The 112,722-nt window shown below is 63.4% G+C and carries 103 protein-coding genes, 1 tRNA gene and 2 pseudogenes (2 of these 106 only partly in view); 50 read left to right on the forward strand and 56 right to left on the reverse strand.

Going from position 1 to position 112,722, the window contains the following annotated elements:
* The 5 genes from KZJ38_RS20895 to KZJ38_RS20915 all read right to left on the reverse strand — a co-directional run.
* Positions 1-2,767, reverse strand: the 5' portion of a protein-coding gene (locus KZJ38_RS20895) for an ATP-binding protein (RefSeq protein WP_219798044.1). 1,076 nt of this gene lie to the left of the window's left edge; 2,767 of the gene's 3,843 nt are visible here — the first part of the coding sequence; it begins with the start codon at positions 2,765-2,767; the stop codon falls past the left edge of the window.
* Positions 2,768-2,796: 29 nt separating this feature from the next.
* Positions 2,797-3,573 (reverse strand): aquaporin Z, encoded by a 777-nt coding sequence (gene aqpZ / locus KZJ38_RS20900; RefSeq protein ID WP_219798045.1) that lies wholly within the window; start codon positions 3,571-3,573, stop codon positions 2,797-2,799.
* Between the two features lie 278 nt (positions 3,574-3,851).
* Positions 3,852-4,493 (reverse strand): response regulator, encoded by a 642-nt coding sequence (locus KZJ38_RS20905; RefSeq protein ID WP_219798046.1) that lies wholly within the window; start codon positions 4,491-4,493, stop codon positions 3,852-3,854.
* Positions 4,494-4,688: 195 nt separating this feature from the next.
* On the reverse strand, positions 4,689-5,369 hold the full coding sequence (locus KZJ38_RS20910; RefSeq protein WP_219798047.1) for a response regulator: 681 nt from the start codon (positions 5,367-5,369) through the stop codon (positions 4,689-4,691).
* A 174-nt stretch (positions 5,370-5,543) separates the two neighbouring features.
* Complete coding sequence (locus tag KZJ38_RS20915) at positions 5,544-6,176, reverse strand: response regulator (protein ID WP_219800524.1); 633 nt, start codon at positions 6,174-6,176, stop codon at positions 5,544-5,546.
* A gap of 628 nt (positions 6,177-6,804) precedes the next feature.
* Here KZJ38_RS20915 and KZJ38_RS20920 point away from each other — a divergent pair.
* Positions 6,805-7,836 carry a porin family protein gene (locus KZJ38_RS20920; protein WP_246641812.1) on the forward strand — a complete coding sequence of 344 codons (1,032 nt, stop codon included), beginning with the start codon at positions 6,805-6,807 and terminating at the stop codon, positions 7,834-7,836.
* 89 nt (positions 7,837-7,925) lie between these two features.
* On the opposite strand, the gene KZJ38_RS20925 is transcribed toward KZJ38_RS20920, so the two are convergent.
* A complete protein-coding gene (locus tag KZJ38_RS20925; protein ID WP_219798048.1) occupies positions 7,926-9,257 on the reverse strand; it encodes an MFS transporter in 1,332 nt (443 codons plus the stop codon).
* 147 nt (positions 9,258-9,404) lie between these two features.
* Between KZJ38_RS20925 and KZJ38_RS20930 the strand changes: the two genes are divergently transcribed.
* The 8 genes from KZJ38_RS20930 to KZJ38_RS20965 all read left to right on the forward strand — a co-directional run bounded on the left by KZJ38_RS20930 (position 9,405) and on the right by KZJ38_RS20965 (position 17,087).
* Positions 9,405-10,334: a LysR family transcriptional regulator gene (locus KZJ38_RS20930; RefSeq protein ID WP_219798049.1), complete on the forward strand. Its 930-nt coding sequence runs from the start codon at positions 9,405-9,407 to the stop codon at positions 10,332-10,334.
* Positions 10,335-10,628: 294 nt separating this feature from the next.
* Positions 10,629-11,390: a c-type cytochrome gene (locus tag KZJ38_RS20935; RefSeq protein ID WP_219800527.1), complete on the forward strand. Its 762-nt coding sequence runs from the start codon at positions 10,629-10,631 to the stop codon at positions 11,388-11,390.
* A complete protein-coding gene (locus KZJ38_RS20940) occupies positions 11,387-12,784 on the forward strand; it encodes a cytochrome c (RefSeq protein ID WP_219798050.1) in 1,398 nt (465 codons plus the stop codon). The genes KZJ38_RS20935 and KZJ38_RS20940 overlap by 4 nt, the downstream gene beginning before the upstream one ends.
* Before the next feature lie 68 nt (positions 12,785-12,852).
* Positions 12,853-13,026 carry a hypothetical protein gene (locus KZJ38_RS20945; protein ID WP_219798051.1) on the forward strand — a complete coding sequence of 58 codons (174 nt, stop codon included), beginning with the start codon at positions 12,853-12,855 and terminating at the stop codon, positions 13,024-13,026.
* 9 nt (positions 13,027-13,035) lie between these two features.
* Positions 13,036-13,629 carry a cupredoxin domain-containing protein gene (locus KZJ38_RS20950; protein WP_219798052.1) on the forward strand — a complete coding sequence of 198 codons (594 nt, stop codon included), beginning with the start codon at positions 13,036-13,038 and terminating at the stop codon, positions 13,627-13,629.
* The gene (locus KZJ38_RS20955; RefSeq protein WP_219798053.1) at positions 13,616-15,241 is read left to right on the forward strand and encodes a b(o/a)3-type cytochrome-c oxidase subunit 1; all 1,626 of its coding nucleotides are present in this window, start codon (positions 13,616-13,618) and stop codon (positions 15,239-15,241) included. Before KZJ38_RS20950 ends, KZJ38_RS20955 begins: the two co-directional genes overlap by 14 nt.
* Positions 15,238-16,062 carry a c-type cytochrome gene (locus tag KZJ38_RS20960; RefSeq protein ID WP_219798054.1) on the forward strand — a complete coding sequence of 275 codons (825 nt, stop codon included), beginning with the start codon at positions 15,238-15,240 and terminating at the stop codon, positions 16,060-16,062. Before KZJ38_RS20955 ends, KZJ38_RS20960 begins: the two co-directional genes overlap by 4 nt.
* Positions 16,063-16,283: 221 nt before the next feature.
* Positions 16,284-17,087 carry a bestrophin-like domain gene (locus tag KZJ38_RS20965; RefSeq protein WP_219798055.1) on the forward strand — a complete coding sequence of 268 codons (804 nt, stop codon included), beginning with the start codon at positions 16,284-16,286 and terminating at the stop codon, positions 17,085-17,087.
* Positions 17,088-17,103: 16 nt separating this feature from the next.
* Here the strand turns inward: KZJ38_RS20965 and KZJ38_RS20970 are convergent, their stop codons facing one another.
* Positions 17,104-18,036, reverse strand: a complete 933-nt coding sequence (locus KZJ38_RS20970; RefSeq protein WP_219798056.1) for a LysR family transcriptional regulator — start codon at positions 18,034-18,036, stop codon at positions 17,104-17,106.
* Between the two features lie 166 nt (positions 18,037-18,202).
* Here KZJ38_RS20970 and KZJ38_RS20975 point away from each other — a divergent pair, with 166 nt between their 5' ends.
* A complete protein-coding gene (locus KZJ38_RS20975) occupies positions 18,203-18,946 on the forward strand; it encodes an SDR family oxidoreductase (protein ID WP_219798057.1) in 744 nt (247 codons plus the stop codon).
* Positions 18,947-19,074: 128 nt separating this feature from the next.
* Here the strand turns inward: KZJ38_RS20975 and KZJ38_RS20980 are convergent, their stop codons facing one another.
* Entirely contained in the window at positions 19,075-19,593 is a 519-nt protein-coding gene (locus KZJ38_RS20980; protein ID WP_219798058.1) for a c-type cytochrome, read from the reverse strand.
* A 388-nt stretch (positions 19,594-19,981) separates the two neighbouring features.
* Between KZJ38_RS20980 and KZJ38_RS20985 the strand changes: the two genes are divergently transcribed.
* From KZJ38_RS20985 to KZJ38_RS20995, 3 genes are all read left to right on the forward strand, one after another.
* Positions 19,982-20,347, forward strand: a complete 366-nt coding sequence (locus tag KZJ38_RS20985; RefSeq protein WP_219798059.1) for a BON domain-containing protein — start codon at positions 19,982-19,984, stop codon at positions 20,345-20,347.
* Positions 20,348-20,689: 342 nt separating this feature from the next.
* A complete protein-coding gene (locus KZJ38_RS20990) occupies positions 20,690-21,655 on the forward strand; it encodes a LysR family transcriptional regulator (protein WP_219798060.1) in 966 nt (321 codons plus the stop codon).
* A gap of 374 nt (positions 21,656-22,029) precedes the next feature.
* The gene (locus tag KZJ38_RS20995; RefSeq protein ID WP_219798061.1) at positions 22,030-22,560 is read left to right on the forward strand and encodes an RNA polymerase sigma factor; all 531 of its coding nucleotides are present in this window, start codon (positions 22,030-22,032) and stop codon (positions 22,558-22,560) included.
* Between the two features lie 206 nt (positions 22,561-22,766).
* Here the strand turns inward: KZJ38_RS20995 and KZJ38_RS21000 are convergent, their stop codons facing one another.
* On the reverse strand, positions 22,767-23,300 hold the full coding sequence (locus KZJ38_RS21000; RefSeq protein WP_219798062.1) for a single-stranded DNA-binding protein: 534 nt from the start codon (positions 23,298-23,300) through the stop codon (positions 22,767-22,769).
* 91 nt (positions 23,301-23,391) lie between these two features.
* Positions 23,392-24,579, reverse strand: coding sequence for an MFS transporter (locus tag KZJ38_RS21005; RefSeq protein WP_219798063.1), 1,188 nt, complete (start codon positions 24,577-24,579; stop codon positions 23,392-23,394).
* Positions 24,580-24,906: 327 nt separating this feature from the next.
* On the opposite strand from KZJ38_RS21005, the gene uvrA reads away from it, so the two are divergent.
* The gene (gene uvrA, locus KZJ38_RS21010; protein ID WP_219798064.1) at positions 24,907-27,864 is read left to right on the forward strand and encodes an excinuclease ABC subunit UvrA; all 2,958 of its coding nucleotides are present in this window, start codon (positions 24,907-24,909) and stop codon (positions 27,862-27,864) included.
* A gap of 41 nt (positions 27,865-27,905) precedes the next feature.
* Entirely contained in the window at positions 27,906-28,991 is a 1,086-nt protein-coding gene (locus tag KZJ38_RS21015) for an AI-2E family transporter (RefSeq protein ID WP_219798065.1), read from the forward strand.
* Between the two features lie 90 nt (positions 28,992-29,081).
* Here KZJ38_RS21015 and KZJ38_RS21020 read toward each other — a convergent pair whose 3' ends face one another.
* Positions 29,082-31,181, reverse strand: coding sequence for a TonB-dependent siderophore receptor (locus KZJ38_RS21020; RefSeq protein ID WP_425518270.1), 2,100 nt, complete (start codon positions 31,179-31,181; stop codon positions 29,082-29,084).
* A 511-nt stretch (positions 31,182-31,692) separates the two neighbouring features.
* Between KZJ38_RS21020 and KZJ38_RS21025 the strand changes: the two genes are divergently transcribed.
* Positions 31,693-32,979, forward strand: coding sequence for a PepSY-associated TM helix domain-containing protein (locus tag KZJ38_RS21025; protein ID WP_219798067.1), 1,287 nt, complete (start codon positions 31,693-31,695; stop codon positions 32,977-32,979).
* Positions 32,980-33,034: 55 nt separating this feature from the next.
* Here the strand turns inward: KZJ38_RS21025 and purU are convergent, their stop codons facing one another.
* The 5 genes from purU to KZJ38_RS21050 all read right to left on the reverse strand — a co-directional run bounded on the left by purU (position 33,035) and on the right by KZJ38_RS21050 (position 38,427).
* Entirely contained in the window at positions 33,035-33,916 is an 882-nt protein-coding gene (gene purU / locus KZJ38_RS21030; protein WP_219798068.1) for a formyltetrahydrofolate deformylase, read from the reverse strand.
* Between the two features lie 81 nt (positions 33,917-33,997).
* Positions 33,998-34,846, reverse strand: coding sequence for an NUDIX hydrolase (locus KZJ38_RS21035; protein WP_219798069.1), 849 nt, complete (start codon positions 34,844-34,846; stop codon positions 33,998-34,000).
* 139 nt (positions 34,847-34,985) lie between these two features.
* Complete coding sequence (locus KZJ38_RS21040) at positions 34,986-35,600, reverse strand: LysE family translocator (protein ID WP_219798070.1); 615 nt, start codon at positions 35,598-35,600, stop codon at positions 34,986-34,988.
* Between the two features lie 101 nt (positions 35,601-35,701).
* The gene (locus KZJ38_RS21045) at positions 35,702-36,268 is read right to left on the reverse strand and encodes an adenine phosphoribosyltransferase (RefSeq protein WP_219798071.1); all 567 of its coding nucleotides are present in this window, start codon (positions 36,266-36,268) and stop codon (positions 35,702-35,704) included.
* A gap of 152 nt (positions 36,269-36,420) precedes the next feature.
* A complete protein-coding gene (locus KZJ38_RS21050; protein WP_219798072.1) occupies positions 36,421-38,427 on the reverse strand; it encodes a monovalent cation:proton antiporter family protein in 2,007 nt (668 codons plus the stop codon).
* A 136-nt stretch (positions 38,428-38,563) separates the two neighbouring features.
* Between KZJ38_RS21050 and kdsD the strand changes: the two genes are divergently transcribed.
* The 11 genes and pseudogenes from kdsD to KZJ38_RS21105 all read left to right on the forward strand — a co-directional run bounded on the left by kdsD (position 38,564) and on the right by KZJ38_RS21105 (position 48,176).
* The gene (kdsD, locus tag KZJ38_RS21055) at positions 38,564-39,547 is read left to right on the forward strand and encodes an arabinose 5-phosphate isomerase KdsD (RefSeq protein ID WP_219798073.1); all 984 of its coding nucleotides are present in this window, start codon (positions 38,564-38,566) and stop codon (positions 39,545-39,547) included.
* Positions 39,547-40,083, forward strand: coding sequence for a KdsC family phosphatase (locus KZJ38_RS21060; protein WP_219798074.1), 537 nt, complete (start codon positions 39,547-39,549; stop codon positions 40,081-40,083). The genes kdsD and KZJ38_RS21060 overlap by 1 nt, the downstream gene beginning before the upstream one ends.
* Positions 40,084-40,098: 15 nt before the next feature.
* Complete coding sequence (lptC, locus tag KZJ38_RS21065; protein ID WP_219798075.1) at positions 40,099-40,686, forward strand: LPS export ABC transporter periplasmic protein LptC; 588 nt, start codon at positions 40,099-40,101, stop codon at positions 40,684-40,686.
* Between the two features lie 30 nt (positions 40,687-40,716).
* Positions 40,717-41,373: pseudogene (gene lptA, locus KZJ38_RS21070) on the forward strand (lipopolysaccharide transport periplasmic protein LptA); the annotation flags it as partial.
* Between the two features lie 95 nt (positions 41,374-41,468).
* Complete coding sequence (gene lptB, locus KZJ38_RS21075) at positions 41,469-42,251, forward strand: LPS export ABC transporter ATP-binding protein (RefSeq protein WP_219798077.1); 783 nt, start codon at positions 41,469-41,471, stop codon at positions 42,249-42,251.
* Between the two features lie 241 nt (positions 42,252-42,492).
* Positions 42,493-44,010, forward strand: a complete 1,518-nt coding sequence (locus KZJ38_RS21080) for an RNA polymerase factor sigma-54 (protein WP_219798078.1) — start codon at positions 42,493-42,495, stop codon at positions 44,008-44,010.
* A 170-nt stretch (positions 44,011-44,180) separates the two neighbouring features.
* Positions 44,181-44,540: a ribosome hibernation-promoting factor, HPF/YfiA family gene (hpf, locus tag KZJ38_RS21085; RefSeq protein ID WP_075155714.1), complete on the forward strand. Its 360-nt coding sequence runs from the start codon at positions 44,181-44,183 to the stop codon at positions 44,538-44,540.
* 274 nt (positions 44,541-44,814) lie between these two features.
* Positions 44,815-45,330 carry a PTS sugar transporter subunit IIA gene (locus KZJ38_RS21090; RefSeq protein ID WP_219798079.1) on the forward strand — a complete coding sequence of 172 codons (516 nt, stop codon included), beginning with the start codon at positions 44,815-44,817 and terminating at the stop codon, positions 45,328-45,330.
* Between the two features lie 222 nt (positions 45,331-45,552).
* Positions 45,553-46,521, forward strand: a complete 969-nt coding sequence (hprK, locus tag KZJ38_RS21095) for an HPr(Ser) kinase/phosphatase (protein WP_075155712.1) — start codon at positions 45,553-45,555, stop codon at positions 46,519-46,521.
* 86 nt (positions 46,522-46,607) lie between these two features.
* Positions 46,608-47,501, forward strand: a complete 894-nt coding sequence (gene rapZ, locus KZJ38_RS21100; protein ID WP_219798080.1) for an RNase adapter RapZ — start codon at positions 46,608-46,610, stop codon at positions 47,499-47,501.
* 39 nt (positions 47,502-47,540) lie between these two features.
* Positions 47,541-48,176, forward strand: a complete 636-nt coding sequence (locus KZJ38_RS21105) for an LON peptidase substrate-binding domain-containing protein (RefSeq protein ID WP_219798081.1) — start codon at positions 47,541-47,543, stop codon at positions 48,174-48,176.
* A gap of 31 nt (positions 48,177-48,207) precedes the next feature.
* Here KZJ38_RS21105 and mutY read toward each other — a convergent pair whose 3' ends face one another.
* Positions 48,208-49,296, reverse strand: a complete 1,089-nt coding sequence (mutY, locus tag KZJ38_RS21110; protein WP_219798082.1) for an A/G-specific adenine glycosylase — start codon at positions 49,294-49,296, stop codon at positions 48,208-48,210.
* A 32-nt stretch (positions 49,297-49,328) separates the two neighbouring features.
* Entirely contained in the window at positions 49,329-50,159 is an 831-nt protein-coding gene (gene mutM / locus KZJ38_RS21115) for a bifunctional DNA-formamidopyrimidine glycosylase/DNA-(apurinic or apyrimidinic site) lyase (protein WP_219798083.1), read from the reverse strand.
* A gap of 87 nt (positions 50,160-50,246) precedes the next feature.
* On the opposite strand from mutM, the gene KZJ38_RS21120 reads away from it, so the two are divergent.
* The 8 genes from KZJ38_RS21120 (at position 50,247) to hisC (ending at position 57,690) form a co-directional block, all read left to right on the forward strand.
* Positions 50,247-52,109, forward strand: a complete 1,863-nt coding sequence (locus tag KZJ38_RS21120; RefSeq protein WP_219798084.1) for a tetratricopeptide repeat protein — start codon at positions 50,247-50,249, stop codon at positions 52,107-52,109.
* Between the two features lie 32 nt (positions 52,110-52,141).
* Entirely contained in the window at positions 52,142-52,783 is a 642-nt protein-coding gene (gene lolB, locus KZJ38_RS21125; RefSeq protein WP_425518373.1) for a lipoprotein insertase outer membrane protein LolB, read from the forward strand.
* A 55-nt stretch (positions 52,784-52,838) separates the two neighbouring features.
* Positions 52,839-53,732 (forward strand): 4-(cytidine 5'-diphospho)-2-C-methyl-D-erythritol kinase, encoded by an 894-nt coding sequence (ispE, locus tag KZJ38_RS21130; protein WP_219798086.1) that lies wholly within the window; start codon positions 52,839-52,841, stop codon positions 53,730-53,732.
* Positions 53,733-53,784: 52 nt separating this feature from the next.
* Positions 53,785-53,861 (forward strand) — tRNA-Gln (locus tag KZJ38_RS21135).
* Positions 53,862-53,908: 47 nt separating this feature from the next.
* Positions 53,909-54,865: a ribose-phosphate pyrophosphokinase gene (locus KZJ38_RS21140; protein WP_219798087.1), complete on the forward strand. Its 957-nt coding sequence runs from the start codon at positions 53,909-53,911 to the stop codon at positions 54,863-54,865.
* 167 nt (positions 54,866-55,032) lie between these two features.
* Positions 55,033-55,662, forward strand: a complete 630-nt coding sequence (locus tag KZJ38_RS21145; protein ID WP_219798088.1) for a 50S ribosomal protein L25/general stress protein Ctc — start codon at positions 55,033-55,035, stop codon at positions 55,660-55,662.
* 247 nt (positions 55,663-55,909) lie between these two features.
* Positions 55,910-56,512, forward strand: coding sequence for an aminoacyl-tRNA hydrolase (gene pth, locus KZJ38_RS21150; RefSeq protein WP_219798089.1), 603 nt, complete (start codon positions 55,910-55,912; stop codon positions 56,510-56,512).
* A gap of 98 nt (positions 56,513-56,610) precedes the next feature.
* The gene (gene hisC / locus KZJ38_RS21155; protein ID WP_219798090.1) at positions 56,611-57,690 is read left to right on the forward strand and encodes a histidinol-phosphate transaminase; all 1,080 of its coding nucleotides are present in this window, start codon (positions 56,611-56,613) and stop codon (positions 57,688-57,690) included.
* A gap of 60 nt (positions 57,691-57,750) precedes the next feature.
* Here the strand turns inward: hisC and KZJ38_RS21160 are convergent, their stop codons facing one another.
* The 3 genes from KZJ38_RS21160 to rsmD all read right to left on the reverse strand — a co-directional run bounded on the left by KZJ38_RS21160 (position 57,751) and on the right by rsmD (position 59,375).
* The gene (locus KZJ38_RS21160; RefSeq protein ID WP_219798091.1) at positions 57,751-58,008 is read right to left on the reverse strand and encodes a YfhL family 4Fe-4S dicluster ferredoxin; all 258 of its coding nucleotides are present in this window, start codon (positions 58,006-58,008) and stop codon (positions 57,751-57,753) included.
* Positions 58,009-58,114: 106 nt separating this feature from the next.
* The gene (gene coaD / locus KZJ38_RS21165) at positions 58,115-58,621 is read right to left on the reverse strand and encodes a pantetheine-phosphate adenylyltransferase (protein ID WP_075155701.1); all 507 of its coding nucleotides are present in this window, start codon (positions 58,619-58,621) and stop codon (positions 58,115-58,117) included.
* Positions 58,622-58,757: 136 nt separating this feature from the next.
* Entirely contained in the window at positions 58,758-59,375 is a 618-nt protein-coding gene (gene rsmD, locus KZJ38_RS21170; RefSeq protein WP_219798092.1) for a 16S rRNA (guanine(966)-N(2))-methyltransferase RsmD, read from the reverse strand.
* Positions 59,376-59,899: 524 nt separating this feature from the next.
* Between rsmD and ftsY the strand changes: the two genes are divergently transcribed.
* Positions 59,900-61,195 (forward strand): signal recognition particle-docking protein FtsY, encoded by a 1,296-nt coding sequence (gene ftsY, locus KZJ38_RS21175; protein ID WP_425518374.1) that lies wholly within the window; start codon positions 59,900-59,902, stop codon positions 61,193-61,195.
* 56 nt (positions 61,196-61,251) lie between these two features.
* Here the strand turns inward: ftsY and maiA are convergent, their stop codons facing one another.
* Both maiA and KZJ38_RS21185 read right to left on the reverse strand, forming a co-directional pair.
* Positions 61,252-61,896, reverse strand: a complete 645-nt coding sequence (maiA, locus tag KZJ38_RS21180; protein WP_219798093.1) for a maleylacetoacetate isomerase — start codon at positions 61,894-61,896, stop codon at positions 61,252-61,254.
* Between the two features lie 158 nt (positions 61,897-62,054).
* Positions 62,055-62,753 carry a fumarylacetoacetate hydrolase family protein gene (locus tag KZJ38_RS21185; protein WP_219798094.1) on the reverse strand — a complete coding sequence of 233 codons (699 nt, stop codon included), beginning with the start codon at positions 62,751-62,753 and terminating at the stop codon, positions 62,055-62,057.
* A gap of 381 nt (positions 62,754-63,134) precedes the next feature.
* Between KZJ38_RS21185 and ybiB the strand changes: the two genes are divergently transcribed.
* Together ybiB and leuA are read left to right on the forward strand one after the other, a co-directional pair.
* Positions 63,135-64,127: a DNA-binding protein YbiB gene (gene ybiB, locus KZJ38_RS21190; RefSeq protein WP_219798095.1), complete on the forward strand. Its 993-nt coding sequence runs from the start codon at positions 63,135-63,137 to the stop codon at positions 64,125-64,127.
* A gap of 562 nt (positions 64,128-64,689) precedes the next feature.
* On the forward strand, positions 64,690-66,375 hold the full coding sequence (gene leuA / locus KZJ38_RS21195; RefSeq protein WP_219798096.1) for a 2-isopropylmalate synthase: 1,686 nt from the start codon (positions 64,690-64,692) through the stop codon (positions 66,373-66,375).
* 219 nt (positions 66,376-66,594) lie between these two features.
* On the opposite strand, the gene KZJ38_RS21200 is transcribed toward leuA, so the two are convergent.
* Both KZJ38_RS21200 and KZJ38_RS21205 read right to left on the reverse strand, forming a co-directional pair.
* Positions 66,595-66,978, reverse strand: a complete 384-nt coding sequence (locus tag KZJ38_RS21200; protein ID WP_075155694.1) for a nuclear transport factor 2 family protein — start codon at positions 66,976-66,978, stop codon at positions 66,595-66,597.
* A 44-nt stretch (positions 66,979-67,022) separates the two neighbouring features.
* Positions 67,023-67,586: an acyloxyacyl hydrolase gene (locus tag KZJ38_RS21205; RefSeq protein WP_219798097.1), complete on the reverse strand. Its 564-nt coding sequence runs from the start codon at positions 67,584-67,586 to the stop codon at positions 67,023-67,025.
* Between the two features lie 363 nt (positions 67,587-67,949).
* Between KZJ38_RS21205 and rpoH the strand changes: the two genes are divergently transcribed.
* The 5 genes from rpoH to cydX all read left to right on the forward strand — a co-directional run bounded on the left by rpoH (position 67,950) and on the right by cydX (position 72,448).
* On the forward strand, positions 67,950-68,885 hold the full coding sequence (gene rpoH / locus KZJ38_RS21210; RefSeq protein WP_219798098.1) for an RNA polymerase sigma factor RpoH: 936 nt from the start codon (positions 67,950-67,952) through the stop codon (positions 68,883-68,885).
* A 365-nt stretch (positions 68,886-69,250) separates the two neighbouring features.
* Positions 69,251-69,517: a cytochrome oxidase putative small subunit CydP gene (gene cydP / locus KZJ38_RS21215; RefSeq protein WP_219798099.1), complete on the forward strand. Its 267-nt coding sequence runs from the start codon at positions 69,251-69,253 to the stop codon at positions 69,515-69,517.
* The gene (locus KZJ38_RS21220) at positions 69,507-71,096 is read left to right on the forward strand and encodes a cytochrome ubiquinol oxidase subunit I (RefSeq protein ID WP_219798100.1); all 1,590 of its coding nucleotides are present in this window, start codon (positions 69,507-69,509) and stop codon (positions 71,094-71,096) included. Before cydP ends, KZJ38_RS21220 begins: the two co-directional genes overlap by 11 nt.
* A 52-nt stretch (positions 71,097-71,148) precedes the next feature.
* Positions 71,149-72,285, forward strand: a complete 1,137-nt coding sequence (gene cydB, locus KZJ38_RS21225) for a cytochrome d ubiquinol oxidase subunit II (RefSeq protein ID WP_219798101.1) — start codon at positions 71,149-71,151, stop codon at positions 72,283-72,285.
* Positions 72,286-72,334: 49 nt separating this feature from the next.
* Entirely contained in the window at positions 72,335-72,448 is a 114-nt protein-coding gene (gene cydX, locus KZJ38_RS21230; protein ID WP_219798102.1) for a cytochrome bd-I oxidase subunit CydX, read from the forward strand.
* Positions 72,449-72,524: 76 nt separating this feature from the next.
* Here the strand turns inward: cydX and nagE are convergent, their stop codons facing one another.
* The 5 genes from nagE to KZJ38_RS21255 form a co-directional block, all read right to left on the reverse strand.
* On the reverse strand, positions 72,525-74,348 hold the full coding sequence (gene nagE / locus KZJ38_RS21235; protein ID WP_219798103.1) for an N-acetylglucosamine-specific PTS transporter subunit IIBC: 1,824 nt from the start codon (positions 74,346-74,348) through the stop codon (positions 72,525-72,527).
* Positions 74,349-74,484: 136 nt separating this feature from the next.
* Positions 74,485-77,160, reverse strand: coding sequence for a phosphoenolpyruvate--protein phosphotransferase (ptsP, locus tag KZJ38_RS21240; protein WP_246641574.1), 2,676 nt, complete (start codon positions 77,158-77,160; stop codon positions 74,485-74,487).
* Between the two features lie 40 nt (positions 77,161-77,200).
* Positions 77,201-78,208, reverse strand: a complete 1,008-nt coding sequence (locus KZJ38_RS21245; protein WP_219800531.1) for an SIS domain-containing protein — start codon at positions 78,206-78,208, stop codon at positions 77,201-77,203.
* Complete coding sequence (gene nagA / locus KZJ38_RS21250) at positions 78,201-79,304, reverse strand: N-acetylglucosamine-6-phosphate deacetylase (protein WP_219798105.1); 1,104 nt, start codon at positions 79,302-79,304, stop codon at positions 78,201-78,203. The genes KZJ38_RS21245 and nagA overlap by 8 nt, the downstream gene beginning before the upstream one ends.
* Positions 79,305-79,388: 84 nt before the next feature.
* Positions 79,389-80,123 carry a GntR family transcriptional regulator gene (locus tag KZJ38_RS21255; RefSeq protein ID WP_219798106.1) on the reverse strand — a complete coding sequence of 245 codons (735 nt, stop codon included), beginning with the start codon at positions 80,121-80,123 and terminating at the stop codon, positions 79,389-79,391.
* Between the two features lie 365 nt (positions 80,124-80,488).
* On the opposite strand from KZJ38_RS21255, the gene KZJ38_RS21260 reads away from it, so the two are divergent.
* On the forward strand, positions 80,489-81,415 hold the full coding sequence (locus KZJ38_RS21260; RefSeq protein ID WP_219798107.1) for a bifunctional helix-turn-helix transcriptional regulator/GNAT family N-acetyltransferase: 927 nt from the start codon (positions 80,489-80,491) through the stop codon (positions 81,413-81,415).
* A 58-nt stretch (positions 81,416-81,473) separates the two neighbouring features.
* Here the strand turns inward: KZJ38_RS21260 and KZJ38_RS21265 are convergent, their stop codons facing one another.
* The 7 genes from KZJ38_RS21265 to KZJ38_RS21295 form a co-directional block, all read right to left on the reverse strand.
* On the reverse strand, positions 81,474-82,301 hold the full coding sequence (locus tag KZJ38_RS21265; protein ID WP_219798108.1) for a MetQ/NlpA family ABC transporter substrate-binding protein: 828 nt from the start codon (positions 82,299-82,301) through the stop codon (positions 81,474-81,476).
* 426 nt (positions 82,302-82,727) lie between these two features.
* Positions 82,728-84,590, reverse strand: a complete 1,863-nt coding sequence (locus tag KZJ38_RS21270) for a methyl-accepting chemotaxis protein (RefSeq protein ID WP_246641575.1) — start codon at positions 84,588-84,590, stop codon at positions 82,728-82,730.
* A gap of 253 nt (positions 84,591-84,843) precedes the next feature.
* On the reverse strand, positions 84,844-85,470 hold the full coding sequence (locus KZJ38_RS21275) for an SCO family protein (RefSeq protein ID WP_219800534.1): 627 nt from the start codon (positions 85,468-85,470) through the stop codon (positions 84,844-84,846).
* A 116-nt stretch (positions 85,471-85,586) separates the two neighbouring features.
* Entirely contained in the window at positions 85,587-86,492 is a 906-nt protein-coding gene (gene cyoE / locus KZJ38_RS21280) for a heme o synthase (RefSeq protein WP_219798109.1), read from the reverse strand.
* A 6-nt stretch (positions 86,493-86,498) separates the two neighbouring features.
* Entirely contained in the window at positions 86,499-87,608 is a 1,110-nt protein-coding gene (locus KZJ38_RS21285; RefSeq protein WP_219798110.1) for a COX15/CtaA family protein, read from the reverse strand.
* Between the two features lie 57 nt (positions 87,609-87,665).
* Entirely contained in the window at positions 87,666-88,361 is a 696-nt protein-coding gene (locus tag KZJ38_RS21290; protein ID WP_425518375.1) for an SCO family protein, read from the reverse strand.
* Between the two features lie 101 nt (positions 88,362-88,462).
* Entirely contained in the window at positions 88,463-89,248 is a 786-nt protein-coding gene (locus tag KZJ38_RS21295) for an SURF1 family protein (RefSeq protein ID WP_219798111.1), read from the reverse strand.
* Positions 89,249-89,338: 90 nt separating this feature from the next.
* Here KZJ38_RS21295 and KZJ38_RS21300 point away from each other — a divergent pair, with 90 nt between their 5' ends.
* Entirely contained in the window at positions 89,339-89,548 is a 210-nt protein-coding gene (locus KZJ38_RS21300) for a twin transmembrane helix small protein (RefSeq protein WP_075155677.1), read from the forward strand.
* A 232-nt stretch (positions 89,549-89,780) separates the two neighbouring features.
* Here KZJ38_RS21300 and KZJ38_RS21305 read toward each other — a convergent pair whose 3' ends face one another.
* The 8 genes and pseudogenes from KZJ38_RS21305 to KZJ38_RS21340 form a co-directional block, all read right to left on the reverse strand.
* Positions 89,781-90,638 (reverse strand): cytochrome c oxidase subunit 3, encoded by an 858-nt coding sequence (locus KZJ38_RS21305; protein ID WP_219798112.1) that lies wholly within the window; start codon positions 90,636-90,638, stop codon positions 89,781-89,783.
* A gap of 142 nt (positions 90,639-90,780) precedes the next feature.
* Positions 90,781-90,990 (reverse strand): DUF2970 domain-containing protein, encoded by a 210-nt coding sequence (locus KZJ38_RS21310; protein WP_075158539.1) that lies wholly within the window; start codon positions 90,988-90,990, stop codon positions 90,781-90,783.
* Between the two features lie 116 nt (positions 90,991-91,106).
* On the reverse strand, positions 91,107-91,703 hold the full coding sequence (locus tag KZJ38_RS21315; protein ID WP_219798113.1) for a cytochrome c oxidase assembly protein: 597 nt from the start codon (positions 91,701-91,703) through the stop codon (positions 91,107-91,109).
* A 42-nt stretch (positions 91,704-91,745) separates the two neighbouring features.
* Positions 91,746-91,880 carry a cytochrome oxidase small assembly protein gene (locus KZJ38_RS21320; RefSeq protein ID WP_219800537.1) on the reverse strand — a complete coding sequence of 45 codons (135 nt, stop codon included), beginning with the start codon at positions 91,878-91,880 and terminating at the stop codon, positions 91,746-91,748.
* 127 nt (positions 91,881-92,007) lie between these two features.
* Positions 92,008-93,621, reverse strand: a complete 1,614-nt coding sequence (ctaD, locus tag KZJ38_RS21325) for a cytochrome c oxidase subunit I (protein ID WP_219798114.1) — start codon at positions 93,619-93,621, stop codon at positions 92,008-92,010.
* Between the two features lie 132 nt (positions 93,622-93,753).
* Positions 93,754-95,106: pseudogene (gene coxB, locus KZJ38_RS21330) on the reverse strand (cytochrome c oxidase subunit II); the annotation flags it as partial.
* A gap of 157 nt (positions 95,107-95,263) precedes the next feature.
* Entirely contained in the window at positions 95,264-95,737 is a 474-nt protein-coding gene (locus tag KZJ38_RS21335) for a DUF2244 domain-containing protein (RefSeq protein WP_219798115.1), read from the reverse strand.
* A 350-nt stretch (positions 95,738-96,087) separates the two neighbouring features.
* Entirely contained in the window at positions 96,088-97,071 is a 984-nt protein-coding gene (locus tag KZJ38_RS21340; RefSeq protein ID WP_219798116.1) for a methyltransferase domain-containing protein, read from the reverse strand.
* A gap of 315 nt (positions 97,072-97,386) precedes the next feature.
* Between KZJ38_RS21340 and KZJ38_RS21345 the strand changes: the two genes are divergently transcribed.
* On the forward strand, positions 97,387-98,049 hold the full coding sequence (locus KZJ38_RS21345; protein ID WP_246641815.1) for a ComF family protein: 663 nt from the start codon (positions 97,387-97,389) through the stop codon (positions 98,047-98,049).
* A gap of 19 nt (positions 98,050-98,068) precedes the next feature.
* Positions 98,069-98,539: a tRNA (uridine(34)/cytosine(34)/5-carboxymethylaminomethyluridine(34)-2'-O)-methyltransferase TrmL gene (trmL, locus tag KZJ38_RS21350; RefSeq protein ID WP_219798118.1), complete on the forward strand. Its 471-nt coding sequence runs from the start codon at positions 98,069-98,071 to the stop codon at positions 98,537-98,539.
* Positions 98,540-98,561: 22 nt separating this feature from the next.
* On the opposite strand, the gene KZJ38_RS21355 is transcribed toward trmL, so the two are convergent.
* The 5 genes from KZJ38_RS21355 to KZJ38_RS21375 all read right to left on the reverse strand — a co-directional run bounded on the left by KZJ38_RS21355 (position 98,562) and on the right by KZJ38_RS21375 (position 101,693).
* The gene (locus tag KZJ38_RS21355) at positions 98,562-99,107 is read right to left on the reverse strand and encodes an O-acetyl-ADP-ribose deacetylase (protein WP_219798119.1); all 546 of its coding nucleotides are present in this window, start codon (positions 99,105-99,107) and stop codon (positions 98,562-98,564) included.
* A 46-nt stretch (positions 99,108-99,153) separates the two neighbouring features.
* A complete protein-coding gene (locus KZJ38_RS21360) occupies positions 99,154-100,152 on the reverse strand; it encodes an NAD(P)H-dependent glycerol-3-phosphate dehydrogenase (RefSeq protein WP_219798120.1) in 999 nt (332 codons plus the stop codon).
* 22 nt (positions 100,153-100,174) lie between these two features.
* Positions 100,175-100,645, reverse strand: coding sequence for a protein-export chaperone SecB (gene secB, locus KZJ38_RS21365; RefSeq protein WP_219798121.1), 471 nt, complete (start codon positions 100,643-100,645; stop codon positions 100,175-100,177).
* A 362-nt stretch (positions 100,646-101,007) separates the two neighbouring features.
* Positions 101,008-101,271, reverse strand: a complete 264-nt coding sequence (gene grxC / locus KZJ38_RS21370) for a glutaredoxin 3 (protein ID WP_219798122.1) — start codon at positions 101,269-101,271, stop codon at positions 101,008-101,010.
* A complete protein-coding gene (locus KZJ38_RS21375; RefSeq protein WP_219798123.1) occupies positions 101,268-101,693 on the reverse strand; it encodes a rhodanese-like domain-containing protein in 426 nt (141 codons plus the stop codon). The genes grxC and KZJ38_RS21375 overlap by 4 nt, the downstream gene beginning before the upstream one ends.
* A 152-nt stretch (positions 101,694-101,845) precedes the next feature.
* Here KZJ38_RS21375 and gpmA point away from each other — a divergent pair, with 152 nt between their 5' ends.
* The 3 genes from gpmA (at position 101,846) to KZJ38_RS21390 (ending at position 105,564) form a co-directional block, all read left to right on the forward strand.
* Entirely contained in the window at positions 101,846-102,592 is a 747-nt protein-coding gene (gpmA, locus tag KZJ38_RS21380; RefSeq protein WP_219798124.1) for a 2,3-diphosphoglycerate-dependent phosphoglycerate mutase, read from the forward strand.
* Between the two features lie 415 nt (positions 102,593-103,007).
* On the forward strand, positions 103,008-104,609 hold the full coding sequence (locus KZJ38_RS21385) for a S41 family peptidase (protein WP_219798125.1): 1,602 nt from the start codon (positions 103,008-103,010) through the stop codon (positions 104,607-104,609).
* A gap of 193 nt (positions 104,610-104,802) precedes the next feature.
* The gene (locus KZJ38_RS21390; RefSeq protein WP_219798126.1) at positions 104,803-105,564 is read left to right on the forward strand and encodes a HesA/MoeB/ThiF family protein; all 762 of its coding nucleotides are present in this window, start codon (positions 104,803-104,805) and stop codon (positions 105,562-105,564) included.
* A 154-nt stretch (positions 105,565-105,718) separates the two neighbouring features.
* On the opposite strand, the gene ptsP (KZJ38_RS21395) is transcribed toward KZJ38_RS21390, so the two are convergent.
* From ptsP (KZJ38_RS21395) to KZJ38_RS21420, 6 genes are all read right to left on the reverse strand, one after another.
* Positions 105,719-107,473: a phosphoenolpyruvate--protein phosphotransferase gene (gene ptsP / locus KZJ38_RS21395; RefSeq protein ID WP_219798127.1), complete on the reverse strand. Its 1,755-nt coding sequence runs from the start codon at positions 107,471-107,473 to the stop codon at positions 105,719-105,721.
* A gap of 273 nt (positions 107,474-107,746) precedes the next feature.
* Entirely contained in the window at positions 107,747-108,016 is a 270-nt protein-coding gene (locus KZJ38_RS21400) for an HPr family phosphocarrier protein (protein WP_219798128.1), read from the reverse strand.
* 155 nt (positions 108,017-108,171) lie between these two features.
* A complete protein-coding gene (locus tag KZJ38_RS21405) occupies positions 108,172-108,684 on the reverse strand; it encodes a PTS sugar transporter subunit IIA (protein WP_219798129.1) in 513 nt (170 codons plus the stop codon).
* A 276-nt stretch (positions 108,685-108,960) separates the two neighbouring features.
* Positions 108,961-109,917 (reverse strand): glutathione synthase, encoded by a 957-nt coding sequence (gene gshB / locus KZJ38_RS21410; protein ID WP_219798130.1) that lies wholly within the window; start codon positions 109,915-109,917, stop codon positions 108,961-108,963.
* Positions 109,918-110,051: 134 nt separating this feature from the next.
* Positions 110,052-111,341 carry a glutamate--cysteine ligase gene (gshA, locus tag KZJ38_RS21415; protein ID WP_075155659.1) on the reverse strand — a complete coding sequence of 430 codons (1,290 nt, stop codon included), beginning with the start codon at positions 111,339-111,341 and terminating at the stop codon, positions 110,052-110,054.
* 277 nt (positions 111,342-111,618) lie between these two features.
* A protein-coding gene (locus tag KZJ38_RS21420; protein WP_219798131.1) for an ammonium transporter crosses the window boundary here: on the reverse strand, positions 111,619-112,722 show its 3' portion. Its footprint extends 354 nt past the window's final position; 1,104 of the gene's 1,458 nt are visible here — the last part of the coding sequence; its start codon lies beyond the right edge, outside the window — the gene reads right to left on this strand; it ends in the stop codon at positions 111,619-111,621.

Consider the following 112,722-nt stretch of genomic DNA (forward strand, 5'->3'; position numbering starts at 1 on the left):
CATGCGCTGCCACGTCGAAGCCGTCGCCGATAAACACCAGATCGACAGCGGCGAGCGCGTGCATGTCGCGCAGTTCCGGCGCACCGTAAGACACGGCACGCAGTTCAACGCCGAGCGCCGCGCCGAAATGCAGCAGCGCCTGCTGAACCCGCGTATCGGCTACCGCCACGAGGCCGCGCTTGCCGCGCAAGCCGCCGACCATATAGCTCTGGGCTTCGACCGGCATCAACAGTTGCAATGTCATGCGCGTGCCGACGTCAGGCGTGCTGTGCAGTTCGAGCGTGCCGCCCATCAGGTCGACGAGCTTGCGGCAGATCGTCAGCCCAAGACCCGTGCCGCCGAAGCGGCGCGTCGTCGATGTCTCGGCTTGCACGAACGGCTCGAAAAGACGCGCCTGCACGTCGGGCGCGATACCGATGCCGGTATCCTCGACAGTAATCTGCACCGCCTGCGTCATGGGCCCCGCGCCGATATGCGGCACGACCGCCACGTGCAGATCCACCTCGCCGGATGGCGTGAACTTGATCGCATTGCCGAGCAGATTGAAAAGGATCTGCCGCAAGCGCACGCTATCGCCGCGCACCACAGCCGCGACCTGCGGCTCGACATCGACGCGCACCTTCAGCCCTTTTTCATGCGCGCGCGCGGCGAGCAGCCCGACGGCCGTGTCGACCATATCGCGCAAATCGAGCGGCTCGGTTTCGATCGTGAGCCGCCCTGCTTCGATCTTCGAATAGTCGAGCAGGTCGTCGAGAATCTGCAGCAGTGCGCCCGCCGATTCGTGGATCATCCGCAGCATCTCGCCCTGATCCGCATCGAGCCGCGTGCGCTCGAGCACTTCGACGAGCCCGAGCACGCCGTTCATCGGTGTGCGGATTTCGTGGCTCATCATCGCGAGGAAGTCGTCCTTCGCACGCGACGCCGCTTCGGCGAGATCGCGGGCGCGCGCAAGTTCGTCGGAGCGCAGGCGCTCCGCGCTCGCGTCGACCCAATAGCCGCTCCAGACTGTGCCGCCGTCGGCTTCGGTGCGCGGCACGAGTTCGGCGCGCACCCAGCGCGAATCGTCGATGCGCGTCATCCGGAACTCGAGATGGACCGGCTCGGCCGCGCTCGCCGAGCGCTCAAGTGCGGCCATCACGAGCGGCCGGTCTTCGACACTCACACGGCCGAAGTTCACCACGCCGCCGCGCATCAGCGTGCCGCTGTCGCGGCCGAGCCAGTATTTCGTGTCGCCGCCGATATACGGGAACGAGTACGCACCGTCGGGCGCGCGCCGCAACTGGAAAACAACAGCGGGCAATGAACGGGTGACGTCGAAGAGGCGCCGTTCGGTTTCGCGCGCGAGCATCTCGGCGCGGCGAATGTCGGTGATATCGACGAGCGTGCCGAGCACGCACGACGGCGCGCCATCCACGTCGTGGCAAATGCAGACCGAAAACTGGCCATGGCGTGGTTGGCCCGCGTGATCGCGAAACTGCAGTTCGGCTTCCGCGCGCTCGCCGGTCGCGAGCGAATGCTGGGTCAAACGTTCGAGGCTGGCGATGTTCTCTTCGCCCCACGCGAGCACATCGGCGCTCATGCGGCCGATCACCGATGTACGGCTCAAGCCGGTCAACCGCTCGAATGCCTGATTGACGCCGATATAGCGGCCCTCGAGATCTTTCGCGACGAGCGGATACGGCACCATCTCCATCATCGTCTGCTGGAAGTTCAGCTGGGCGGCGAGCTCGCGTTCGGTCTGTTCGCGTCGCCGCACCTCGCGCTGCAGCAGCGAATAGGCGCGCAAGGTCACGAGCAGCGTGACGCCGATGCCGATCAGCAGCGGCAGCAAGCGTAAGGCGGTGACGGTCGGATTGCCGTCCTTGCGCGGGTCGCCGGCGGGCATGCTGGACACCGCGTGCGGGCCATGCGTGTTCGCGATCCAGCGTGTGCGAATGGCGAGCGCTTCGCCCGGCGGCAGCGCCGTCAACGCGCGATTGAGATCGTTGCGCCACGCCGTCCGGCCGCGCGGCACCGCGAAACGCAAGTCGCTGTTACGCGGCCGCTCTTCCGCTACCACCCTGAGCGCGGCGAATTCGTGGTGCGCGAGGTAGTGCTGCACCGCCGGCGTGTAGCCGAAGTAGACATCGTCGTCGCCGCGTTCGACCGCATGCAAGGCCGCCGCTGTGTCTTCGTATGTAGCGATGTGCGCGCGCGAAAAACGCTCGCGTAACAGGCTTTCAAGCAGGAAGCCGCGTTCGACCGCGACGCGCACGTCACCGCTTCGCACGCGTTCGGCCGCGTCGACATCGTTCGCGCGGATGACGACGGACGTCGATGCTTCGAAGTACGGGGCTGTGAACGCGACGCAATGCTCGCGTTCCGGCGTGCGCGCGACGCTCATCAACACATCGACCTGATTCGCGCATGCGGCGGCCAGCAGTCGCGGCATGTCCGCGAAGATCTTCACATCGAATTCGACACTGGGGCCCGCAAGCGCGCGCAGGTAATCGACGCTCAAGCCGGTCAATTCACCGTCGTCGAACTCTTCGAACGGCGACCATCCGCTTGCGAGTACGCCGATGGTCAGTCTACGAGGAAAGCCGTGTGCGCCGCGCGCGTCGGATGATGACGCCGCATCGCCTGGAGCAGGCGCGGCGATCACCGCCCGATAGATTGCGAACAGGGCCAACAGAATCAGCGCGCGCACGATCCAGCGACACAGTGAGCGCCCGACGGAGCGGTAAAACCGGGAGCGCGGGTCGCTGTCGTTGTCGATCTGCTTCATTGCGCGCTCGCCGCGGTCATGGCCCGGCATCAGCGGAAGTCGCGGGGCGCAGCCGCGTCCTGGCGCGCGCCACAGGCGTTGCCTGCATTGCCTGCGTTGCCTGCGTTGCCCGCGTCGCAGAGCAGCGGATACGCCAGCCCCGCGAGCAAGCCGCCGGCCATCGGCGCCGCCCAGAATAGCCACAGCTGGTCGAGCGCCCAGTCGCCGACGAAGAGCGCGACGGCGGTGGAGCGCGCGGGGTTGACCGATGCGTTGGTTACCGGCGTGGCAATCAGATAGATCAGCGTGAAGCACGCGCCGATCACGAACGGTGCAAACGACGCCCGTTTGTTTCGCGCAGCCATCGTCAGATTGACGAAGACAAACACGAACGACATGGCGAACTCGACGGAAAGCGCCGCACGCAGCCGGTAGTCGAACGGCGAATGATCGTCGTATCCGTTCGCACCGAATGCGCTCGAGGTCAGATCGAAACCGGGGCGGCCGCTCGCCACGTAAGCGAGCAGCGCGGCGCCGAGCAGTGCGCCGATCAGTTGCGCCGCGATATACGGCAGCAGATCGCGAACCGGGAAACGCTGTGCCGTCGCGAAACCGACCGTCACAGCGGGATTGAAGTGCGCCCCCGAGATGCGTCCCAGCACCGCGCTTGCCGTAGTCAATGCAAGTCCGAACGCAAACGGCACTTCGAGCACGCCCCAGCCCTGCTGCACCGCCCCCGCATTCAGCACCGCGCTGCCGCAACCGACGAATACGAGCCAGGCCGTACCGGCGCCTTCGACTACCAACCGTTTACCCAGGCTTGCCATTGCGATTCCCGTCCATGCGTCATGTGTCGACGAAGGCCAGCCTGCAATGGCTACCCCTCAGTGTTGCGCCACTCGCATATCGTTGTGCATAACGAATCGTCCCTGGGCGCGGCACGTCCGGCTGCGGCCGGGCGCGACCGCAAATTGTCAAGTCGAGGCCGCGCGAGGTTAATCGGACTATTCTTAAATGAAGGAAACGCTGAAGAAGTGTGTGAACTTTGTTCGATGTTCGCTGCGTGAGGCAACGAAGACGCGCGTTCCGGGTCACGCCACCCCTGTCACGTCAAACCGATCTGCCTCGCGTAGGCAATCAGACTGAGTTCGGTATCGAGCCCCAGCTTGCGCATCGCGTTGCGCTTCTGCGTGCTGATCGTCTTGCCGCTGCGCGCGAGGCGCTCGGCAATCTGCTGGATCGTCAGGCCTTCCACGTAGAGCCTGAACACTTCCCACTCGCGCGCGCTGAGCACCGCGGCGCCGGGCTGCGCTTTCGCGGCGTCGCCGATCGCTTCGCGGACGTGCTTCGATAAATAGCGACGGCCCGCATGCGCGGCATCGATTGCCGCAATCAGCGAAGCGGCGGCGTCACGTTTGTCGACAATCGCGGCGGCGCCCATCTGCAACAGGCCGGTCAGCGTTCTGGTTTGATGGATCATCGTCAGAATGACGATCGACACTTGAGGCATGAAGCGCAGCGTGCGCCGCAGAAAGACGATCGCGTTGCTCTCGCCGTCGATGCCCGGCATGCCGATGTCCGAGACGATCAGATCGCACGGACACGTATCGAGCAGTCCAGCAAGCTCGAGCGTGTCTGACGCCACGCCCACCACCCGCATATGGGCGACGCTATCGAGCAACGTGCTGACGCCGAGGCGAACCGTGCTGTGATCATCGGCGACGATGATCCGGATAGTCTGATTCATGTTCTTCTTGTGTGTGCGTGTGGACAGCCCCGCACACTGCGAATCCCCGGGATCTGTGCCACAAGTACGCCTGCTTCCCCCGCACCACGTCATGCTCCCCGTTCGTCGCCGCCTGACGGCGTCAAACAGCGAGCATGACAATGCGATGGTCTACAGGCGCGATGGATGTGCGATCGATGCGTGGCCGAATGCGGCCTACGGACGATCAGCGGAAACGACGCCATGTTCGACGGCAAACCTGAACAGGTCCGCGTCGGTATGCAGCGACAGCTTGCGCATCGCCGCGCACTTCTGTGCGCTGATCGTCTTGACGCTACGGCCAAGTCTCGAAGCGATCTCAGTCACGCCATAGCCGGACGCATAGTGAGTCAGAACTTCAAGCTCGCGCCGGGTCAGCATCTGACGGACGTAGTCGAGTCTGCGCGCAATCGTTGCATCGGCGAGCAGTGCGCGGATGGCGGGCCCGAGATAGCACTCGCGTGCCAGTGCGGTAATGATTGCGACGTGAATCAGGTCGATCCGGTCACGCTTGCTGACAACGGCCCCGACGCCGAGCGCAATAACCTTCTGCAGGGCCTCCGCCTCGGTTTCCATGGTCAGCACGACGAGCACGATTTCCGGGAACAGCGCCCTGAATTCGCGAACCATGTCGAGTCCGTCGCCAAACGTGCCACCGGGCATGTACAGATCCATGACAACCAGATCGCACGACACTCGCCCCGCTTCGGCGAACAACTGCGAAGAATCTGTAGCGCGTCCCACGACTTCCATGTTGGGATACGTTGACATCAGATTCTCAATCGCCAGCAGCACGAGCGGATGATCGTCGGCAATGATCGTTCGAACTGGCGCGGTGATGTCGTTCCTGGCATTCATTGAAAAAGCTCCTTTTGATCCGTGTCCTAAGGCCAAATAACGGAGCGTTAGCTGTATCCGGCGAGAATCATGCATTTAATGCCGGACAGACATAAGATTGCTCCGAATTAGCAATGAGAATTCGCAACAAAACACATTCGATAGCTAAAGAATTTCGGACCATCTAAGACCGCGTCATGTAAGACCGTGCGCGCGCACAAAAGCGAACAGGCCCGGATCGTTGTTCACGCCAAGCTTCGCCATCGCGTCGCGCTTTTGACGGCTGACCGTGCGCACGTCGCGGCCGAGATGCTGTGCGATCTCCGAGATCGAATGGCCGCGCGCGAACATGCGCAGCACCTCCGTCTGACGCGGCGACAGATCGCGCATCGGCAACAGGTTCAAGGTTTCGCCATGGGCGGACGAGAGCGCATCGCGCACCGAGCGGCTGACGTGCGAGCGCCCCGCACCGGCAGCGCGAATCGCGGCTGCGAGTTCGTCCATCGACTCGATTTTGTTCAGCATGCCGAGCACGCCGGCCGCGATGATCGAACGGAGAATCGCTGCATTGGTCAGGCTTGTCAGCACGACGATGCGCACCTGCGGCCAGTCACTGCGTATGCGCCGGATCAGGCGCAGGCCGTCTTCGGCATCGCCTGATTCGTTCGGCATGGCGAGATCGGTGACCAGCACGTCGCATGCGGTGGTTTGCATCACTTCGAATAGCGACGACGGACTGGTTGCTTCGCCGACCACACGCACATCGCACTGCCCGGCAAGCGTGGCCTGGATGCCGAGCAGAACGAACGGATGGTCGTCCGCCAGAATGACTCTTAGCTTCACGGATGCTCCCTCGGTATTTGTTTGTTGTTGGTGTTCCTGACGCGCCCGTTCGCCATGACATGGAGAACGGGGGGCTTCGACATTGCGGCCTGTATGGACTTCCGGCCAAGGGTGCTTAAGACCGTTGGTGCTCGAGGACCAACAGAGGCGGCAAAAGGCGTGCGGGAATCGTAATCAAAACATTTTGCGTAAGAAATTAGAATCAGAGAGTTCCGAAACGTCAAAGATTCGAAAGGAACCAATAAAATAACCGATCGGGATTACCAAGTTAACCTATTTAATTTCAGAGTCCCAAGTTTCATTTTTCTTTGAAGGAATGTCTGAAAATTCGCAGAGAATGTTCCGAAGCAATCCGTCATCCACTCACGGATGCCCCAAGATAGCTGGCTAAAGCGCCTGATCGTCTTGTCAATTCTTATCAATTCCTTGATCGTTGCGATTTCAGATTGAGCACGAATCTGCATGTTTGAGGCCACTGTGGCAGAGTGTCGGTAATAGACAGCGCGACATCAGGTATATCTGACTTGAACGATTGTTAAATCAGACAATGTGTGCCAATGCCTTGCTTTTCTTTTAATTCCCTGCCTAGGAGGACGTGCCGGTGGCTCGTTTGATGTTTGGCGATCCTGGCGTACCGATTTCTCAGTTGACTGCCCGTGCATCGAGCGCCCGGTTGCTCCGTCTGCTTACCGCCGTACTCGTCGGAGCTAGCGCGTGCCACGCGCAGCGTGCAAGCGCGCAGGAGTTCGCACTGTTCGGCGGAGCCCTGACCGGCGCGGGGTCACATACGTACTCGTGGGCGTTCGACTATCAGGAGGGGCTCGGCAAGTACGCGGCGCTCGGCATCACATGGCTCAACGAAGGGCACTTGCCCGATCATCATCGCGACGGCCAGAGCGTGCAACTCTGGGGGCGCCTGCCGCTCGAGAACCGGCGCTTCGTGCTGTCGGCCGGCGTCGGCCCTTATCGATACTCCGATACCGTGTCGGACGGCCCGAACGGCTTCATGAATAACCACGGCTGGGGCGCATTGATGAGCGTGCGCGCTGCGTATTACACGTCGAGTCGCTGGATCATGCAGCTGCAGTTGAACCGCGTGCAGCTCAACGGTGGACCGAATACGACAGGCGTGCTGTTCGGCGTCGGCTATCAGCTCGACGCACCCGACGAACCAGGCCCGCGCGACCGTCCGGTCGCGCGCAAGGACCGTGTGACCAATAACGAATTCACGGTGCTTGCGGGCGAGACGATCAAGAACTCGCTCGACTCCGAATCGGGCTTCTCGACGAGCGTCGAGTACCGGCGAGGGCTCCTCAAGTACCTCGACTGGACGGCGTCCTACATGCACGAGAACGTGCCCGCCGCGGTGCGGCGCAACGGGCTCGCCACGCAGCTCTGGCTGACGCGCGCGTTCTTCAATGAACATCTGACGCTTGCGGTCGGCGCGGGCGCCTACTACGCGATCGACACGTTCAACTCGCCCGGCTCGGACGGGATCAAAGGCACGGTATCGGGACTCGTGTCGCTCTCCGCGAGTTATCGGCTCAGCGAACATTGGCTCACGCGGCTCACATGGAACCGCGTGGTCACGCGCAACAGCCTCGATGCGGACATGATTCAGGCGGGTATCGGCTACCGGTTCTGACCGATACCGCTTCATGCGAAGCCTCGCACTGACGTACGCGCGGATACGCGAGCCTCGCGCGTCCGGGAAGGAAGGCATATCGGACGCTGTCAGACTCGAGCCGGCGTCGAGCGCACCGTCGCGCGCGGAACCGGCCGCGGGAACACGGGTATCGCAGCAAGCGCGCACAGACTCGCCGCCGCCCACACCGCGGGCCATGATCCCGCTGACAATAGCAGCGGAATAGTCAGTGGCGTCACAAACAGTGTCATGAACGCGCCGGTGTTGCCCATCGCGAGCGCGGTGCCCGCGCGTTGCGTGCCGGCGAGCGTCGCGAGCTCCGTGAACGCGACGCCGTGCCAGGCGGATGCGCACAGGCCGGACACGGCGAGCAAGCCCGCCAGCATCACACGCTGCGTTTCTCCGTGGGGGCCGGCGCCCGTCATCCGCATCGCGACGATCGCGATCAACGCAAACAGCAACGCAGTAACGAGACTGCACGCGCGCAGGTACGCGCGCCGATTGCCGCGTCGATCGGTCCAGCTACCGCTCCAGACACGCGCGACGGCTGCACCGGCTTGCACGATCGCGAGGGTCGCGCTGATCGTCATGAGATTCGCGTGAGCGAAGTCGTGCAGAAAGACAGCCGCAAACGTGACGACGGCGATCTGCGGCACGCAGAGCACGCCGATACCGAGCGCGACGCGCCACACGCTGGAATCGCGCAACGGCGAGCCTGCGGGGCGCGCACAGTGCATCGACGTTGCTGCAAGCGCCGACGCAGGCAACGGCGGCGGCTCGTGTAACCAATGCCATGTGAACGCCGCGGTCACGCCGCACAACAGCGCAAGCACGCCGAACACGCTCGCGAACCCGCCATGCGACGCCAACGCAGGCAGCACCAGCGCACCGATCCCGCCGCCCGCGGGTAACGCGGTCTGCCGGATGCTCATTGCGAGTCCGCGCTCGCCCTCGGCAAACCAGGCCATCACGGCGCGGCCGCTCGAACCGTTGACACTGCCGCCTAACAAGCCGACCGCGAGCAACCAGCCGGCAAGCGTGACGATGCCCGGTACGTGAGCCGCCGCAGTGGACGCATGAGCAGGCGCATCACCACCGCGCGGCGCCGCGAACACCATCATCGCGGCCAACGCGGCACCCGTCGACGCAAGGCCGAGCAGCAGCACGCGGCGATCTCCCCAGCGATCGGTCAGCAGTCCCCACGGCACTTCGCTCAACGCAATGCCCAGCCCGAGCATGCCGAGCACGAGGCCCAAACCGCCATTGGCGAGGTGATAGTCGGCGCGCAGATACACCGCGGTCGCCGGAATGCCCGAGAACGCCGCGGCAAAGCTCGCATTGGCGGCGAAGCCTACGCCTAGCACCTTCCATCGATGGCCCATCCCGCGGGCCGCATTGTTCAGACCTCGTTCGCACCGCATTGCCGCTCTCCGCAAAAGGCATTGACAGCAGCGATCGTACGGGGCGACCATCCATCGGAAAAGCGGGAATATTCAATGCCATGTATCGGATAATCCGAAACCATCGGTGGCCCTTGTTCTTCGGTCTTTGCTAGCCACATCACAACCATGAATCAACGCGCATTCGATCTGAACCAGTTGCGGACTTTCGTCGCGGTCGCCGAAGCGGGCAGCGTATCGGCGGGCGCCGAACGCGTTTTCCTGTCGCAGTCGTCGGTCAGCGAGCAGTTGAAAAAGCTCGAAGAGCGCACCGGCCAGCCGCTCTTTCTGCGCGGCAAGCTCGGCGTCACGGCCACACCTGCCGGAGCGCGGCTGCTCGAGCATGCGCGCCGTATTCTCGCGATGAGCGAGGCGGCGTTCGATGACCTGCAGGGCCGCTCGCTCGACGGCGAGCTGCGCGTCGCGGTCACCGACTACTATCGTCCGCACGACATCGCGCGCGTGCTGAAGTCGTTCTCCGAACAGCATCCGCGCCTCAAGCTGCATGTGACGGTGCTGCCGAGCGCCGTCATCGACAGTGGCGAAGCCGACGATGCCGCGTTCGACATCGGCCTGTCGCTGCGTATCGTCGTACCCGGCAACCGGCGTGCGGCGGCAGGCGCATCGCGCAAGGCAAGCACCGTCGTGCGGCGCGAGAAGCTGCTGTGGGTCACGAGCGCCGATGCCGACTCGCGCACGTTCGCACTCGCGACTCCCCATGCGTCGGATCACCCATCGCCTTTGCGACTCGTGCTGCTGCCGTCGACTTGCCAGCTGCAGCGTTTCATCGTCAAGGTGCTCAACGAGCGCAAGGTGCCCTACGTGATATCGCATTCCGCATCGGGCGTCGCGGGCCTGCAACTCGCGCTCAAGGCGGGTCTGGGCATTTCATGTCTCAACGAATCGTCGCTTGGCGCGGGCCTCGTGCCATGCGCGGCGAATCTCGGTCTGCCGCCACTGCCCCTGGTCGAGTTCCATCTGCTGCCGGCTCGTGTCGGAGAGAACGAGCGCGTCACCCAGGCACGCGCGGCATTCGCGCGACTGCTCGCCGGAATCTAAGTCTGAATCTGCGTCGACCTGTGAATGCGAACATGTCACACACATGGCAATTCGCCCGCGCGCGATTAAATCCGTTCGTTAATAGACATGGATCAAAAGGATCAAGCACCCTTCGTTGAAAGCTCAAACGAGGGCACGTATGATGGATAGGATTCGCAGTAGCAGGTAGCAGACTGTCGCGGGGCGCTCAGCTCCCGCGAGGGTGCAAAAACTATACGAAGTAGAAACCAACCCTCACTACCTACGAGGCCACTCGTGCGTCGCGGAACTGTCGGCATATCGGTCGTGCTTTTTATGAGCCTGTTACTGGCAGAGGCGGCCATTCCGGCTTTCGCCGCCGATGCAGGCGGCGCGGCCGCAGCGGCATCCACCGCGACCCAGACCGCAACGCAAACTGCAACGCCAACCGCAACCTCAGGCATGGCCGCATCGATGCCATCGGCCATGGACGAACGCATGCATGCGTGCACGACCTGTCACGGCGTACAGGGACAAGGCCGCAACAACGATTACTTTCCTCGCATCGCCGGCAAGCCGGCGGACTATCTGTTCAACCAGTTGATCGCGTTTCGCGACGGCGGCCGCACCTATCCGCCGATGGGCTATCTGCTCGCGTTTCTGCCCGACCCGTACCTGCACAAGATCGCCGAATACTTCGCCGCATTGCAGCCGCCGTATCCGAACCCGGACACGCAGCCGCTGCCCGCCAGCGTGCTCGAGTACGGCAAGAAGCTCGTGACGCAAGGCGACCCGTCGCGCAAGCTGCCCGCCTGCGCGTCGTGCCACGGCGCGCGGCTGACCGGCACGCAGCCCGGCATTCCCGGCCTGCTCGGCCTGCACGCGAGCTATATCGCCGGGCAGATGGGCACATGGCGCTCGGGCACGCGTCACGCGATCGCGCCCGACTGCATGCATACGATCGCCGTCAAGCTGACGGACCGCGATATCACGGCGGTGTCGAGCTGGCTCGCGAGGCAGCCGAGGCCCGAAGATCCGACGCCCGCGCCGAAGCAAACGGGGCGGCTGCCGATGGCATGCGGGAGTCAACCGGAATGAAGCCGATCCTCTATCCCGCCCGATTGATCAAGCGCATGAGCCGGTCGTTTGCGACACAGGTCGCCACGAGGCAAAATTTCGCGGCCCGAAGCATTCTCGCCATCGCTGCGTTCGCCAGCGTTGCCGTGCTCGCACAGACGCCGTTCATAGCCGAATCGCAGGCCGCCGAAGCAGCCCGAACCACTGCGGCGGCGAACACAACTGCAAGCACGCCCGCGAGCGCCCCGGACAAACGGCCGGAAATCGTGATCCGCGGCGAGTACCTCGCGCGCGCCGGCGACTGCGTCGCCTGCCACACCGCGCCGCGCGGCAAAACCTTCGGCGGCGGCCTCGCGATGGACACGCCGTTCGGCACGCTGTACTCGCCGAACATCTCGCCGGACGTGCAATACGGCATCGGCACATGGAGCGCCGACGCGTTCTTCAAGATGATGCGCACCGGCAAGGCGCCCGACGGCAAGCTCATCTACCCGGCCATGCCGATCGCGCAATACACGAAGGTGACGCGCGAGGATTCCGATGCAATCTTCGCGTACCTGATGTCGGTGCCGCCCGTACATCAGCCGAACCGTCCGCACGAGCTGCGCTTTCCGTTCAATCATCGCGATCTGCTGATCGGCTGGCGCTCGCTCTATTTCCGCGAAGGCGAGTTCAAGCCCGACCCGACGCGCTCGGTCGAATGGAACCGCGGCGCGTACCTCGTCGAAGGGCTCGGCCACTGCACGATGTGCCACACGAAGATCAACCTGCTCGGCGGCTCTTCACGCGACAAGCAGTTCGCCGGCGGCCTGATTCCAGTGCAGAACTGGTACGCGCCGTCGCTGACCTCGGACAAGGACGGCGGCCTCGGCGACTGGAGCATCAAGGACATCGTCGACCTGCTGCAAGCGGGCATCTCCGATCGCGGCGCGGTGTACGGGCCGATGGCTGAAGTGACTTATCACAGCCTCCAGTACATGACCGACGAAGACGCCAGGGCGATGGCCATCTACCTGAAATCGCTGCCGGACAACGACCCCGGCCGCAAGACGGGCCCGTCGGCAAAGGCCGATCCGAAGATATTCGCGCGAGGCGAACATATCTACGCGGACAAATGCGCGATGTGTCACGGCGCGAACGGCGAAGGCAAGCTGCAGCACTACCCGCCGCTCGCGCGCAATCAGTCGATTGAAATGGACTCGGCCGTCAACCCGATCCGCATCGTGCTGAACGGCGGCTTCCCGCCCGGCACGCGGCGCAACCCCGAACCCTACGGCATGCCGCCGTTCGCGCAGGAACTGAACGATGCCGACGCGGCTGCGGTGGTCACGTATATCCGCACCGCGTGGGGCAATCACGGGCTGCCGGTGACGCCGAAAGAAGTCAACGATTTGCGCAACGCGCCGCTGCGCTGAAAACGCGCGGCACGGGTAGGCTAACGGCGCCCGGCGCGCCGAACCCCTTGCATCGGGAGATCATGCAGATGGACGTCAACGAATCCTCCAGTGCCGGCGCTTCCGACGAAGACGTCGAGCGCATCGTCGCCGCCGGACCGAGTGGCGCGATCGCGCTCGCCGGCGTCGCCACGCTCGTCGTGCTGGCGATCTGGATCGGCTTCTATTTTGTCGTATTCCTGCCGCGCGGCGTCATCCAGTAATCGCTAATCATGTCGAGCCAACCTTCCGATCATCAAAACGGCCCACCGGGCGGCAAGCATGCCGCCGAACGTATTGCCGCCCTCGCCGAACGCCGCTGGGCCTGGTTCGCCGGCGCGATCATCGTGCTGATGCTCGTCGTCGTGGTGTTCACGGGCCTGCATTGGGCGATCATGCCGCCCTCGCGCGTCGAGACCATCGATCCGTCGCGGCTGCAAATGTCCGGGGAGTTCGTCGAGAGCAATCTCGGCAGCGCGGTCGAGCCCGACGGCTCGGTCATCGTGCGTTTTATCGCGCAGCAATACTCGTTCACGCCGCAATGCCTGCTTGTGCCGACCGATACGCCGGTCACACTGCGCACGACGAGCGCGGACGTCGTGCATGGCCTGCTGATCGCCGACACCAATGTGAACACGATGGTCGTGCCCGGCTACGTCGCCACGCTCACGACGCACTTCGACAAACCCGGCGAGCACCTGATGCCCTGCCACGAGTTCTGCGGCTTCGGCCATCAGACGATGTGGGCGCACGTGAAAGTGATCGACAAGGCCGCCTTCTTCGAGCAGGCACGACAAAACCGGAGGCTCAGCTGTGTTGCACGCTAGGCGACTCGTTCTCGCGCATTTCTGGCTCGCGTTTATCGCGTTCATCATCGCGCTCTTTCTCGGCGCCTGGCAGATGCTCGTGCGCAGCCCGCTGCATCCGTGGGTCGGCAACCCCGAGCTCTACTACCGTTCGGTCACCGAGCACGGCACGGTGATGGCGTACGTGCTGCCGACGCTCGTCGCGATGGGCTTCGGCTATGCGATCGTCGAACTCGCGCTGAAGCAGGCGCTGGTCGGCCTCAAGTGGGGCTGGGCCGGTTTTATCCTGCTCGCAATCGGCGCCGTGGTCGCGACGATTCCCGTAGCGATGGGCCGCGCATCGGTGCTCTACACGTTCTATCCGCCGATGGTCGGCAACGCGTTCTATTACATCGGCGTCGTACTGGTCGTGGTCGGCTCGTGGATCTGGGTCGCGCTGATGCACGTGAACCTGCGCGTGTGGAAACGCGCGAATCCCGGCAAGCCGGTGCCGCTCGCCATGTTCGCGAATGTCGCCGGCGCGTATCTGTGGGCGTGGACCGCCGTCGGCGCTGCCGCCGAGATCCTGTTCCAGATTCTGCCCGTCGCGCTCGGTCTGAAGTCGACCATCGACGCCGGCCTCGCGCGTGTGCTGTTCTCGTGGACGCTGCACGCGATCGTCTACTTCTGGCTCGTCCCCGCGTATATCGCCTACTACACGCTCGTGCCGCGCGCGATCGGCGGGCGCCTGTACAGCGATTCGATGGCGCGCGTGTCGTTCATCCTGTTCCTCGTGTTTGCCATGCCGATCGGCATTCACCATCTGTTCGCCGATCCGCAGGTCGGCTCTGGCTTCAAGTTCCTGCACGCGGTGTTCACCGGCATGGTGTCGGTGCCGACGCTGCTCACGGTGTTCACGATCTGCGCGTCGGTGGAAATCGCGGGCCGGCTGCGCGGCGGCAAGGGCGCATTCGGCTGGCTCGCCGCCCTGCCTTGGCGGAACCCGATGATGCTCGTCATCGCGTTCTCGTTCATCATGCTCGGCTTCGGCGGCGCCGGCGGGCTCATCAACATGAGCTATCAGCTGAACGAATCGGTGCACAACACGCAGTGGGTCACCGGCCACTTCCATCTGATTTTCGGCGGCGCGATCGTCATCATGTACTTCGCGATCGCCTATGAGCTGTGGCCGCAGCTCACGGGCCGCGCACTCGGTCACATCGGGCTGATACGCGCGCAGCTGTGGCTGTGGTTCATCGGCATGATGGTCGTGACGATTCCCTGGCACTACGTCGGGTTGCTCGGCGCGCCGCGCCGCATGGCGTATTACGACTACAGCGCGCCGGGCATCGCGCCGCAGGCCGTATGGGTCGCCATGTCGGCATTCGGCGGACTCGTGCTCGTGATCTCCGGCCTGATGTTCATCTATATCCTCGTAAAGGGGCAATTCGGTCCCATCGAGCAACCGAAGCCGTTCGGCTTCAGCGTGCCCGCGCATCCGGTCGACCGCGTGCCGGCGGCGCTCAACGGCTTTGGCCTGTGGGTCGCGCTGATGATTGGTCTCACGGTCGTCAACTACAGCGTGCCGATTGTGCAGCTGATGACGCTACCGCAAACGTCCGTGCCCGCGGTGGCGGTAGGAGCGTCGCGATGAGTGAAGAGCGCGTATTCAGCTTGCGCAATCGCTGGTTCACCGCGGGCGTCGGCTATACGCTCGCCATCGCGATCGTCGCGATTCTGATCGGCTTTATCTGGCTGCCGTCGAAACATCCGGACTACACGCGCGGCGGCCTGTGGGCCACGATCTGCCGCGCGGCGGGCGTGCCCGAGTCGTGGTACAGCGGTGCGCCTGAGATCGCCGGTGCACCGCCGAGCGATGTGATCGTGCTGCCGCCGCTGCGCCGCGCGCATGCCGACGCGGTATCGATCGGCCGCGGCGCGACGCTCGCGCAGAACTGCTCGATGTGCCACGGCGTGCAAGGCGTGGTGATGGTCACGGCGCCCGTGCTCGCGGGCCAGTATGCGGATGTGATCTACAAGGAGCTGCGCGACTACCAGAGCGGCCAGCGGCCGAACTCGATCATGCCGCCCATCATCCGCAATCTGAACGACCGCGATCTGCACGACCTCGCCGCCTACTATGCGTCGCTGCCGCGGCCGGATCCCGCGGAAGCAGGCGGAGTAGCGGCGGGCGCGGAAAACAGCGCGGAAAGCCGGGCCATCCGCAAGCTCGTCAACGAGGGCGACCCGATGCGCAATATCGCGCCGTGCGCCGCCTGTCACGGCGAGCACGATCGCAAGGGCGCGGCGCCGTGGCTCGGCGGCCAGTCGTCGGTCTATCTCGCGGGACAACTGAAGCTATTCGCAAGCGGCCAGCGCCGCAACGACATCAACGAACAGATGCGCAACGTCGCGCGCAACATGACGCCGGAAGAAATCGACGGCGTTGCGAAGTACTACGCAGCACAGCCGTGAGCCGCGAAGTGAACCGCGAAGTGAACCGCGAAGTGAGCCGCGAAGTGAACCGTGACCAGTCCGCAACGTTCAGGAAGACACGCATTGCACTTCACGCACGATAGGGGCACATTGCCGGATTGATTGCGCCCGCATCGTCCCTGCATCGTTCCCGCATCATTGCATCGTCACCGCAGGGGCTTTGTACGCGCCGCCATGTCTCGCGTCACGGAGCCCTTCCGATGCAGGAAATCACGTCAGCGCTCATTGTGTTCGTCGTGCTGCTCATCGGCACCGCGATCGGCTGGTTCGTCAGGCCGCTCCTGCCGGAGGAACACAAGGCGCATGAAACCGTTCAGTTGATCCAGCTCGTGATCGGCATGCTCGTGACGTTCGCGGCGCTCGTGCTCGGTCTGCTTACCGCTTCCGCCAAAAACAGCTTCGATACGGTCGGCAACGACTTTCGCGCCTACGCGTCGGACCTGATCCAGCTCGATCAGACCTTGCGCGAATACGGTACGGAGGCCGAACCGGTGCGCACGATGTTGCGCGTCTATACGGCCGAAGCGATCGTGTCGACGTGGCCGACCGAGCCTCCGCCGCCCGGCAATTACTACCCCAAGCGCACGTTTCCATCGACCGTCTATAACCACCTCGAAAGCATCGAACTCGGCGAAATGCTCAACGCCGCGACGATGGAGGCGCGCAACCTGAGGGTGCAAAACGCCGCGCAGCAACATGCGCTCGACCAGATTCTGAGCCAGTTCGACCAGCTGGTGGCCGCGCGCTGGAAGCTGCTCGAAGAGGTGCATAGCTCGATCTCGCGGCCGTTCCTCACGACGCTCGCGTTCTGGCTGTTCGTGATCTTTCTGAGCTTCGGGCTGATCGCGCCGCGCAATGCGCTCGCGCTCGTGATGATCTCTCTCGGCGCGGTGTCGATCGCGTCGGCGATGTATGTGATTGTCGACCTCGATACGCCGCTGACCGGTCCGCTCACCACGTCGAGCCAGCCGATGCGCGATGCGCTGTCGCATTTGAACCGCTAGCAGCGTAGACGGCGAGTTATTTTTTTCCTGTCGCTGCCGTTGTGGGTCCCGCCGCAGAGGGCGCGGCCGTCTCGAACACTTCGCGCAGCCAGTCCGCGAAGGCCCGCACGCGCGACGACAGTTGCCGGTTCTGCGGATAAAGCACCGTGACCGGCATCGGCGGCGGCGCGTAGTGCTCCAGAACGATCTTCAATTGCCCGCGCGCGAGTTCATCGGCAATCCGGTAGCGCGGCACCTGCACGAGCCCGAGGCCTGACAGTGCCGCTCCCGTGTACAGATCGGCCGACGTCACCGCGACAATCCCGCCGATGGCGACCTCGGTGACGCGAGCGTCGACGGTAAATTCAAACGGCATCGGGCTGCCGCTCGCGCTCGACACGAAGTTCACCGCGCGATGCGCGCGCAGTTCGTCGAGGCTGTGCGGTTCGCCGTACACGTCGAGATAGGCGGGGCTCGCGACCGTCACCTGTTCGAGCCGCGCAAGACGCCGCCCGACCATCGACGAATCCTGCAGCGTTCCCGCACGCAGCACGCAATCGACGCCTTCGCGCACGAGGTCGACAAAACGGTCGTCCTCGGCGAGATGCAGTTCGATCTCCGGAAAGCGGCTAATGAACTGCGCCAAGGCCGGCATCACAAAGTAGCGCGCGAGCGTGCCTTGCAGGTTGGCGCGCAACATCCCCTTCGGTGCGACATGGCGGAACGAGCCTTCGGCTTCGTCGAGGTCCGCGAGCAGCCGCAGACAGCGTGCGTAATACGCCTCGCCGTCGTGTGTGAGGCGCACCGAACGGGTCGTGCGCTCGAGCAGCCGCGCGCCGAGGCGCTCCTCCATCCGCTTCATGAGGTTCGTGACGGTCGCCCGCGGAATCTGCAGATCGTCCGACGCGCGCGTGAAGCTTTGCCGCTCGGCGATCCGCACGAAGACCTGCATTTCCTGAAACCGATCCATGTTCCGCTCCGTCGCGCCGGGGGGGTGAGTTCCGGGGTTGAGTCCCGCGTCGTTTCCGTTTGTTAAAGCAAACGGAATGATTATGGCAATTTACACCCGATTATCTGCGTGCGCACTTCATCCATCATTCGTTTCACCAGCTCAACACCTTCAAAGGGAACGAATCATGAACGCGATCAAGAACGAAAAAGTGGCTCTCATCACCGGCGCGGCACGCGGCATCGGCGCTTCAGTCGCCTTGCGGCTCGCGGCTGACGGGTTCGCCGTTGCAGTCAACTATGCATCGAGTTCGAAAGAAGCCGAGGCGCTCGTCGCCGAACTGCGTGAGGAAGGCGCGATGGCGATTGCCGTCAAGGCCGACGTGGCGGACCCCGTCGATGTGCGCCGCATGTTCGACACGGTCGAGAAAGAACTCGGCAAGGTCGACGTGCTCGTCAACAATGCCGGCGTGATGAAGGTCGTGCCGCTCAACGACACCACCGACGACGCCTTCGAGCAGACGATGAACACCAATGTGCGCGGCACGTTCAACACGATGCGCGAAGCATGGTCGCGGATCGCCGAGGGTGGCCGCATCATCAATTTCTCGAGCACGTCGATCGGGCTCAACAAGCCCGGCTATGCGCTGTACAACGCGTCGAAGGGCGCGGTCGAAGCGCTGACGCGTGTGTATTCGCAGGAATTGCGCGGCCGCAACGTCACGGTGAACGCGGTTGCGCCGGGCCCGGTCGGCACCGAACTGTTCTACAAGGGCAAGACCGAAGAGCAGATCCAGGCTTTCGCGAACATCCCGCCGCTGCAACGCCTCGGCCGGCCCGATGAAATCGCGGCGGTCGTGTCGTTCCTCGCCGGCCCTGACGGCGCATGGGTCAACGGACAGATCCTGCGTGCGAACGGTGGCGCCGCGTAAAAGCAGGCGGCGCACGGCGGCGTAGGACGACGAACGACGCGATGGGCGAAGGACCTGAATCAGCAGTTTGAAGGTCCTGCAAACGGCTCAGTCAAAGACGTCAGGCGCCCGCAAGCATCACGCGCCGCTTAATTGAGCGAGTGAAGGTAAGCCGCCACCGCCCGTGCATCGTGCTCGTTCAGCCGGTAATCGGGCATCGGCGGACGCGCCGTTCCGCCGCTCGGCGTGTGGCCGGTTTCGAGAAACGTCGCGAGTTGCGCTTCGGTGTAGCCGGCCGGCAGGCCGGCAAGCCTGACCGAGCGGTTGGTAAAGCCCGGCACCGGTGCGTCCGGCGTGAAATGAAGCTCCGCGCCCTGCAGGTCCTGCGCGGCAATCGACTGCCCGTGCGCGTCCTTCGGCGTATGGCAGTCGGTGCACATGCCGACGCGATGCACGATGTAGTTGCCATGTGCAATCAGCGCAGCTTCCGGGTCGACGGGAGGCTTGGCGAAGCCGGCCGCCGGCGCAAGCGCAAGCGGCAGCGCCAGCAGGTAAAGCGCGTTCATCGCGCGGCGCGCAACGTGTGCCGGGCGCAGGCTGCGCACCACATGCGGGTCGCGCGACGCGCGCCCGACGGGCGAAGCTGATTTCGAATGGTTGTCCGTCATCTCACTGTTCTCCAACGGTTGGGGGACGCCGCGGGAGAGTTGCCCGCGGGCTGGTTTTCGTCGGGGGCGGAACGTCGCCGCCTTGCCGCAAACAACACCGTTGAAAATCGCTTTATTCCGCGCGCTTAAACGACAAACCGTTAAATCGAAATGCGCGATAAATGCGATTCCGCGCGCTTCGCTTTACCGGACGAATGGTCGCGCTCCGGCTTGCGCAAAACACGCGATGCATTTACTGAGCGGCGCGTGCATACTGTCCGTGCCGCAAATCGGCTATAGGCCAGATTGGTCTTGCAATAGGGCGGCGATTGCCTATTTTTATTTTTGCTTTTCTGTTGTTCCAATTCGTCACGCGGGCCCCCCAATAACTGAGACAAAAGGAGCTGTCATGAACGCGATCGATCTGGTGAAGGTGATGGTTGTTGCAGGATGTGTGGCGGTGTCGTCGAGCGCCTGGTCGCAGACGAGCGATTCGACGGCCAATCCGTCGGCCGCAACAACGACCGATGCGAAAACGATGAAAAAGGCGGACCGCAAGCTCGCTCGCGACGTGCGCCGCGCGATGGCGAAGGCGCAGGGTTTCGATGTGTCCAACGTGTTCGTGAAGGCCCGCAGCGGCGCGGTGACGCTATCCGGCACGGTGCCGGAAGGCGACCAGATCGCTCAGGCCGGCGAAATCGCGAAGGGCGTCGCCGGCGTGAAATCGGTGAACAACAAGGTCACGCTCGGCGTGCAGGGCGGCGGCGGCAACTGACCGGCCGCCGGTTTGCCGATGGCGACATCGGCATTCGGCTCGGTACATGCCAACAACCCCGCGGCGACGCGGGGTTGTTTTTTGCGCGCGCCATGAAGCAGCGCGACGCGATGGCGCTTCGCCTGCGGCATCGCCATCGTGGGAAAGACTCAACATCGGGTAAATATTACACAAAGCCTTCACAGAAAGATCGTCTACTAAAAAAGATCAGCGGATTCCGGAATAAAGCATGTGCCAGGGTGTTCTCCGTCCAATAGGGCACCTTACGCGGCTCATTCCAAACACAATAAACCGGGGAATTGCGTTGACCGGACGATCCTTGGCATCCATTCAGCCAGCACCATGTCCACTAGTTCACCCCGCCTGAACTCCGGCCTTCTGCACGCGATTCGCCTGTTCGTGCGGGTCGTCGACGCGCGCGGTTTTACCGCCGCCGCCCTGCAGTCCGACCTGACCGCGGCGCAAGTTTCCCGGATGATCGGCGAGCTGGAGCAAAGGCTCGGCACCAAACTGCTGCATCGCAATTCTCGCCACGTCTCGCTGACGGGCCCCGGCGAACGCTATCTGATCAAATGCCGGTCGATCCTCGATCTCGTCGACGAAGCCGAAAACGAGGCGCGCGATGCGGCGACCAAGCCGGCCGGCACGCTCAAGGTGTCGTGCATGTCGAGCTTCGGCCGGCATCATCTGCTGCCGCTGCTGATGGAGTATCTGCAGCGTTATCCCGACGTAAAGGTTGAATACTCGACCCGTCAGAATGCGCCGGACGTGCTCGCGGAAGGGATCGATTCGAGCGTCTACTTCGCGCAGGAACTGCCGCATTCGACGCTCGTGGGGCGCAAGGTCGGCGGCGTGCGTGGCATCCTGTGCGCGCGGCCCGACTTTCTGTCGCGTCACGGCACTCCATCGCACCCCGAAGATTTAATGACGTATAGCTGCCTGAAGCTTGTCAATATCACGCGTGACTGGCAACTTACCGATGGTGATTCGACGATTACGCTGCCTGTGACGGGTCCATTCAGGGGAGATTCGTCGGATGCGGTATTGAGCGCGGCGTTGAGCGGGCTCGGCATCGCGCTGCTACCGCCGTGGTCGATCATCGACAGCCTCAAAACCGGCGATCTCGTGCCGGTGTTGCCGCAATGGCGCACGCCGGAAATTGGCGTCTACTCGCTGATTTCGTCGCGGCGCTATCTGCCCGCGCAAACGCGCGCATGGATCGATCTGATTGCGGAGAAGTTGCCGGTGGCGCTCGGCCGCGATGAACTGATGGTCTCGCGGTTCGTTGCGACCTCGACCGAAGTTTGATCCAGGTCAACGCTACGCCCCCGTCACTCACCTTTCGTAACGCGCATATCTGATTTGCGGAATGCGAATAACGCGGCGTGTGGCTTGCACATTCAAGCGCGGCGGCGCGGCAAGCAGGGTCTGCAAAGTTCGTTACGTGACATGCAACGTTGCCTTTCGCTCATGATGGTGTTGAACTGCTTTCGCAGTCTTTAACATCGGTCACAAGGTCGCGGTGGGCCGTTCGGCCCACCTCATACAAACTCCTTACTCACACCCGTTGCTTCACGAGGTCCCGTGTATCCGCACGGACCGGATATAGCTTGTGGTCGCGAGGCTCGCCATAGCTCGAGACATCGCGATGGAGTTCGGGGGCATCCAGGGGGCACTGACGTATGATCAACCAGGACAGTATCGCCGGTATCGAGGCGCTGCCGCGCATCTGGGCATTCGCGCTGCGCCTCACCGAACAGGAACGGGACGCCGAGCGGCTCGTCGTGCAGGCATGCCGGCGCTTCTCGGCCGGAGAACTGAGCCGTGGCGCATCGCGCTGTCTGCGTCCGCTGCACCGGTTCTTTTCGATTATGGCGACGCTTTGGCTCGAAGAAGGTTACGCGCAGCGTCATGCGCAACTGCGGCCGCTCGGCGCCGATTGCGCGTGCGGCCCGGGCACCTCGGGCGGCCGGGCGGCGACTGAATGCATTCACTGCCTGTTGCGGCACGCGGTCGCTTCACTTCCCGATTCGCAGCGCGTACCGATGCTGCTCGTGCTCGTCGAAGGCTTGAGCTATGCGGAAGCGGGTGACGTGCTCTCGATGTCGAAGAACGAGGTTGCTGAAATCGTCGCGCAAGGTAGAGCCAAGGTCGCGGGCATGCTCGGCAAGCATCGGCAGCATAGCGCCGCCTGGCAATCCGAATTGTGCTGATGGACCATCGCTAGCGCGATCTGGCTGGGGCGAACGGTTCGGCGAAAGCGTTCAGGGGCTTCGCAGCCGACCACGGAATCAAGCAAAAGGCCGGAACCTTTGGTGTAAAGGTTCCGGCCTTTGTTGTTCCGGACGTCGTTTTCTTTGCCGCTGCGTGTGCAACCGATAGCGGCAGTCAGAACGCCGCTCGCGCGGCGCACCCTGGATCAGAACGGAATATCGTCATCCATCTCATCGAAGCCGCCGCCGGCCGGCGCGCTCGGCCGGCTCGCAGCGCCACCGCCGCCACCGCTGCGTGCCGCACCACCACCACCGCCGCCACCGCCCGCCGCGCGGCCACCGCCGCTGCTACGTTCAGCCGGTTCGCGGCTATAGCCGCCGTCGTCGCCGCCACCGCCCGAGCCGCCGCGGCCGCCGAGCATCTGCATCTGGTCCGCGACGATTTCCGTCGAATAACGATCGGTGCCGTCCTGTGCCTGCCACTTACGCGTACGAATGCGCCCTTCGATATAAACCGACGAGCCTTTCTTCAGATATTCGTTCACGATTTCCGCGAGCCGGCCGAAGAACGAGACGCGATGCCACTCGGTCATTTCCTTCATTTCGCCGGACGCCTTGTCCTTATAGCGGTCGGTCGTGGCAAGGCGAATGTTCGCCACTGCGTCGCCGCTCGGAAGGTAACGGACTTCCGGATCGGCGCCGAGATTGCCGACGAGAATGACCTTGTTCACGGATGCCATAAATTTCTCCAGTGTCGACGGGCGGTTAGCGCTTTAGCGCCGGGTCCCGTCCCATGCCAAGTATTAATTCGGTTGCTCGCGGGCGGCGCTGTCAAGCCTTGCGCGGAGGCTGTTTCATATTTGCGGCGATTATAAGCCAGCACAAAACAAGCCCCGAGCAGGTGTAAAACACCGCGCTCGATCCGTCGATTTTCAATAGCCATCCGCCGACCACGCCGCCCAGCGCAAGCCCGATGGACTGCGTTGTGTTATAGACGCCGACCGCTGCGCCCTTGCGCGTGCCGGGCGCAAGCTTCGAGACCAGCGAAGGCTGCGACGCTTCGAGAATGTTGAAGCCGAGAAAATAGACGAACAGAATCGCCGCCACGATCGCTATGGTATGCGGAGCGGCGCCCAGTAGTAACTGGCCGATCAGGATAAGGAAAATGGCGCTGACGAGCACCACTTTCATCTTGCCGCGTTTCTCGGCCGCGATAATCGCGGGCACCATCATGATGAAAGACAGTGCCATGACCGGCAGGTAGATCATCCAGTGCGAGTGGACCGGCAGCCCGTCCGCTTCGAGAATGCGCGGCACGACGAGAAAGAGCGCGGTCTGCGTTGCGTGCAGCACGAGCACGCCGAAATTGAGCCGCAGCAGTTCGACGTTGTGCAGCACTTCCCTGAACGGCGCACGCACGTGCACGGGCTTCGGCGCATCGGGCACGACCCACAGCACAACACCGACCGCGAGCACCGAGAACACGCCGACCAGTGCAAAGAGCCCGCTCATGCCGACCCACTGGAACACGATCGGTGCACCGACGATCGCCACAGCGAACGAAATGCCGATGCTGCCGCCGACCATCGCCATGGCTTTCGTGCGATGTTCTTCGGACGTCAGATCCGCAATAAACGCGATCACCGCCGACGACACGGCGCCCATCCCCTGAATCACGCGGCCAACGATGATCCACGTCATATCATGCGCGAGCGCGGCCACGAAGCTGCCGAGCGCGAAGATCAGCAGGCCCGTCGCGATAACCGGTTTGCGGCCGATCTTGTCCGATACCCAGCCGTAGAAGATATACAGAAGCGACTGCGTGACGCCGTAAGCACCGAGCGCGACGCCGACGAGGAACACGTTGTCGCCGCCGGGAATCGTTCTGGCGTAGATCGAGAACACCGGCATGATCATGAAAAGACCGAGCATGCGAAGCGCGAAGATCGACGCAAGCGCCACGGTCGCGCGCAATTCAGATGCGCTCATGCGAGTGGAAGTGGCAGACGGATTGGACATCGATGGAGATTTTCTGATGAACGTGCGGATGCGGGCTCAGCCCCGGCTCGCGTCTTGTAACGCACCGCGCCCGCTTTTTGCTGTATTCGCGGTGACGCGCAGTGTGGTGCACCGCATCTTGCCATACCGCCCCGCTACACGACCTGTTGCACGACACGGTACATAGCCCGCTGCATAGCCCGCTACACAACCTGCTACACCGTTGCTTGCTACACCGTTGATTACCCGAGCTTGTTCAGGCTTTCGGGCACGATCAGGTCGCCATAACGGCGGTCTGGAAAAGTCGTTATAGTAGCAGGTTTAGTTTCCCTTCTTCCCGCAGGATTCATGGAACAAATCCGTATCCGTGGGGCTCGCACCCACAACCTGAAAAACGTCAATCTCGACTTGCCGCGTCACAAGTTGATCGTGATTACCGGGCTGTCGGGGTCGGGCAAGTCGTCGCTCGCGTTCGACACGCTTTACGCGGAAGGGCAACGGCGGTATGTGGAAAGTCTGTCGGCGTACGCGCGGCAATTTCTACAACTGATGGAAAAGCCCGACGTCGATCTGATCGAGGGGCTGTCGCCGGCTATTTCGATCGAGCAGAAAGCGACGTCGCACAACCCGCGCTCCACCGTCGGCACGGTTACCGAAATTCACGACTATCTGCGGCTGCTGTTCGCGCGCGTCGGCACACCGTATTGCCCCGATCACAATATTCCGCTCGAAGCGCAAAGCGTGTCGCAAATGGTCGACGCGGCGCTCGCGCTGCCGGAAGACACGAAGCTGATGATCCTGGCTCCGGTCGTGACGAACCGCAAGGGCGAGCACGCGGATCTGTTCGAAGAGATGCAGGCGCAAGGCTTCATTCGTTTTCGCGTGCGCTCCGGCGGCGGCACCGCGAATGAAGGCGTCGCGAAGATCTACGAGGTCGATTCGCTGCCCGCGCTCAAAAAGAACGACAAGCATTCGATCGATGTGGTCGTCGACCGTCTGAAGGTTCGGCCCGATATGAAGCAGCGTCTGGCCGAATCGTTCGAGACGGCGCTGCGTCTCGCCGACGGCCGCGCGATCGCGCTCGAGATGGACACCGACACTGAACACCTGTTCAGCTCGAAGTTCGCCTGCCCGATCTGCTCGTACTCGCTGCAGGAGCTCGAGCCGCGCCTTTTCTCGTTCAACAACCCGATGGGCGCGTGCCCCGAATGCGACGGGCTGGGGCAGATTACGTTCTTCGATCCCAAACGCGTGGTTGCGCATCCGTCGCTGTCGCTTGCGGCGGGCGCCGTGAAAGGCTGGGATCGGCGCAACCAGTTTTACTTCCAGATGCTGCAAAGCCTCGCGGCGTTCTACGAATTCGACATCGATGCGCCGTTCGAAGATCTGCCCGAGAAAATCCGCAAGGTGCTGTTGTACGGTTCGGGCAAGCAGACCATTCCGTTCTCGTATATCAATGAGCGCGGCCGCACGTCGGTGCGCGAGCACGTGTTCGAAGGGATCATTCCGAATCTCGAGCGCCGTTACCGCGAAACCGATTCGGTCGCGGTGCGCGAGGAGCTCGCGAAATATCAGAACAACCAGGCATGCCCCGCGTGCGAGGGCACGCGCTTGCGGCGCGAAGCGCGTTTCGTGCGGATCGGCGCGGACGACCATGCGCGCGGCATCTACGAAATCAGCGGCTGGCCGCTGCGCGACACACTCGGCTACTTCCAGACGCTGCGCCTCGAAGGCGCGAAGCGGGACATCGCCGACAAGGTGATCAAGGAAATCGTCGCGCGGCTGATGTTTCTCAATAATGTCGGGCTCGATTATCTGTCGCTCGAACGCAGCGCCGAAACGCTGTCGGGCGGCGAGGCGCAGCGCATCCGCCTCGCGTCGCAAATCGGTTCGGGTCTAACCGGCGTGATGTACGTGCTCGACGAGCCGTCGATCGGCCTGCATCAGCGCGACAATGACCGGCTGATCTCGACGCTGAAGCACCTGCGCGATCTCGGCAATTCGGTCGTCGTCGTCGAGCATGACGAAGACATGATCCGGATGGCCGACTATATCGTCGACATGGGGCCGGGCGCCGGCGAACACGGCGGCATGATCATCGCCGAAGGCACGCCCGACGAAGTGCAGGCCGATCCGGCGTCGCTGACCGGCCAGTATCTGAACGGCACGCGCCGCATCGAATATCCGGACGACCGCAAGCAGCCCGACGAACGGCATCTGCGCATTATCGAGGCATACGGCAACAACCTGAAACGCGTGACGCTCGACCTACCGGTCGGGCTGCTCACCTGCGTCACGGGCGTGTCCGGTTCCGGCAAGTCGACGCTGATCAACGACACGCTTTACCAGGCGGTCGCGCATCATCTATACGGCTCCTCGACGGAGCCGGCGCCGTTCGAGGCGATCGAAGGCCTCGAGCATTTCGACAAGGTGATCAACGTCGATCAGTCGCCGATCGGCCGCACACCGCGCTCGAACCCGGCCACCTACACAGGCGTGTTCACGCCGATCCGCGAGCTGTTTGCGGGCGTACCGGCCGCCAAAGAGCGCGGCTACGATCCGGGCCGCTTTTCGTTCAACGTGAAGGGCGGCCGCTGCGAGGCCTGCCAGGGCGACGGCGTGATCAAGGTGGAAATGCACTTCCTGCCCGACGTCTACGTGCCGTGCGACGTCTGCCACGGCAAGCGCTACAACCGCGAAACGCTCGAAGTGCAGTACAAGGGCAAGAACATCAGCGAAGTGCTCGACATGACCGTCGAACATGCGCACGAGTTCTTCAAGGCGGTGCCCGTCGTCGCGCGCAAGCTGAAGACGCTGCTCGACGTCGGCCTCGGTTATATCCGGCTCGGCCAGTCGGCCACCACGCTGTCCGGCGGCGAAGCGCAGCGCGTGAAGCTGTCGCTGGAACTGAGCAAGCGCGACACGGGTCGCACGCTATACATTCTCGACGAGCCCACGACCGGGCTACACTTCCACGACATCGCGCTGCTGCTCGAAGTGATTCACCGGCTCCGCGATCAGGGCAATACGGTCGTGATCATCGAGCATAATCTCGACGTGATCAAAACCGCCGACTGGGTGATCGACCTCGGTCCGGAAGGCGGCGCGGGCGGTGGGCAAATCATCGCGCAGGGGACGCCCGAGCAGGTCGCGCAGTCGAAGGCAAGTTTTACCGGCCGTTATCTCGCACCGTTGCTCAAGCGCGGTGCGGAATCGGCCGAAATAGCAGAAGCAGCCAGTCCGAGCAACAAGGCAGCAAGCAACGCCGCGAATCGATCGGCGCGAGCCGCAAAGCAAAGCGCATAACCCGAACGCGCATAACCCGAGGTTGGAGACTGGACAACGCCATGGCCAAGCGTAACGAGGCGACCGACGAAAAGCCGGTGCAGGATCTGCGCCCTCGCCCGGTCAGGCTGACGAGCGATATGAGCCTGCCGAAGCTGTCGGCGGTGGAAATCGGCAGCTATATCGTCGCGCTGCTGGCGATGTGGGCCGTGCTCGAATTGAAGCTGCTCGGCGCGCTGCTCGCCGGCATGCTGGTGTTCCAGCTCGTGCATACGATCGCGCCGCGCATCGAGCGGCATATGTCGAGCCAGTGGGCGCGGTGGCTTTCGGTCGTGTGGCTGTCCATCATCATTGTCGGCGTGCTGACCGGCTTCACGATCGGCATCATCGAGCACTTCGAGCACGATGTGCCAAGCGTGCAGAAGCTGATGACTCAGGCGATGCAACTGATCGACCAGGCACGCGACCGTGTGCCGCAGTTCATCGCGGACAACCTGCCCGTCGATACCGACCAGATGAAGGAACGCGCCGCGTCGATGATGCACACGCACGCCGGCATGCTGCAGCAAAGCGGCAAGATGGTCGCGCGCGGCTTCACGCATGTGCTGATCGGCATGATCATCGGCGCGATCATCGCGGTCGGCGCGCAAAAGCACGTGCAGCGGCTGCCGCTTTCCACTGCGTTTATCCAGCGGATGTCGCGCTTTTCGGACGCGTTCCGGCGCATCGTGTTCGCGCAGGTGAAGATCTCCGCCATCAATACCGTGTTCACCGGTATTTTCCTGCTGCTGTTGCTGCCGCTGTTTCACGCGCCGCTGCCGCTCGCAAAAACGCTGGTGATCGTCACGTTTATCGTCGGGCTGCTGCCGGTGATCGGCAATCTGATCTCGAACACGCTAATCGTTGCGGTTGCGCTGTCGGTCAGTTTCCCGGCGGCGGTCACGGCGCTCGTGTTTCTGATCGTGATCCACAAGCTCGAGTATTTCCTCAATGCGCGCATCGTCGGCGGACAGATCGAGGCGCGCGCGTGGGAACTGCTGATCGCGATGCTCGTGATGGAAGCGGGCTTCGGCATTCCCGGCGTGATCGCGGCGCCGATTTTCTACGCGTATATCAAGCGCGAGCTGATTTATTTGCGGCTGGTTTAGCGCAAAGCGCAAACTCAGCCGCCACGCCGCTTGCGGGTTCATGGCGGCCCACCACGCGAGACGCCCGACCGCGGCCTGCCGGCAAGCCGATCAGAAGTCGAAGCGCGCGTTCAGCGACAACGTGCGCGGATCGCCCGGTCCGACATAGTCGGCGTACTGGAACATCCAGTAGCGCCGGTTAAACAGGTTGTCGACGGCGGCGCGCAGCGTCACATCGTGCCCCGCGATGCGCGTCGCGTAGCTCGCGCCCGCATTCACAAGCAGATAGCCGCCGGTTTCAAGGCCGCCTGCCGGCCGCACTTCGGTGTTGCCCGTGTACTTCGCATCGACGCCGAGACGCAGCCCCGGCACGCCCGGCACCGCATAACTGACGTAGCCGGCACCGACGAATTTCGGCGCGCCCGCGACGCGGTTGCCAACGTTCGCGGCTCCACGTTCGTATTTGGTGTCGATCCACATCAGATCGCCGCCGACGGTCCAGCTCTTTCCGAGGCGCACATCGGCGCCCGCTTCGACGCCCTGGAAAATCTGCTCGCCGTCCTGCACGAACACGTTCGCGCCGTTCGGATATTCGGCGCCGCGCTCGATCCGGAACAGCGCGGCGGTCGCACTCCAGCGCTCATGCTCGCTCTTTACGCCGACCTCGTACTGCTTGCTGCGGATCGGCGGCAGCAACGTGCCGCCGTTCGCGTAAGTCGGGCCGACGATCGAACCCGGCTCCAGCGATTGAACGTAGCTCGTATAAAGCGTTGTCGTGGGCGCGAGCTTGAACATCAACGCGACGGTCGGCGTCAGCACGCCGTTCTCGCCGTAGCTCGATGTGACCGCGCCGCCGAATGCGTAGCCGTTCTGCTCGTAGTTCGTGTAGCGCACACCGCCGAGCACCGACCAGCGTTCGGTCAGCTGGATCGTGTCGCTCGCGAACAGCGCCTTTTGCGTGATGTCGGCGCTCGGATAGGTCGTGAGGCCCTCCGGGCTGTAGAACACATTCGTGTTCGGCTGATACAGGTTGCCGGTGCCGATCTGGTCGTAGAAGCTCGTCACCTCATAGTCGTTGATCTGCTTCTGGTACGCCGCGCCGAACACCAGCTGATGGCCGAACGGCCCCGTCTTCACGTTCCCTTCGACCATCGCCTGCCACGACGTCAGCCGGTGCCCTTCCTTGCCGGCGAAGCGGAAGTCGTTGTAGTCGCCGAGATAGTTCTGCAGGAAGAACGTGCCCTCGTTGCGGTCGCGATAGCTTTTGCTGAAGCCGTAGGTAAAGCTCGCGGTCCAGTCGGGCGTCAGGTTGTAGCGCAGGCCGGCCGTGTACCACTGCAGGTTCGTGTTCAGATGCTGGTCCGGGCCCGACAGATTGTCGCTGCCGCCGCTCACCGGCGACGGCAGGTTGAGGCCAGGATACTGCGCCGTGTAGATCGCGCTCGTGATGCCGGTCGCGTGCCGCTCCTGCCATAGCAGGCCGAAGGTTGCGGTCAGGTCGCGCGTGATGCGCGCGTCGAATGCGAGCGACACCGCGTCGCGCCGGATGTTTCCATCGTTGAAGGTCTGCCCTTCCTCGTGCGTCGCGTTGAGCCGGTAGCCGAACATCGCGTTCGGACCGACGCGGCCGCCGAGATCGACGTGCTCGCTCCACACGCCGTCGGTCCGATAGCCGACGTCGACGCTGCCGAGAAACGTCGCCGAGCGCGGCGGCTTCTTCGTCACGTAATTGACGATGCCGCCCGGTGCGCCGAAGCCGTACATGAAGCCCGACAAGCCCTTGAGCAACTGCACGCTCTCGAGCTGCTCGTACGGCATCGTGACGCCGTATGCGTTGAACGGCAGGCCGTCGATCTTGAACGCGTTCTGCCAGTCGAGCTGCATGCCGCGCACCGTCACGTAGCTCGCCCACGCGTTATACGGATTGCTGTTGTCCGATACCGACGCGTCGCGCATGAACACGTCGCCGAGCTTCGCCGGCTGCATTTCCTGCAACTGCTCGTCGGTGACGATCGTCGTCGAGAACGGCGTATCGAGTTGCGAGCGGGTGCCGAGCGCGCCGCTGCTGACGTCTTCGTTCAAATGCAGCGGCGTGTCCTGCGATGCGGTGATGCGCACCGCGGGCAGCGCTTTTTCTGCGGCGTTCTGCGGCGCGTCGGCGGCCGGAGCCTGCTGCTGCGCAAAGGTAACCGGCGCCGCCATGGTGGCCATTGCCGCCACCATCCAAACCGCCAGATGGATCGGCTTCACAGAAAGCGGTAAGTGGAATGCGTTGCTGGATAGATGTGGTCGTGCGTCGCGTGCGGCGTCGTGCATTGTCGTCTGAACCCTCGTCGCGTCGATACGCTTAGTGCGAATCGTTCTTATTTACAAGAGACGCGATGATGCCAAATGCGGTTTGTTATTTGTAAGAAACATGCATGCGGCATTTTGTCGCACTCTGCTGAAATCCAAGCGCAGCAAGGCTATCCAGCAGTCACGCATGTCATTTTCGTTACGCCACGCTTTCATCTCTAACGCAACGCGCGGCCGTTCCCCTTGCAGCGTCCGCCTACAATCCTTAAGATGCGAATAATTCTTATTTATGCGGCCGGACGTAGGTTATGGATTTCGTTTCAATCGGAAGCGCCTGTTCGAGCGCCTCACTGCGCGTTTTTGTCTCGCCGCGCCTGCCGCACCGGCCGCTTCTGCTGCTTTATTTGCTGCATTCGCCGGTTCGCGTATGAGGCCTGTGCTCGTCCGTTTGCATCGATGGTTCGGCGTCGCGATCGCGCTATTTCTGTTCGTCGCCGGGTCGACGGGCGCCGTGATCGCGTGGGACCACGAACTCGATGGGCTCCTGAATCCGTCGTTCTTCCACGCGCGTACCGACGGTCCCACGCTGTCATCGCTCGAACTCGCGCGCCGCATCGAAGCGGCCGACCCGCGACTGCGCGTCACCTATCTGCCGCTTGCGGTCGAACCGGGTCATACGCTGCAGGTGATGGTGTGGCCGCGCACCGATCCGAAAACACAGCAGCCCTACACACTCGACTTCAACCAGATCGCCGTCGACCCAGCGACCGGCGACATCCAGGGCCGCCGCGAATGGGGCGCGGTCTCGCTCGCGCGGCTCAATCTGATTCCGTTCCTGTACAAGCTGCACTACACGCTGCATCTGCCGTTCACGGGCGGCATCGACATCGGCACGTGGCTGATGGGCATCGTCGGCATCGTGTGGATGTTCGATAGCGTGATTGCGCTCGTGCTGTCGTTCCCGAGCGCGAAGGCGTGGCGCAAGTCGTTTGCGTTTCGTGTCGCGCGCGGCGGCTATCCGCTCACTTTCGATCTGCACCGCTCCGGCGGCGTCTGGATCTGGGGACTGCTGTTGATGATGGCGGTCACGTCGGTGTCGATGAACCTCAGCAACGAGATCGTGCGGCCGATCGTGTCGCTGCTGTCGCCGCTCACGCCGACGCCGTTTTCGGACCCGAAGCTCGCCGGCACGCCGCAGCCGGGCAAGCCCGATCTGACACGCGAGCAGGTGCTCGAAGCGGCCGGCAAGATCGCCGCCGACAAACACATCGACGCGCCGCCGGGCGCGATCTTCTATGCGCCCATGCTGCATACGTACGGCGTGGGCTTCTTCGCGGCCGGCAAGGACCATGGCGACGGCCCGCTTGGCAATGCATGGATCTATCTGAACGCCGAAACCGGCCTGCCGACCGGCGCGACGATTCCCGGAAAGGGCACGGCCGGCGACATCTTCATGCAGGCGCAATTCCCGCTGCACTCGGGACGGATCGCCGGATTGGCGGGACGGATTGCGGTCAGCGCGCTCGGCGTCGCGGTGGCGATATTGAGCGTGACCGGTTTGATGATCTGGCTGAAGAAGCTCGAAGCGCGGCGGCGTCAGACGCGTGGCCTACCGCAAAAGTCGCGCGATACGGCGCCTGCCGACGTCGAAGAGCAAGCGACGGCGCGCGCAAAGCGCACCGAACGAAGGGAGCGAGTCGCGTCGCCGCAGTAGCGCGGCAAGCGAAGCGCGGCCGCAAAGCATGCGGCCGCGACCCGCCCTCTGCCGCCTAGCGGAACACCACCGTCTTGCTGCCGTTGAGCACGATCCGGTGCTCGACATGCCACTTCACCGCACGCGCAAGCGTCACGCATTCGACGTCGCGGCCGATCGCCGTCAGTTGCTCAGGCGCCATGCTGTGATCGACGCGCTCGACTTCCTGCTCGATGATCGGGCCTTCGTCGAGATCGGTCGTCACATAGTGCGCCGTCGCGCCGATCAGCTTTACGCCGCGATCGAACGCCTGGTAATACGGCTTCGCGCCTTTGAAGCTCGGCAAAAACGAGTGATGGATATTGATCGCGCGCCCCGTGAGCCGGTCGCACAGTTGCGGCGACAGAATCTGCATATAGCGCGCGAGCACGACGAGATCGGCCTGATGTTCGTCGATCACCTCGAGCACGCGCGCTTCCTGCGCGGCTTTCGCATCGGCTTTTCCATCGCCCTTCGCAGCGGCGAGCGGAAAGTGATGAAACGGAATGTCGTAGCTCGCGGCGAGCTGATAAAAATCCTTGTGATTCGAAATGATCGCCGGGATCTCGATGTTCAACTGCCCCGTGCGATAGCGGAACAGCAGATCGTTCAGACAGTGCCCGATCTTCGACACCATGATCACGACACGCGGTTTCACCGTCGCGTCGTGCAGTTCCCAGCGCATCCCGAACTGTTCGGCAAGCGCCGAGAAAGCGGTGCGCAGCGCGTCGAGGCCCGGATCGCCGCCCACTTGCTGGAAGTGCACGCGCATGAAGAACTCGCCGGTATGGCTGTCGCCGAATTGCGCGGAGTCGAGAATATTGCTGCCGCGCTCGAACAGGAAGCCCGAGACCGCGTGCACAATGCCGGGCCGATCGGCGCACGACAGTTTGAGGATAAAGCTGTGATCGGTCGACATGACCCTGGTGACTCCCTTCTGCAAAACCTGTAATTCGTTTATCTGGCCGCGCAACCGGATGCGATGGCAGACGCAGCCAACTTATGCAATCGCCGGCGGCTCGAACAACGCCTCGATGCCCGCACACACTTCTTCGTCGATCCACTGCCGGCGCAGCATGCAATCGAGCGTCGCGAGGCTCGCATCGACCGTCATCGACCCTTCTTCGATCCAGCGCGCGACTTCCTCGATGCGGGCAAGCCGATGCTCGCCTACTTCGCCATCCTGATTGCGCGGCGCGAAGTCTTCAGGCAAGGCGAGATCGTAGATAAAGATCTGTTCGGCCTGCGTGCCTTCGGGCAGCGACTGCAGCACGTGCGCCGTGCGCCCTGGCGTCGCGCGTTCGGCGATGTCTTCCGGAATGCCGGCCTCTTCCCAGCACTCCTTGATAATCGTCGTCTCGATGCTGAAGCCCCAGCCGATGCCGCCCGCGACGACGTTGTCCAACATGCCCGGGTCGGTGGCCTTGGTCTCGCTGCGACGCGCGATCCAGAGCCGCGGCGCGCCTTGCGCGTATTCTACGACGCCGTTCAGATGCACCGCGTACGTCATCGTGCCGAAGAAGCGCGATGCCGCGCGCTCGATATAGGCAAGCGGCGGCGCGTCGAATGCGTTGCGGATCGCATAGGTTTCGTCGCGCCAGCCGGGAATGCGACCGTCGGCTGCGAGCGCGCCGATCACGGCGCCGAGCGCAGCGCTGCGATTATCGAGCGTCGAAAAACGCGCGCTCAGCACGACACGCTGCGCCTCGATCTCGAACACATCGGGCCAGCGCGCAAGCAGCGGCACATCGGTCGCGCGGATCCAGCCGACCTGCTGTCCGCCGATCCAGAACGAACGGTGCGCATGCACGTCGAAACGGCGCGCGGCGGCGATAGAAGGCAAGGTCATCGAAGCTCCAGCAATTTCGTTTTTCTCCAGCGGCCCATGCGTGCCGCGCGATGCCACGATGGCGCGGTCATGCAATACGACGCGACGCTTTACGACATCGGCTGCGCGACAGCAGCTTCACAACAGCCGCTTCACCACATCAATCGCGCAACGCGACGCGCAAACCGATCGCGATAAACGTCGCGCCGGCAATGCGATCGAGCCACACGCCCGCGCGCGGACGGCGCTTCAACCAGTTACCGATCATTCCCGCGCACACGCCGAACAGCGAAAACACGACAACCGTCTGCAGCATGAACAATGCGCCGAGTTCGAGCATCTGCACGGTCACGTTCTGCACGCCATGCGGATCGACGAATTGCGGCAGGAACACGATAAAGAACAGCGTGACTTTCGGGTTCAGCATGTTGCCGATCACGCTTTGGCGGAAGATCGACGAAAGCGGTTGCGGCGGGCGTTCATGTGCGGTCGCGAGTCCTTTGCTGCGCAGCGCCTTGATGCCGATCCAGATCAGATACGCGGCGCCCGCGAGCTTGATCACCTGAAACGCAACCGGCGACGAGCGCAGCACCGCCGCCACGCCAAGCGCGGCAAGCGTCGTGTGGAACGTGATGCCGGCGGCAAAGCCGAGCGCCGCGACAAAGCCCGCCGCGCGGCCCTGCGAAATGCCGCGCGCGAGCACCTGCAGATTGTCGGGTCCGGGCGCGAACGTGATCGCAACCGACGTGGCGAGGAAGAGCAAAAAGTTGGGCATCGCGCGAACCTTTTTATGTGACGACGTCGTGTGTCGGGTAATGGGCGGCAACCGCGCTTTTGATCGCAGCTTCTGCCACAGTGGCCACCTCAGCTTCTACCTCAGTGACCACCGAAACCCGTCACCGTATAAAGCGGCAACCCGGCAGAACGCAGCAGCTTCGACCCGCCGAGATCGGGCAGATCAATAATCGCCGCGCCCTCCACCACAACCGCGCCCAGGCGCTCGAGCAGCTTCTTGCCGGCGAGCATCGTGCCGCCAGTTGCGATCAGATCGTCGACGATCACAACGCGGTCGCCGGGCTCGCACGCGTCTTCGTGAATCTCGACGGTGGCCGCGCCGTACTCGAGCTCGTACGACTCCGACACGCGCTTGTACGGCAGCTTGCCGCTCTTGCGGATCGGAATGAAGCCGAGATTCAGCTCGTACGCGAGAATCGGCGCGATGATGAAACCGCGCGCATCGAGCCCCGCCACATAGTCGAGCTTCGCGTCGATATAGCGCTGCACGAACAGGTCGATCAGCACGCGCAGCGTTTTCGGATGCTGCAGAAGCGGCGTGATGTCGCGAAACTGCACGCCGGGCTGCGGCCAGTCGGACACCGTGCGGATCTGGCTTTTGACGAACTCGGCCGCATCGAGCGGCACGTTCGCAGGCGCGTTGGACATGATGTCTCCAGAAGGATCGTTGACGATCCGGTCAAACTCGAGAAGAAAGATTTCGTATGTTTCGGCGCGTTTCCGCATGCGCGACGCGGCGCTAGTCGCAACACGGCACAACATCGCGCGACACCGCGCAGCGCCGGCGCATGGAGCGAGGTTCAGGCCGTCGCCGCGCTCGCCCGCCGATGCTTCGACAGCCGCTCTTCCGCTTCGGCGAGCGCCTCGGGCAAACCGCGCAGCACGACGATGTCGCTGGCGCGCAGCTTCGTCGACGGGTCCGGCTCGACGCCGCGAATGCCATGCCGGCGAATCGCCGTCACTTCGAGGCCCAGTTCGTACAAACCGAGCTCGGCGAGCGTGCGGCCGACCGCGTCGGCCTTTTCGTCGACCGGCACCGATTGTAGCCGCACCTGTTCGTGACCGTCGTCATCGTCGACGTCGTCGGCGCCGTGGAAGTAGCCGCGCAGCAGGCTATAGCGCTCGTCGCGCAGTTCCTCGACCCGCCGCAGCACGCGCCGCATCGGCACGCCCATCACGACAAGCGTATGCGACGCGAGCATCAGACTGCCTTCGACAATCTCCGGAATCACCTCGGTCGCGCCGGCGGCAAGCAGCCGGTCGAGATCGCTATCGTCGACGGTACGAACGATAACCGGCAGCGTCGGTTCGAGTTCGTGGATGTTGTGCAGCACGCGCAGTGCCGACGGCGTGTTCGCGTAAGTGATGGCAACCGTTCGCGCGCGGTGAATACCGGCGGCCAGCAGCGATTCGCGCCGCCCGGCATCGCCGAACACAACCTGCTCGCCGGCCGCCGCCGCGGCCGTGACGCGATCCGGATCGAGGTCGAGCGCGACATACGAAAGCCCTTCGTGCTCGAGCATCCGCGCGAGGTTCTGCCCCGAGCGGCCGTAACCGCAAATAATCACATGCCCGCTCTGCTTCAGGCTCTGCGTCGCGATGCGCGTCATCTGCAACGACTGCTGCATCCACTCAGTGGATGACAGCCGCAGCACGATCCGGTCCGCGTTCTGGATCAGGAATGGCGCCGCGAGCATCGACAGCAGCATGCCCGCGAGAATCGCCTGCAGCAGCGTCGCATCGACGAGGTGTTTGTCGAGAATCAGGTTCAGCAGCACGAAGCCGAATTCGCCTGCCTGCGCGAGGCCGATGCCGGTGCGCATCGCCACACCCGGCGTCGCGCCAAAGAGCCGCGCGAGCGCCGTGACCATCACCGCCTTCAGCAGAATCGGCCCGAGCAGAAAGCCGAGCACGATCAGCGGGTGATGCCAGATCACGAGCGGATCGAGCAGCATGCCGGTCGTCACGAAGAAGAGCCCGAGCAGCACGTCGCGAAACGGCTTGATGTCTTCCTCGACCTGATGCCGGTACGGCGTTTCGGCGATCAGCATGCCGGCGATAAATGCGCCGAGCGCGAGCGACAGGCCGAACTTGTCGGTGACGAATGCGGCGCCGAGCGTGACGAGCAGCAGGTTCAGCACGAACAGCTCCTGCGAGCGCCGCCGGGCGACCACGTTGAACCAGCGCGTCATGAAGCGCTGCCCGATCACGAGCAGCAGCGCGAGCGCAATCACGATCTTGATGAACGCAAGACCGAGCGCCGCCATCACGTCGTGCGTATCGCCGCCCGCGAGCGCGGCGATCACAATCAGAAGCGGCACCACCGCCAGATCCTGAAACAGCAGCACGCCGAAGATATTGCGGCCGTGCTCGGTCTCGATCTCGAGCCGCTCCGCGAGCATTTTGCTGACGATCGCAGTCGACGACATCGCCAGCGCTCCGCCGAGCGCGATGCAGCCCTGCCACGACAGATGCACCCAATGCTCGACCGCGAAGCCGAGCACGATTGCGGCGGCGATCGTGCCGAGCACCTGCAGCAGGCCGAGGCCGAACACGAGCCGGCGCATCGCCCGCAGCTTCGCGAGCGAAAACTCGAGGCCGATCGAGAACATCAGGAACACCACGCCGAATTCGGCCAGATTCTGCGCGCCCTTCGAGTCGGGCACGATGCCGAACGCGTGCGGCCCGACGAGAATCCCCACCGTCAGATATCCGAGCATCGGCGGCAGATTCAGATACCGGAACACGACGACGCCCACCACTGAAGCCAGCAGCAGGAAGAGCGTCATTTCAAGCGGGGAAATCATCGGCGATCAGCGTCCTGGTTCGTCAGAGAACGCTGCGCGCAAAGCACCGCGCAGCAAGGTTCAGAGGCCCGTGAAGGCGACATCCGGACGACTTCCGTCCGGCGCGGCGAACATACGCCTTTGTTATACTCCGCGAATGATAGCGAAAATCAATGGCGACCGGGCGTTAGCACTGGCTCGCGACGTGCTCGACATCGAAGCGGACGCCGTGCGCGCGCTTCGTGATCAGCTCGACGACGGCTTCGTCGAAGCGATCGACTTCATTCTCAGCTGCCGCGGCCGCGTGGTGGTTTCCGGCATCGGCAAATCAGGCCATATCGCACGCAAACTTGCAGCGACCTTTGCAAGCACCGGCACGCCGGCGTTCTTCGTGCATCCCGCCGAAGCGAGCCACGGCGACCTCGGCATGATCACGGCCGACGACGTATTCATTGCGATGTCGAATTCCGGGGAATCCGAAGAGCTGCTCGCCATCCTGCCGCTGATCAAACGCCTCGGTTCGAAGCTGATCGCGATGACGGGCCGTCCCGATTCGAGCCTCGCAAAGATCGCGGACGTGCATCTGAATTCGGGCGTATCAAAAGAAGCCTGTCCGATGAATCTTGCGCCGACGGCCAGCACCACCGCCGCGCTCGCGCTTGGCGACGCGCTCGCGGTCGCCGTGCTCGAAGAGCGCGGCTTCGGTCCCGACGACTTCGCGCGCTCGCATCCGGGCGGCGCGCTCGGACGGCGCCTCCTGACCTACGTGCACGACGTGATGCGCACCGGCGATCAGTTGCCGAGCGTCAAGCCCGACGAAACCGTGCGCGACGCGCTGTTCCAGCTCACGGCGAAGCGCATGGGCATGACCGCGATTGTCGACGACGAAGCGCGTGTCATGGGCATTTTCACCGATGGCGATCTGCGCCGCGTGCTCGAACGCGACGGCGATTTTCGCAATCTGCCGATCGGTTCGGTAATGACGCCGCATCCGCGCACGATCGGCCCGGACCGTCTCGCGGTCGAAGCGGTGGAACTGATGGAGCGCCACCGCATCAATCAATTACTCGTCGTCGATGAAGCCGGGCGGCTCGTCGGCGCACTCAACATGCACGACCTGTTTTCGAAGAAGGTGATCTGATGGCTGCCACCCTTACCGCTACTGAACGCGCCAGCCGCGTCAAGCTGATGATTTTCGACGTCGACGGCGTCCTCACCGACGGCGGCCTGATGTTCACCGCGGAAGGCGACTATATGAAGTCGTTCAATTCGATGGACGGCCACGGCGCGAAGCTGTTGCGCGAGGCAGGCATCGAGACGGCGATCATCACGGGGCGCCAGTCGGGCATCGTCGTCGAGCGCGCGAAGAATCTGAAGATCACGCATATCTATCAGGGCGTGGAGGACAAGCGCGTCGCGTTCGCCGATCTGCTGAAGGCGACCGGCATGAAGGCCGAGGATTGCGGTTACATGGGCGACGACTGGCCTGACCTCGCCGTGATGCTGAAGGTCGGCTTCGCCGCGGCGCCGGCGAACTCGCATCCGGAAGTCATCGCGCGCGCGCATTGGGTCAGCGAAGCGCGCGGCGGCCACGGCGCGGTGCGCGAAGTGTGCGATACGCTGCTGCGCGCGCAGAATCGCTACGACGATCTGCTGCGCGACGCGTGCGGACTTTAACCGGACCACGCGCGGATGAACAAGTTTCGCTGGACTTCGCTGCTTCCGGTCGTCGCGATGGCGCTGCTCGCGGGCGTCACGTACTGGCTTTTGCAGGCGACCAAGCCGCGCGAAAACGAGGACGTGGTCCGTCCGAAGTCGCATACGCCCGATTACTTCGCCGATAGCTTCTCCGTGTCGGAGCTCGATCAGTCCGGCACGACGCAATATCGCCTCACCGCGCAAAAGCTGATTCATTACGAAGACACCGAAGACAGCGACCTGACGAAACCCGCCATCCGCGCGTTTCAGCCCGGCAAGCCGATTGTCACAGCGACCGGCGACTGGGGCACCGTCAACAGCGATGCGTCGATCGTCAATCTGTACGACCACGCGCACATCATCCGCGCCGCCGGCGACGGCGATCCGGAGATGCAAGCGGATTCGCAGCATTTTCGGGTGCTGGTGAACGACGATGTCATCGAAACGGAAAAGCCGGTTAAACTTCGTCGCGGCCTTTCGGTCATGACGGCCCAGGACGGCATGAATTACAACAACGTGACCCGGGTCATGAAGCTGTTCGGCAACGTGCGCGGCGCGATCGCCGCATCGGACACCAAGTGACCCGGGCGTTTCATTTCCAGACGTGACTGCATGAGCGAATCGTTCCCCCGTTTCAAGATCAGATGCCAGCCAGGCGCACCGCTGTGCTCCGTGCTGGCTGCCCTGCTCGTCGCGCTGCCGCTCGCGGCCTTCGCGCCGCTCGCGCATGCGGAACGCGCCGATAAGGACAAGCCGCTCAATATCGAAGCGGACAATATGACGTACGACGACCTGAAACAGGTCAACATCTTCACCGGCCACGTGGTTGCAACGAAAGGCACGATCGTCATCAAGGCCGATCGCGTCGAAGTGACGCAGGATCCGCAGGGCTACCAGTACGCGACGGGCACGTCGACCGGCAAGAACCACGCGTACTTCCGGCAGAAGCGCGATGGCGTCGACGAATATATCGACGGGGATGCCGAGCGCATCGACTACGACGGCAAGCAGGATCTCACCACGCTCACCACGCGCGCAACCGTGCGCCGCCTGCAAGGTTTGTCGACGGTGATGGACGAAGTGCACGGCAGCGTTATCACTTACGACGGCCAGAACGACTTCTATACGGCGAAGGCGGGACCCGATGTCGCCGGGCCAGGCAACCCGGGCGGGCGTGTCCGTGCGATGCTCGCGCCGCGCAACGGCGGCGCACAACCGGCTACGGGCCCGTCCACCACTACGTTGCAGCCCACCACCCGCTTCCAAGGCCAGAACGCGAACCCGACGCCGGGCGCGTCTTCGACGCCTGACCGGTCGACCGCTCCGTCAACCACCGAAAGTCAAGGACAAGGAACGACGAAACCGTGAGCACCCCTGCCCTCCCGAATCGCAAGCCGGCAGGCACCAGCAGTTCGCTCGTCGTGCGCAACCTGAAGAAACGCTACGGCTCGCGCACGGTCGTGAAAGACGTCTCGCTCGACGTGAAGAGCGGCGAAGTGGTCGGGCTGCTCGGTCCGAACGGCGCCGGCAAGACCACGTCGTTCTATATGATCGTCGGCCTCGTGCCGCTCGATGCGGGTGAAATCGATCTGGACGGCAACTCGATCAGTCTGCTGCCGATTCACAAGCGCGCCTCGCTCGGGCTTTCGTATCTGCCCCAGGAAGCGTCCGTGTTCCGCAAACTCTCCGTCGAACAGAACATTCGCGCGGTGCTCGAGTTGCAATACGGCGAAGACGGCAAGCGGCTATCGAAAGACGCGATCGCGCAACGCACCGAAGCGTTGCTCGACGAATTGCAGATTGCTCACCTGCGCGGGAACCCCGCGCTGTCGCTGTCGGGCGGCGAGCGGCGGCGTGTCGAAATCGCGCGTGCGCTGGCGACCAATCCGAGTTTCATTCTGCTCGACGAACCGTTCGCGGGCGTGGACCCGATCGCGGTCCTCGAAATCCAGAAGATCGTGAAGTTCCTGAAGCAACGCAATATCGGCGTGCTGATCACGGACCATAACGTGCGCGAAACGCTCGGCATTTGCGATCACGCGTACATCATCAGCGACGGCAGCGTGCTCGCCGCCGGCGCGCCAGGCGACATCATTGAAAACGAGAGCGTGCGGCGCGTCTATCTGGGCGAGCACTTCCGCATGTAACGCTACCGCGCCGTAGCAGCAGGAGCTACCTGCGAATGATTGTGCGGACGTGCGAGGTTGCACCGTCCGCCCGCCGAACGGCCGCGGTTTCAGTAATTTTGACGACATAGGCTCAATGGTTTCGGTCCATTGCGCCTTGCCGTGTTCCATCCGCAGCGAAAAATCTCCATAACCCGCATTTATGCGGTGTTGCGAGGTTTCGCGGTCGTGGCAAACTCTCTAAAATGATTCTCACATCGCCATGAAAGCTAGCCTCCAACTTCGCCTGTCACAGCATCTTGCGCTGACACCCCAACTGCAGCAGTCCATCCGGCTGCTGCAGCTGTCTACGCTTGAGTTGCAGCAGGAGGTGTCGATGGCGATCTCGCAGAATCCGCTGCTCGAAACCGAGGACGACTGGATCGCGAGTCCATTGCGCGTCGCGGCCGACGGCTCGGTGATCGCGCAGGCGCCGAGCCCCAGTGCACCCGAGCCGATGGCGAGCGCGCCGTCGTCCAGCAGCACTTCCACGTCTGGCGAAACCTCGGAGAACAGCGAGCCGCAAGGCGTCGACGAATACAATGGCCTCGCGTCGGACAGCAATGCCGATGCAAATCAATGGAATCTGGACGATTACGGTCGTTCCGGCAACGCGTCCGACGACGACGACTTGCCGCCGTTGCAAATCCACGAATCCGCGACCATGCTGCGCGATCATCTGACCGCGCAATTGCGTGTCACGGGAGCCAGCCCGCGCGATCGCGCGCTCATCACGTTCCTGATCGAATCGCTCGACGACGACGGTTACCTGACCGCGACGCTCGACGAGGTGCTCATCGATCTGCCCGACGAACTCGAAGTCGATCTCGACGAACTGAATGCTGCGCTTGCTCTCTTGCAAAGCTTCGATCCAGCCGGTGTCGGCGCGCGCTCGGCATCGGAATGCCTGAAGCTGCAGCTGTGCCGGCTCGAGCCGTCGCCCACCCGCACGCTCGCGCTCGAAATCGTGGCTCACCATCTGGAGCTGCTTGCCGCGCGCGATTTCACGCGCCTGCGCAAGCACCTGAAAGCGAACGACGACGACCTACGCGACGCGCATATGCTGATCCGCTCGCTCGAACCGTTCCCCGGCGCCGCGTATGGCAAGGCCGAAGCAGACTATGTCGTGCCCGACATCATGGTGCGCAAAACGGCACAGGGTTGGCTGGCCGAACTCAATCCGGAAGTGGTACCGAAGCTGCGCATCAACCATCTGTACGCGAATATTCTGCGCAACAACCGTGGTGATCCGGGCAGTGGATCGCTGCGTCAACAACTACAGGAAGCGCGCTGGCTCATCAAAAATATCCAGCAAAGATTCGAAACGATACTGCGTGTCGCGCAGGCTATTGTCGAGCGTCAAAAGAATTTTTTTGCCCATGGTGAAATTGCCATGCGCCCCTTGGTTTTGCGGGAAATTGCTGATACGCTGGGTCTACACGAGTCGACAGTCTCGCGTGTGACAACCGGGAAGTACATGCTCACCCCGTTCGGGACGCTTGAATTTAAGTACTTCTTCGGATCTCACGTATCGACCGACACTGGGGGCGCGGCCTCTTCCACGGCCATTCGCGCACTCATCAAGCAACTGATAGGAGCAGAAGACACCAAATCTCCTCTTTCAGACAGCCGCATTGCCGAACTGCTGGCCGAGCAAGGTTTCGTAGTCGCACGGCGTACCGTAGCGAAATACCGCGAAGCATTGAAGATCCCGGCAGTCAATCTGCGCAAGTCTCTGTAGCTCGCTGCCTCCTGCGGCGGGCATTTTCCGGCCGCACCGCTTGTTGGCGGAGCAGGCTGGCCGATACGAGCTGCTACGCTGTTACGGGGACGGCACAGGCAGGCCCGCAGATCGACCGGTGCTGACGTCATTCACGCGGATCCTGGCGGCCATTCGCTTGGAGAAGCACTATGAATCTGAAGATCAGTGGACACCATCTCGAAGTCACACCAGCGTTGCGAGAATACGTGATCACCAAACTGGATAGAGTGCTAAGACATTTCGATCAGGTGATCGACGGCAGTGTGGTCCTCTCGGTCGACAATCACAAGGAAAAGGAAAAGAGACAAAAGGTTGAAATCAACCTGCATCTGAAGGGCAAGGATATTTTTGTCGAAAGCTGCGACAGCGACCTTTACGCAGCGATCGACCTGATGATCGACAAGCTGGACAGGCAAGTCATTCGTCACAAGGATCGTCTGCAAGGCCATCAGCACGAAGCGATCAAGTATCAACCGGTGCCGTCCCAGGCGGAGGTGCCGCCGCAATAGCAGTCGGGTACCCGCGCGAAACCGCCCTATTTAGGGCGGTTTTTTCGTTTAGCGAAAGCTGCGCGCGTAAGCCTGCATTTTTCGACGGGATGAACGGCGCGTGTGCTTCGGATACGAAACAGCGGGCCATGGCGCGGCGCACCATCTTAAGCAGCGCTGTTCTATAATGTTTTGGTTACTTTCGGGGTCAACCAGCCCGAGTTCCACCTTGCAGAGTCGACCGAAGACTCAAACTATGGGACTCCACTGCGTATCGCCGTAGCATCTGCCGAGCATGGAACGCTATTCAAACGCCACAGCGAGGAGAACCCAGGCGATCAACGCGCCTGCCAACATGAATCGTTTAGCCAAATATCTTCCGCTCGAGAACGTCGTCGTCGGCCTTTCCGTTACCAGCAAGAAGCGCGTATTCGAGCAAGCGGGCCTGATCTTCGAAAACCAGAACGGCATTGCCCGCAGTACCGTCACCGACAATCTTTTCGCACGCGAGCGCCTCGGCTCGACCGGGCTTGGCGAAGGCGTCGCGATCCCGCATGGCCGGATCAAAGGCCTGAAGCAGCCGCTCGCCGCGTTCGTGCGCCTCGCGGACCCGATTCCGTTCGAGTCGCCCGACGGCCAGCCTGTGTCGCTTCTGATCTTCCTGCTGGTCCCGGAACAGGCCACCCAGCAGCACCTCGAAATTCTGTCTGAGATCGCTCAACTGCTGTCCGATCGCGAGACGCGCGAGCGCCTGCACACGGAAGAAAATCGCGAATCGTTGCACAGGCTGCTTACTCAGTGGCAACCTTGACAGGATATCGTTGACAGACACCTGTAAAGCGGCAAAATGCGCGACCAGGGGTCTGGCAACGGACTCGCGGCGCGTGAGCGTGGCAGCCGGCCGGCAAAGCCGCCGGCCATAACGCAACAGCAACCGCCGCCCCGAAAACGTGAAGGCCTGCGCCGGCCGAACCCACGGCGCACGCGTCGCTGCGCCTCGCGCGCTAGCGGTGCACACCGGAGTCATGGACACATGGATACGTCCAGCATCAACGCCCAAAGCATTTTCGACGACAACGCCGCCACGCTGAAACTGAGCTGGCTGACCGGGCATGAAGGCTGGGAACGCGGCTTCTCGGCGGAAACGGTTGCTACCGCAACGTCCAGTGCGGACCTCGTCGGTCACTTGAACCTGATCCACCCGAACCGGATTCAGGTGCTCGGCGAGGCCGAGACGAACTACTACCAACGCCAGTCCGACGAAGACCGCTCGCGCCATATGGCCGAGCTGATCGCCCTCGAGCCGCCATTTCTCGTGGTCGCGGGCGGCGTGGCCGCGCCGCCGGAACTGGTGCTGCGCTGCACGCGCTCTTCCACACCGCTGTTCACCACACCGATGTCGCCGGCGGCCGTGATCGACAGCCTGCGGCTCTACATGTCGCGCATCCTCGCGCCGCGCGCGACGCTGCACGGCGTGTTCCTCGATATTCTCGGCATGGGCGTGCTGCTCACTGGCGACTCGGGCCTCGGCAAGAGCGAGCTCGGCCTTGAGCTGATCAGCCGCGGCCACGGCCTGGTTGCCGACGACGCGGTCGATTTCGTCCGCCTCGGCCCCGACTTCGTCGAAGGGCGCTGCCCGCCGCTCTTGCAGAACCTGCTCGAAGTGCGCGGTCTCGGCCTCCTCGACATCAAGACGATCTTCGGCGAGACCGCGGTGCGCCGCAAGATGAAGCTCAAGCTGATCGTTCAGCTCGTGCGCCGCCCGGACGGGGAATTCCAGCGACTGCCGCTCGAAAGCCAGACGGTCGACGTGCTCGGCCTGCCGATCAGCAAGGTAACCATTCAGGTGGCGGCCGGCCGCAACCTCGCGGTGCTCGTCGAGGCCGCGGTGCGCAATACGATCCTGCAACTGCGCGGCATCGATACGCTGCGCGATTTCATGGACCGCCAGCGTCTGGCGATGCAGGATCCCGACAGCCAGTTCCCGGGCAAGCTCATCTGATGCTCACTTGAAGTAACAGGCGGTGGGTTGCGGGGGCGGGCGGAAAGACCTGATGCTATGATGAAACGAACCGACCACACGACCCCATGCGCATCGTCCTGATCACCGGCATCTCCGGCTCCGGCAAGTCTGTTGCGTTGAACGCGCTCGAAGACGCAGGCTATTACTGCGTCGACAACCTGCCCCCGCGTTTCCTGCCCGAACTCGCCACCTACCTTACCGCCGACGGCTACGACCGCCTGGCTGTCGCGATCGACGCCCGCTCGAGTTCGTCGCTCGACGAAATGCCCGATATGATCCGCGACCTGTCGCGCGAGCATGACGTGCGCGTGCTGTTTCTCAATGCGAGCACACAGTCGCTGATCCAGCGTTTTTCGGAAACGCGCCGCCGCCACCCGCTTTCCGGATCGACTTCGCACGACGCCGACGTCGGCCTGCTCACTTCGCTTGCCGAAGCGATCGAGCGCGAACGCGAACTGGTCGCGGGTCTCGCCGAATTCGGGCATCAGATCGACACCAGCAATCTGCGCGCGAATACGCTGCGCGCGTGGGTCAAACGTTTCATCGAACAGGAACACAGCGGCCTCGCGCTGATGTTCGAATCGTTCGGCTTCAAGCGCGGCGTGCCGCTCGATGCCGATTTCGTTTTCGATGTACGCACGCTGCCGAACCCGTATTACGATCATCTCTTGCGGCCGCTGACCGGCCTCGATCAACCCGTCATCGATTTTCTCGACGCGTTGCCGGTCGTGCATCACATGATCGACGACATCGAGGCGTTTCTCGTCAAATGGCTGCCGCACTTTCGCGACGATAACCGCAGCTATCTGACCGTCGCCATCGGTTGCACGGGCGGCCAGCACCGCTCGGTGTTTATCGCGGAGACGCTTGCTGCGCGTCTCAAAGGTCACGCAAACGTCATCGTGCGACATCGGGACGCACCAATCGACGTCGACCAATCGTCGAAGCTGGTGGCTTAGCCGGCCGCGCGTGCGCGGCCTTAACCGAAGCGTTGCGCCATGTCCTCTACCTCGTCCGTGTATGCCGATGTGCCGCTCTTCCCGTTGCACACGGTGCTGTTTCCCGGTGGGCTGTTGCCCCTCAAGATTTTCGAAGCGCGCTATCTCGACATGGTGCGTGGGTGTCTGCGCGACAAGTCGCCGTTCGGCGTGTGTCTGCTGAAAAGCGGCGGCGAGGTCGCGAAGCCGGACGAGCCGTCGGTGCCCGAACTGGTCGGGTGTCTCGCGGAGATCGATCAATGCGACGTCGATGAATTCGGCATGCTGCTGATTCGCGCGCGCGGCACGGAGCGCTTCAGGCTGCTGTCGTATCGCGTCGAACAGAGCGGCTTGCTGGTCGGCATGGCCGATCCGCTCGGCGACGATGTTCCGCTTGAAGGGGCGACGCATGTCGAAAAGTTCGGCGCCTGTGCGGAAGTGCTCGAGCGGATTATCGCGACCATTCGCGAGCGCGATCCGGACAGTCTGCCGTTTGTCGAACCGTTCCGCTTCGACGATCCGTCGTGGGTGTCGAACCGATTGTCGGAAGTCCTGCCTATCGCGCTGCGCGCGCGGCAAAAGCTGATGGAGCTGCTCGATGCGGGGGAGCGCATCGATATCGTGCATCACTATATGCAGCAGCATCAGTTGCTATAGCGCTGTCTCACCGGAACGCGCTGGCACAGCGCTATAGCAGCGAGCCCTGCAATCCGTCGAGCAGCTTGCGCACCGGCGCGGGCACGCCATACGCATCGATATCCGCAAGCGAAACCCACGCCGTTTCGCCATCAGCGAGCGCCACTTGCGCACCCGCCACACGATTCAACTCGACCACGCGCGGCTCGATATCGAGCCGGAAATGCGTAAACGTATGCGTGAGCGACGCAAGCGGCGACACCGTCGCGCTCGCGCCGAACGAACGCGCACGCGCCGCGAGCGCGGCTTCGTCGGCGGCTTCCGGCAGACTCCACAGGCCGCCCCAGATGCCGGAAGGCGGACGCTTTTCGAGCATCACCGCATCGCCATCGCGCAACACGAGCATCCATGTGCGCCGCGTCGGCACGGCCTTCTTCGGACGCGCGGCCGGCAGTTCGCGCTGCCGGCCCGTGACGCGCGCCACGCAGTCCGCCGCGAACGGGCAGCGCGCGCAGTCGGGTTTGCCGCGCACGCACAGCGTCGCGCCGAGGTCCATCAGGCCTTGCGTATAGGCGCTGACTTCGTCGTTCGTCGCATCGGAAGGCAGCAGCGATTCCGCCAGCAGCCACATCGCGTTTTCAACGCGCTTTTCGCCGGGAAAGCCTTCCACGCCGAACACGCGCGCGAGCACACGCTTGACGTTGCCGTCGAGAATCGTCGCGCGCGCGCCGAATGCAAACGACGCGATCGCCGCCGCGGTCGAGCGGCCGATGCCCGGCAATTCGGCAAGCGCATCGACCGAATCGGGAAACGCACCGCCGTGCTGCTCGACGACCACCTGCGCGCAACGATGCAGATTGCGCGCACGCGAGTAGTAACCGAGCCCGGCCCATAGCGCCATGACGTCGTCCGTCGGCGCCGCGGCAAGCGACGCGACATCGGGAAAGCGCGCAAGAAACTTCGCGTAGTACGGGATCACCGTCGACACCTGGGTCTGCTGCAGCATGATCTCGGACAGCCAGATGCGATATGCGTCGCGTGTGTTCTGCCATGGCAGGTCATGGCGGCCGTGTTCACGCTGCCATGCGATCAAGCGCACAGAGAAATCGGTCAAAACGGGTATCGTGGACGCTACGGACATGGGGTCATCAGGTCATTCGGTCACTGAACCATTCAGCGCTGACAGGTCGGACAATAGTAAGTGGAACGCTGCCCCTGCACGATCTGTCTGATCGGCGTTTCGCAAACCCGGCACGGCAGCCCCGCGCGATCATAGACGAAATAATCGAGTTGGAAGTAGCCGCTCTCACCGTCGCTGCCGACAAAGTCGCGCAACGTGCTGCCGCCTTTTTCGATCGCGGCGGCAAGCGTCACGCGCACTGCATCCGCAAGCAGTTCGTAACGCACGAGCGACACGCGCCCGGCGGGCGTCGTCGGCCGGATGCCCGCGCGAAAGAGGCTTTCAGAAGCGTAAATGTTGCCCACGCCGACGACGATCTCGCCGGCCAGCAGCGCCTGCTTCACCGAGACGGTCCGCCCGCGTGTCTTGCGATGCATGAGCGCGCCCGTGAAGGCAGGCGCGAACGGCTCGATGCCGAGGCCGGCGAGCAGCGGATGCTCGAGCACGTCGCCATCCGAACGCGGATGCCAGAGCACGGCGCCGAAACGGCGCGGGTCGCGAAAGCGCAGGATAAAGTCGTCGAAAACCCAGTCGACATGATCGTGCTTCGCGGCCGCCGGCGGATGCGGCACGTTGCGCAGCACGCGCAGCGTGCCCGTCATGCCGAGGTGAACGATGAACCAGCCCTCGTCTACTTCGAACAGCAGATACTTGCCGCGCCGCTCGACATTCTTCACGAGCCGGCCGCGCAGCATGCGCGGCAGATCGGCCGGAATCGGCCAGCGCAGCGCCGGCGTGCGCACCTCCACGCGTTCGACGCGGCGCCCGGCTACATAAGGCTCGATCCCGCGGCGGGTGACTTCGACTTCTGGAAGCTCTGGCATGTCTAACAGGTCTACAACTTGCGTCGTTGGTTATGCGCGTATTGTAGCGAGCGCGTTACAATCGACCGAAACATTGAACGGATTTCCATGAACCTGTCCTTCGTAAAGCTCTTTCTGAAGCGTCCGGCCGAGGCCGGCCGCGAGCCCTACGGCGACGCGAAACCGGTGCCGCGCGGTGTCTTCGCGCGCCGGCTGATGGCCGCCGCGGCGCTGGCCGCATGGACGCTCGCCGCGTTGCCCGCGCATGCGCAGGACCCGTCTCCCGATACAGATGACAATTCGGTTTCGGTGCAGGATGCGTTCGGACCGGACGCCGATGAGCAAAAAAATCTTCCGGATGTCCCGCTGTCGAGTCAGATCGTGTTCCAGGTGCTCGCAGCGGAAGTCGCGTTGCAGCGGAACCAGCCGGCCCCTGCTTACCAGACCTACCTCGCACTCGCGCGCGACACGCACGACCCGCGCATGGCACAGCGCGCCACCGAGATCGCACTCGCCGCGCAAAGCCCGACCGATGCACTTGCGGCCGCCCAGTTGTGGCAGCAGTACGCGCCGGGCTCCGAGCGCGCGGCCCAGCTCGACGCGTCGCTGCTCGTGCTGTCGGGCAAGCCCGATGAAGCCGAGCCGCTGCTCGCCAACGAGCTCGCGAAGATCAAGCCGGAAAATCGCGGCGCCGGCATCCTCTCGCTGCAGTTGCTGATTTCGCGCGGCCCGAACCGCGTCGGCGGCCTGCACGTGCTGCAGGATCTGCTGAAGAACGACATGAACCGGCCCGAAGCGCAATTGGCCATGGCGCGCCAGCAGCTTATCTCCGACGATCTCCCGGGCGCGCGCAAGTCGCTCGAACAGGCGCTCGCGCTGAAGCCGGACTATCTGCCCGCCGCACTCACCCTCGCGCAGATGGGCCCCGAGGAGCGCGCCGAGGGAATCGCGTCGCTCGAAAAATACGTGCAGCAGAATCCGAAATCGCACGATGCGCGTCTCGCGCTCGCGCAGATGTACCTTGCAAGCGACCGGCTCGACGATGCGCAAAAGCAGTTCGAGTTCATGCACAAGGACAACGCGAACGACCTCACGCCGCTCATGGCGCTCGCGCTGATCAAGATCCAGCAGAAGAACTACTCCGAGGCGAAGACGTACCTCACGCAATACGCGCAGCAGGCCGACAAAACGCAGGGCGCGGATTCGGGACAGGCTTACATCTACCTCGCACAGCTCGCGCTCGAGCAGAAGGACGAGGCCGCCGCGGCCGGTTATCTCGACAAGATTCCGCCGACGAGCCAGCAGTACATCCCCGCGCAGATCACACGCGCGCAACTGCTCGAGAAGCAGGGCAAGCCGGACGAAGCGCGCAAGCTGCTCGCGAATATCCACGCGATGGACCCGCGCGACCAGGCGCTGATCGCACGCACGGACGCGGCAATCCTGTTCGACGCGAAGCGCTACCAGGAAGCCGAAGCGCGGCTGCAACAGGCAACGGCCGACTTCCCTGACGACCCCGATCTCACGTACGACTACGCAATGGCCGCCGAAAAGACTGGCCACTACGAGGTGATGGAAGCGCAGCTGCGCAAGCTGATGCGCACGCAGCCCGACAACGCGCAGGCTTACAACGCGCTCGGTTATTCGCTCGCGGATCGCAACCAGCGTCTTCAGGAAGCGGACAAACTTGTCGAGAAAGCGTCGGCGCTTGCGCCGAACGATGCGTTCATCATGGATAGCGTCGGCTGGGTCAAGTATCGCCTCGGCGACACGTCGGACGCGATCAAGATTCTGCGCAGGGCTTACGATCTGCAACCGAACGCGGAAATCGGCGCGCACCTCGGCGAAGTGCTGTGGAAGAGCGGCGATCAGGAACAGGCGAAGGCCGCGTGGCGCGAAGCACGCAAGCTTGAGCCCGACAACGACACGCTCGTCAAGACGCTCAAACGCTTTCAGGTGAACGACCTCTGATGCATTTTTTCGCGCCTTTTCACGCACTGTTCATCCGGCTTTTCCGTCAACTTAATCCCGAACGGGCGTCGCATCGCGCGGCGTTCGTCCTTCCGGCTTTCGCTACCGCCGCGGTTCTCGCGCTCGCCGGTTGCGCGAGCGTGAAGCCGCAAGGCCCGTCCACGTCCAACGCGGCGACCGCCCTCACCGCGCAGACCGTGCATGAGTATCGCGGGCGCTTCGCCGTGCAATACGAGGACGGGTACGGCCATCAGCAGAACGCGTATGGCAACTTCGACTGGCGCGAGACCGGCGATACCGTCACCGTGCAATTGCGCAATCCGCTCGGGCAGACCATGGCGATTGTCACGTCATCGCCGTCTTCGGCCACGCTCGAACTGCCGAACCGTCAGCCGCTGACCGCCGACAACGTATCGACGCTGATGCAGAATGCGCTCGGCTTCGCCTTGCCGGTCGAAGGGATGCGCTACTGGCTGCAGCCATCGGTTGCACCGACCTCGCATGGGAGAACGGTTCCCGATCCCGAAGATCCATCGCGGCCGAAGCAGATCGAACAGGACGGCTGGACGATCGACTATCTGTCATACGCGGATAAGCCCGCCACCGGCGTCAAGCGCGTGAATCTGAGCCGCGAGCAACCGCCGCTTAACATCAAGCTCGTGCTGGACCAATAAGATTACGCAATAGAATCACGCGTTACCCGAACAGCACGCGCCACACTCCGGACTCATGACCGACACGAACGATTCGCTGCGCGATTGCCTCGCTCCGGCGAAGCTCAATCTTTTCCTGCACATTACCGGCCGCCGGCCGGACGGTTACCACCTGCTTCAGACAGTCTTCCAGCTGATCGACTGGGGTGATCGTCTGCACTTCACGCGGCGTGCCGACGGCCGCATCGAGCGCCTGACCGATGTGCCGGACGTCCCCGCGGAAAGCGACCTGACCGTGCGCGCCGCGAAGCTGCTGCAGGAACATTCGGGCACCGCTCACGGCGTAGACATCGAGATCGACAAGCATCTGCCGATGGGCGCGGGGCTCGGCGGCGGAAGCTCCGATGCCGCGACCACGTTGCTCGCGCTGAACCGGCTCTGGAACCTCGATCTTCCACGCGCCGAACTGCAAGCGCTCGCGCTGCGTCTCGGCGCCGATGTGCCGTTCTTCGTGTTCGGCAAAAATGCATTCGCCGAGGGTGTCGGCGAGGCGCTTCAGACGGTACAATTGCCGCCGCGTTATTTCCTCGTGGTGAAGCCGGAAGTGCACGTCCCGACCGCGGCGATATTCTCTGAAAAATCGTTGACAAGGGATTCCGAACCCATCACAATTACGGACTTTCTTGCACAGCAAAGCCGCAGCGCAGAATGGCCAGACAGTTTCGGCCGGAATGACATGCAGCAAGTTGTCGTGGGAAAATACGCGGAGGTAGCGCAGGTGTTGCGGTGGTTCGAAAGCGTATCGAACAACATCGCGCCGGCGCGGATGACCGGGTCGGGTGCAAGCGTTTTTGCAGCATTCCGCAGCATCGGTGAAGCACAAGCGGCACAAGCCGCATTGCCAGCCGGTTGGAACAGCGCAGTAACGGCAAGCCTGGATACGCATCCACTCTTTGGCTTCGCGTCATGAATTTCGCAACGTCGGGTGTTCCTACGCATCCGGCGGCGCTCAAAGTTAGTGTAGGGGAGTCGCCAAGTTGGTTAAGGCACCGGATTTTGATTCCGGCATGCGAGGGTTCGAGTCCTTCCTCCCCTGCCAAAAATTCTCGCAGTTCCTCGCCTCCCACAGCCTGAAGCAGGTGCACGATGAGCAGCCATGACGGCCTGATGGTTTTTACTGGCAACGCAAATCCCGCGCTTGCACAGGAAGTCGTCAAGATTCTCGGTATTCCCCTCGGCAAAGCAATGGTCAGCCGCTTCTCGGACGGCGAGATCCAGGTCGAGATTCAGGAGAACGTGCGAGGCAAGGATGTGTTCGTCCTGCAATCCACGTGCGCGCCGGCGAACGACAATCTGATGGAACTGATGATCATGGTCGACGCGCTGAAGCGCGCTTCTGCCGGCCGGATCACCGCTGCAATCCCGTATTTCGGCTATGCGCGCCAGGATCGGCGCCCGCGTTCGGCACGCGTTGCGATCTCCGCGAAGGTCGTCGCGAACATGCTGGAAATCGCCGGCGTCGAGCGGATCATCACGATGGATCTGCACGCTGACCAGATTCAAGGCTTCTTCGACATCCCTGTCGACAATATCTACGCGACGCCGGTGCTGCTCGGCGATCTGCGCAAGCAGAATCACGAAGATCTGCTCGTGGTGTCGCCGGACGTCGGCGGTGTCGTGCGCGCACGCGCGCTCGCGAAGCAGCTGAACTGCGATCTCGCGATCATCGACAAGCGCCGTCCGAAGGCGAACGTCGCCGAAGTGATGAACATCATCGGTGAAGTCGAAGGCCGCACCTGCGTGATCATGGACGACATGGTCGATACGGCCGGCACGCTGTGCAAGGCTGCGCAAGTGCTGAAGGAACGCGGCGCGAAGCAGGTCTACGCGTATGCGACGCACCCGGTGCTGTCCGGTGGCGCCGGCGAACGGATCGCCGCTTCGGCGCTCGACGAACTCGTTGTGACCGATACGATTCCGCTCGGCGAAGAAGCGCGCTCGTGCGCGAAGATTCGCTCGCTGACCAGCGCTGGTCTGCTCGCCGAAACGTTCTCGCGCATCCGCCGCGGCGATTCGGTGATGTCGCTGTTTGCGGAAAGTTGAACTGAATTTGCGAAGTCGCCGAATGCCTTTGAAGCGCGGCGCCTTCGCACAATCGGCATGAACGAACGAAGGTTCATGCCGCCTGGTCCGGGGCCTCAAGTCACGTCACTGACGTTGCGCAAGGTCCTTCTTACTGCCTGGTCGCGGGCAGTTGTATGGAGAAGCAAATGAAAGTCGTCGCTTTTGAGCGTAACAAGCAAGGTACGGGTGCGAGCCGCCGCCTGCGCAACACGGGCAAGACCCCGGGTATTGTGTATGGCGCAAGCAGCGAACCGCAACTGATCGAGCTCGATCACAACGCGCTGTGGCATGCACTGAAGAAGGAATCGTTCCACTCGTCGATTCTCGATCTGGAAGTGGCCGGCAAGTCGCAGCAAGTGCTGCTGCGCGACGTGCAATACCATCCGTTCCGCCAGATCGTGCTGCACGTTGACTTCCAGCGTGTCGACCCGAACAAGAAGCTGCACACGAAGGTGCCGCTGCACTTCATGAACCAGGAAACCAATCCGGCCGTGAAGCTGTCGAGCGCAGTGATCTCGCACGTTGTGAACGAAATCGAAGTCGAGTGTCTGCCGGCCGCGCTGCCGGAATTCCTCGAAGTCGATCTCGCGAAGATCGAAGCGGGTCAAACGATGCACGCGAAGGACATCGTGCTGCCGGCAGGCGTGGCGCTGACCGCGCACATCGAAGCCGAAAACCCGGTGATCGCGTCCGCGACGATCCCGGCTGGCGCGGTTGCAGACGAAGCGGCCGGTTCGGCTGCTGGCGAAGGCGAAGGCGCAGCACCGGCCGCCTAAGCAGGCTGGCCGCGTGGTCAACTGAGTTGGTTAACTGAGTGACCACCTGAGCCGCAATCTGCGAGCTATCCTCTCGATCCGTTTCAATGGAACGGACGACGTGACCCGCCGAGGTTCGCCCCGGCGGGTTTTTTTTCGCAAATTTTCTTCGCGAAGTTGCAGGTTCCTGTTACTGGTTGACTATTCGCGAAACTCGCCAAGCACCACAAACCCGGTACACCCGAAAGCCAAGGCTATCCTCGACACCATGATCAAGCTGATCGTCGGACTCGGTAACCCGGGCGCCGAATATTCCGCGACACGCCACAACGCCGGCTTCTGGCTCGTCGATCAACTCGCGCGCGAAGCCGGCGCGACGCTGCGCGATGAGCGGCGCTTTCACGGCTTCTATACGAAGGCGCGGCTGCACGGCGAAGAAGTGCATCTGCTCGAACCGCAGACGTATATGAACCGTTCGGGCCAGTCAGTCGTCGCGCTTGCGCACTTCTTCAAGATTCTTCCGGACCAGATTCTCGTCGCGCACGATGAGCTCGATTTGCCGCCCGGCACCGTGAAGCTGAAGCTCGGCGGCGGCAGCGGCGGGCACAATGGGCTCAAGGATATTTCCGCGCATCTGACCACGCAGCAGTATTGGCGCTTGCGCATCGGTATCGGGCATCCGCGCGATCTGATTCCGGAAAGCGCGCGCGCCGGCGCCAAACCCGATGTCGCGAACTTCGTGCTGAAGCCGCCGCGCAAGGAAGAGCAAGATGTAATCGATGCGTCGATCGAGCGGGCGCTGACGGTGATGCCGCATGTGGTCAAAGGCGAACTCGAGCGCGCGATGATGCAGTTGCATCGCAATGGTTAGTGCAGCATGTGGCGTGACGCAATGCCTCGCACGACGGCGTGGATTGTGTGACGCGTGAAATTGATTCACCGACTCGGCTTCGCAGAAGGAGAACCACTTTGAGCCTGTATTGGAGTGACATCGTCCACCGACTCTCACCGTATGTTCCCGGCGAACAGCCCGCGCTCGCGCATCCGGTGAAGCTCAACACCAACGAGAACCCGTACCCGCCGTCGCCCGCGGTGCTCGCCGCGATTCGCGATGAAGTTGGCGAAACCGGCGAGTCGTTGCGCCGCTACCCCGATCCGACCGCCCGCAAGCTGCGCGAGACGGTCGCCGCGTATCACGGGCTCGCCATCGAGCAGGTGTTCGCCGGCAACGGTTCCGACGAAGTGCTCGCGATGGCATTCCTCGCGCTGCTCAAACACGACCGCCCGCTGCTGTTTCCGGACATTACGTATAGCTTCTATCCGACGTACGCGAAGCTCTACGACATCGTCTATCAAACCGTGCCGCTCGCCGATGATTTCACGATCCGCATCGACGATTACGCTGCGCCGAACGGCGGCATCGTGTTTCCGAATCCGAACGCGCCGACCGGTCATGCGTTGCCGCTCGCCGATATCGAAAAGCTCGTCGCGGCGAATCCGGACTCGGTGGTCGTGATCGACGAAGCGTATGTCGACTTCGGCGCGCAATCGGCCGTCTCGCTGATCGGCCGATATCCGAATCTGCTGGTCGTGCATACGGTATCGAAGTCTCGCTCGCTCGCCGGCATGCGCGTCGGCTTCGCGTTCGGCGATGCCAAGCTTATTGATGCGCTCGTGCGCGTGAAGGACAGCTTCAACTCGTACCCGCTCGATCGCGTCGCGCAAGCCGCCGTGACCGCCGCGTATGCAGATGAAGCATGGTTCCGCGACTGTCGCGCAAAGGTGATCGCAGGCCGCGAACGGCTGTCAGCGGGACTGTCCGCGCTCGGCTTCGACGTGGTGCCGTCGGCGGCGAACTTCGTGTTCGCGCGCCACGAAAGTCACGACGCCGCGACGCTCTCGGCCAGGCTCAGGGAAAAGGAAATTTTCGTGCGGCACTTCAAGCTGCCGCGTATCGACCAGCATTTGCGGATCACGATCGGAACTGATGCCGAGTGCGATACGTTGCTTGCCGCATTGAGGGAACTGCTCGACGGCAGCGCGGCCTAGGCAAGGCGCGCTTGCGCAACCGGCCACCACCCGCGCGAGCGAACCTCGCCGACCGCGCGTTCAGGCGCCCTTCGCAGCCTGCAGCGCGCGATACTTGACCATCAACTGTTCGGGCGATTCCGCATGCTGCGGATCGCGCGGAATGCACTCCACCGGACACACCTGCTGGCATTGCGGTTCATCGAAATGACCGACGCATTCGGTGCATTTGTTCGGGTCGATCACGTAGATGTCCGGGCCCATCGAGATTGCGTCGTTCGGGCACTCGGGCTCGCAAACGTCGCAGTTGATGCACTCGTCGGTGATTATCAGGGCCATGCTCGCTCACTTCCTACCTGTCACTTCCTACCTGTCACTTCCTGCCGGCGAGGTCTGGTGGACGCACCGCCGACTTCTTCCGCTTAAGAACGCTAGTTTACGCGCATTAAGGCTGGCTCGCCTGCTGCGCCAGATTCTCCGCCACCTTGTCCTGCAAGCGCTTTTCCACCGACGGAAACACGAACTTACTGACGTCACCACCCAGTTGCGCAATCTCGCGGACGATCGTGCCCGAAATGAACTGATACTGATCGGACGGCGTCATGAACATCGTCTCGACGTCCGGCAGCAGATAGCGATTCATGCCGGCCATCTGGAATTCGTATTCGAAGTCCGACACGGCGCGCAAACCACGCACGATCACGCGCGCGTTATTGCTGCGTACGAAGTCTTTTAGCAGCCCCGTGAAGCTCGCGACCTGCACATTCGGATAGTGGCCGAGCACTTCATGAGCGATGTCGAGACGCTCATCGAGCGTAAAGAACGGCCGCTTGTTACGGCTGTCGGCGACGCCCACCACGAGCGTGTCGAAGATGCTCGACGCACGTCGAACGAGATCTTCGTGACCGCGCGTCAGCGGATCGAACGTACCCGGGTACACGGCGACTACCATGGACTTCTCCTCTCTTCCGTCAGACTAAAGGGCGCCGCCCCGGTGCGCGGCCCGGCAACACGACAACACCGCACGGGCGCGATTTCCGGCTGCAATGCGTGACGGCCGTTATCCGGCACTTGTAATCGAACGCGCATTATTCCTCATTTTCGCGATGCAGCAAATGATAGTGGACCGCGCCGGCCTTGCCGTGCCGGCCGATTGTCCATCCGGCAAGCGCTGGCGTCTGTTCGATCGCCAGCGCTTCGCCGGCTTCGACATAGACGGCACCGCCCGCCGCGACGAGCGGAACAGCGAGTTCGAGCGCGTGACCGAGCAGATCCTCGCCGAACGGCGGATCGAGGAACACGACGTCGAACGAGCCGGGCGCAAGACTCGCCGCAAGACGCAGCGCGTCCGCTTCGGCGACTTCGACCGCACGCGCGCCGAGCTTCGCCTGGATCGCGCGCAACTGACCGGCGGCGCGCGCATTGCGCTCGACCATCAGCACGCGCGCGGCGCCGCGCGAGGCGGCCTCGAAGCCGAGCGCGCCGGAGCCGGCGAACAAATCGAGACAGCGTTGACCGTCGAGCCGCTGGCCGAGCCAGTTGAAAAGCGTTTCGCGGACGCGATCGGGCGTCGGCCGCAAGCCGTCGAGATCGAGCACGGTCAGCGGCGTGCGCTTCCAGTCGCCACCGATGATACGGACAGTATGAGGAGCGCCGCGTCCGGGCGGCGGCGTGCTGCGCGCACGCGATGATGAAAGACGAGACATGTCAATGGAGTGGCTGAACGGATGTCGGCCGCGCGTTACACGGCGCAATACGCGCGGGCCGGAGCGCTCACGTTACCACATGGGTCGGCGCGGTCCCGCCGCCACGCGAGCGCGGCCGCGCCTGATAAAATGTCACGCTTGCGCGCGTAGCATCCCCGCAGAGCCTTACCGTTGCGCCGGATCCGCCGCGCCCGCGCTCATTTGCTCGCATCGCTTCCGCACCGCGATGCGCATGCGCCCCCCTTAGCCGGAATAGCCGGCTCGCCTCTTCAATACGCCAGCACATGTTCAGCTTTCTCAAACGATTCAGGGGTTCCAAAGCGTCCGACAATGCGCCGGCCGAGTCGCCGAACGCAGCCGACGTGGCGACGCCCGACGTGCCGGCCGACAACGCTGCGGTAGCCGAAACGCCAGCGGTTCAGCCGCCGGTCGAAGCACGCGTCGAGGTTGCGCAAGCGCCCGCACCAGCAGCGCAGCCGGTGCTGCCAGTGCAGCCCACACAGCCGGCGCAGTCCGCGCAGCCAGTGCCACAGCCTGCGCGCCCCGTTGCGCCGCCAGTTGCGCAGACACCTGCCGCGGCGCATGTCACCACTACGCAAGGGTTCGCACCAGCCTCGGCCGAACCCGTCACGCCGCAGCGCACGGAAGAACCGCGGCGCGCCGAACCGCAGCCGCAAGCTTTCCAGACAACGCAGCCGCAACCGCCGGAACAGCCACAACCGCAGGCTCGGACGCAATCTGAACCGCCGTTGCAATCGACACCCCCGGTCGCCCGCGAACCGCAACCGCAGCGCCCGGTCAATCAGCCCGCCCCCGCGGCACCCGCACGCGAAGCGCCCAGAGCACCGTCAGCCACCGACGCATCGACCGCATTCGAAACCGTCGAAATCGTCCCGCCGCCCGCGCCCGAACCGGCCGCGAAACGCTCGTGGCTCACGCGCCTGAAGAGCGGTCTATCGAAAACCAGCTCAAGCATCACCGGCATCTTCGTCGGCACGAAAATCGACGAAGAACTGTATGAAGAGCTCGAAACCGCGCTGCTGATGTCCGACGCGGGCGTCGACGCCACCGAATACCTGCTCGAAACACTGCGCGAAAAAGTGCGCGCCGAGCGGCTCACCGACCCGCAGCAGGTCAAAACCGCATTGCGCGAACTGCTGGTCGGCCTGCTGAAGCCGCTCGAAAAATCGCTGATGCTCGGCCGCGACCAGCCGCTCGTGATGATGATCGCCGGCGTCAACGGCGCGGGCAAAACCACCAGCATCGGCAAGCTCGCCAAGCACTTGCAGCGCTTCGATCAATCGGTGCTGCTCGCCGCCGGCGATACGTTCCGTGCGGCCGCGCGCGAGCAGCTCGCGATCTGGGGCGAGCGCAATAACGTGACGGTCGTCTCGCAGGAAAGCGGCGACCCCGCCGCGGTCATTTTCGACGCGGTAGGCGCGGCGCGCGCGCGCAAGATCGATGTGCTGATGGCCGATACCGCCGGACGCCTGCCGACGCAGCTGCATCTGATGGAAGAGCTGCGCAAGGTCAAACGCGTGATCGGCAAGGCGCACGACGGCGCGCCGCACGAAGTGCTGCTGGTGATCGACGCGAATACCGGCCAGAACGCGCTCTCCCAGGTCAAGGCATTCGACGACGCGCTCGGTCTCACCGGCCTGATCGTGACGAAACTCGACGGCACCGCGAAGGGCGGCATTCTCGCCGCGATCGCGCGGCAACGGCCGGTGCCCGTGTATTTCATCGGTGTCGGCGAGAAGGTGGAGGATTTGCAGCCGTTCAGCGCGGAAGAATTCTCGGACGCGCTGCTCGGCAGCTAAGCGAAGGCGACGCAGCAGCGGCGCGCCGACCGCGCCGCCGCCTTTTCAAACCGCAGTCACTCCGAGTCGGGCTGCGTGCCCGGCGCCGCATCGGCGAACGCGCTCAACTGCATCGCGTGGTCGTTGATCCGCCGAATGGTCGGAAACGCGCTCATATCAATCTTGAAGCGATCGGCGTTGAACACCTGCGGAATCAGGCACGCATCGGCCATGGTCGGTGTATCGCCGAAACAGAACGCGCCGCTGCGGCGGCTCGCGACCAGATGCTCCTCGAGCGCCGTAAAGCCCGAGGTGATCCAGTGCCGATACCAGGCGTCCTTCACCTCGTCGTTCGCGCCGACCGTGCGCTTCAAATACTTGAGCACCCGCAGGTTGTTGACGGGATGAATCTCGCACGCGACCTGAAGCGCAACGCCACGCACAAACGCGCGCTCGACCGGCGTGCCCGGCAACAGCGGCGGCTGCGGATGCGTCTCCTCGAGATACTCGATAATCGCGATCGACTGCTGCAGCACGTTGCCGTTGTCGATCAGCGTCGGCACGACCGCGTCGTGATTGAGTTCGCGGTACGCGCTGGCGTGCTGCTCGCCGCCGTTGCGCAGCAGATGCACCGGCAGATACTCGTACGGCAGCTTCTTCAGATTGAGTGCAATCCGCACGCGATACGCGGCGGAACTGCGGAAGTAGCTGTATAGCTTCATTTGATGTGTCTCCTCTCCCTGCATGCGGTCGGATGTGGCGCGGCCAACGTAGTGCGATCCCGCGCCTGCGCGGTTCAGTCTGCGTGACGCGATTTGAACGCGCCGATCAAGCCGCGCCCGCGTTCGTCACGCAATCCGACTGCGCATCCGCCGCGCCATCAGACGAGGCGCACGCTGAACTCGCCGAGCCCGTCGACGCCGCCCTTCATCAGATCGCCCTTCACGACCGCGCCCACCCCTTCCGGCGTGCCCGTGAAAATAAGGTCGCCCGGCTGCAGTTCGAACAGCGTCGACAGATACGCGATCGTCTCGGCCACCGACCAGATCAGCTGCGACACGTCGGAGCGCTGCTTCTCCGCGCCGTTCACCGACAGCCAGATCGCGCCCTTACCGAGATGGCCGACCTTCGACACCGGATGAATCGGCCCCATCGGCGCCGAATGGTCGAAGCCCTTCGCGGTGTCCCACGGACGGCCGAGCTTTTTCGCTTCGGCCTGCAGGTCGCGGCGCGTCATATCGAGGCCGAGCGCGTAGCCATAAACGTGATCGAGCGCGCTGTCGACAGCGATATCTTTGCCCGCCTTGCCGATCGCCGCGACCATTTCCATTTCGAAATGCAGGTTGCTCGTCTGCGACGGATAAGGCATTTCACCCGTTGCGCCGGGCGCGACGTACAGCACCGCGTCAGCCGGCTTGCAGAAGAAGAACGGCGGTTCACGATCCGGGTCGTGCCCCATCTCGCGCGCGTGCGCCTCGTAATTGCGACCGACGCAGTAGATGCGGCGCACCGCGAACTGATCGCTTGACCCGGCCACTGGCACGCCGACGATTGGCGCCGGTGTAATGACGTAACCCATTCCGTTCTCCGATATTCATAAAGCCGCGCGCGCGGCAGTAAAACGACAAAGCAGCGAGTTTAACGCGGTGATATATCGCCCGCTTGACGGATAGCTTTCTGCCGAAGAAACGGCATACGCTGCGTCGATCGTTACGGCATGCGTTCTCGCGGGCGCCGACATCGGCACCGCAGCGACACCCGATATCTTCCTCGCGCGTGAGACGAACCACGCGTCATGCGATACTCGACCTGTTCCGATTTGCCGATCGGCTGCCACGGCTAGCACCGCCGCCGCGGGCCTGCGCAGCAACCAGGCGCGGCTTTGCGCAGGAAAAGCCGGCGCGCAGCAGCCGACATCGCGCAAGCACCTCACCGTTCCGCACCAGACTTCGATCCTCAGATGAACGATTCCGCCGCTACCGAATTGTCCCCTTTCCCGTGCGCCCGCTTCATCAAGGAGATCGGGCGCGGACCGCACGGGGCCCGCGCGCTCGCGCCTGAAGATACGCAGGCGCTCTATGGCGCGATGCTCGACGGCCGCGTGTCGGAACTCGAACTCGGCGCCGTGCTGCTTGCTTACCGTCTGAAAGGCGAGACCCCCGAGGAACTGGCCGCGATGTATGCGGCCGCGCATGCATCGTTCGCGCCGATCCGTGTGACGCAAGATGCAGCGGGCGCCGTGTCCAACGTTTCAGCTGTTTCGATCCCGAGCTACAACGGCGCACGCAAGCAGCCGAACCTCGTGCCGCTGCTCGCGCTGCTCCTCGCGCGCGAGGGCGTGCCGGTGCTCGTGCATGGCGTGACCGAAGACCCGGGCCGCGTCACGAGCGCCGAAATTTTCGCTCACCTGCAGATTGCCGCCGCGCAGACGCACAACGAGATCGAGGACGCACTCACCGCGCACCGCGTCGCCTTCGCGCCGATCGAGACGCTCGCGCCGAAGCTCGCGCGGCTGCTTGCGCTGCGCCGCCGGATGGGTGTGCGCAATTCGACGCATACGCTCGTGAAAATCCTCCAGCCGTTCGCGCAGCCCGGGCTGCGGCTCGTCAATTACACGCATCCGCCGTATCGCGAAAGTCTCACGGAGCTTTTCGTCACGCATCCGGACGTCGCCATGGGCGGCGCACTGCTCGCGCGCGGCACCGAAGGCGAAGCGGTCGCCGACACGCGCCGCCAGGTGCAGATCGACTGGCTGCACGACGGCCAGTGCGAGACGCTCGTCGCGCCGGAGCGCTCGTCGGCCGACGCGCCGGCGGTCGATCTGCCCGAAGGACGCGACGCGCCGACCACCGCCGCGTGGATCGCCGACGTCCTGCGCGGCGCCGCGCCGGTGCCCACGGCAATTGCGCGTCAGGTCGAAGTGATCGCGGGTATCGCGAAGCAGGCTGCTTGATTGGATTAGGCGCAGCGGGAGCCTCGGCCGCTCCCATGCAGCCATGCTGCCCGCTTGTCATGCTGCGATTCCCTGAATCGTCGGTTGACATCTCAGCGCCCGCTGACTTACATTCGCCAAATGTGTTCGAATCTGAACCCCCTCCGAATTACCATCGGTCGCCTAGCGCGGCCCCTATCGCTACGTCTAGCGTAAGCCAGGCGTAGCGCCGCGTTGCCTAAGACTCCCGTCTAAAAGCTCCGCGGTCCTCCCAGCAGTTCCCCGTAGTGCCTGTTTCATCCCAACCGTAGTTCTTCACAACCTGAAGTCGTCTGTGCTCGCCCGAATACCGTTTCGACGAGTCGCGAGGGTCAAATGCACATTGCATGCGCTCTGTTGTCGAATGTTGCTGGCGTCACCATCGCCATCGCGTTCCCGACATCCCTGTTCGTCCGCGCCCGTTCGTTGCTGCCGCTAACGCCGGCGTCAACCGCGCACGCGCGGATCGTGCATCCGTGGCATCAGGCTAGCCGCCTGGCGCCGCAACCCACCGCATACGACTAAACGAACAAGGCCACCCATCATGTTGAGCAACCCTGCCGAGAAGTACCGTCCCTTCCCCGCCGTCCGTTTGAACGGCCGTAAATGGCCGAGCCGCACGATCGAGCACGCGCCGGTCTGGATGAGCACCGACCTGCGCGACGGCAACCAGTCGCTGATCGAGCCGATGAGCATTCCGCAGAAGCTCGAATTCTTCGAGATGCTCGTGGCGATCGGCTTCAAGGAAATCGAAGTCGGATTTCCGTCCGCATCGCAGACCGACTTCGATTTCATTCGCAAGCTGATCGACGAATCGCGCATTCCCGACGATGTGACGATCGAAGTGCTCGTGCAGTCGCGCGAGGATCTGATCGCGCGCACGTTCGAGGCGCTCGAGGGCGCGCCGCGCGCGATCGTGCATCTGTACAACGCGATCTGCCCATCGTTCCGCAAGATCGTGTTCAACCAGACGAAGGAGCAGGTGAAGGCGCTCGCCGTCGAGGGCACGCGGCTGATCCGCCAGTACGCCGACGCGCGGCCGCAGACGCACTGGACCTACCAGTACTCGCCCGAGACGTTCAGCATGACCGAGCTCGCGTTTGCGCGTGAAGTCTGCGACGCGGTCGCGCAGACCTGGCGTCCGACGCGCGAGCACAAGATGATCGTGAATCTGCCGGCCACCGTCGAAGCGGCGACGCCGAACGTCTACGCGGATCAGATCGAATGGATGGACCGCAATCTCGGCTACCGCGACAGCATCGTGCTCTCGGTGCATCCGCATAACGATCGCGGCACCGCGGTCGCAGCCGCGGAGCTCGCGTTGATGGCGGGCGCCGATCGCATCGAAGGGTGTCTGTTCGGCAATGGCGAGCGCACCGGCAACGTCGATCTCGTCACGCTCGCGCTGAACCTCTACACGCAGGGCATCGACCCGGGCCTCGATTTCTCCGATATCGACGCGGTGCGACGCGTGGTCGAGCGCTGCAACCAGATTGCCGTGCATCCGCGCCATCCGTATGCGGGTGACCTCGTCTACACCGCGTTCTCAGGCTCGCATCAGGATGCGATCCGCAAGGGCTTTGCGCAGCAGGCGCCCGACGCGGTGTGGGAAGTGCCGTATCTGCCAATCGATCCGGCCGACGTCGGGCGCAGCTACGACGCGGTGATTCGCGTCAACAGCCAGTCGGGCAAAGGCGGCGCCACCTATCTGCTCGAGCGCGCGATGGGCTTCGCGCCGCCGCGGCGCGTGCAGATCGAGTTTAGCCACGCAGTGCAGGCGGTCGCGGATCAGTCGGGCGCCGAAGTCAGCGCGGAAGCGATTTGTGCGCTGTTTGCGCGCGAATATTTCGATGTCGCGGGGCCTGTGCGGCGTGTCGACGCGCAGAACGTGCATTGGGAGGGCAGTGCGATTCGCATCGGCGCGCCGGCAGCAGCAGCCGCAGAGGCCGCGGCGGCCGCCGGCGGTGCGCATGCCGCCTACGCGCGACGTATCGCCGGTGAAATCGCGACGGCCTCCGGGCGGCGCATCGAAATCACGTCGTGCGAGACCGTGCGTGCGACCGGTGGCCGTGTCGCTGTCTTCGTCGGCTGCCGGGTCGGCGAGGACACGCTGCGGCACGGTGCTGCCATCGCCGCCGACGAGGCGACGGCAGTCATCGACGCGGTGGTCAGCGGCATCAACCGCTCTACCGCATGGCTGTCGCCCGAGCCGATCAGGGTTGCGGCCTGACGTCGCCTGATGGCGAGCAAGGCTCAGAAGAAGCAAGGGGAAGTCGGAAGAAGGGAGAACGAGGCTAGGAGGCGAGCTAAAAGGCGGGCTGAAAAGCGTGACGCGGGCAGTTCTGATCGGATTGCTCGCGTGAACGGTTGGCTCAAAAGGCACGACCGGAACTGCAGTGACACCGTGAGCAAAGAAGTCGGCAATCGCAACGGGCAGACCAGCCCGTCGTCACTCGAGCGCGCAGCGCGTCGCCTGCCAGGCAATCAACCGCCACTGCCCTTCTTCCTGCGCCTGAATCGCGGTGTAAGCAATTGGAAAGAGTAACGCGCCGTTGTTCGCTTCCATCTCGATCAGCGCGCGCCCCGTGACCACACAGGTCTCGCGCCCCACCGGCAGCACATCCTGCGACTGGATCTCGATCTGGCGATAGCGGCGGCGGCCCGCGGTGATCGCGTCGATGAACTGCTGCTTGGTCTCGCGTTTGCCGTTCGTATGGACGTAGATCACGCTGTCCGACAGCAACGCGTCGAGCTGCGGCCCATTGCCGTCGACCATCGCACGAAAGCGTTCGCGTTCGAGCCCGCGAATCGCCTCGATCACTTTAGCGGCCATCGCATTCGCCCCTTCACCGACGGAGCCGAAAGCGGCCGCGGTCGTCAGAAGTTGTACTGCACGTAGATTTGCTGGAAATTTATACCAGGATTGGGCTCTTTGATACTGGCGTTGGACAGGTGCTGAAAGCGATAACCGACCTGATAGTGCTGTTTCTCACCCAGTCCGAAGCCGACGCCCACCATATCGGCGAACTGGAACGCGGAGCTCATCGTGAAGTTGGTCGATTGTCGCGCATGGGTCAGCACTCGTACGCCGATACCCGCTTCGAGGTACGGCCGGATCCAGCCACTGCCCTTGATGAACCGCACCACCGGCGTGACGCCGAATTCGCCGATGTTCCTGTTCACGTTACCTTCGCCAGTGTTCCACCAGGCTGCATGCGCCTCGCCGACCAGCGAGAAATGCCAGTCGCCCATTTGCCACCAGGTCAGATTCGGGTCCCACACAAAGCCGAGATCGACCTTGCTCGTGTGACGGTCCGCCCAACCGCCCGCTACCTGAACACCGAACTCATCAGCCGCCGCGACCCCGGAAAGACCGAGAAAAGTTGCCGCGCAAACACTTTTTAGTACCAGATCACGCCAAAACTCTTTGTTTTCGTTCATCTTGCGCCCTGAATTTGGCAGGTTGAACCTTAAGGTGAGTTGAGTGCAAAGCGACTATTTTTGAGACAGCAGCACGTATCGTTCCGTGAAAAATGCCGCCATCGCCGCCACGGGCTTCTGCGTTTTGCATAAGGATCATGCGCCCTAAATGTCCACAACCGCAGTGCGGATGAATCCTAACCTGCTAGGGAGAATCTCGCAGGCAAGGTACAATGCTATTGAAATTTAGGTTTCGATAGGAAAAAGGGGAACTTGGATGACCCTAGAGCCTCTAAGTGTTAGCACTCGGTAGACTTGAGTGCTAACATCCCATGGTGGCGCCGCTTAAAACGGCGTTTTGTCTGATCCAAAGGAATACGCTACGTGAGTAACGCAATGACCCTTCCGAATACTCTCAGCCCGTTGTCGGCTAAGGCCGGCTCGGCAGGTGCACTGACGCTCGCGCATGCTTCGCTTCTGCCCGGGCAGCTGGGCAACATCGACGCCTACATCCAGGCCGTGAACCGGATTCCGATGCTGACGCCGGCAGAAGAGCGGCAATTCGCGACGGAATTCCGTGAGCAGAACAATCTCGAGTCCGCCCGGCGGCTGGTTTTGTCGCACCTGCGGCTCGTGGTGTCGATCGCACGCAACTACCTCGGCTACGGCCTGCCGCACGCGGATCTGATCCAGGAAGGCAACATTGGCCTGATGAAGGCGGTAAAACGCTTCGATCCCGAGCAGAACGTACGTCTCGTGTCGTACGCCATGCACTGGATCAAGGCCGAGATCCACGAATACATCCTGCGCAACTGGCGCATGGTGAAGGTCGCCACGACGAAGGCGCAGCGCAAGCTGTTCTTCAACCTGCGCAGCCACAAGCAGGGTTTGCAGTCGTTCACGCCGGACGAAATCGAAGGGCTCGCGAAAGAGCTGAATGTGAAGCGCGAGGAAGTCGCCGAGATGGAAACGCGCTTGTCGGGCGGCGATATCGCGCTGGAAGGCCAGATCGAGGACGGCGAGGAGTCGTTCGCGCCGATCGCCTACCTCGCGGATGCACATAGCGAGCCGACCGCCGTGCTGGCCCAACGCCAGCGCGACAAGCTGCATAGTGACGGCATCGCCTCCGCGCTGGAGTCGCTCGACGCGCGCAGCCGCCGGATTATCGAGGCGCGCTGGCTGCACGTGGAAGACGACGGCTCGGGCGGTTCGACGCTGCACGAACTGGCAGACGAATTCGGCGTGTCGGCGGAACGTATTCGCCAGATCGAAGCAAGTGCGATGAAGAAGATGCGCAGTGCACTCGCTGATTACGCATAACAACGCGTAACCACGCATCACGCATGAGTGCCGGGCACTGTCCCGGCACTGAAACACACGCACCAACGGAGGTTTTCCCGAACTTTCGTTAGCAACACTCAAAAAGCCCTGCCATCGAAAAGATCGGTAGGGCTTTTTTGTCTCCGCTCGCATCGCATCCACGATTTCAAGACGGCCGGCGTCGCGTTTCCTTGACCTGGCGCAACGCGGATCGCAATACTTGTATCGTCAGGATGCCTTCGCGACCTCATGCCGCACCGCGCACCACGCGCCGCGGCGAACGCGCTCCTAGAATCGTTATGCATCCGGCAAACGCTACGCTCTGCGAAGCGTGAGCTGCCGGATGACGTCGTTGTCAACTGATCATGACCATAACGCAGAATCTCAGGAACCCCCTGCGCGCCGCATCGTGGACGTGGACGCGCATCGCAGGCTGGGCACGCGGCCCGACCTTCGCACGCGACATCACGATCGTGCTCGCGATCAAGTTTGCGTTGCTGTTCGCGCTCAAGTTTGCATTTTTCAACCATCCGCAGGCGCAGCACATGTCGCTGCCGCCTGAACAGGTCGCACAGGCACTGTTGTCGGTGCCCGCATCGAATCCGTCCGAAGGTGATCACCATGCCCGATAGCGAAGTCGTCGATCTTTCGCGTCTTCAGTTCGCCGTTACGGCGCTCTACCATTTTCTGTTTGTACCGCTCACGCTCGGGCTGTCGTGGCTGCTTGTGATCATGGAATCGGTCTACGTCATGACCGGTAAGCAGATCTACAAGGACATGACCCAGTTCTGGGGCAAGCTCTTCGGCATCAATTTCGCGATGGGCGTCACGACCGGTCTCACGCTCGAGTTCCAGTTCGGCACGAACTGGTCGTACTACTCGCATTACGTCGGCGATATTTTCGGCGTGCCGCTGGCCGTCGAAGGGCTGATGGCGTTCTTTCTCGAATCGACCTTCGTCGGGCTCTTTTTCTTCGGCTGGAACCGGCTTTCGCGGGTCCAGCATCTGATCGTCACGTTTCTCGTCGCGCTCGGCTCGAACCTGTCGGCGCTGTGGATTCTCGTGGCGAACGGCTGGATGAACAATCCGGTCGGCGCCGAATTCAACTACGAAACGATGCGCATGGAGCTCGTGAATCTGTTCGACGTCGTGTTCAATCCGGTCGCGCAGGTGAAGTTCGTGCATACGGTGTCGGCCGGTTATGTGACTGCGTCGATGTTCGTGCTCGGCGTGTCGTCGTGGTATCTGCTCAAGCGCCGCGATACCGAATTCGCGTTGCGTTCGTTTGCCATCGCCGCAGGTTTCGGTCTCGCATCGACGCTTTGCGTGATCGTGCTCGGCGACGAATCCGGCTATCGCACCGGCGAAGTGCAGCAGGTCAAGCTCGCGGCGATCGAGTCCGAATGGGAAACGTCGCCGGCCCCGGCGCCGTTCACGATCATTGGTATCCCGAATCAAAAGGAAGAGCGGACCGAATACGCGATCCGGATCCCGTACGCGCTCGGCCTCATCGCAACGCGTTCGCTCGACGAGCCCGTTGTGGGCCTGAAAGAGTTGATGGCGCGCCATGAAGTGCGCATCAGGAACGGCATGATCGCGTATGAAGCGCTGCAGCGGCTCAAGCAAGGCGACACGAGCGACGAAGTGCGCGCCGCGTTCGATGCGCACAAGGCCGATCTCGGCTACGGGCTGCTGCTCAAGCAGTTCACGCCGAACGTGACCGACGCCACGCCCGAACAGATCCAGCAGGCCGCGAAGAAGACGATCCCGCCTGTCGCGCCCGTGTTCTTCTCGTTCCGTCTGATGGTCGGCCTCGGCATCCTGTTTCTCGCGACGTTCGTGCTCGCCTTCTGGTTTTGCGCGCAGCGCTCGCTGCTGCTCGAAAAACGCCGCTGGTTTCTGCATTGGGCTGTCTGGGCCATTCCGCTGCCATGGCTTGCCGCCGAGTTTGGCTGGATCGTCGCCGAAGTCGGCCGCCAGCCGTGGACGATCGCCGGCATTCTGCCGACCTCGCTATCCGCATCGAGTCTTGCGCCAGGCGATCTCTACCTGAGCCTCGCGGGGTTTATCGTCTTTTACACGGCGCTGTTCATCATCGAGATCATGCTGATGTTCAAGTACGCGCGGCTCGGACCGTCGTCGTTGCATACCGGGCGTTATCACCACGAGCTGCCCGGCGAGCAGCCGGTCGGCGTGAAAACGGCCGCGTAATTCGACGCCATCCGAACCGCCTCTTTCTGCACAGAAAACGGAAACCATCATCATGGATTACGCAACCCTCAAACTGATCTGGTGGGTGCTGATCGGCGTGCTGCTGATCGGCTTCGCACTCACCGACGGCTTCGATATGGGCGCCGCGATTCTGCTGCCGTTTATCGGCAAGAACGATAGCGAACGCCGCATTGTCGTGAATACGGTCGGCGCGACCTGGGAAGGCAATCAGGTATGGCTCGTCACCGCGGGCGGCGCGATGTTCGCGGCCTGGCCGCTTGTCTATGCGGCATCGTTCTCGGGCTTCTATTTCGCCATGCTGCTCGTGCTGTTCGCGCTGTTCTTCCGGCCGGTCGGCTTCGACTACCGCGGCAAACGCGAGCATCCGGGATGGCGCAACGCGTGGGACTGGGCCTTGTTCGTCGGCGGCTTCGTGCCGGCGCTCGTATTCGGCGTGGCGTTCGGCAATCTGCTGCAAGGTGTGCCGTTCGCGTTCGATCAGGATCTGCGCTCCACGTACCACGGCAGCTTTTTCGGGCTGCTCAATCCGTTTGCGCTGCTGTGCGGGCTCGTCAGCTTGTCGATGCTCGCGGCGCATGGCGCGGCGTTTGTCAGGATGAAGACAGATGGCGTGATCGCCGAACGGGCCGCTCGCGCGCTGCGCATCGCGTCGCTTGTCGCGCTCGTGCTGTTTCTGCTCGCAGGCGCCTTGATCGCGACGGCGATCGGCGGATATCAGATTGTCGATGCCGCGCCGCTCGACACCGTGTCGAATCCGCTGCTGAAAAGCGTGATCGGCGCGCCGGGTTTGTGGCTCGCGAATTACGCGCTGTATCCGTGGATGGTGGCGGCACCCGTCGCCGGCGTGTTCGGCGCGCTGCTCGCGGCGCTGCTGGCGAAATCGCGCTTCGAAACGACCGCGTTTCTCGCGACATCGCTGATGGTGATCGGCGTGATTCTGACGGCCGGCTTCTCGATGTTCCCGTTCATCATGCCGTCGTCGCTCGATGCGCGCAGCAGCCTGACGGTCTGGGATTCGACGTCGAGCCGCATGACGCTGCAGATCATGCTGATCGCGGTCGTCATTTTCCTGCCGATCATTCTCGTCTACACGGGCTGGGTGTATCGCGTGATGCGCGGCAAGGTCACCGCGCAGGCGCTCGAGCAGAACAGTCACTCGATGTATTGATCACGCCTACCTCTACGTGTCGCACTGATAGCAGCAAAGGAGCATTTCGATGTGGTATTTCAGCTGGATTCTCGGCATTGGCGTTGCACTCGCGTTTGGCACGATCAACGTGATGTGGCTTGAAGCGCGGCACGCGCCGGAGGCCGCGAAAACGAAGCGATAAACGTAGGTACGTGCAGGTAAACGCAAAGCGGCGCCCTCATATCAAGGGCGCCGCATTGTTTTGTTCAAACGCTACATCAGGCCGGCTGTGCCGCCGCGCCGCCAATCGCCGGCAAACGCACCGACAACTGCTGCGCATAGCGCTGCGCAGCCTGCCCGACGACGACGTGGAACGTGTCGGTCGACACCCACGCAACATCGAGCGCGCCAAGCCGCTGACGGTCCACCGCCGACGCATCGCGCACCACAATCCGCAAACGCGTCGCCGCGACAGCCTGCAGCGACACGATATTCGTCGCGCCACCGAACACGGCAAGCCAACGCAGCGGGTCCGGATCGAGCGGTCCGCTCAAGGCCGAAGCCGACGATGCCGCCGCCACAACTGCCGCAGTCTGCACCGCGGCCGACGACGCAGCCGCTGCCTTGGCACCGGCACGAGCCGTGTCTGCACTCGCGGCCCCGGCATCCGCGCCTTGCGCGATCGTCGTGCGAATCTCGTCGGCGATGATGTCCGCCTCCGGCCCGATAATGACCTGCACGTTCGTCGAACCGCGCTTCAACACGCCACGCGCGCCGATCGCTTTCAGTTCGCCATCCGAAACCTTCTCCGCATCCACCACCGACAGACGCAGACGCGTCGTGCACGCATCGACAACGGTCAGATTGCTCGCACCACCCAGCGCAGCGATGTAGCGTTGCGCACGCGTGAACCCCGCACTTGCAGCCACTGCCGGCGCTGCATAACCACCGTCGACTGGCGCAGATACAGCCTGCGAAGCATCCGCGTTCTCCGGCTCACGGCCCGGCGTCGCCATATTGAACTTGCGGATAAAGAACCGGAACAGGCCATAATAGATGATCGCATAAGCCAGCCCGATCGGAATCGCTTCCCAGCCCTTCGTCGACAGCCCGTAGTTCAGCGCATAGTCGATCGCGCCGGCCGAAAACGTGAAGCCGAGATGAATGCCCAGCGCCGAGCAGACCGCGAGCGCGAGGCCCGTCAGCACCGCGTGAATCGCGTACAGCACCGGTGCGAGGAACATGAAGCTGAATTCGATCGGCTCGGTGACGCCGGTCAGGAACGACGTCAGCGCCATCGAGAATAGCAGGCCGCCAACCATCGCGCGGCGCTCCTTCGGCGCTTCGTGGAACATCGCGAGACACGCGGCCGGCAGCCCGAACATCATGACCGGGAAGAAGCCCGTCATAAACGTGCCCGCGCTCGGGTCGCCGGCGAAAAAGCGATGCAGGTCGCCCGTCACTGCGGCGCCGTTCGGCGGCGTGAACGAGCCGAACACGAACCACGCGAGCGAGTTCAGGATGTGATGGAGACCCGTCACGAGCAACAGCCGGTTCAGCAGGCCGAACACGAATGCGCCGATTGCGCCGGCCGTCGTCAGCCAATGTCCGGCGGCGTCGATGGCGGACTGCACGGGCGCCCATGCATAGCCGAACGCTATGCCGAGCGCGAGACACACCACGCCTGTCACGATCGGCACGAAGCGTTTGCCGCCGAAGAACGCGAGGTAGTCCGGCAGCTTGATGTCCTTGTACCGGTTGTACAGCATCCCGGCGACGATACCCGCGACGATCCCCGACAACACGCCCATATTGAGCTTGTCGTTGATGTCCTTCATCACGGCGATTTCGACGAGATAGCCGATCGCGCCGGCGAGCGCCGCGACGCCGTTATTGTCTTTCGCAAAACCAACCGCGACGCCAATGGCGAACAGCAGCGGCAGATTGTCGAAGATCGCGCCGCCCGCGTCGGCGATCATCTTGATGTTGAATACGTCCGGCTGTCCGAGCCGCAACAGCAGGCCCGCGACCGGTAGCACCGCAATCGGCAGCATCAGCGCGCGACCGAGGCGCTGCACTTTCAGAAAAGGATTTGCATCCATTGCCTACTCCACTCCATGTTTCTTTTGATTGGGACGTCATTTCGACATCCATAACAAGTACTGGGCGCGCGCCGGCGCCGCGTGCATAAGCAATGCGCCGCGCGCTTGTGCGTGAGTGCCTTCGCCTGCTTTTCGCTTAATCGAGCGGCCAGTGCGCCCGGCTCGCCGTTCTTACCGCCTGTGCCGAATCGAGCGCGAGCGCATCCTGTGCGCGCTGCCGGCACTGCTGATAATCGAGTTTGCGCACGCGCGCCTTGATGGCCGGCACCGACGGCGGATCGACCGACAGCTCGGTCACGCCAAGGCCGACCAGCAGCGGCACCGCGAGCGGATCGCCGGCGAGCGCGCCGCACACGCCGACCCACTTGCCGTGCTTCTGCGCACCGCGCACAGTCGCATCGACGAGGCGCAGCACGGCCGGATGCAGCCCGTCGGCTTGCGCCGCGAGATCGGGCTGGCAGCGGTCCATCGCGAGCGTGTACTGCGTGAGGTCGTTGGTGCCGATCGACAGGAAGTCGGCGTGCTGTGCAAGCTGGTCGGCAAGTAGTGCCGCCGACGGCACTTCGATCATCACGCCGACTTCGACCCGCTCGGCGCGGCCCGCTTCACGCGCAAGCTCGTCGATGCGGCGGCGCAGACGCACGAGTTCGCCCGCGTCGGTCACCATCGGCAACAGAATGCGCACGGCGCCGACCGGCTGCACGGCAAGCAGCCCGCGCAACTGGTCTTCGAGCAGATCGGGACGCACCTGCGCGAGCCGGATGCCGCGCAAACCGAGCGCCGGGTTCGGCTCCGGCGGTAGCGTCAGATAGTCGACTTCCTTGTCCGCGCCGACGTCGAGCGTGCGGATAATCGCCGTGCGTCCCGCGAGCGCATCGACGATCGCCTGGTAGCTCTGACGATGTTCATCGACGGTCGGCGCAGCCTGACGGTGGATAAACAGCAGCTCGGTGCGCAACAGGCCGACGGCGTCGGCGCCGTTGTCGACTGCCGTCTTCGCGTCGTCGAGTGTTGCGATGTTCGATGCGACTTCAATGCCGCGACCATCGCTCGTCGCCGCGACCTGATGCGACGCGCGGCGATTGGTTTCGCGCACGCCCGCAAGGCGCCGGCATTCGTTGCGCGCGCGTTCGACATCGCGTGCGCTCGGCGCGTATTCGAGCCGGCCGTTGGTTGCGTCGACAACGACCTGCGTGTCTTCCGCGATCAGGTGCAGCGCATCGCCCATCGCGACGAGCGCGGGCAACCCGAGCTGACGCGCGATGATCGACGCATGCGAGGTCGCGCCGCCGCGCGCCATCACAAGCGCGGTCACGCGCGTGCGATCGAGCGACGACAGATCGGACGGCGTGAACTCGTCGGCGGCCAGCACCGCTTCATCGGGCAACTCGCGCGCAGTCGTGTTCGCCAGCCCGAGCGCGCGTAGCACGCGCTTGCTGATATCGCGCAGATCCGCGGCGCGCTCGGCGAGCAGCGCGTCCTCGACATCGGCGAGCACCGCAATCTGCGCGCGGATCGCTTCGCGCCATGCAAAGCCGGCGCTCTTGCCGAGGCTGATCAGATCGCGCGCCGCATCGACGAGCGTCGGGTCTTCGAGCAGCACCCGGTGAACCGTGAAAATGCCGGCCGCACCGACGGCGCCGCGCTGCGACGCATCGCGCACCGTCGAATTCAGTTCGGCGTCGACTGCGGCGATCGCTTTGTCGAGGCGCCGGCTTTCCGACGCCGGCGTGCCGTCGGCCTGCTCGGGCGGCACGATATCGGCGTCGTCCCAGCGCACGAGCTTGCCGACCGCGACGCCCGGCGCCGCGCACACGCCGGCGAGCGTATTGGGCGCAAGCGCTGACGCGGCCGCGTTCGAAGCCGCCGCCGCAGAAGTCGAAGCAACGCCACTCGCACCCGCCACCGCACTTGTCGTCGCATCTGTCGCAGCAACACCGAAGGCCTGCGGCGCCGGCGAAATCTGTCGAGCGGGCTTCTCTTCATGCTCACCGTGCGCTTCGCGCAGCAGCTCGTTCGCGACCGCTTCAACCGCCGCAGCCGCCTGCGCGCCGAGACCAAGAATCTCGACCGTCGCACCTTCGCCCGCGCCGAGCCCAAGCAAACCGACGACGCTTTCCACCGGCGCCTTGCGCCCGTTGAAACGCACTTCGACGCGCGCATCGAAGCCGCGCGCCGCTTCGCGCACGCGCGCCGCGGGCCGCGCATGCAGGCCGCCGGCGTGCGTCAGCGTGACCTGCCGGCGCGCTTCTTCGGTGACAGCGCTCGCACCGCGCGCTATGACAGCGGCGGCGCCGTCGCGCGCACGCAGCACGAGCAGCGGCGTTTCGCCAGCCTTCAGCGTGCCGCCGGTGCTGCTGCGCTCGATAATCTCGAACGCATCCGAATTGGCGATCGCGATCACCGACACGAGACTCGGCGCCGAACACGCGACGATGTCCTGATCGAACTCGATCAGCACGTCGCCGGCACGCACCTGCGCGCCCTGCTCGACCATCGGCGCGAAGCCTTTGCCGTTCAGCGCGACGGTGTCGATGCCGATATGCAGCAACACTTCCGCGCCTTCGGCGGTAACGATCGTCGCCGCGTGTCCTGTGCGCGCGATATGGGTCACCACACCGTCGCACGGCGCAACGAGTTTGCCTTCGAGCGGATCGACGCCAATGCCGTCGCCGAACATGCCGCCCGAGAAGACCGGGTCGGGCACATCCGCGAGCAGCACGACCGGCCCGCTCAACGGCGCAATCAAAACAATATGACCCGCGACATCGCTAGCCGTCTGGCCATTCGCAGGGCTCGCCGTATGGCTCATCAAAACTGTCTCCTCGACACGTCGCATCTGCTTTTTCCGATCAGTGAGTTTCTGTGACCTTGTTCAGATGGCGAGGCGCGTCAGGGTTACGTCCGCGGGCAGCCGCAAGGCCGGCCGCCATCACATAGAAGGAAAGGATCGCGGCGATCGGATCGAGCGCCGCATTAGCCGTCGAAACGAGCGGCAGCGTGCGCTCCGCGACGCCGTCGGGCGCCGCGAGCAGCACGCGCGCGCCACGCGAGCGCATGTCGCGCGCGAGCTGCAGAAGGCCGGCCTGTTCGGGTCCGGGCAGCGCAAACACGAGCAGCGGATAGTCGCGGTCGATCAGTTCCATCGGACCGTGCCGCACTTCGGCGCTCGAAAACGCTTCGGCCTGGATGCCCGAGGTTTCCTTGAGCTTCAACGCGGCTTCCTGCGCGATCGCGAGACCCAGGCCACGGCCGATCACAATCATCCGCTCGACGCCGCGCAATTCGTCGACCGCCTGCGACCAGTCGAGCGCGCCGGCCTTCTGCAAGGCATCGGGTAAGGTTTGCAACGCGCCAAGCAGCGCGGTATCGCGCTGCCAGCGCGCGACCAGTTGCGCGGAAATCGACAGCATCGCGATATAGCTTTTGGTCGCGGCCACGCTGACCTCCGGGCCGGCCACGAGCGGCAGCTGCCATTCGCAGACATCGGCAAGCGGCGACTCCGGCGCATTCACCGCAGCGACGGTCAGCGCGCCCGCATTACGCAGCGCGGCCATCGTGCCGACCAGGTCAGGGCTCTTGCCCGATTGCGAGAACGCAATCGCGAGCTGTTCGCGCACGCGCAACGGCGCCTGCTGCAGCGTCGCGACCGACATCGGCAGCGACGCGACGGGCACGCCGAGCCGGCTCATCGCGAGACTCGCGAAGTAGCTCGCCGCGTGGTCTGAACTGCCGCGCGCGACGGTCAGCGCGACATCGCGCGGACGCGCCGATAAGCGCACCGCGAGCGCCTCGACAGGCGACGTATCAGCGAGTTGCGCAGCGACCGCGTCCGCGGACGCGAGCGCCTCTTTAAGCATATTCGACAATCGATTCTCCTTCGACGTATGTCGCGGTCAACGCCAGTTCACGATCGAACACGACGACATCAGCCCACGCGCCGCGCGCGATACGGCCGCGGTCTTCGATGCCGAGGTAGTCGGCGGCGTGGCGCGACAGACGGTTTGAAACATCGGCCATCGGCAGGCCGAGCGAACACAGGTTGCGCAGCGCCTGATCCATCGTCAGCGTGCTGCCGGCGAGCGTGCCGTCCGCGAGACGTACGCCGCCCAGACACTTCGTCACATGCTGGCTGCCGAGGCGGTATTCGCCGTCGGGCATGCCGGTCGCCGACGTGCTGTCGGTCACCACATAAAGACGCGGAATCGCGCGCATCGCGGCGCGAATCGCGCCCGGATGCACGTGCAGCAGATCGGGGATGATCTCCGCGTATTCGGCGTGCGCCAACGCCGCGCCGACCATGCCCGGGTTGCGGTGATGCAGCGGCGACATCGCATTGAACAGGTGCGTGAAACCGCGCGCGCCGTGTTTCATCGCGGCGACCGCATCGTCGTACGTGCCGAGCGAATGACCGAGCTGAACGCGCACGCCGCGTGCCGCGATCTCCGAGATGATGTCCATATGGCCGGCAATTTCCGGCGCGATCGTGACCACGCGGATCGGCCCGAGCGAGAGGTACTTCAACACTTCGTCGAGTACGGCGGACACCGCGGCGTCCGGCTGCGCGCCGAGCTTGCCTGGGTTGATGTACGGGCCTTCGAGATGCACGCCGAGCACGCGCGAGCCGCCTGGCGTGCGATTGCGCGCGACGTCGGCGAGGCCCGCCACGACGCCCATCAGTTCCTCGCGCGGCGCGGTCATGGTCGTCGCGAGCAGGCTCGTCGTGCCGTGGCGCGCGTGCGTGCGCGTGATCGCCTCGATCGCGTTGCCCGCCTCCATCACGTCGGCGCCGCCGCCGCCGTGCACATGCAGATCGATAAAGCCCGGCAGGATGTAGGGCGCGTCGTTCGTCGACGGGTCGGCGACGTGGCCCGTCAACGACGTGATGCGGCCGTTCTCGAATTCGAGCGTGCCGTGGATCCAACCATCGGTGGTGAGTATGTTTCCGGTCAGCATGGGTCTCTCTGGAAGCCTGGTGCGATGAGCGTGATGCAATGCATGACTGAGTTCGCGCGGCAGTGTTCCGCCGCGGCGGCAGATTTAAAGGCGCAGTTCGGCGACGAAGTCGTAGTAATCGTCCCGGCAGTAGGTATCGGTGAGTTCGATCGCGCGCTGGTCCGCGCTATAGCCGACGCGCGTGATCAGCAGCAGTGCGGTGCGCGGCTCGATGTCCATCAGCGTGGCGATCTCGCTTGACGCGTTGACCGCGCGAAAGTGTTGCAGCGCGCGTACCACGGCGATGCCGCGCGCTTCGAGATGGCTGTACAGCGAGCCTTCGATCAGCAGCGGATCCGGCACGATCGAGATCGGCAGCGCCGTGTGTTCGACCGCCATCACAATGCCGTCCGCGCGGCGCAGGCGGCGCAGATTCGCCACGCTCGCACCCGGCGACAGACCGAGATGCACGATCTCGTCGCGGCTCGCCGCGCGCACGTCGCGCTCGAGCCAGATCGAGTCGGGCCTGAAGCCGCGCTGCTCCATCTTTTTCGTGAAGCCCATGAGCCGCGACAGCGGATCTTCGACGCGCGGCGTGATGAAGCTACGCGCGCCCGGCGCGCGGCGGATCAGACCTTGCTCGACGAGCAGCGCAATCGCCTTGCGCGCGGTGATCCGCGACACGCCGATCGAATCTGACAGCGTGCGTTCGGACGGCAACGCCTCGCCCGCCGACCAGACGCCGCAGTGAATCGCCGTTGCAAGATTGCGCGCGAGCTGCAGATACAACGGCGTCACATTGCGCGCGTCGGGCATCAGGGCGGACCAGCGTGTTTCCATGGGGCTCCAGCGGAATCGGGAAAACGAAGACGTGGCGCGGTATCGAAATCGGAGCCCATTATATAACCATGATAGTACCAGTCAATAAACTGGTATCTAACCGGTATTATCCGATAAGTCTTTGTTGTCTAAGGGATTTCTCGCGATTCGAGGCATTTTTTGCGATAGAAGGCCGGACCAGGACATACCCGAATCGAGGTCGCCTCTAATACCAGCGAGCGCGTTGGCGAAGGCAATTCATCGACCGCCCATTTACGGTGCAACATGCCTGCACGCAATGCGGACACTGCCAACCTGTGTAGGTTTTGTGCCCCGATCGATCCGAATATAGTGGCCGCCAGGTAAAAACTACTGGAGCTACCACGGTGTCCGATTCCACCGCATTGCGACGCGCGGAAGCCGTCCGCCATTTCAACCGCTTCTACACGAAGCACATCGGCGAACTCCACGAGCATTTGCACAACAGCGAGTTCTCGCTCACCGAAGTTCGCGTGCTGCGCGAGCTCGCGCTCGGCCGCGTGCAAACCGCAGCCGGCCTCGCGCGCGGTCTCGGTCTCGATAGCGGCTATCTGAGCCGGCTCCTGACCGGCTTCGAGCGGCGCAAGCTGATCCACCGGCGACCGTCGGCCGCCGACGCGCGGCAGTCGATGCTCACGCTGACCGACACGGGCCGCGCCGCGTACCAGCCGCTCGACGCGGCGGCGATCGGCGAAGTGTCAACGATGCTTGAGAAGCTCGCCGACAACTCGCAGGAACAACTGATCGCGGCGATGAAACTGATCGAGCGTCTGGTCAACGATCGGCCGCGGCACGGGGCCGTCATGCTGCGCGGGCCCAAAGCCGGCGACTACGGCTTCCTCGTGCAACGCCAGGCGCAATTGTTCTCGAACGGGCACGGCTGGGATCATCGGTTCGAAGGTTTGCTCGCGCGAACGGTGGCCGCGTTTTCGGAGCAACATGATCCGCAGAGCGAAACATGCATGATTGCCGAGCAGCAGGGAACGGTGGCCGGCTCCGTGCTGATCACGCGGCAAGCGGCCGATACCGCGACGGTGCAGATGCTGTACGTCGAGCCGGACGTGCAGCGTCTCGGCATCGGCACGCATCTGATGAACGAGTGTGTGAGCTTTGCGAAGCGCGCCGGCTACGCGAAGCTGTCGGTGACGACGGAGAGCGCCTTGCTCGACGCGCGGCGGCTGTTCGAGCACGCCGGCTTTACGCGCATGAGCGCCGAGCCGGCGCAGCGTTTCGGCCGCCGGCTCGTGCTCGAGCGCTGGTTGCGCAATCTTTGAGGTGAAAAATGCGGGCGAGCGGGCCGGTTGCGCTTGATGGCTCAGACGTTCCGATGCATCAGAAGGACGGCACGACCGAGCCCTTGAACTCGGTCTTGATGAACTGACGCACGTCGTCCGACTGATACGCGGCCACGAGCTTCTTCACCCACGGCTTGTCCTTGTCCTGCGTGCGCACCGCGATCAGGTTCGCGTAGGGGCTGTGCACGTCTTCGAGCGCGATCGCGTCTTTGGTCGGCTGCAGGCCGGCAGCCAGCGCAAAGTTCGTGTTGATCGCGGCGGCGTCCACGTCGGCAAGCGTTCGCGGCAATTGCGCGGCGTCCAGTTCGACGAGCTTCACCTTCTTTGGATTGTCAGCGACGTCGAGCGGCGTTGCATTGTTGCCGTTCGTGCCGGCGCCGGCCTTCAGCTTCAGCACGCCTTGCGCCTGCAGCAGCAGCAACGCGCGGTTCTCGTTCGACGGATCGTTCGGCACCGCCACCTTCGCGCCTTGCGGCAGATCCTTCAGCGACTTCAGTTTCTTCGAGTAGATGCCGAGCGGCGAGATGTAGGTGAGCCCGATATTGACGATCTTGTAGCCGCGCTGCTTGACCTGGCTATCGAGATACGGCTGATGCTGGAAGCTGTTTGCGTCGAGATCGCCAGCATCGAGCGCGGCGTTTGGCTGCACGTAGTCGTTGAATTCGATGACCTTCACGTTGAGGCCCTCGCGTTTCGCAACCTTCTGGACGACTGACCAGATTTGCGCATCGGGCCCGCTGATCGTGCCGACCTTGATGACCTTGTCGGCGCTGGTGTCGGCGGCGTGAGCGCCGCCGGTACCTGTCAGCAGGGCTGCGCCCGCGATGACGGCGGACAAGGCTTGGAGGATGTTTCTACGCTGCATGTGATTCTCGCTTGACGGCTTTGCTATCGATTGCTGATTCAAGCGACGGGCGTTGTGCGTCACGTGTTCCGTGACAACGCCTATCGCTGGGCGTGAATGGTCTCATAGCGCTTTTGTAAACGGAAATACAGTCATCGCATAAGGTTATGCGACGCTATGGAGCGGGAATGCGCAGCGATAACGATGAGCGAAAGTTGCGGCGCGCGCTATTCGTTGCGAGGTGCGCTCTACGCTATATGGACAGCAGACAGGGCGCGGAGTACGCGATTGGACGATAGCGGTCAGAGCGTGCGGCACCGGTCGATCAACGCACGGATTCGACGTGCGCGTATGTCGGATGCAACAACGCAAACGGCGCGCTCGAAGGCGCGCCGTTAGTCCATTTTTCGAGCCGCAGAATTTGCGGACCGCGACTCGATGCATCGTCTAGAACGTCGTCCAGTCGCCGTCGTCGGCAGGCTTCGCGACCGGTGGCGGTGGTTTTGGCGTCTCAGCTTTCGCTGCTGCTGTGGCGGCGTTTGCAGCCGTTGCGCCCGTGGCTGCCGCTCCCGGCGCAGGCGACTTCTGCGCGACGCGCGCGGCGGCGGGCGTCGTCGCTGCGGACGCAGCGGAAGAGGCAGGCACAGCACCGGGCGCCCCCGCCAACGCCTTCACCGCAGGCTGTTTCACACCCTGCTTCTCAAGAGCGGGCTTCACGCCGCCCGGCAACGCAGCACGCTGCGCCATGGGCGACGCCTGTGCGTCGCTCACGCGAAACGCGTTGACCGCCTCGCGCAACCGCGCCGCCTGATCCTGCAACGATGCTGCCCCAGCCGTTGCCTCTTCGACGAGCGCCGCGTTCTGCTGCGTTACTTCATCCATCTGCGCGACCGCGCGTCCGACCTGCGAAATACCGCTGCTCTGCTCTTCGGAGGCGGCCGCGATCTCGCCCATGATGTCGGTCACGCGGCGCACCGCCTGCAGGATGTCGCCCATCGTCGCGCCGGCCTGCTCGACGAGCGTCGAGCCGTTGTTCACGCGCTCGACCGATGCGCCGATCAGCTGCTTGATCTCTTTCGCGGCGGTCGCGCTGCGCTGCGCGAGGCTGCGCACTTCGCCGGCCACGACCGCGAAGCCGCGGCCCTGCTCGCCCGCGCGCGCCGCTTCGACCGCCGCATTGAGCGCGAGGATGTTGGTCTGGAACGCGATGCCCTCGATCACGCCGATGATGTCCGCGATCTGCCGCGAGCTGTCGTTGATCTCGCCCATCGTGCCGATCACGCGGCTCACCACTTCGTTGCCCTTCGTCGCAATATCGGAGGCGTTGTTGGCGAGGCCGCTCGCCTGCCGCGCGTTGTCGGCGTTCTGCTTCACCGTCGCGGTCAGCTGTTCCATGCTCGCGGCCGTTTCCTGCAGCGACGCGGCCTGCTGTTCGGTGCGCTGCGACAAGTCGTTATTGCCCGCGGCGATCTGCTGCGTCGCCGACGCGATCGCTTCAGCCGAGTGACGGATCTCGCCGATCGCGCGTTGCAAGCGGTCCTGCATCGCGCGCATCGCGGCCATCATGCTCGACGAGTCGCTCGAACGCAGGTTGACGATCTGCGTCAGATCGCCGGTCGCGATGCGCGCGGCCAGTTGCGCGGCCTCTTGCGGTTCGCCGCCGAGCCCGTTACGAATGCTGCGCATCACGACGATCATCGCGAGCGTGATCAGCGTGCCGATCACGAGCACGGCAACGAGGTGCTCGACGATATTCCGGTAGTACGCCGTATCGATATCGCGCACGAACACGCCGCTCGTGATGTACCAGTCCCACGGTGCGAAGCGCTCGACGTAGCTGACCTTCGGCAACGCCGTTTCGCTGCCCGGCAGACGGCCGCGATATTCAGCGAAGCCGCGGCCCGTCGCCTTCGCGCTGTCGAGCACCGACATGTACAGCAACTTGCCGTCCGGGTCCTTGAAATCGCCGACCGGCTTGCCGACCATCTGCGGCAGCGTCGGGTGCATCAGCACGACCGGCTTCGAGTCGATCACGAACAGATAGCCGGCGTCGCCGTAGCGCATCGTCGCTAAACGCGCCAATGCTTCGCGTTGCGCGTCGGCTTCATTCAGTTTGCCGGCCTGGGATTGGGCGTAATAGCCGTTCACGACGTTCTGCGCCGCGTCGACGAGATTCACCATGCCGGCCTTGCGTTCGGCCAGCATCGTCGAGCGCGTTTCGACCGCGCTCAGCAGCGCGATGCCCAGCAACCCCAGCCAGACAAGCGCAAGCGACAGCCACAGCTTGCGATTCAGACTCATCCCGCTCATTGTTTTGGTCTCTTTCGTGTGGTTTCTTCAGCAGTGCGCCTGCGTGCGGATGCGGCGCAAACGATTGCTTACGGGATAACGGCACGAAAGGAAGTTGACTTGAACGGGCGTGCTAAAGCTGAATCCGCAGCTGCGGAGCGGGTTTGACCGGGGTTGGTGCGGCGTCGGTGCGGCGTGGTGCCGCGTTGAGTCGGGTTCGGCGCGCGGGCGTTAAGCCGTGATTGAACCCGCGTCGGTCACGGGTTCGGCCTGCCTAACCGAGCAGCAGCTTGATATCGTGGACCCACGGACCCGCGCCCTGGCCGTCGCGTGCGAAAAGCCGCAGGCGGCCATCAGGGTCGAACACATAGCTCGCCGCGGTGTGGTCCATCGTGTAGCTGTCGGGCGTCTTGCCCGGCACCTTCGCGTAGTAGACGCGGAAGTCTTTCGCGATCTTGTCGAGCTGCGCCTTGTCCGCGGGCCGCAGGCCGACGAAGCTCGGGTTGAACGCGGGCACATACTCGCCGAGCAGCGCGGGCGTGTCGCGCTCCGGGTCCAGCGTGACGAACAGCACCTGCACGCGTTTGGCGTCCGCGGGCCCGAGTTGCTGCAGGGCCTGCGAGAGCTCGGCCATCGTCGTCGGACATACATCGGGGCAATGCGTGTAGCCAAAGAACAGCACGACCACCTTACCCTTGTAGTCGGCCAGCGTGCGCATCTTGCCGCTCGTGTCGGGCAGCGAGAAATCGCTCGCGAACTGCTTGTTGCCGGTGATATCGACGTTCTGGAATGCAGGCGCGTCCTGGCCGCAGCCGGCGACGAGCGCAGCGCCGCCAAGCGCGCAGACGGCAACGGCGATACGCGCGATGCGCGTCGCGAGGGCAAACCGGTTGTTCTTCAGCATGACATGAGTGGCTGCAGCAACTGTGAGAGAGGCAGCGCCGCGTTCCGCGCCGACCTGATGCGCCCGCTTATGCGTCGGCTGGTGCGTCCGCTTTCACGTTCGCGTGCGTTCGCTTATGCGCCGATCAGGGCGCGCGCATAGTGATCGATCAGCAAGGCCGCGAACAGCAGCGACAGATAAACGATCGAGTAACGAAAGGTCTTACGCGCAAGCGCGTCGGAATATTCCCGGTAGATCTTCCATGCGTAGCCGAGAAACACGGCGCCGAGCAGCACCGCCGCGCTCAGATACACGATGCCGCTCATCCCCGAGATAAACGGCATCAGCGTCACCGCAAACAGAATAACCGTGTAGAGGAAGATATGCAGACGCGTGTATTGCTCGCCGTGCGTGTTCGGCAGCATCGGCAGGCCCGCGTTTTCATAGTCTTTGCGGCGATAGAGCGCGAGCGCCCAGAAGTGCGGCGGCGTCCAGACAAAGATGATCAGCACGAGAATCCATGCGTCGCCTGGCACATGGCCCGTGACCGCCGCCCAGCCAAGCGCGGGCGGCATCGCACCCGACGCGCCGCCGATCACGATGTTCTGCGGCGTGTAGGGCTTGAGCAGCAGCGTGTAGACAACCGCATAGCCGACGAACGTGGCGATGGTGAGCCACATCGTCAGCGCATTGGTGAACGTGTAGAGCGTCCACATGCCGAGGCCGCCGAGCACGGCCGAAAACAGCAGGATCTGCGTGGTGGTGATTTCGCCGCGCGCGGACGGACGCCACGCGGTGCGACGCATCATCGCATCGACCTTCTGCTCGACGAGGCAATTGATCGCGAACGCGGCGCCCGCGAGCAGCCAGATGCCGATCGTGCCGCCGATCAGCACGGTCCACGGCACCATGCCAGGCGTCGCGAGGAACATGCCGATCACCGCGCAGAACACGGCGAGCTGGGTGACGCGCGGCTTCGTCAGCGCGAGGTATTGGGAGATCCGGTTACCGGATGAATGCAGGAGAGTTGTGCTGTCCATGTGGGGTCACGCTGGTGCGGCATCGCGCGCAGGCAACATGGCGCGGCCGGGACGGCTAGAAGCGATTCGAAAGTTTAGCATAACGAGTAGCAGCAACAGGATCGCGGCGCCGCCGTTGTGGGCCACGGCAATCGGCAGCGGCCATTGCAACACGATGTTCGACAGGCCCGTAAAAAACTGGATGACGATCACCAGCAGCACCCCGTTCGCGGGCCGCCGCAGCGACTCGAAACGGCGCAGTTTCAGCGCGAGCCACAGCAGGTACGCCACGACGACAATCGCGAAGGTGCGATGCGTCCAGTGGATTGCCACGAGCGCGTCCTGCGTGATCATGTCGCCGTCGCCGGTCATGCCGAGCGCGCGCCACAGGTGAAAGCCGTGCGCAAAGTCCATCGGCGGCAGCCACTGGCCGTTGCAGGTCGGGAAGTCGGTGCACGCGAGCACCGCGTAGTTCGTGCTGACCCAGCCGCCGAGCGCGATCTGCACGATTAGCAGGATGAGGCCCGCCAATGCGGCCGTGCGCCAGCGGCCCGCGGCGGGCTCGAACACCGGCAGCGGCGTCTGCCGCGCCGCGAGCCAGCCGAGCGCGCCGAGCAGCGTGAGGCCGAGCAGCAGATGCGTCGTGACGATCACGGGCTGCAGTTTCATCGTGACGGTCCATGCGCCGAATATGCCCTGCACGACAATCAGCATGAGCAGCGACGTAGGCCACCACGGCGATACATGCAACGGACGCTTACGGAGACGCGCCGTCCACACGATCAGCACCTGCGCGATAATCAGCACGCCGATTGCCATCGCGAAGTAGCGATGGATCATTTCGATCCATGCTTTCGTCATGCTGACCGGGCCAGTCGGCATCGCCTGAAATGCGGCCGAGATTGCCGCGTGCGCGATAAACGGCGACGACGTGCCGTAGCAGCCGGGCCAGTCGGGACAACCGAGGCCGGAATCGGTGAGCCGCGTGAAGCCGCCGAACATCACGAGGTCGAGCGTCAGGAACGTCGTGACCCAGACGAGCTTGCGGAATTTGTCGTCGTCGGCCTTGACCCAGACGTACGAGAGCGGCAGCAGTGCGATGCACAGTCCGATCAGGCCGAGTTGCAGTACGAACATCCGTGTCTACCTCTATTTCGCGAGCGTCATTGACTCGTCAATGACACTTCCATGCCGTTAGCCGATGCCCGAATTGCGCAGCAGCTTCGATACATCGCCCTTGATCTTGCTCGGGTTCGGATCCTTCGGGAAACGCATCATCAGGTTGCCGTTCGGATCGACCATATAAATGTGATCGGTCAGCTGCGTGCCGTCGTCGACCGGCAGCCATCCGGCGACGTCGGCGGGATTAGCGACGAGCTTTTCCGTGTCTGGATAAGCGGTCTCGATCACATCGGGCACCTTCGATGCATCGGTGCGCAGCCAGACGTTGACGATACGTTCGCGTTCGCCGGCTTGCGTCACGCGAATCTGCCGCATGAAATACAGCTTGGTCGCGCAGGCCTTGTCGCACGCGCTGCTATCCACCGAGATCATCAGCCAGCGGCCGCGCATCGACGCGAGCTTCATCGGCTTGCCGTCTTCACCGGTGACGACGAGCGTATCGGGAATCGGCCGCTGCGGCTCGATCAGCTTGCCATAGCTCGTCGTGCCGCCGGTCGGCTTGATGACGTAGTACGTGAAATATGAGCCGATCACCGGCGCCGCGCAAATCAGCGCGATCAGCAGCATCATCCAGCGGCCGCGCTGCCATGAGCCCTGGCTCGGCGCGCGCTTGCCCGATCCGGGCGGTGTGCCGGGCTGCGGTTTGCCGGACTGTGGCTTGCCGGCCTGCGTGTTGCCGGCGGATGACTGTGAAGGCGACTTTTGCATCGACACTGCGTTGACCTCGTTCAATGATGGCATGGGCGGATCGGCGTTGACCGGTGCGTTGCATGCGACAACAAGCCGCATGGGGCGCGGCCGTGGCGCGCTTAAATGCCGCGCGTGCTTTCGCGTTCCTGCTTCTGTTTCTGCTCGTGCTCCGGGTTCTGCCCGGGTGGTGCGTCCAGAACCCGCTGGTCTTTCTTCGCGGCGCGCCGCGCCGCATACAAACCGAAACCGAGCGCCGCGGCCGCCATGCCCCACCACTGGAACATGTACCCGTAATTGCGCTCCACGCCCGTCGTCGGTGCGGGCCAGTCGCGCACGAGTTTGTCGCCATCGTCGCTCAACTGCTGGATCACGAACGGCTGCAGCGGCAAGCCGGTTTCGGCCGCGTACGCTTGCACGTCGAGATTCTGCCGAATCTTCTGATGCGGCGCGGACCCGCCTTCGCCAAGCTCGAACGCCTTGCTCGCATCGGCGCGCGCGATGCCTTCGATTTCGACCTCGCCTTTGGGCGTGTCGTAATGTTCGATTGCCGTGCGCACATCGGCGTTGCGCGGCAGCCAGCCTCGATTCACGAGCACATAGCCGCCGTCGCGCAGTTTAAGCGGCATCACGACATAAAAGCCGGCTTGGTCGTTATAGGGCCGATTGTCGAGGTACACCACTTGCTCGGGCATAAATTGCCCAGTCGCCCGCACACGATGGAATTCGATGTCTTTCAGCGCAACCGGCGCTGCGCTAACCGCTACGGCCGGCGCATTCTCGAACTGCGTGATGCGCGCCTCGAGCGCTTCCTTCTGATGCGCGCGGTCGCGCTGCCAGAAACCGAGACGCACCGTCACCGCGACGACGATCAGAATAAGCAGCGCCGGTAACCAGCGGATCTTCATCGTACCGGCCCCGCGAGCCGACGGACCATTACGCGCGGTGCGATAATGGCGTCATTACGTTCGCTTTCCTGAAGAGTTTCCGTGGCTTTCATGCACATTCTGGTTCCCATTGCTTTCGCGCTGATCATCGCCAGCATGATCTCGGCGCTGTACTTCATGATGCACGATCGCGGCCGCACCAAGCGTATGGTCTGGTCGCTCGCGACGCGCGTCGGGCTGTCGATTTCGCTGTTCCTGTTCATCCTGTTCGCACACTGGATGGGCTGGATCCAGTCGACCGGCATTCCGTACGGCCGCTGAAAGGGCACACCGCGGGTGGTAGCGGCTTGGGCCGGTCATCCGATAGTCCGATTGGTCCAATAGCCCGGATAGCCCGATAGCAAAACGCCGCCCCGATACAGTCGAGGGCGGCGCCTTGTAGATGTTCGTTACTGCCGTCTTACCTGTCCTGCTTTTTTCCCGCTGTTGCTGGCCAGTGCGCGACATTTGCGCGCACCCGAACCCTGCATTTCAGCTCGCCTTGCAGCCCGACTTACAGCCAGTACACGACGATGTACAGACCCAGCCACACGACGTCAACAAAGTGCCAATACCACGCGGCGCCTTCGAATGCGAAGTGATGGTCCGCCGTGAAATGGCCGCGAATCATGCGAATCAGCACCACGGTCAGCATCGTGCCGCCGAGGAACACGTGGAAGCCGTGGAAGCCCGTCAGCAGGAAGAACGTCGAACCGTACACGCCCGAGGCAAGGGTCAGGTTCAGCTCGTTGTAGGCGTGGAAGTATTCGAAGGCCTGGAAGAACAGGAACGTGAGGCCAAGCACGATCGTTGCCGCGAGCCACACGATCGCCTTCTTGCGATGATTCTCGCGCAGCGCGTGGTGCGAGACCGTCAGCGTCGCGCCCGACGACAGCAGCAGCGCGGTATTGATAGTCGGCACCGGCCACGGCGTCATCGACTTGAAGTGCGAGACGAGCGCCGCCGGCCCGATGTTCGGCCACACTGCCGAGAAATCCGGCCAGATCACCTTGTAGTCGAGGCTGCCCAGCTGATGCATCGCGATTTCGCGCGCGTAGAACAGCGCACCGAAGAACGCGCCGAAGAACATCACTTCGGAGAAGATGAACCAGCTCATGCTCCAGCGGTACGACACGTCGACGCGCTTGCCGTACATGCCGCCTTCCGACTCGGAGATCGAGTCGCCGAACCAGTGCCACAGCGTGAAGAGCAACCAGAGCAGACCGACCAGCGTCGTATACGGCGCCCACGACTCGCCGTTAATCCATGACGCGAGCGACGACAGCATGATCAACAGCCCCACCGCCGCGCTGATCGGGTGCCGCGACGGGTGCGGTATGAAATAGTACGGGCTCTCGTTTTGGCCGCTCATTCTTGATTCTCCACTTCAGTCCAGTTGTTCCGGGCTTGCCCGGCTGTATCCTCGACGGCGCGTCGGTACCGCACCGCTTCGCTTTAATCGTCCTGCCTAAACTACGCACCACCGCTTACGCACCACCGTCAGCCCACTATCGTCATCCCACCACGGCGTGCACGACGAGAATCAGGATGCCGATGAACACGGCCGCACAGATCAGCGCCGCGGCGATCACATGCAGCGGATTCAGCTGCGTCGCATCCGCCTCGAGGTCGCGACGCTTGCGTACGCCGAAAAACGACCACATGACGGCCTTCATCGACTGGCCGAAGCTGCTCTTGCTGCGTCCACGGCCGTTATCGCTCATTGTTGCCGCCTCTCCCGTCGCGCTGTTCCTGCTGGTGCTGCCACTGGTGCCGCTTTTGGTGGTCATGCAGCCGCCATTCCTTGGCTGTGGTTTTCAACCGCTGTTTCCTGCTTCCGTCAGGCCGGGTTTGCGCCCTGCCCGTCGGTGTTGTTCTTCGCCGGCGCGGCCGGCGCATTCAATTCGAAAAACGTGTACGACAGCGTGATCGTCTTCACATCCTTCGGCAACTTCGGGTCAACCACGAACACGACCGGCAGCAGCTTCGTCTCGTGCGCAGCGAGCTTCTGCTGCGTAAAGCAAAAACATTCGATCTTCCGGAAGTACTCGGTGGCCTCGCGCGGCGCGTAGCTCGGAATTGCCTGCGCGTCGATCGCGCGTCCTTGCGCGTTGGTCACCTGGTACATCACCGTCGTTACTTCGCCCGGATGCACGTCGATCGCGTTCTGCTCGGGCTTGAAACCCAACGGCCCACGCGCGTTCGCATCGAATTCGATCGAGATCGTGCGCGTCATGTCGACCTGCGTGTTCTTCGCGTCGCGCGCGCTCGTATCGCGCTGCACGAGATTGTTGATGCCGGTCACCTCGCAAATCGCACGGTACATCGGCACCAGCGCAAAACCAAAACCGAACATCAGAAACGCCACCACCACGAGCTTGAACAGCATCGAGCGGTTGAACGAGCGCGTGACCTCGTTCGGCGAATGCATCGACATCGAACTTCCTTAATGAAGCTTCAGGCTGCTACGAACCAGCCGCTACGAAAACCAGATTTGCTTGACAAAGGCCGCCACGAAAAACGAGGCTGCAATCGCAAACAGGATCAAGCCAAGTCGCCGGGTGCCTGCACGAATTTCCTCGGGAGTACGCCTCTTCGGTGGTTTCCGCGTCATGCTGGTATTTCGGGTCACGTCCATCGCTGCCTGCTCGAGCTGGCGATCTTTCCGCACCTGTGTGCCCATGCCGCGAAAGATCGCCTTCTCTTCAATTGAGTTTGCTTATGTGCCGCTTATGTGCTGCTTACTCGACCGTCGGCGGGTTTTCGAACGTGTGGAACGGAGCCGGGCTCGGCACCGTCCATTCGAGGCCCGTCGCACCTTCCCACGGCTTGTCGCCGGCCTTTTCCAGGTCGCCGCCGCCGCGATAGGCAGGCAGCGCAACCGCGAACAGGAAGTACACCTGCGCGAGACCGAAGCCGAACGCGCCGATCGTGATCACCTGGTTCCAGTCGGTGAACTGGGCCGGATAGTCAGCGTAACGACGCGGCATGCCGGCCAGACCGACGAAGTGCATCGGCAGGAACGCGAGGTTGAAGAAGAACAGCGACGCCCAGAAGTGAATCTTGCCGCGCGTCTCGTTGTACATCCAGCCGGTCCATTTCGGCGCCCAGTAATACCAGCCGGAGAAGAGTCCGAACAGCGACCCCGCCACCAGCACGTAGTGGAAGTGCGCCACCACGAAGTAGGTGCCGTGGTACTGGATGTCGAGCGGCGCCATTGCGAGCATCAGGCCCGTCAGACCGCCGAACGTGAACACGAAGAGGAAGCCCACCGCGAACAGCATCGGCGTTTCGAACGTGAGCGAACCGCGCCACATCGTCGCGACCCAGTTGAACACTTTCACGCCGGTCGGCACCGCGATCAGCATCGTCGCGTACATGAAGAACAGCTGGCCCGTCACCGGCATGCCCGTGGCGAACATGTGGTGCGCCCAGACCATGAACGACAGGATCGCGATCGACGCCGTTGCGTAGACCATCGAGCTATAGCCGAACAGCGGCTTGCGCGCGAACGCCGGAATCACCTGCGACACGATCCCGAACGCCGGCAAGATCATGATGTACACCTCGGGGTGACCGAAGAACCAGAAGATATGCTGGTACATCACCGGGTCGCCGCCGCCTGCCGCGTTGAAGAACGACGTGCCGAAGTGGCGATCGAACAGGATCATCGTGATCGCGCCCGCGAGCACCGGCATCACGGCGATCAGCAGGTAGGCGGTGATGAGCCACGTCCACACGAACATCGGCATCTTCATCAGCGTCATGCCCGGTGCGCGCAGATTCAGGATCGTCACGACGATATTGATACCGCCCATGATCGACGACGCGCCCATGATGTGGACCGCGAAGATCGCGAAGTCCATGCCCGGGCCCATCTGCGTGGAGAGCGGTGCGTAGAGCGTCCAGCCCGCCGCCGTCGCGCCGCCCGGCGCGAAGAACGAACCGACCAGCAGACACGCTGCAGCCGGCAACAGCCAGAAGCTGAAGTTGTTCATCCGGGCGAAGGCCATGTCCGACGCGCCGATCTGCAGCGGGATCATCCAGTTCGCGAAGCCGACGAAGGCCGGCATGATCGCGCCGAACACCATGATGAGGCCGTGCATGGTGGTCAACTGGTTGAAGAACTCGGGTCGCATGATCTGCAGGCCCGGCTCGAACAGCTCCGCGCGGATGCCGAGCGCCATCACCCCGCCGGACAGGAACATGATGAACGAGAACAGCAGGTACAGCGTGCCGATATCCTTGTGGTTCGTCGCGAACAGCCAGCGGCGCCAGCCGGTCGGCGTGCCGTGCGCATGATCGCCGTGCACATGATCGTGCCCTGGGGCAACATCGTGTCCGATGCTAGACATGACAATCTCCTAAAACGAATGCTTCTTGGCCGACAAGCGAAACGTCAGGCCGCAGGGCTGATTCAATACGCAGGGCGTCGCTATGCCTGTTGCTCGCGCCGCCCATCATGTTTTTCCGGTTCATTGTGCACCCGATGCCGGCGCCGCTGCCGACGCGCCGGCAGTGTCCGACGCACCGGCCGGTTCGCTGCCCGCCGCGGCTGCGTCGCTCGCACCCGCTGCGCCGCTTGCGGCCGACTCGCTTGCACCGGCCGCCGCGCCCGCGGCACCCGCGCCGCCAGCCAGGTGATCGCCGCCTTCGGGCAGCTTGCCGTTGCGTGCATCGGCGACCTGCTTCGGCTGCAGGACGTCGCCCGTGTGGTTGCCCCACGAGTTGCGCTCGAACGTGATGACCGATGCGATCTCGACGTCGTTCAACGTCGGCGCCCACGACGGCATTGCGCCCTTGCCCTTCAGCACGATGCTCACGTGCTGCGCGATCGGACCGTTGGCGATCTTGCTACCGTCGAGCGCCGGGAACTGGCCCGCGCCCTTGCCGGTCGGCTGGTGGCACACCGCGCAATTTGCCGCGTAGACCTTCGCGCCACGCTCGGTCAGTTCGGCGAGCGTGTAGGTACGGTTCGGATCGTCGGCGCCGGCCGCCATTTTCTTCTTCTCGGCGTCGACCCACTTTGCGTAGTCTTCGTCGGACAGCACGGTCACGACGACCGGCATGAACGCGTGTTCCTTGCCGCACAGCTCGGTACAGAAGCCGCGGAACGTGCCGACCTTATCGGCCTTGAACCACGTATCGCGCACGAAGCCCGGAATCGCATCCTGCTTCACGCCGAACGCGGGCACGTACCACGAGTGCACGACGTCGTTGGCGGTGGTGATGATGCGGATTTTCTTGTTGACAGGCACGACGAGCGGATTGTCGACTTCCTGCAGGTAGGTATCGGTGATCGGCTCACGTCCGTCGACCTCGGCACGCGGCGTGGAGAGCGTGGACAGGAAGCTGATGCCTTCGCCCGGTCCCTTCACGTAGTCGTAGCCCCACTTCCACTGGTAGCCGGTGACCTTGACCGTCAGATCGGCGTTGCTCGTGTCCTTCATCGCGACCACCGTCTTCGTGGCCGGCAGCGCCATCAACACGACGATGATGAACGGGACGACCGTCCAGATGATTTCGACGGTGGTGCTTTCGTGGAAATTGGCGGCCTTGTAGCCCCTCGACTTGCGGTGCATGAACACCGAGTAGAACATCACCCCGAACACGCCGACGAAGATCACCGTACAGAGGACCAGCATGGACATGTGGAGGCTGTAGAGCTCTGCAGCGATCTTCGTCACCGGCGGCTGGAAATTGATCTCGTTGACGCGGGGACCGCCGGGACTGTCGCCGACTGCAAGGGCGGCACCGGCGAACAGCAGCCCGCTACCCGCCAGCACGCCCATCAGGGCTCGCTTGATTGTTTTCATAGCTTCCTTACCCAAAATTTCCATTCAAACCCTCGACCCCGCAGGAAGGTGTTCCGCGCCCCCCTCGATGGCGCGGTCAGTGTTTGTCCGATTGCGTCCGGTACCCGCAGACACGCTCGCCGATGCTGCGGCGCGCCGGCCTGGCCGCGTCGTGCTGCTTCGTTCGCCGACACCGGTCACGTCAACACTGTCTAAGCCACCTGCGCAGTTCGTTCGCAAATTCTGCGCGCCGATACTGCGCAAGATGCTGCCCAATCTCGATCGTCTCGCCGCGCGAGACCAGCTTGATCCGGTCGCGCGGCGTTGCTCCCGGCTCGACCCGCACCCAGCGCGGATTGAACTCGAACTGCGTGACATCTTCGGCGCTGACCTGTTCGATCACGAGGCGGTTCGGATAGAGCCTGACGCGTTCGTAATCGACCGCATGCCGCGCATACATGGCAAAAGCAACGCCGACCGCCAACAACTCAATCCCGGTAAACGGCAGCACCAGCCATGCGCCGCACAACACCAGCAGAAACGCGATGAACAGCGAGAACGACGCAAGCGACATATAAAACCATACGAACTGCCGCGGCGATACCGCGCAGTTACGCTTCATCAGCCAGTCTTTCACGACCGGTTCAGGACCCGTCAGCAGATCGGTTGCTTCCATCGCTGCCTCCCGCGTACTGCCCGCCGCCGCCTGCCGCTCAACCGCGGCGGCGCTGCTGTGTCACTCGCCTGCCTCTGACCGCCCGCCGTATCGAGCGCACCGGGCACATACCCCGACGCCCAATTCGTTGCGCCTGCCGCCCCAATGTGGGGACCCCCGGGCGACAAACTGACGCATTATAGGCGCGTTCTATGGCATCCACAAGCAAGCGTCTATCGGCTCGTAAGCCATGTGCGACAAGCCTCTGCGCCGTTTTGCCGCACCTCGCACAGGTGTCTTTACGAGGCTGATTCCCGGCATAACGGAACCATGCGTCGTCGCCTTTAGCCTCATTTTCGTCAACGCTTCCGTCAACGGTTCTTCGACGGACCGCGTCCGATGTCCTCGATCCGCACGATGCCGTGCCCTTCGGCGGTCGTGCGCGGCACCGCCTTCCACGCATGACCGTATATCACTTCGAACGTCAGCGGGATCGTACCGTCCGCCCGGCGGCGCGCTTCGAGCGCGGCCACCAACGCTTGGTGCAAGCGCCGCGCGGACATGCCCGAGGCCGCCGTCGCATCGATCGTCGCCGCGCGTTCGAACGGGTACGCGCCCCAGCGGCGCACGTCAGTCAATAGCGACTGCGGCGATTGATAGGTGATCGTCAGCGTTTCCTGGTCCATCACCGGAATCTCGAAGCCGCTCTCGACCAGCATGTCGCCCAGATCGTGCATGTCGACGAAGTCGATCACATGCGCGCGCGATGCATTGCCGTGCGCCGCTTCGACTTCAGCATACGCGCCGCGCAACTCTTTTAGTGTGTCCGGGCCGAGCGTGCTGAACATCAGCAGGCCGCCCACCTTCAGCACGCGCTGCCACTCGGGAAAGACCAGATCGGGACGCGAATGCCAATGCAGCGCAAGGTTTGACCAGATCAGCTCGAACGCGCCCGCTGCAAACGGCAGCGCGGCAAAATCCGCCTGCGCGAAGCGCGGACCGCGCGTGCCGAGCGCCTTGCCGAGCGCGGCGGGCAGAAAGCGCCGCCAGCTCGTATCGCCGACATCGTGATGCACCGCACGCGCAAGCATCTGCCACGACAGATCCGTACCGAATACCGGCGCTTCGGGAAAGCGCTGACGCAGCACCGGTAGATCGTCGCCCGCGCCGCAGCCCGCATCGAGCACGTGCGCGGGTGTCACCTTGATGTAATCGAGCCGTTCGCGCATGCGCTGCGCGATTTCGCGCGGCAGGAACGCAACCTCGCCGAAGGTCGCGGCACGGCGATCGAAAATGCGCCTCAGGCGTCGCGAATCATAGGCCGGACGGCCAGTTTGGCTCGAAGAGGGGGGCATGGGAGTCGTACTGACGAAGAGTGCGAAGTATACTCGCTCGCTTCCATCCGTTCAGCGCAAACGACCTGCTGGCGGTTACACAGGCACTTCGCCATCTATCGAAGCACGCAGCCACCCATGCAGTTGAGCCCTCTTCTTCGGCAATCGTCAGCCATGATTCGTCGGACTTTGCATCGTGCAAAGCGGATCGAGGGTGTGCGGCCGTTTTTGTCGCGGCTGCCCAGCATTGCACGATGGTTGAAACGGGCCGGGTCCAAGGTCGCGCCGCGCGTCTTGCAGTTCGCACTGCCCAATCTGTGCGCGCTATGCGGCAATATGTCGCACAAGACATTGTGCGACGGTTGCGACGCGGCGTACTGGAACGAAGCGCGTTTGCGTTGCACGGTCTGCGCGTTTCCGCTGACCGCGGGTTCATCACGCCGCACCGGCGCGGCGCGCTATCGATGCGCGACCTGTCGTACCGCACCGCCGCCGTTCGATGCGACCTTCGCGCTCGCCGATTACCGCGCGCCGCTCGATGCGCTCGCGCTGGGCCTCAAATTTCGTGCGCGCCTGACGCTAGCGCGCGAGTTCGCCTCGCGCCTCGCGACGCTCGCGGGCGACGCGCTCGAAGGCGCGCATCTGCCCGACGTCGTCGTGCCGGTTCCGCTTGCGCGCAAACGGCTTGTCGAACGCGGCTACAACCAGGCATGGGAAATTGCGCGACCGTTCGCCCGGGCGTTGCATATACCGGCCGACGCCACGCTGATTCGCCGCGTCGTCGAGACCGCGCCGCAGTCGCGGCTCGATCTGAGCGCGCGCCGGCAAAACGTCGGCCGCGCGTTTGCGCTGACCAGACCGGTAGAAGGCTTGCACGTTGCGCTCGTCGACGATGTGATGACGACCGGCGCCACGCTCGAAGCGCTCGCTCATATGCTGAAAGCGGCCGGCGCGCGCCGCGTGACGAATTTCGTTGTGCTCCGTACGCCGAAACACTAGCTCTTAAGATTCGCTGACCATGTTCAACGTCGTACTCGTCGAACCGGAAATTCCGCCGAATACCGGCAACGTGATCCGCCTGTGCGCAAACACCGGCGCGCGGCTGCATCTGATCGAGCCGCTCGGCTTCCCGCTCGACGACGCGAAAATGCGCCGCGCGGGCCTCGACTATCACGAATACGCGCGGATGCATGTGCATCGCGACTGGGATGCGCTGATTGCCGCCGAAGCGCCAGACCCCGCGCGGATGTTCGCGTTCACGACGCGCGGTTCGAGCCCGTTTCACTCGCACGCGTTCGTGCCCGGCGACTGGTTCGTGTTCGGCGCGGAAACACGCGGACTGCCCGACGCGGTGCTGAGCCGCTTCGATGCCGCACAGCGCGTGCGCCTGCCGATGCGGCCCGGCAACCGCAGTCTGAATCTGTCGAATACGGTGGCAGTGGTCGTGTTCGAGGCGTGGCGTCAGGCCGGCTTCGAAGGCGGCGCCTGATCGCGCGGCGCCGCAGCGCGAGTTAGGACTTGCGTTTGGCCTCGAGTTCGGCCTTGAATTTGGCCTCATAGCGGCGAAACATCTGATCGTCGAAGCACGCGAAGATCACACGCTCAATGCCGCGCGCGTGCGGCAGAGTGTCGATGACCGTCGAGACGGCGATATGCACGGCGTCATCGGGCGGGTAGTGGTACACGCCGCAACTGATCGCCGGAAATGCAATGCTTTTGAGGTGCGCGTGTTGCGCAAGTTCGAGCGAGCGGCGGTAGCAGGACGCAAGCAGTTCTGCCTCGCCGCGGCCGCCGCCGTGCCACACCGGGCCGACCGCATGAATCACATGTCTGGCCGGCAGCTTGTAGCCGCGCGTGATTTTCGCGTCGCCGGTCGCACAGCCGTTGAGCGTTTCGCACTCGCGTAGCAGTTCGCGGCCCGCCGCGCGATGAATCGCGCCGTCTACACCACCTCCGCCGAGCAATGACGTATTGGCCGCGTTAACGATGGCGCCGACGTCGAGCGTGGTGATGTCGACGACTTGCGCTTCGAGTGTGCAATGACCGATGGCGAGCATGGGAATTGACCTCCGGATCGGATGCGCTGGCTCGCACGCCCCGCCACTACTCCGCTTTCGCGTCCCGTCGCAACAACGCGCTAACCGCATCACGCGGCGCGACACCGTCGAACAGGACCGCGCAGACGGCCTGCGTGATCGGCACTTCGATCGCATGCGCGCGTGCAATCGACAGCACCGCTTGCGCGCAGCGCACGCCCTCGGCCACATGGCCAAGCGCGCCGAGAATATCGGCGAGCGTTCGACCCGACGCCAGTTGCATACCGACCGTGCGATTGCGCGATAAATCGCCGGTGGCCGTCAGGATCAGATCGCCGAGACCGGTGAGGCCCGTGAACGTCTCCGCGCGACCGCCGAGCGTCACGCCGAGGCGCGTCATTTCGGCGAGCCCACGTGTGATCAACGCGGCGCGCGCGTTGAGCCCGAGGCCCAACCCGTCGGCAATGCCGGTCGCGATCGCGAGCACATTCTTTACCGCGCCGCCCACCTCGACGCCGACGACATCGTCGCCGGTATAGATGCGCATCGCGCCATGGTGAAACGCAGCGAGCGTGCGCTCGCGGCAGATGGCCGACGCACTCGCAACCGTCAATGCGACCGGCAGGTTCTGCCCGACTTCGCGCGCAAAACTCGGTCCCGACAGCACGCCATTGCTCGGATGGCCGGCCAGTTCCTGCGCGACGACCTGATGCGGCATCAGTTGCGTATCGGCTTCAAACCCTTTGCACAGCCAGATGACGTTCGCTGGCACGCGCCGCGCGTCGTGCATCGCGCGAATCAGCGCGCGCAAGCCCGCGACGGGCGTCGCAACGACGCACAGCGCGTCGTCGGCGACTGCGTGATCGAGCGCGGCGGACAAATCGGCTTCGTAGCGCAGCGCCGCCGGCAAAGCAACGCCCGCCAGATAGCGGGCGTTTTCATGCGTCGAGGCAAGCTCGGCGACCAGCGCGCCATCGCGCGCCCACAGCACGGTATCGTGCCGCGTCGCCAGATGACCGGCGAGCGCCGTACCCCATGCGCCGGCGCCTAGTACAGCGACCTTCATGGCCGGCACCGTGCGGGGCGCGTCAGTGCGTGGCGCCGCTTTGCGCGCCGCCGTTTTGCGAGGCGATTTGCGCGAGACGCTGCTCATAGAGCGCCTGGAAGTTGATTTCGGCGAGGTGGATCGGCGGGAAGCCGGCGCGCGTGATCGCATCGGCGATATTCGAGCGCAGGTACGGGAACAGAATGGTCGGGCACGCGATGCCGACGAGCGGGTCGATCTGCTCAGCCGGAATGTTGCGGATGTCGAAAATGCCGGCTTGCTTCGCTTCGATCAGGAACGCGACCTTGTCGTTGACCTTCGCGGTGACGGTGCCGGTAACGAGAATCTCGAACACGGTATCGGCAAGACGCTCGGCCTTCACGTCCACTTCGACTTCGACCGACGGCATTTCCTGCTCGAGGAAGATGGCCGGCGAATTCGGCTGCTCGAGCGACATGTCCTTCAGATAGATGCGCTGGATATTGAAGAACGGCTGGTTATTCTCGTCGGACATGATTCGGTACTCCCTTGTGTACGTTGCGGCGGGCTTTGGCGGCCCGCCGGATTATAAGTTTGCTGGTGTGGCGCTGTGAGCCGGTGAGCCTGGAAGAAGCCCGTGCGGCTCCGGTTCAGGCGACATCGCGGGCTACATTCGTGTGACGTCGGAATGACCTCGGCTCAGGCGTTCGAACGGGCGTGGAAGCGCTGAAACCCCGCAGCCAGCGTTTGAAAACCGGCGCCCGGCGTTCGAACCGGCGCCACCCCGGTTTCCGCCGAACATTTGCCTCGCCGATCTGTGCTGTGGCCACACACTGTGTGCGACAGCACAACCGGCGGCCCGGACTAGCGGACCAACGGACTCACGCCCGTCAACGTTCAGACCACTTCTTCGAGCAGCGGCGCCAGACCGCCGGCGCGATCGAGCGCGGACAGGTCATCGTAACCGCCCACATGTGTTTCGCCGATGAAAACCTGCGGCACCGTGCGGCGCCCCGTGCGGGTCATCATTTCCTGGCGGCGTGCCGGATCCTTGTCGATCAGCACTTTCTCGATCTGATCGACGCCGCGCGACTTCAGCAGGCGCTCAGCCATCTGGCAATACGGACACACTTGCGTGCTGTACATGATCACTTTGTTCACTTCGCTGCTCCTTGTTTGACGACCGGCATGCCCGCCTGCTGCCAGGCGTTCACGCCGCCTTCGAGCACATGCACTTCGGCATAGCCTGCGTCACGCACGATACGTGCGGCCTTGTTCGAATGCTGACCGGTCTGGCACACCAGCAGCACCGGGTTGCTCTTGTTCTTCACGAGCTGCCCGACCTTTGCCTGCAGTTCCGCAAACTCCACGTGGCGAGCCGACGGCAGATGGCCGTTGGCGAACTCCGCCGCTGGGCGCAGGTCAACCACCACAGCATTGCGACGGTTGATGAGCTGTGTCGCTTCCGCGGCAGACAGGCCGCCGCGGCCGCGGCGGGCGATCATCGGCCACAGGAGCAACGCCCCGGAGATGAGGGCGGCCGCGATCAGGACAAGGTTCGAGTAATCGGTGAAAAACGTCACGGAATGTTTGCCGGAAAAGTAAGAAACGGTGAGAAATTAAAAAGGGCAATCCGGCCATTATAAAATAACCGCCTGTCCCGATGGCGACCGCATAGAATGTGCCGCGGCCCGCGCCTCGCATTACCGCTTCCTTACTACCGACCGGCAAGACCATGTACAAACTCGTTCTCATCCGCCACGGCGAATCGACGTGGAACAAGGAAAACCGCTTCACGGGCTGGGTCGACGTCGACCTGACCGAGCAGGGCGTTCGCGAGGCAAAACAGGCGGGCGACCTGCTGAAGGACGCCGGCTACACGTTCGACATCGCGTATACGTCGGTATTGAAGCGCGCGATCCGCACGCTGTGGCACGTTCAGGACCAGATGGACCTGATGTACCTGCCCGTCGTCCATTCGTGGCGCCTCAACGAACGCCATTACGGGGCGCTCGCGGGCCTGAACAAGGCCGAGACGGCCCAGAAGTACGGCGACGAACAGGTGCTGATCTGGCGCCGCAGCTACGACACGCCGCCGCCCGCGCTCGAGCCCACCGATTCGCGCGCGTCGTTCGGCGACCCGCGCTACGCGAAAGTGCCGCGCGAGCAACTGCCGCTCACCGAGTGTCTGAAGGACACGGTGGCGCGCGTCATGCCGATCTGGAACGAATCGATCGCGCCGGCCATCAAATCGGGCCGCAACGTGCTGATCGCCGCGCACGGCAACTCGATCCGCGCGCTCGTCAAATATCTGGACGAAATCTCGGATCAGGACATCGTCGGCTTGAACATTCCGAACGGTGTGCCACTGGTCTACGAACTCGACGAAGCGCTGAAGCCGATCAAACACTACTATCTGGGAGATCCGGAGGCGATCGCGAAGGCGCAGGCGGCGGTCGCCAAACAGGGCAAGGCGGGCTGACCGGCTGCAAATGCACGCGCCGAAGCGCGTGCGGGCCCGGGCGCGGCAAAAATGCCCGCTCCGGGCCCGCGCTTCAGATTCGTGACTCAGGTTCGTGGATCAGGTTCTTGGATCAGGTTCGTGACTCAGTGTCGTAACTTCAGGCGCACCGCTTTAAGACGGCTTTAAGCGCGCTTGCGTATAAATGCAGCAGCCTGACGCAAGGGTTCAATGTGGGAAGTATCAACGCACCACCGCGCGTCGGCTACCGCACATACACTATGCGCTACCGCCCGCGACGATCCGAAGAACCTCGCTGTCCTGAGCTTGTCGAAACGCCGGTCAACCGCCCAAACGGCTTTCCCGGCGTCGAGAAGTTATACTTGTCCGTCCTTACCCTTCACGCTGCCACGCGCTTCCGACCGCAACAGACTCTATGCGAAAGAACCTGAAAACTATCGGCCTGATCGCCGCGGGCCTTGCTACCGGCGTTTTTGCGACTCTGCAACTTTCCGCCTCGGCCCAGCAAACTCCCGTTCCCGCGTCCAGTCCTCTGCCGCTCGACCAGTTGCGGCTTTTTGCCGAAGTCTTCGGTCAGATCAAGCATGAGTACGTCGAACCGGTCGACGATAAGAAGCTGCTGACGGCCGCGATCAAGGGCATGGTGTCGAGCCTCGATCCGCACTCGTCGTATCTCGACAAGACCGATTACGAAGAGCTGCAGGAACAAACCAAAGGCCGTTTCGCGGGTCTCGGCATCGAGATCTCGCAGGAAGACGGCCTCATCAAGGTGATCTCGCCGATCGAAGACACGCCCGCGTTCCGCGCCGGCATCCGTCCGGGCGACCTGATCACGCGCATCAACGACAAGCCCGTACGCGGCATGACGCTCGACAAGGCTGTCAAGCAGATGCGCGGCGAGCCGGGCACCAAGGTCACGCTTACGATCTTCCGTAAGACCGACGACCGCACGTTCCCGCTCACGGTGACGCGCGCGATCATCAAGGTGAAGAGCGTGAAGTCGAAGATCCTCGCGCCCGGTTATGCCTACATCCGTATTACGAGCTTCCAGGAACGGACCGTGCCGGATCTCGCCGCGGCCATGCAGGACATCGCGCGCCAGCAGCCGAACCTGAAGGGCCTGATCCTGGATCTGCGCAACAACGGCGGCGGTCTGCTGCAAAGCGCGGTCGGCGTCGCGGGCGCGTTCCTGCCGCCGGATTCGGTTGTCGTGTCGACCAACGGCCAGATTCCGGATTCGAAGCAGGTCTATCGCGACACCTACGATAACTACCGCCTGTCGTCGTTCGACGGCGATCCGCTGAAGGGTCTGCCGCCGATCTTCAAGACGGTGCCAATGATCGTGCTGACCAACGCCTACTCGGCTTCGGCGTCGGAAATCGTCGCCGGCGCGCTGCAGGATCAGCATCGCGCGCTGATCGTCGGCAAGACGACGTTCGGCAAGGGTTCGGTGCAGACGGTGCGTCCGATGACCGCCGACACCGCGTTGCGCCTGACCACGGCGTACTACTACACGCCGAGCGGCCGTTCGATCCAGAACAAGGGCATCCGCCCGGATATCGCGGTCGATCAGTACGCGGACGGCGATCCGGACGACGCACTCGTCACGCGTGAAGTCGATTATTCGAATCACCTCGCGAACACGCAGGATCCGAACGAGAAGAAGGAGCAGGAACAGCGCGAACAGGAGCGCATGGATCAGCTGCGTCTGCTCGAAGAGCAGAACGATAAGAAGACGCCGGAACAGCGTCAGAAGGATCGTGATCGCAAGCCGGTCGAGTTCGGTTCGAACGACGACTTCATGCTGCAGCAAGGTCTTAACAAGCTCGAAGGCAAGCCCGTCGCGGAATCGAAGTCGCTCATGGAGCGCCGCCTCGCGCAGAACAAGCCGGCGCAATCGGCTTCGGCACCGGTCGCGGTGAAGCCGGCATTGCCGGTTACGCCAGGCGCGTCGGGGCCGGGTGCAGCGGCGCCCGCACCGGCGTCGTCGGGTGCGACGTCGAGCAGCAGCAAGTAAGGGTTAAAGCACGGGTCTTCGCGGCTGGCTGCATGCCGAGAAGACCCGAATTCTTTTGGCCCTGCCTTCCGAATCCGCAAGTCCCTACTCGAAGTCCTGATTTCGCGCGCGGCTAGAATAAGATCATTGCCGCTGTCTGCCAGGCAGTCCCCGTGCCGTCATGCAGCGGCCTCGTAACGCGACGCGCCCCGCCATGAACGACGAACAACTGCTCCGCTATTCCCGTCATATCCTCGTCGACGAACTCGGCATCGAGGCGCAGCAGCGCTTTCTCGATGCGCACGCGATCGTCGTCGGCGCGGGTGGGCTGGGCTCGCCAGCCGCGATGTATCTGGCGGCGGCGGGGGTCGGGCAGCTCACGCTCGTCGATGCCGATACGGTCGATCTGACCAACCTGCAGCGGCAGATTCTGCACGTAACCGCGTCGGTCGGCCGCAGGAAGGTGGAGTCGGGGCGCGACGCCATCGCGCGCCTGAATCCCGAGGTGAAAGTGAACGCGGTCACCGAGCGCGTCGACGATGCGTGGCTCGATCGCACCGTGCCGCCGGCGACCGTCGTGCTCGACTGCACCGACAACTTCGCGACGCGCCATGCGATCAATCGTGCGTGCGTCGCGCACCGCGTGCCGCTCGTGTCGGGCGCGGCGTTACGCTTCGACGGCCAGATCAGCACGTTCGATCTGCGCGACGACGCATCGCCGTGTTACGCGTGCGTGTTTCCGGAAGACCAGCCGTTCGAGGAAGTCGCGTGCTCGACGATGGGCGTGTTCTCGCCGACGGTCGGCATTATCGGCGCGATGCAGGCGGCCGAAGCGCTGCGCGTGATCGCGGGCATCGGCACGCCGCTCGTCGGCCGCCTGATGATGCTGGACTCGCTGCGCATGGAATGGACGACGATGCGGATTGCGCGGCAGCCCGATTGCCCCGTGTGCGGCGAACAGCACGCAGCCGGATGAGCGTCAACGCCGCCGCGCACGCGGGCGCCGCGCAGTAGCCGCAGCACGGTGGCAGGGGCGCCACACGTCGGCCAAGCCGCCCCACCCGCTCACCGCGCGTTTCTTGATACGGCTGGCTACTACTGCGTTCCTGAAGCGCCAGGCGTGGTGATCATCAAGCCTGCGCCAACCGCTTCAACGCCGCCTCAAGCTCGGCCGGCTCGAACGCCGCCAGCACGTCGGCCACCGGCTTCTCCAGCGCCTTCACGCTCGAACGCAGAATCTCCTGCTTCACGAGCAGCAACTGGCTCGGATGCATCGAGAATTCGGTCAGCCCCATCCCGAGGAACAGCCGCGTCAGCGCTGGATCACCAGCCATCTCGCCGCACACCGACACCGGCACGCCGGCCCGCTTCGCCTCGCGCAGCGTGAACGCAATCAGATGCAGCACAGCCGGATGCAGCGGATCGTATAGATGCGCAACCGAATTATCGGCGCGGTCGATCGCGAGCGTGTACTGAATCAGGTCGTTCGTGCCGATCGACAGGAAATCGAGCCGCTTCAGGAACAACGGCAGCGCGATCGCCGCCGCCGGAATCTCGATCATCGCGCCGACCTGCACATTCGGGTCGTACGCAAGCCCTGCGTCGTCGAGCTGGTGCTTCGCCTCGCGAATCAGGTCGAGCGTCTGATCGATTTCCTGCGCGTGCGCGAGCATCGGAATCAGGATCTTCACGCCGCCGAACGCCGACGCGCGCAAGATTGCGCGCAACTGCGTAAGGAACATCTGCGGCTCGGACAGGCTCCAGCGAATCGCGCGCAACCCGAGCGCGGGGTTCGGCGCGGTCTCGTAGCCGTCGCCGGTGCTGCCCATCGATTCGAGCGGCTTGTCCGCGCCGACGTCGATCGTGCGGATCGTCACCGGCATGCCGTTCATCAACTCGACCGCGCGGCGATAGGCGTCGAACTGCTCTTCCTCTTCGGGCAGCCGGCCGTCCTTCTGGTTCATGAACAGGAACTCAGTGCGAAACAGGCCCACGCCGGTCGCGCCGGCATCGATCGCCGCGCGCGCGTCGTCCGGCAATTCGATGTTGGCGCACAGTTCGATGTTCGTGCCGCACAGCGTTTTGGTCGGCGAGAACTTGAGCCGTTGCAGCTTGCGCTGCTCGAGCGCCTTCTCGCTTTGCCGGTACGAATATTCTTCGAGAACGATCGGCGCGGGATCGACGATCACGACACCGTTATCGCCGTCCACGATGATCAGATCGTCCTGGCGGATCAGCGCGCTCGCCTGCTGCACGCCGACCGCAGCCGGAATGCCGAGGCTGCGCGCAACGATCGCCGTATGCGAGGTGCGGCCGCCGAGATCGGTCACAAAGCCCTGGAACGTCTGCGTCTTGAACTGCATCATGTCGGCCGGCGCAATGTCGTGCGCGACGACAATCATCTCGTCGCAGGCGCCGTGCGCGCCGTGCGCGAGATTCACCGAAGCGCCCGCGAGCGCTTTCAGCACACGTTCGACGACCTGCTCGATATCGGCCTTGCGCTCGCGCAGGTATTCGTCGTCGACTTCGTCGAAGTGGCGCGACAGGCGCTCGAGCTGCTCGGTCAGCGCCCATTCGACGTTGTAGCGGCGCGTGCGGATCAGATCGAAGGTTTCCTGCACGAGCATCGCGTCGTTCAGGATCATCGAATGGACGTCGATGAACGCGCCCATCTCGGTCGGCGCATCGGCGGCCAGATCGGCGCGCAATGCGTTGAGTTCATCCGTGACGACGAGTTGGGCTGAGCGAAAGCGTTCGATCTCGCCTTCGATTTCGGCGGGTTCGATCAGATAGTGGTCGACGTCAAGTGCGGCCGGGGCGATCAGATAGGCCCGCCCGATGGCAATACCGCGTGACACGGGAATTCCATGCAGCGTGAACGACACGCGCACCTCCTCTAGTTGTTTGATGCCGCGGCAAACCGCTGCAGTGCTCTCAGACCCCGCCCACGATTATAGATTCCGCGGCATCCCCGTGTGCTGTGCGATGCAGCAGAAAAACCTTCACTTGGAACGCAATAATGCTTAGGAAATGTCCGCGGATTTGAGATCGGCTGGCGGCCGAAGCCCGCCATCGTGGACACGCCCGACATGCCACAAGCAAAAACGCCGCGGAATAGCCGCGGCGTTTTTTCGCATCAGGCACAATGCCGCGGCTTGCTATTGGCCTTCGCCGAATTTGTCAGCGATCAGTTTCAACAGCGCATCCATCGCTTCTTTTTCGTCGGAGCCTTCGGTCTCGATCAGCACGCTGCTGCCGATGCCCGCTGCCAGCATCATCACGCCCATGATGCTCTTTGCGTTGATGCGGCGGCCGTTGCGGCTCATCCAGATTTCGGACTGGAAGTTCGCGGCCAGTTGCGTCAGCTTGGCCGACGCGCGCGCGTGCAGACCGAGCTTGTTCACGATTGTCGTTTCCTGTTGCAGCATCTGATGATCCGAAAAGCGGTTATTAAAGTTGTCGGTGCTGGAATGGGTGCTGCTCGTAGCGTGGGTCTTGCGTGTGCGAACCTCGTGCGGGTCGTGCGTGCCTTGCGGACCCTTTCCGGACGACAAACAGATTCACCGAAAGACACCGCCGACGCTTATCGGCCGCTCGCCTTGCCGCTCGCTTCAGCTTTCGCCGCCGCATTCGCACCGAGGTCGCAGTCCGGCGGCAACGCCGGCATGCAGTCCGCGTCGCTCGCAATCGGCGCGGCGGGCGGCGGCGTGGCCGGGCCGACCGAATGGATGCCTTTCGTTGCACCCGCGAGCGCCTTGTCGACGAGCGTATCCAGCGGCGTAGCACGGTAGCACACCGCGCGCACGAGCATCGGCAGATTGACGCCCGCGACGACGCGCACGTCCGGTATCGCCGCCAGTCGGCCCGCGATATTCGATGGCGTCGCGCCGAACATATCGGTCATCACGAGCGCGCCGTTCTCTTCCTTCAGACGTTCGATCTCGTGATGCGCGAGCGCGACGATCTGCGCGGGATCGCAATCGGGCGTGACGTCGATGACGCCGATGCGGGCGGGCAAGCCGCCGTAAATGTGCGCGACACACTCGCGTAACGCGGTAGCGAACGGAGCATGCGCAATGATCAGAATGCCTGCCATGTCAGCCTTGCTGCAAGAAACGGCCCGCTGTCGTGACCTGGAAGTCGTGACCCAAAGGCGCGACCGGTATCGAACCGGGGCTGCCTCGGGCGCGCGGCACCTTGCCCGCCTGATCCGCCTTTCCGTCGCAGGGGGCCCGAACACACTGCCCGGGGACCGAACGTCTGCGGAAATTCACGCAGATCAAAGCGCGAGCCGGCATTGTAACAGCGTCATTTTCGCGCCTTCGGCCAATTCCCGCTTGCAACGTGCGAACTGCGGCGCGCGGCGCCAGGCCTACCCGACCGCGCGCTCCAACGCATCGATGAACATGCCGGCCACGTCGAAGCCGGTCTGATCCATGATCTCGCGAAAGCACGTCGGGCTCGTCACGTTGACTTCGGTGAGCCAGTCGCCGATCGCGTCGAGCCCGACCAGCAGCAGGCCGCGCGCGGCCAGCACGGGCGCGAGCGCTTCAGCGATCTCGCGGTCGCGCGACGTGAGCGGCCGCGCCACGCCAAGGCCGCCCGCGGCGAGGTTGCCGCGCACTTCGTTGCCCTGCGGAATGCGTGCGAGCGAGTACGGTACCGCTTCGCCGCCGATCAGCAGGATGCGCTTGTCGCCGTCCTTGATCTCGGGGATGAATTTCTGCGCCATCACGGTCCGCGCGCCATCGTGGCTCAGCATCTCGACGATCGAGCCGAGATTCATGCCGTCGGCCTTCACGCGAAACACCCCCATGCCGCCCATGCCGTCGAGCGGCTTCAGGATCACGTCGCCGTGCTCGGCGTGGAATTCGCGCAGGCGCGCCGCGTCACGCGTGACGAGCGTCGGCGCGACAAACTGCGGAAACTCGCCGATCGCGAGCTTTTCCGAATGGTCTCGAATGGCCTGCGGCTTGTTGAAGATGCGTGCGCCCGCGCGCTCCGCGAGTTCGAGCAGCCACGTCGAGGTGACGTACTCCATGTCGAACGGCGGATCCTTGCGCATCAGCACCGCGCCGAAGCTCGTCAGCGCGCGCGGCACCGCTTCCTGGCCCGCGAACCACGGTTCGCGGTGACTATCCGCTTCGTCGCCGACAATCTCGAAGCGCTGCGCGCTCGCTTCGACCGCCCCGCCCGTCCACGCCAGATGACGCGGCTCGCACGTGTAGAGCGTGTGGCCGCGGCGCGCGGCCTCGGCCATCATCGCGTACGTCGTGTCCTTGTAGATCTTGAAGCGGGAAAGCGGGTCGGCGATAAAAAGAATGTCCATGGAATACCTGGTGCAGCCACGCGGGCTCGCGTTGATCGTTACACGGAAATGGCCGGAAGACGCGCGCTAGCCGAAACCCGCCGGGGGTGATCCAAACCCGGACCCGAACTCACGGCCGGACTCAAACCCGGACCCTAAACCTGGATCGCTTCCGGATCGGTCCGCTCGAGTTCCAGCGAGGCGGCAAGCAACCCCAGCCGCGCAACGACACCATACATGTAAAAGCGGTTCGGCGGCGCCGCGCCCGGCTTCGCGTGCGCATCGGGCAGCGCGGTGTGCTCGAAGCCGAGCGGCACGAAATGCATGCCCGGCGCGTTCAGGTTCTGGTCGCGCTCGCGGCTGCCGTGGGCGCGGTAGAAGCCGCCCACCACGTAACGGTCGATCATGTAGACGACCGGCTCAGCGACTTCTTCACCGATCCGCTCGAACGTGTAGACGCCTTCCTGCACGAGCATGTCGTGTACTTCGAGGCCTTCCTTGGTCGCCGCCATCTTGGTGCGCTCGCGCTTGGTGAGCGCCGCCACTTCAGACGCGTCGTGCACGGTCATCACGCTCATGCCGTATGTGCCCGCATCGGACTTGATCACGACATACGGCTTCTCGGAGATGCCGTACTCGCGATACTTCTTCGCGATCTTCTTGAGCACGCCGTCGATCGCATCCGCGAGCGCTTCCTCGCCGGTGCGCGCTTCGAAGTCCACACCTTCGACGTGTGCGTAATACGGGTTGATCATCCACGGGTCGATCTCGACCATCTTCGCGAATTTCTTCGCGACGTCGTCGTAGCACGAGAAGTGCGTCGACTTGCGGCGCACGGCCCAGCCCGCATGCAGCGGCGGCAGCAGATACTGTTCGTGCAGATTCTCGAGCACCGGCGGAATGCCGCCCGACAGGTCGTTGTTGATCAGGATCGAGCACGGATCGAAATTCTTCAGGCCGAGCCGGCGCTGCGAGCGCTCGAGCGGTTCGAGCACGATCTTCTGCCCGTCCGACAACGCAATGGTGACGGGACCATGGATCGATTCGTCGAGCGTGCCGAAGCGAACGTTGAGGCCCGCCTGCCGCATGATCGTCGCGAGCCGCGCGACGTTTTCGAGGTAGAACGCGTTACGCGTGTGGCGCTCGGGAATAACGAGCAGGTTCTTTGCGTCCGGACAGATCTTTTCGATCGACGCCATCGCGGCCTGAACCGCGAGCGGCAGCACTTCGACCGGCAGCGCATTGAATGCGCCCGGAAACAGGTTCGTATCGACAGGTGCGAGCTTGAAGCCGGCATTGCGCAGGTCGACGGAGCAGTAGAACGGCGGCGTGTGCTCCTGCCATTCGAGCCGGAACCAGCGCTCGATAGCGGGAGTCGCGTCGAGGATCTTCCGCTCAAGGTCGAGCAGTGGACCGTTTAACGCCGTAACTAGATGCGGAACCATTGATCACTCGCAGACTGGAGAAGGAAGATTGTAGAGCAAACGCTAGGCCCATTTGGGGACGCTTTCTCCAATCGCAAGTCTTGGGTAAAGCCATTCTTCCGGCAGTCAAAAACACGAGGAAAATCCACTGTTTACGAGATAGTGCCAGAAGAAAAAAGCCCGCCGAAAGGGCGGGCCAAATTGTGCACTTACGTTGCTGCACTTACCAACCGGTCAGGTGGTTCTGGTCAAATCCGGATTGAGTTCGTTCCCTTTTCTGTTCTCTGGTCTGTTCCTGTTATTCGACGTGTTCGCCGTGCAGGATCACGTCGAGACCTTCGCGCTCTTCCTCTTCGGTCACGCGCAGGCCCATCACCATATCGATCACCTTCAGCAGGACAAAGCTGACCACGCCCGAATAGACGACGGTCGTGAGCACGCCCTTGACCTGCAGCCACACGCTCGCATCGAGACCGCTGATGTCCTTGACCGCGAACACGCCGGTCAGGATTGCGCCGACAATACCGCCGACGCAATGCACGCCGAACGCGTCGAGCGAATCGTCGTAGCCGAGCTTGTGCTTGAGCCACGTCGCCGACCAGAAGCAGACCACGCCTGCGATGAGACCGATGATCAGCGCGCCGGCCACGCCGACGAAGCCCGATGCCGGCGTAATCGCGACCAGACCGGCAACCGCGCCCGACACGATGCCGAGCACCGACGGCTTACCCTTCGCGATCCATTCGGCGAACATCCAGCCCATTGCCGCCATTGCGGTGGCGATCTGCGTCGTCAGCATCGCGAAGCCCGCACGGCCATCCGCGGCTACCGCCGAACCCGCATTGAAGCCGAACCAGCCGACCCACAGCATCGAGCCGCCGATCATCGTCAGCACGAGGTTGTGCGGCGCCATCACGTCCTTGCCGTAGCCGGTGCGCTTGCCGAGCACGAGTGCGCAGACCAGCGCCGCGATACCCGCATTGATGTGCACGACCGTACCGCCCGCGAAGTCGAGGATGCCCGCGCTCGCCAGCCAGCCCGTCGGTTCCCACACCATGTGCGCGATCGGCGAATAGACGAGGATCGACCACAGCGTCATGAAAACCAGCATCGACGAGAACTTCATGCGGTCCGCGAACGCACCGGTAATGAGCGCCGGCGTGATGATCGCGAAGGTCAGCTGGAAGCAGAAGTAGACCGATTCGGGAATCGTCGTCGCGAGGTGGCTCACGGTCAGCGTGGTCGCCTTGTCGGTCTTGATGTAGTTCATGCCCGACAGGAACACGCGCGAGAAGCCGCCGATAAACGAGTTGCCCGGCGTGAACGCGAGGCTGTAGCCGATCACGGTCCAGATCACCGTCACGAGACAGGTGATCGCGAAGCTCTGCATGACGGTCGCGAG

It is taken from the genome of Paraburkholderia edwinii (genome assembly GCF_019428685.1).
Classification (GTDB): Bacteria; Pseudomonadota; Gammaproteobacteria; order Burkholderiales; family Burkholderiaceae; genus Paraburkholderia; species Paraburkholderia edwinii.

What these genes read in the sequence shown, in the direction of transcription:
- nagE (WP_219798103.1), bottom strand. Translation starts at nt 74,348, where the DNA reads ATGGATGCAAATCCTTTTCTGAAAGTGCAGCGCCTCGGTCGCGCGCTG.
- gpmA (WP_219798124.1), top strand. Translation starts at nt 101,846, where the DNA reads ATGTACAAACTCGTTCTCATCCGCCACGGCGAATCGACGTGGAACAAG.
- KZJ38_RS20985 (WP_219798059.1), top strand. Translation starts at nt 19,982, where the DNA reads ATGAACGCGATCGATCTGGTGAAGGTGATGGTTGTTGCAGGATGTGTG.
- KZJ38_RS20940 (WP_219798050.1), top strand. Translation starts at nt 11,387, where the DNA reads ATGAAGCCGATCCTCTATCCCGCCCGATTGATCAAGCGCATGAGCCGG.
- KZJ38_RS21320 (WP_219800537.1), bottom strand. Translation starts at nt 91,880, where the DNA reads ATGACGCGGAAACCACCGAAGAGGCGTACTCCCGAGGAAATTCGTGCA.
- KZJ38_RS21080 (WP_219798078.1), top strand. Translation starts at nt 42,493, where the DNA reads ATGAAAGCTAGCCTCCAACTTCGCCTGTCACAGCATCTTGCGCTGACA.
- ptsP (WP_246641574.1), bottom strand. Translation starts at nt 77,160, where the DNA reads ATGAGCCATACGGCGAGCCCTGCGAATGGCCAGACGGCTAGCGATGTC.
- rsmD (WP_219798092.1), bottom strand. Translation starts at nt 59,375, where the DNA reads ATGTCTCGTCTTTCATCATCGCGTGCGCGCAGCACGCCGCCGCCCGGA.
- cyoE (WP_219798109.1), bottom strand. Translation starts at nt 86,492, where the DNA reads ATGGACAGCACAACTCTCCTGCATTCATCCGGTAACCGGATCTCCCAA.
- KZJ38_RS20905 (WP_219798046.1), bottom strand. Translation starts at nt 4,493, where the DNA reads ATGAATCAGACTATCCGGATCATCGTCGCCGATGATCACAGCACGGTT.
- KZJ38_RS21290 (WP_425518375.1), bottom strand. Translation starts at nt 88,361, where the DNA reads ATGCAAAAGTCGCCTTCACAGTCATCCGCCGGCAACACGCAGGCCGGC.
- mutY (WP_219798082.1), bottom strand. Translation starts at nt 49,296, where the DNA reads ATGTCCGTAGCGTCCACGATACCCGTTTTGACCGATTTCTCTGTGCGC.
- secB (WP_219798121.1), bottom strand. Translation starts at nt 100,645, where the DNA reads ATGTCCGACGAGAATAACCAGCCGTTCTTCAATATCCAGCGCATCTAT.
- KZJ38_RS21020 (WP_425518270.1), bottom strand. Translation starts at nt 31,181, where the DNA reads ATGGCCACCATGGCGGCGCCGGTTACCTTTGCGCAGCAGCAGGCTCCG.
- KZJ38_RS21245 (WP_219800531.1), bottom strand. Translation starts at nt 78,208, where the DNA reads ATGCTTAAAGAGGCGCTCGCGTCCGCGGACGCGGTCGCTGCGCAACTC.
- ybiB (WP_219798095.1), top strand. Translation starts at nt 63,135, where the DNA reads ATGAACGATTCCGCCGCTACCGAATTGTCCCCTTTCCCGTGCGCCCGC.
- hpf (WP_075155714.1), top strand. Translation starts at nt 44,181, where the DNA reads ATGAATCTGAAGATCAGTGGACACCATCTCGAAGTCACACCAGCGTTG.
- nagA (WP_219798105.1), bottom strand. Translation starts at nt 79,304, where the DNA reads ATGCTGACCGGAAACATACTCACCACCGATGGTTGGATCCACGGCACG.
- KZJ38_RS21220 (WP_219798100.1), top strand. Translation starts at nt 69,507, where the DNA reads ATGCCCGATAGCGAAGTCGTCGATCTTTCGCGTCTTCAGTTCGCCGTT.
- ctaD (WP_219798114.1), bottom strand. Translation starts at nt 93,621, where the DNA reads ATGTCTAGCATCGGACACGATGTTGCCCCAGGGCACGATCATGTGCAC.
- KZJ38_RS21140 (WP_219798087.1), top strand. Translation starts at nt 53,909, where the DNA reads ATGAGCAGCCATGACGGCCTGATGGTTTTTACTGGCAACGCAAATCCC.
- kdsD (WP_219798073.1), top strand. Translation starts at nt 38,564, where the DNA reads ATGATAGCGAAAATCAATGGCGACCGGGCGTTAGCACTGGCTCGCGAC.
- KZJ38_RS20930 (WP_219798049.1), top strand. Translation starts at nt 9,405, where the DNA reads ATGAATCAACGCGCATTCGATCTGAACCAGTTGCGGACTTTCGTCGCG.
- lptC (WP_219798075.1), top strand. Translation starts at nt 40,099, where the DNA reads ATGAACAAGTTTCGCTGGACTTCGCTGCTTCCGGTCGTCGCGATGGCG.
- KZJ38_RS21405 (WP_219798129.1), bottom strand. Translation starts at nt 108,684, where the DNA reads ATGGCAGGCATTCTGATCATTGCGCATGCTCCGTTCGCTACCGCGTTA.
- KZJ38_RS20980 (WP_219798058.1), bottom strand. Translation starts at nt 19,593, where the DNA reads ATGACGGACAACCATTCGAAATCAGCTTCGCCCGTCGGGCGCGCGTCG.
- KZJ38_RS20950 (WP_219798052.1), top strand. Translation starts at nt 13,036, where the DNA reads ATGTCGAGCCAACCTTCCGATCATCAAAACGGCCCACCGGGCGGCAAG.
- gshA (WP_075155659.1), bottom strand. Translation starts at nt 111,341, where the DNA reads ATGGTTCCGCATCTAGTTACGGCGTTAAACGGTCCACTGCTCGACCTT.
- KZJ38_RS20935 (WP_219800527.1), top strand. Translation starts at nt 10,629, where the DNA reads ATGAGCCTGTTACTGGCAGAGGCGGCCATTCCGGCTTTCGCCGCCGAT.
- gshB (WP_219798130.1), bottom strand. Translation starts at nt 109,917, where the DNA reads ATGGACATTCTTTTTATCGCCGACCCGCTTTCCCGCTTCAAGATCTAC.
- maiA (WP_219798093.1), bottom strand. Translation starts at nt 61,896, where the DNA reads ATGAAGCTATACAGCTACTTCCGCAGTTCCGCCGCGTATCGCGTGCGG.
- KZJ38_RS21360 (WP_219798120.1), bottom strand. Translation starts at nt 100,152, where the DNA reads ATGAAGGTCGCTGTACTAGGCGCCGGCGCATGGGGTACGGCGCTCGCC.
- KZJ38_RS21310 (WP_075158539.1), bottom strand. Translation starts at nt 90,990, where the DNA reads ATGAGCGATAACGGCCGTGGACGCAGCAAGAGCAGCTTCGGCCAGTCG.
- KZJ38_RS21390 (WP_219798126.1), top strand. Translation starts at nt 104,803, where the DNA reads ATGAACGACGAACAACTGCTCCGCTATTCCCGTCATATCCTCGTCGAC.
- KZJ38_RS21335 (WP_219798115.1), bottom strand. Translation starts at nt 95,737, where the DNA reads ATGGAAGCAACCGATCTGCTGACGGGTCCTGAACCGGTCGTGAAAGAC.
- hprK (WP_075155712.1), top strand. Translation starts at nt 45,553, where the DNA reads ATGGATACGTCCAGCATCAACGCCCAAAGCATTTTCGACGACAACGCC.
- coaD (WP_075155701.1), bottom strand. Translation starts at nt 58,621, where the DNA reads ATGGTAGTCGCCGTGTACCCGGGTACGTTCGATCCGCTGACGCGCGGT.
- KZJ38_RS20920 (WP_246641812.1), top strand. Translation starts at nt 6,805, where the DNA reads ATGTTTGGCGATCCTGGCGTACCGATTTCTCAGTTGACTGCCCGTGCA.
- KZJ38_RS21345 (WP_246641815.1), top strand. Translation starts at nt 97,387, where the DNA reads ATGTCGCACAAGACATTGTGCGACGGTTGCGACGCGGCGTACTGGAAC.
- KZJ38_RS21035 (WP_219798069.1), bottom strand. Translation starts at nt 34,846, where the DNA reads ATGACCTTGCCTTCTATCGCCGCCGCGCGCCGTTTCGACGTGCATGCG.
- KZJ38_RS21295 (WP_219798111.1), bottom strand. Translation starts at nt 89,248, where the DNA reads ATGAAGATCCGCTGGTTACCGGCGCTGCTTATTCTGATCGTCGTCGCG.
- KZJ38_RS21285 (WP_219798110.1), bottom strand. Translation starts at nt 87,608, where the DNA reads ATGTTCGTACTGCAACTCGGCCTGATCGGACTGTGCATCGCACTGCTG.
- KZJ38_RS21205 (WP_219798097.1), bottom strand. Translation starts at nt 67,586, where the DNA reads ATGAACGAAAACAAAGAGTTTTGGCGTGATCTGGTACTAAAAAGTGTT.
- purU (WP_219798068.1), bottom strand. Translation starts at nt 33,916, where the DNA reads ATGTCGACCGATCACAGCTTTATCCTCAAACTGTCGTGCGCCGATCGG.
- leuA (WP_219798096.1), top strand. Translation starts at nt 64,690, where the DNA reads ATGTTGAGCAACCCTGCCGAGAAGTACCGTCCCTTCCCCGCCGTCCGT.
- KZJ38_RS21385 (WP_219798125.1), top strand. Translation starts at nt 103,008, where the DNA reads ATGCGAAAGAACCTGAAAACTATCGGCCTGATCGCCGCGGGCCTTGCT.
- KZJ38_RS21160 (WP_219798091.1), bottom strand. Translation starts at nt 58,008, where the DNA reads ATGGCCCTGATAATCACCGACGAGTGCATCAACTGCGACGTTTGCGAG.
- KZJ38_RS20965 (WP_219798055.1), top strand. Translation starts at nt 16,284, where the DNA reads ATGCAGGAAATCACGTCAGCGCTCATTGTGTTCGTCGTGCTGCTCATC.
- trmL (WP_219798118.1), top strand. Translation starts at nt 98,069, where the DNA reads ATGTTCAACGTCGTACTCGTCGAACCGGAAATTCCGCCGAATACCGGC.
- KZJ38_RS20910 (WP_219798047.1), bottom strand. Translation starts at nt 5,369, where the DNA reads ATGAATGCCAGGAACGACATCACCGCGCCAGTTCGAACGATCATTGCC.
- mutM (WP_219798083.1), bottom strand. Translation starts at nt 50,159, where the DNA reads ATGCCAGAGCTTCCAGAAGTCGAAGTCACCCGCCGCGGGATCGAGCCT.
- KZJ38_RS21355 (WP_219798119.1), bottom strand. Translation starts at nt 99,107, where the DNA reads ATGCTCGCCATCGGTCATTGCACACTCGAAGCGCAAGTCGTCGACATC.
- aqpZ (WP_219798045.1), bottom strand. Translation starts at nt 3,573, where the DNA reads ATGGCAAGCCTGGGTAAACGGTTGGTAGTCGAAGGCGCCGGTACGGCC.
- KZJ38_RS21045 (WP_219798071.1), bottom strand. Translation starts at nt 36,268, where the DNA reads ATGTCCAACGCGCCTGCGAACGTGCCGCTCGATGCGGCCGAGTTCGTC.
- cydP (WP_219798099.1), top strand. Translation starts at nt 69,251, where the DNA reads ATGACCATAACGCAGAATCTCAGGAACCCCCTGCGCGCCGCATCGTGG.
- KZJ38_RS21200 (WP_075155694.1), bottom strand. Translation starts at nt 66,978, where the DNA reads ATGGCCGCTAAAGTGATCGAGGCGATTCGCGGGCTCGAACGCGAACGC.
- KZJ38_RS21090 (WP_219798079.1), top strand. Translation starts at nt 44,815, where the DNA reads ATGGAACGCTATTCAAACGCCACAGCGAGGAGAACCCAGGCGATCAAC.
- KZJ38_RS21015 (WP_219798065.1), top strand. Translation starts at nt 27,906, where the DNA reads ATGGCCAAGCGTAACGAGGCGACCGACGAAAAGCCGGTGCAGGATCTG.
- KZJ38_RS21300 (WP_075155677.1), top strand. Translation starts at nt 89,339, where the DNA reads ATGCACATTCTGGTTCCCATTGCTTTCGCGCTGATCATCGCCAGCATG.
- KZJ38_RS21145 (WP_219798088.1), top strand. Translation starts at nt 55,033, where the DNA reads ATGAAAGTCGTCGCTTTTGAGCGTAACAAGCAAGGTACGGGTGCGAGC.
- KZJ38_RS20990 (WP_219798060.1), top strand. Translation starts at nt 20,690, where the DNA reads ATGTCCACTAGTTCACCCCGCCTGAACTCCGGCCTTCTGCACGCGATT.
- rapZ (WP_219798080.1), top strand. Translation starts at nt 46,608, where the DNA reads ATGCGCATCGTCCTGATCACCGGCATCTCCGGCTCCGGCAAGTCTGTT.
- KZJ38_RS20945 (WP_219798051.1), top strand. Translation starts at nt 12,853, where the DNA reads ATGGACGTCAACGAATCCTCCAGTGCCGGCGCTTCCGACGAAGACGTC.
- KZJ38_RS21400 (WP_219798128.1), bottom strand. Translation starts at nt 108,016, where the DNA reads ATGCTGCAACAGGAAACGACAATCGTGAACAAGCTCGGTCTGCACGCG.
- KZJ38_RS20975 (WP_219798057.1), top strand. Translation starts at nt 18,203, where the DNA reads ATGAACGCGATCAAGAACGAAAAAGTGGCTCTCATCACCGGCGCGGCA.
- KZJ38_RS20995 (WP_219798061.1), top strand. Translation starts at nt 22,030, where the DNA reads ATGATCAACCAGGACAGTATCGCCGGTATCGAGGCGCTGCCGCGCATC.
- cydB (WP_219798101.1), top strand. Translation starts at nt 71,149, where the DNA reads ATGGATTACGCAACCCTCAAACTGATCTGGTGGGTGCTGATCGGCGTG.
- KZJ38_RS21255 (WP_219798106.1), bottom strand. Translation starts at nt 80,123, where the DNA reads ATGGAAACACGCTGGTCCGCCCTGATGCCCGACGCGCGCAATGTGACG.
- uvrA (WP_219798064.1), top strand. Translation starts at nt 24,907, where the DNA reads ATGGAACAAATCCGTATCCGTGGGGCTCGCACCCACAACCTGAAAAAC.
- KZJ38_RS21040 (WP_219798070.1), bottom strand. Translation starts at nt 35,600, where the DNA reads ATGCCCAACTTTTTGCTCTTCCTCGCCACGTCGGTTGCGATCACGTTC.
- KZJ38_RS21050 (WP_219798072.1), bottom strand. Translation starts at nt 38,427, where the DNA reads ATGATTTCCCCGCTTGAAATGACGCTCTTCCTGCTGCTGGCTTCAGTG.
- KZJ38_RS21305 (WP_219798112.1), bottom strand. Translation starts at nt 90,638, where the DNA reads ATGAGCGGCCAAAACGAGAGCCCGTACTATTTCATACCGCACCCGTCG.
- KZJ38_RS21270 (WP_246641575.1), bottom strand. Translation starts at nt 84,590, where the DNA reads ATGAGCGGGATGAGTCTGAATCGCAAGCTGTGGCTGTCGCTTGCGCTT.
- KZJ38_RS21000 (WP_219798062.1), bottom strand. Translation starts at nt 23,300, where the DNA reads ATGGCATCCGTGAACAAGGTCATTCTCGTCGGCAATCTCGGCGCCGAT.
- KZJ38_RS21005 (WP_219798063.1), bottom strand. Translation starts at nt 24,579, where the DNA reads ATGTCCAATCCGTCTGCCACTTCCACTCGCATGAGCGCATCTGAATTG.
- KZJ38_RS20960 (WP_219798054.1), top strand. Translation starts at nt 15,238, where the DNA reads ATGAGTGAAGAGCGCGTATTCAGCTTGCGCAATCGCTGGTTCACCGCG.
- KZJ38_RS20925 (WP_219798048.1), bottom strand. Translation starts at nt 9,257, where the DNA reads ATGCGGTGCGAACGAGGTCTGAACAATGCGGCCCGCGGGATGGGCCAT.
- KZJ38_RS21315 (WP_219798113.1), bottom strand. Translation starts at nt 91,703, where the DNA reads ATGTCGATGCATTCGCCGAACGAGGTCACGCGCTCGTTCAACCGCTCG.
- KZJ38_RS21185 (WP_219798094.1), bottom strand. Translation starts at nt 62,753, where the DNA reads ATGGGTTACGTCATTACACCGGCGCCAATCGTCGGCGTGCCAGTGGCC.
- KZJ38_RS21105 (WP_219798081.1), top strand. Translation starts at nt 47,541, where the DNA reads ATGTCCTCTACCTCGTCCGTGTATGCCGATGTGCCGCTCTTCCCGTTG.
- KZJ38_RS21025 (WP_219798067.1), top strand. Translation starts at nt 31,693, where the DNA reads ATGAGGCCTGTGCTCGTCCGTTTGCATCGATGGTTCGGCGTCGCGATC.
- KZJ38_RS20970 (WP_219798056.1), bottom strand. Translation starts at nt 18,036, where the DNA reads ATGGATCGGTTTCAGGAAATGCAGGTCTTCGTGCGGATCGCCGAGCGG.
- cydX (WP_219798102.1), top strand. Translation starts at nt 72,335, where the DNA reads ATGTGGTATTTCAGCTGGATTCTCGGCATTGGCGTTGCACTCGCGTTT.
- ispE (WP_219798086.1), top strand. Translation starts at nt 52,839, where the DNA reads ATGACCGACACGAACGATTCGCTGCGCGATTGCCTCGCTCCGGCGAAG.
- KZJ38_RS21265 (WP_219798108.1), bottom strand. Translation starts at nt 82,301, where the DNA reads ATGCAGCGTAGAAACATCCTCCAAGCCTTGTCCGCCGTCATCGCGGGC.
- KZJ38_RS21060 (WP_219798074.1), top strand. Translation starts at nt 39,547, where the DNA reads ATGGCTGCCACCCTTACCGCTACTGAACGCGCCAGCCGCGTCAAGCTG.
- KZJ38_RS21120 (WP_219798084.1), top strand. Translation starts at nt 50,247, where the DNA reads ATGAACCTGTCCTTCGTAAAGCTCTTTCTGAAGCGTCCGGCCGAGGCC.
- KZJ38_RS21340 (WP_219798116.1), bottom strand. Translation starts at nt 97,071, where the DNA reads ATGCCCCCCTCTTCGAGCCAAACTGGCCGTCCGGCCTATGATTCGCGA.
- pth (WP_219798089.1), top strand. Translation starts at nt 55,910, where the DNA reads ATGATCAAGCTGATCGTCGGACTCGGTAACCCGGGCGCCGAATATTCC.